Annotated in this window: 122 protein-coding genes, 1 tRNA gene, 2 pseudogenes and 1 CRISPR repeat array (1 of these 126 running past the window's edge); of the genes and pseudogenes, 70 read left to right on the forward strand and 55 right to left on the reverse strand. The window is 67.3% G+C overall.

The genetic code is table 11. The features are described 5' to 3' along the window. The 13 genes and pseudogenes from ASF43_RS29755 to ASF43_RS08135 all read left to right on the forward strand — a co-directional run. A pseudogene (locus ASF43_RS29755) lies at positions 1-102 on the forward strand (elongation factor Tu); the annotation flags it as partial. Positions 103-127: 25 nt separating this feature from the next. Further along, the gene (rpsJ, locus tag ASF43_RS08080; RefSeq protein ID WP_019575636.1) at positions 128-442 is read left to right on the forward strand and encodes a 30S ribosomal protein S10; all 315 of its coding nucleotides are present in this window, start codon (positions 128-130) and stop codon (positions 440-442) included. 172 nt (positions 443-614) lie between these two features. Next, positions 615-1,289 carry a 50S ribosomal protein L3 gene (gene rplC / locus ASF43_RS08085; RefSeq protein ID WP_056178808.1) on the forward strand — a complete coding sequence of 225 codons (675 nt, stop codon included), beginning with the start codon at positions 615-617 and terminating at the stop codon, positions 1,287-1,289. Next, complete coding sequence (rplD, locus tag ASF43_RS08090) at positions 1,289-1,912, forward strand: 50S ribosomal protein L4 (RefSeq protein WP_056178811.1); 624 nt, start codon at positions 1,289-1,291, stop codon at positions 1,910-1,912. The genes rplC and rplD overlap by 1 nt, the downstream gene beginning before the upstream one ends. Next, on the forward strand, positions 1,909-2,226 hold the full coding sequence (gene rplW / locus ASF43_RS08095) for a 50S ribosomal protein L23 (RefSeq protein WP_056178814.1): 318 nt from the start codon (positions 1,909-1,911) through the stop codon (positions 2,224-2,226). Before rplD ends, rplW begins: the two co-directional genes overlap by 4 nt. Continuing rightward, a complete protein-coding gene (gene rplB / locus ASF43_RS08100) occupies positions 2,226-3,050 on the forward strand; it encodes a 50S ribosomal protein L2 (protein ID WP_056178817.1) in 825 nt (274 codons plus the stop codon). Before rplW ends, rplB begins: the two co-directional genes overlap by 1 nt. Before the next feature lie 10 nt (positions 3,051-3,060). Beyond that, positions 3,061-3,339 (forward strand): 30S ribosomal protein S19, encoded by a 279-nt coding sequence (gene rpsS / locus ASF43_RS08105; protein WP_056178820.1) that lies wholly within the window; start codon positions 3,061-3,063, stop codon positions 3,337-3,339. A gap of 9 nt (positions 3,340-3,348) precedes the next feature. After that, positions 3,349-3,678 (forward strand): 50S ribosomal protein L22, encoded by a 330-nt coding sequence (gene rplV / locus ASF43_RS08110; RefSeq protein WP_056178823.1) that lies wholly within the window; start codon positions 3,349-3,351, stop codon positions 3,676-3,678. Between the two features lie 14 nt (positions 3,679-3,692). Next, positions 3,693-4,586 (forward strand): 30S ribosomal protein S3, encoded by an 894-nt coding sequence (gene rpsC / locus ASF43_RS08115; protein WP_056178827.1) that lies wholly within the window; start codon positions 3,693-3,695, stop codon positions 4,584-4,586. Positions 4,587-4,588: 2 nt separating this feature from the next. After that, entirely contained in the window at positions 4,589-5,005 is a 417-nt protein-coding gene (gene rplP, locus ASF43_RS08120) for a 50S ribosomal protein L16 (protein WP_056178832.1), read from the forward strand. A 14-nt stretch (positions 5,006-5,019) separates the two neighbouring features. Next, on the forward strand, positions 5,020-5,241 hold the full coding sequence (gene rpmC, locus ASF43_RS08125; protein WP_056179257.1) for a 50S ribosomal protein L29: 222 nt from the start codon (positions 5,020-5,022) through the stop codon (positions 5,239-5,241). 9 nt (positions 5,242-5,250) lie between these two features. Further along, positions 5,251-5,520, forward strand: a complete 270-nt coding sequence (gene rpsQ, locus ASF43_RS08130) for a 30S ribosomal protein S17 (RefSeq protein ID WP_056178835.1) — start codon at positions 5,251-5,253, stop codon at positions 5,518-5,520. 121 nt (positions 5,521-5,641) lie between these two features. Beyond that, positions 5,642-6,148 carry a peroxiredoxin gene (locus ASF43_RS08135; protein WP_056178838.1) on the forward strand — a complete coding sequence of 169 codons (507 nt, stop codon included), beginning with the start codon at positions 5,642-5,644 and terminating at the stop codon, positions 6,146-6,148. 6 nt (positions 6,149-6,154) lie between these two features. Here ASF43_RS08135 and ASF43_RS08140 read toward each other — a convergent pair whose 3' ends face one another. Then, a complete protein-coding gene (locus ASF43_RS08140; RefSeq protein WP_056178841.1) occupies positions 6,155-6,640 on the reverse strand; it encodes a GNAT family N-acetyltransferase in 486 nt (161 codons plus the stop codon). 64 nt (positions 6,641-6,704) lie between these two features. Next, positions 6,705-7,370 carry a cytochrome b/b6 domain-containing protein gene (locus tag ASF43_RS08145; RefSeq protein WP_056178843.1) on the reverse strand — a complete coding sequence of 222 codons (666 nt, stop codon included), beginning with the start codon at positions 7,368-7,370 and terminating at the stop codon, positions 6,705-6,707. A gap of 157 nt (positions 7,371-7,527) precedes the next feature. Between ASF43_RS08145 and ASF43_RS08150 the strand changes: the two genes are divergently transcribed. Further along, a complete protein-coding gene (locus ASF43_RS08150) occupies positions 7,528-7,983 on the forward strand; it encodes a cytochrome c (RefSeq protein ID WP_056178846.1) in 456 nt (151 codons plus the stop codon). A 25-nt stretch (positions 7,984-8,008) separates the two neighbouring features. On the opposite strand, the gene ASF43_RS08155 is transcribed toward ASF43_RS08150, so the two are convergent. Next, positions 8,009-8,509, reverse strand: coding sequence for a TlpA disulfide reductase family protein (locus ASF43_RS08155; RefSeq protein WP_056178848.1), 501 nt, complete (start codon positions 8,507-8,509; stop codon positions 8,009-8,011). Positions 8,510-8,792: 283 nt separating this feature from the next. On the opposite strand from ASF43_RS08155, the gene ASF43_RS08160 reads away from it, so the two are divergent. The 4 genes from ASF43_RS08160 (at position 8,793) to ptsP (ending at position 11,792) form a co-directional block, all read left to right on the forward strand. Next, positions 8,793-9,224 (forward strand): hypothetical protein, encoded by a 432-nt coding sequence (locus ASF43_RS08160; protein ID WP_235578184.1) that lies wholly within the window; start codon positions 8,793-8,795, stop codon positions 9,222-9,224. A 73-nt stretch (positions 9,225-9,297) separates the two neighbouring features. Further along, positions 9,298-9,741 carry a PTS sugar transporter subunit IIA gene (locus ASF43_RS08165; protein WP_056178854.1) on the forward strand — a complete coding sequence of 148 codons (444 nt, stop codon included), beginning with the start codon at positions 9,298-9,300 and terminating at the stop codon, positions 9,739-9,741. After that, positions 9,710-9,979: an HPr family phosphocarrier protein gene (locus tag ASF43_RS08170; protein WP_056178857.1), complete on the forward strand. Its 270-nt coding sequence runs from the start codon at positions 9,710-9,712 to the stop codon at positions 9,977-9,979. Before ASF43_RS08165 ends, ASF43_RS08170 begins: the two co-directional genes overlap by 32 nt. A 43-nt stretch (positions 9,980-10,022) precedes the next feature. Next, positions 10,023-11,792, forward strand: a complete 1,770-nt coding sequence (gene ptsP / locus ASF43_RS08175; RefSeq protein ID WP_056178860.1) for a phosphoenolpyruvate--protein phosphotransferase — start codon at positions 10,023-10,025, stop codon at positions 11,790-11,792. A gap of 15 nt (positions 11,793-11,807) precedes the next feature. Here the strand turns inward: ptsP and lipA are convergent, their stop codons facing one another. From lipA to ASF43_RS08195, 4 genes are all read right to left on the reverse strand, one after another. Continuing rightward, a complete protein-coding gene (gene lipA, locus ASF43_RS08180; RefSeq protein ID WP_056178863.1) occupies positions 11,808-12,794 on the reverse strand; it encodes a lipoyl synthase in 987 nt (328 codons plus the stop codon). A gap of 10 nt (positions 12,795-12,804) precedes the next feature. Further along, the gene (gene lipB / locus ASF43_RS08185; protein ID WP_056179260.1) at positions 12,805-13,425 is read right to left on the reverse strand and encodes a lipoyl(octanoyl) transferase LipB; all 621 of its coding nucleotides are present in this window, start codon (positions 13,423-13,425) and stop codon (positions 12,805-12,807) included. Positions 13,426-13,487: 62 nt separating this feature from the next. Next, positions 13,488-13,775 (reverse strand): YbeD family protein, encoded by a 288-nt coding sequence (locus ASF43_RS08190; RefSeq protein WP_056178866.1) that lies wholly within the window; start codon positions 13,773-13,775, stop codon positions 13,488-13,490. Further along, positions 13,775-14,662 carry an aminotransferase class IV gene (locus ASF43_RS08195; protein ID WP_056178869.1) on the reverse strand — a complete coding sequence of 296 codons (888 nt, stop codon included), beginning with the start codon at positions 14,660-14,662 and terminating at the stop codon, positions 13,775-13,777. Before ASF43_RS08195 ends, ASF43_RS08190 begins: the two co-directional genes overlap by 1 nt. A 162-nt stretch (positions 14,663-14,824) precedes the next feature. Here ASF43_RS08195 and ASF43_RS08200 point away from each other — a divergent pair, with 162 nt between their 5' ends. From ASF43_RS08200 to ASF43_RS08240, 9 genes are all read left to right on the forward strand, one after another. Continuing rightward, the gene (locus ASF43_RS08200) at positions 14,825-15,325 is read left to right on the forward strand and encodes an ATP synthase subunit I (RefSeq protein ID WP_056178872.1); all 501 of its coding nucleotides are present in this window, start codon (positions 14,825-14,827) and stop codon (positions 15,323-15,325) included. Positions 15,326-15,328: 3 nt separating this feature from the next. Next, positions 15,329-16,225, forward strand: coding sequence for a F0F1 ATP synthase subunit A (gene atpB / locus ASF43_RS08205; RefSeq protein ID WP_056178874.1), 897 nt, complete (start codon positions 15,329-15,331; stop codon positions 16,223-16,225). Positions 16,226-16,289: 64 nt separating this feature from the next. Continuing rightward, on the forward strand, positions 16,290-16,559 hold the full coding sequence (gene atpE, locus ASF43_RS08210) for a F0F1 ATP synthase subunit C (RefSeq protein ID WP_056178876.1): 270 nt from the start codon (positions 16,290-16,292) through the stop codon (positions 16,557-16,559). Between the two features lie 33 nt (positions 16,560-16,592). Then, complete coding sequence (locus tag ASF43_RS08215; RefSeq protein ID WP_056178879.1) at positions 16,593-17,063, forward strand: F0F1 ATP synthase subunit B; 471 nt, start codon at positions 16,593-16,595, stop codon at positions 17,061-17,063. Positions 17,064-17,070: 7 nt separating this feature from the next. Continuing rightward, entirely contained in the window at positions 17,071-17,601 is a 531-nt protein-coding gene (locus ASF43_RS08220) for a F0F1 ATP synthase subunit delta (protein WP_056178882.1), read from the forward strand. A 46-nt stretch (positions 17,602-17,647) separates the two neighbouring features. Then, positions 17,648-19,201: a F0F1 ATP synthase subunit alpha gene (gene atpA, locus ASF43_RS08225; protein ID WP_056178884.1), complete on the forward strand. Its 1,554-nt coding sequence runs from the start codon at positions 17,648-17,650 to the stop codon at positions 19,199-19,201. A 23-nt stretch (positions 19,202-19,224) separates the two neighbouring features. Further along, positions 19,225-20,109 carry a F0F1 ATP synthase subunit gamma gene (atpG, locus tag ASF43_RS08230; RefSeq protein ID WP_056178887.1) on the forward strand — a complete coding sequence of 295 codons (885 nt, stop codon included), beginning with the start codon at positions 19,225-19,227 and terminating at the stop codon, positions 20,107-20,109. Positions 20,110-20,142: 33 nt separating this feature from the next. Next, on the forward strand, positions 20,143-21,549 hold the full coding sequence (gene atpD / locus ASF43_RS08235; RefSeq protein WP_056178890.1) for a F0F1 ATP synthase subunit beta: 1,407 nt from the start codon (positions 20,143-20,145) through the stop codon (positions 21,547-21,549). A gap of 21 nt (positions 21,550-21,570) precedes the next feature. Further along, entirely contained in the window at positions 21,571-21,990 is a 420-nt protein-coding gene (locus tag ASF43_RS08240) for a F0F1 ATP synthase subunit epsilon (RefSeq protein WP_056178893.1), read from the forward strand. A gap of 61 nt (positions 21,991-22,051) precedes the next feature. Here ASF43_RS08240 and ASF43_RS08245 read toward each other — a convergent pair whose 3' ends face one another. Genes ASF43_RS08245 through ASF43_RS08255 form a run of 3 tightly spaced genes read right to left on the reverse strand, consistent with a single transcriptional unit; the run spans position 22,052 to position 24,117 of the window. Beyond that, positions 22,052-22,558, reverse strand: a complete 507-nt coding sequence (locus tag ASF43_RS08245) for a TPM domain-containing protein (RefSeq protein WP_056178897.1) — start codon at positions 22,556-22,558, stop codon at positions 22,052-22,054. A 14-nt stretch (positions 22,559-22,572) separates the two neighbouring features. Then, the gene (locus ASF43_RS08250) at positions 22,573-23,523 is read right to left on the reverse strand and encodes a YgcG family protein (RefSeq protein ID WP_056178900.1); all 951 of its coding nucleotides are present in this window, start codon (positions 23,521-23,523) and stop codon (positions 22,573-22,575) included. Positions 23,524-23,529: 6 nt separating this feature from the next. After that, positions 23,530-24,117, reverse strand: coding sequence for a LemA family protein (locus ASF43_RS08255; protein WP_056178904.1), 588 nt, complete (start codon positions 24,115-24,117; stop codon positions 23,530-23,532). Positions 24,118-24,255: 138 nt separating this feature from the next. Between ASF43_RS08255 and ASF43_RS08260 the strand changes: the two genes are divergently transcribed. The 3 genes from ASF43_RS08260 to ASF43_RS08270 are packed head-to-tail and all read left to right on the forward strand — an operon-like array spanning position 24,256 to position 26,277. Further along, the gene (locus ASF43_RS08260) at positions 24,256-24,711 is read left to right on the forward strand and encodes a nuclear transport factor 2 family protein (RefSeq protein WP_056178907.1); all 456 of its coding nucleotides are present in this window, start codon (positions 24,256-24,258) and stop codon (positions 24,709-24,711) included. Positions 24,712-24,727: 16 nt separating this feature from the next. Continuing rightward, entirely contained in the window at positions 24,728-25,723 is a 996-nt protein-coding gene (locus ASF43_RS08265) for a YheT family hydrolase (RefSeq protein ID WP_056179263.1), read from the forward strand. Between the two features lie 17 nt (positions 25,724-25,740). Further along, positions 25,741-26,277: a DUF2946 family protein gene (locus ASF43_RS08270; RefSeq protein WP_056178909.1), complete on the forward strand. Its 537-nt coding sequence runs from the start codon at positions 25,741-25,743 to the stop codon at positions 26,275-26,277. Between the two features lie 9 nt (positions 26,278-26,286). On the opposite strand, the gene ASF43_RS08275 is transcribed toward ASF43_RS08270, so the two are convergent. The 4 genes from ASF43_RS08275 to ASF43_RS08290 all read right to left on the reverse strand — a co-directional run bounded on the left by ASF43_RS08275 (position 26,287) and on the right by ASF43_RS08290 (position 32,881). Next, positions 26,287-26,880 (reverse strand): cytochrome c5 family protein, encoded by a 594-nt coding sequence (locus ASF43_RS08275; RefSeq protein WP_056178912.1) that lies wholly within the window; start codon positions 26,878-26,880, stop codon positions 26,287-26,289. A 147-nt stretch (positions 26,881-27,027) separates the two neighbouring features. After that, the gene (locus ASF43_RS08280) at positions 27,028-28,434 is read right to left on the reverse strand and encodes an efflux transporter outer membrane subunit (RefSeq protein ID WP_056178914.1); all 1,407 of its coding nucleotides are present in this window, start codon (positions 28,432-28,434) and stop codon (positions 27,028-27,030) included. Then, positions 28,427-31,597 (reverse strand): efflux RND transporter permease subunit, encoded by a 3,171-nt coding sequence (locus tag ASF43_RS08285; protein ID WP_056178917.1) that lies wholly within the window; start codon positions 31,595-31,597, stop codon positions 28,427-28,429. The genes ASF43_RS08280 and ASF43_RS08285 overlap by 8 nt, the downstream gene beginning before the upstream one ends. A gap of 15 nt (positions 31,598-31,612) precedes the next feature. After that, positions 31,613-32,881 (reverse strand): efflux RND transporter periplasmic adaptor subunit, encoded by a 1,269-nt coding sequence (locus tag ASF43_RS08290; protein WP_082497705.1) that lies wholly within the window; start codon positions 32,879-32,881, stop codon positions 31,613-31,615. 230 nt (positions 32,882-33,111) lie between these two features. Here ASF43_RS08290 and ASF43_RS08295 point away from each other — a divergent pair, with 230 nt between their 5' ends. Together ASF43_RS08295 and ASF43_RS08300 are read left to right on the forward strand one after the other, a co-directional pair. Further along, entirely contained in the window at positions 33,112-33,762 is a 651-nt protein-coding gene (locus ASF43_RS08295; protein WP_056178919.1) for a TetR family transcriptional regulator, read from the forward strand. A 60-nt stretch (positions 33,763-33,822) separates the two neighbouring features. Next, positions 33,823-34,287, forward strand: a complete 465-nt coding sequence (locus tag ASF43_RS08300; RefSeq protein ID WP_056178922.1) for a hypothetical protein — start codon at positions 33,823-33,825, stop codon at positions 34,285-34,287. Positions 34,288-34,299: 12 nt separating this feature from the next. On the opposite strand, the gene ASF43_RS08305 is transcribed toward ASF43_RS08300, so the two are convergent. Continuing rightward, positions 34,300-35,475, reverse strand: coding sequence for a GNAT family N-acetyltransferase (locus tag ASF43_RS08305; RefSeq protein ID WP_056178925.1), 1,176 nt, complete (start codon positions 35,473-35,475; stop codon positions 34,300-34,302). A gap of 120 nt (positions 35,476-35,595) precedes the next feature. Between ASF43_RS08305 and ASF43_RS08310 the strand changes: the two genes are divergently transcribed. The 3 genes from ASF43_RS08310 (at position 35,596) to ASF43_RS08320 (ending at position 39,307) form a co-directional block, all read left to right on the forward strand. Continuing rightward, positions 35,596-37,050, forward strand: a complete 1,455-nt coding sequence (locus ASF43_RS08310; protein ID WP_056179268.1) for a PLP-dependent aminotransferase family protein — start codon at positions 35,596-35,598, stop codon at positions 37,048-37,050. 82 nt (positions 37,051-37,132) lie between these two features. After that, positions 37,133-37,208: transfer RNA gene (locus ASF43_RS08315), tRNA-Arg, on the forward strand. An 80-nt stretch (positions 37,209-37,288) separates the two neighbouring features. Next, complete coding sequence (locus tag ASF43_RS08320; protein WP_156373218.1) at positions 37,289-39,307, forward strand: site-specific integrase; 2,019 nt, start codon at positions 37,289-37,291, stop codon at positions 39,305-39,307. A 972-nt stretch (positions 39,308-40,279) separates the two neighbouring features. Here ASF43_RS08320 and ASF43_RS30520 read toward each other — a convergent pair. The 3 genes from ASF43_RS30520 to ASF43_RS30530 form a co-directional block, all read right to left on the reverse strand. Further along, on the reverse strand, positions 40,280-41,053 hold the full coding sequence (locus tag ASF43_RS30520; RefSeq protein ID WP_156373219.1) for a hypothetical protein: 774 nt from the start codon (positions 41,051-41,053) through the stop codon (positions 40,280-40,282). Positions 41,054-41,116: 63 nt separating this feature from the next. Further along, positions 41,117-41,272, reverse strand: a complete 156-nt coding sequence (locus tag ASF43_RS30525; protein ID WP_156373220.1) for a hypothetical protein — start codon at positions 41,270-41,272, stop codon at positions 41,117-41,119. A 334-nt stretch (positions 41,273-41,606) separates the two neighbouring features. Further along, on the reverse strand, positions 41,607-42,068 hold the full coding sequence (locus ASF43_RS30530) for a hypothetical protein (protein WP_156373221.1): 462 nt from the start codon (positions 42,066-42,068) through the stop codon (positions 41,607-41,609). Between the two features lie 271 nt (positions 42,069-42,339). On the opposite strand from ASF43_RS30530, the gene ASF43_RS08330 reads away from it, so the two are divergent. After that, positions 42,340-43,311 carry a restriction endonuclease gene (locus ASF43_RS08330; RefSeq protein WP_162241784.1) on the forward strand — a complete coding sequence of 324 codons (972 nt, stop codon included), beginning with the start codon at positions 42,340-42,342 and terminating at the stop codon, positions 43,309-43,311. A 201-nt stretch (positions 43,312-43,512) separates the two neighbouring features. Next, positions 43,513-44,088, forward strand: a complete 576-nt coding sequence (locus ASF43_RS08335; protein WP_056178934.1) for a recombinase family protein — start codon at positions 43,513-43,515, stop codon at positions 44,086-44,088. A gap of 50 nt (positions 44,089-44,138) precedes the next feature. Here ASF43_RS08335 and ASF43_RS31350 read toward each other — a convergent pair whose 3' ends face one another. Further along, the gene (locus ASF43_RS31350) at positions 44,139-44,531 is read right to left on the reverse strand and encodes a hypothetical protein (protein WP_082497709.1); all 393 of its coding nucleotides are present in this window, start codon (positions 44,529-44,531) and stop codon (positions 44,139-44,141) included. 122 nt (positions 44,532-44,653) lie between these two features. Here ASF43_RS31350 and ASF43_RS30540 point away from each other — a divergent pair, with 122 nt between their 5' ends. Further along, on the forward strand, positions 44,654-45,172 hold the full coding sequence (locus ASF43_RS30540; protein ID WP_156373222.1) for a hypothetical protein: 519 nt from the start codon (positions 44,654-44,656) through the stop codon (positions 45,170-45,172). 152 nt (positions 45,173-45,324) lie between these two features. On the opposite strand, the gene rsmI is transcribed toward ASF43_RS30540, so the two are convergent. Then, entirely contained in the window at positions 45,325-46,224 is a 900-nt protein-coding gene (rsmI, locus tag ASF43_RS08340; protein WP_056178937.1) for a 16S rRNA (cytidine(1402)-2'-O)-methyltransferase, read from the reverse strand. On the opposite strand from rsmI, the gene ASF43_RS08345 reads away from it, so the two are divergent. From ASF43_RS08345 to ASF43_RS08355, 3 genes are read left to right on the forward strand one after another with little or no spacing between them, the layout of a single operon-like run. After that, positions 46,224-46,616, forward strand: coding sequence for a YraN family protein (locus tag ASF43_RS08345; protein ID WP_056178939.1), 393 nt, complete (start codon positions 46,224-46,226; stop codon positions 46,614-46,616). The genes rsmI and ASF43_RS08345 overlap by 1 nt on opposite strands. Before the next feature lie 50 nt (positions 46,617-46,666). Next, complete coding sequence (locus ASF43_RS08350; RefSeq protein ID WP_056178941.1) at positions 46,667-47,266, forward strand: phosphoheptose isomerase; 600 nt, start codon at positions 46,667-46,669, stop codon at positions 47,264-47,266. After that, positions 47,263-47,916, forward strand: a complete 654-nt coding sequence (locus ASF43_RS08355; protein WP_056178944.1) for a BON domain-containing protein — start codon at positions 47,263-47,265, stop codon at positions 47,914-47,916. Before ASF43_RS08350 ends, ASF43_RS08355 begins: the two co-directional genes overlap by 4 nt. 36 nt (positions 47,917-47,952) lie before the next feature. Here ASF43_RS08355 and ASF43_RS08360 read toward each other — a convergent pair whose 3' ends face one another. Further along, positions 47,953-48,855, reverse strand: a complete 903-nt coding sequence (locus ASF43_RS08360) for an NAD(P)-dependent oxidoreductase (protein ID WP_056178947.1) — start codon at positions 48,853-48,855, stop codon at positions 47,953-47,955. Between the two features lie 33 nt (positions 48,856-48,888). Continuing rightward, positions 48,889-49,284: a tautomerase family protein gene (locus ASF43_RS08365; RefSeq protein WP_056178950.1), complete on the reverse strand. Its 396-nt coding sequence runs from the start codon at positions 49,282-49,284 to the stop codon at positions 48,889-48,891. Positions 49,285-49,371: 87 nt separating this feature from the next. Here ASF43_RS08365 and ASF43_RS08370 point away from each other — a divergent pair, with 87 nt between their 5' ends. Further along, positions 49,372-50,295, forward strand: coding sequence for a LysR substrate-binding domain-containing protein (locus ASF43_RS08370; protein ID WP_162241785.1), 924 nt, complete (start codon positions 49,372-49,374; stop codon positions 50,293-50,295). On the opposite strand, the gene ASF43_RS08375 is transcribed toward ASF43_RS08370, so the two are convergent. The 3 genes from ASF43_RS08375 to ASF43_RS08385 form a co-directional block, all read right to left on the reverse strand. After that, a complete protein-coding gene (locus ASF43_RS08375) occupies positions 50,292-51,428 on the reverse strand; it encodes a PilT/PilU family type 4a pilus ATPase (RefSeq protein ID WP_056178954.1) in 1,137 nt (378 codons plus the stop codon). The genes ASF43_RS08370 and ASF43_RS08375 overlap by 4 nt on opposite strands. Before the next feature lie 10 nt (positions 51,429-51,438). Beyond that, entirely contained in the window at positions 51,439-52,077 is a 639-nt protein-coding gene (locus ASF43_RS08380; RefSeq protein WP_056179271.1) for a cyclic nucleotide-binding domain-containing protein, read from the reverse strand. 88 nt (positions 52,078-52,165) lie between these two features. Then, positions 52,166-53,209, reverse strand: a complete 1,044-nt coding sequence (locus tag ASF43_RS08385) for a type IV pilus twitching motility protein PilT (protein ID WP_056178957.1) — start codon at positions 53,207-53,209, stop codon at positions 52,166-52,168. Positions 53,210-53,245: 36 nt separating this feature from the next. Here ASF43_RS08385 and ASF43_RS08390 point away from each other — a divergent pair, with 36 nt between their 5' ends. Continuing rightward, positions 53,246-53,959 carry a YggS family pyridoxal phosphate-dependent enzyme gene (locus ASF43_RS08390; RefSeq protein WP_056178960.1) on the forward strand — a complete coding sequence of 238 codons (714 nt, stop codon included), beginning with the start codon at positions 53,246-53,248 and terminating at the stop codon, positions 53,957-53,959. A gap of 12 nt (positions 53,960-53,971) precedes the next feature. On the opposite strand, the gene ASF43_RS08395 is transcribed toward ASF43_RS08390, so the two are convergent. The 7 genes from ASF43_RS08395 to ASF43_RS08425 all read right to left on the reverse strand — a co-directional run bounded on the left by ASF43_RS08395 (position 53,972) and on the right by ASF43_RS08425 (position 60,974). Beyond that, a complete protein-coding gene (locus tag ASF43_RS08395; protein ID WP_056178963.1) occupies positions 53,972-54,490 on the reverse strand; it encodes an OmpA family protein in 519 nt (172 codons plus the stop codon). Further along, on the reverse strand, positions 54,490-55,908 hold the full coding sequence (locus tag ASF43_RS08400) for a sensor domain-containing diguanylate cyclase (RefSeq protein ID WP_200932470.1): 1,419 nt from the start codon (positions 55,906-55,908) through the stop codon (positions 54,490-54,492). Before ASF43_RS08400 ends, ASF43_RS08395 begins: the two co-directional genes overlap by 1 nt. Next, entirely contained in the window at positions 55,905-56,426 is a 522-nt protein-coding gene (locus ASF43_RS08405; protein ID WP_162241786.1) for a YfiR family protein, read from the reverse strand. Before ASF43_RS08405 ends, ASF43_RS08400 begins: the two co-directional genes overlap by 4 nt. A 181-nt stretch (positions 56,427-56,607) precedes the next feature. Continuing rightward, entirely contained in the window at positions 56,608-57,255 is a 648-nt protein-coding gene (locus ASF43_RS08410) for a thioredoxin family protein (protein ID WP_082497712.1), read from the reverse strand. A gap of 20 nt (positions 57,256-57,275) precedes the next feature. After that, on the reverse strand, positions 57,276-59,447 hold the full coding sequence (locus tag ASF43_RS08415) for a protein-disulfide reductase DsbD (protein ID WP_056178968.1): 2,172 nt from the start codon (positions 59,445-59,447) through the stop codon (positions 57,276-57,278). Positions 59,448-59,564: 117 nt separating this feature from the next. After that, positions 59,565-60,128: a lipocalin family protein gene (locus ASF43_RS08420; RefSeq protein WP_056178971.1), complete on the reverse strand. Its 564-nt coding sequence runs from the start codon at positions 60,126-60,128 to the stop codon at positions 59,565-59,567. Positions 60,129-60,233: 105 nt separating this feature from the next. Then, a complete protein-coding gene (locus ASF43_RS08425; protein ID WP_056178974.1) occupies positions 60,234-60,974 on the reverse strand; it encodes an alanyl-tRNA editing protein in 741 nt (246 codons plus the stop codon). Between the two features lie 85 nt (positions 60,975-61,059). Here ASF43_RS08425 and ASF43_RS08430 point away from each other — a divergent pair, with 85 nt between their 5' ends. The 3 genes from ASF43_RS08430 (at position 61,060) to ASF43_RS31615 (ending at position 63,137) form a co-directional block, all read left to right on the forward strand. Further along, positions 61,060-62,064, forward strand: a complete 1,005-nt coding sequence (locus ASF43_RS08430; protein WP_235578185.1) for a tripartite tricarboxylate transporter substrate binding protein — start codon at positions 61,060-61,062, stop codon at positions 62,062-62,064. A gap of 100 nt (positions 62,065-62,164) precedes the next feature. Beyond that, on the forward strand, positions 62,165-62,896 hold the full coding sequence (locus ASF43_RS31610) for an FkbM family methyltransferase (RefSeq protein ID WP_162241787.1): 732 nt from the start codon (positions 62,165-62,167) through the stop codon (positions 62,894-62,896). Between the two features lie 46 nt (positions 62,897-62,942). After that, entirely contained in the window at positions 62,943-63,137 is a 195-nt protein-coding gene (locus ASF43_RS31615) for a hypothetical protein (RefSeq protein ID WP_056178979.1), read from the forward strand. 1 nt (position 63,138) lies between these two features. On the opposite strand, the gene ASF43_RS32200 is transcribed toward ASF43_RS31615, so the two are convergent. The 5 genes from ASF43_RS32200 to ASF43_RS08460 are packed head-to-tail and all read right to left on the reverse strand — an operon-like array spanning position 63,139 to position 66,635. Continuing rightward, positions 63,139-63,696 carry a hypothetical protein gene (locus ASF43_RS32200; RefSeq protein ID WP_369803249.1) on the reverse strand — a complete coding sequence of 186 codons (558 nt, stop codon included), beginning with the start codon at positions 63,694-63,696 and terminating at the stop codon, positions 63,139-63,141. A 27-nt stretch (positions 63,697-63,723) separates the two neighbouring features. After that, positions 63,724-64,188 carry a hypothetical protein gene (locus tag ASF43_RS32205; RefSeq protein ID WP_369803250.1) on the reverse strand — a complete coding sequence of 155 codons (465 nt, stop codon included), beginning with the start codon at positions 64,186-64,188 and terminating at the stop codon, positions 63,724-63,726. Between the two features lie 12 nt (positions 64,189-64,200). Beyond that, complete coding sequence (locus ASF43_RS08450) at positions 64,201-64,428, reverse strand: hypothetical protein (RefSeq protein WP_056178981.1); 228 nt, start codon at positions 64,426-64,428, stop codon at positions 64,201-64,203. Further along, on the reverse strand, positions 64,425-65,396 hold the full coding sequence (locus ASF43_RS08455; RefSeq protein WP_056178983.1) for a tripartite tricarboxylate transporter substrate-binding protein: 972 nt from the start codon (positions 65,394-65,396) through the stop codon (positions 64,425-64,427). The genes ASF43_RS08450 and ASF43_RS08455 overlap by 4 nt, the downstream gene beginning before the upstream one ends. 39 nt (positions 65,397-65,435) lie before the next feature. Further along, the gene (locus tag ASF43_RS08460) at positions 65,436-66,635 is read right to left on the reverse strand and encodes a M20 aminoacylase family protein (protein ID WP_056178986.1); all 1,200 of its coding nucleotides are present in this window, start codon (positions 66,633-66,635) and stop codon (positions 65,436-65,438) included. 122 nt (positions 66,636-66,757) lie between these two features. Between ASF43_RS08460 and panB the strand changes: the two genes are divergently transcribed. Both panB and ASF43_RS08470 read left to right on the forward strand, forming a co-directional pair. Then, entirely contained in the window at positions 66,758-67,627 is an 870-nt protein-coding gene (gene panB, locus ASF43_RS08465) for a 3-methyl-2-oxobutanoate hydroxymethyltransferase (protein WP_156373224.1), read from the forward strand. Between the two features lie 8 nt (positions 67,628-67,635). Further along, positions 67,636-68,226, forward strand: a complete 591-nt coding sequence (locus tag ASF43_RS08470; protein ID WP_056179278.1) for a bifunctional 2-polyprenyl-6-hydroxyphenol methylase/3-demethylubiquinol 3-O-methyltransferase UbiG — start codon at positions 67,636-67,638, stop codon at positions 68,224-68,226. 150 nt (positions 68,227-68,376) lie between these two features. Here ASF43_RS08470 and panC read toward each other — a convergent pair whose 3' ends face one another. Beyond that, entirely contained in the window at positions 68,377-69,201 is an 825-nt protein-coding gene (gene panC, locus ASF43_RS08475; RefSeq protein ID WP_056178991.1) for a pantoate--beta-alanine ligase, read from the reverse strand. 443 nt (positions 69,202-69,644) lie between these two features. Between panC and mdeB the strand changes: the two genes are divergently transcribed. Beyond that, positions 69,645-72,233 (forward strand): alpha-ketoglutarate dehydrogenase, encoded by a 2,589-nt coding sequence (mdeB, locus tag ASF43_RS08480; RefSeq protein ID WP_056179281.1) that lies wholly within the window; start codon positions 69,645-69,647, stop codon positions 72,231-72,233. Between the two features lie 44 nt (positions 72,234-72,277). Here the strand turns inward: mdeB and ASF43_RS08485 are convergent, their stop codons facing one another. From ASF43_RS08485 to ASF43_RS08505, 5 genes are all read right to left on the reverse strand, one after another. Beyond that, complete coding sequence (locus ASF43_RS08485) at positions 72,278-73,186, reverse strand: THxN family PEP-CTERM protein (RefSeq protein WP_082497714.1); 909 nt, start codon at positions 73,184-73,186, stop codon at positions 72,278-72,280. A gap of 315 nt (positions 73,187-73,501) precedes the next feature. After that, the gene (locus ASF43_RS08490) at positions 73,502-74,320 is read right to left on the reverse strand and encodes a THxN family PEP-CTERM protein (RefSeq protein ID WP_056178996.1); all 819 of its coding nucleotides are present in this window, start codon (positions 74,318-74,320) and stop codon (positions 73,502-73,504) included. Positions 74,321-74,674: 354 nt separating this feature from the next. Continuing rightward, positions 74,675-76,939, reverse strand: coding sequence for an ATP-dependent DNA helicase (locus ASF43_RS08495; RefSeq protein WP_056178998.1), 2,265 nt, complete (start codon positions 76,937-76,939; stop codon positions 74,675-74,677). 30 nt (positions 76,940-76,969) lie between these two features. After that, positions 76,970-77,425, reverse strand: coding sequence for a hypothetical protein (locus ASF43_RS08500; RefSeq protein ID WP_156373225.1), 456 nt, complete (start codon positions 77,423-77,425; stop codon positions 76,970-76,972). A gap of 11 nt (positions 77,426-77,436) precedes the next feature. Further along, positions 77,437-78,135 carry a GntR family transcriptional regulator gene (locus tag ASF43_RS08505; RefSeq protein WP_056179003.1) on the reverse strand — a complete coding sequence of 233 codons (699 nt, stop codon included), beginning with the start codon at positions 78,133-78,135 and terminating at the stop codon, positions 77,437-77,439. A 118-nt stretch (positions 78,136-78,253) separates the two neighbouring features. Here ASF43_RS08505 and ASF43_RS08510 point away from each other — a divergent pair, with 118 nt between their 5' ends. Next, complete coding sequence (locus ASF43_RS08510) at positions 78,254-79,240, forward strand: TRAP transporter substrate-binding protein (RefSeq protein ID WP_056179005.1); 987 nt, start codon at positions 78,254-78,256, stop codon at positions 79,238-79,240. Between the two features lie 3 nt (positions 79,241-79,243). Here ASF43_RS08510 and ASF43_RS08515 read toward each other — a convergent pair whose 3' ends face one another. Then, on the reverse strand, positions 79,244-80,248 hold the full coding sequence (locus ASF43_RS08515; RefSeq protein ID WP_056179284.1) for a zinc-binding alcohol dehydrogenase family protein: 1,005 nt from the start codon (positions 80,246-80,248) through the stop codon (positions 79,244-79,246). Between the two features lie 84 nt (positions 80,249-80,332). On the opposite strand from ASF43_RS08515, the gene ASF43_RS08520 reads away from it, so the two are divergent. Beyond that, complete coding sequence (locus ASF43_RS08520) at positions 80,333-81,229, forward strand: LysR family transcriptional regulator (protein ID WP_056179009.1); 897 nt, start codon at positions 80,333-80,335, stop codon at positions 81,227-81,229. On the opposite strand, the gene ASF43_RS08525 is transcribed toward ASF43_RS08520, so the two are convergent. After that, the gene (locus ASF43_RS08525) at positions 81,226-82,452 is read right to left on the reverse strand and encodes a YbfB/YjiJ family MFS transporter (RefSeq protein WP_082497715.1); all 1,227 of its coding nucleotides are present in this window, start codon (positions 82,450-82,452) and stop codon (positions 81,226-81,228) included. The genes ASF43_RS08520 and ASF43_RS08525 overlap by 4 nt on opposite strands. Before the next feature lie 55 nt (positions 82,453-82,507). Between ASF43_RS08525 and ASF43_RS08530 the strand changes: the two genes are divergently transcribed. From ASF43_RS08530 to ASF43_RS08545, 4 genes are all read left to right on the forward strand, one after another. Beyond that, positions 82,508-83,329 carry a creatininase family protein gene (locus tag ASF43_RS08530; protein WP_056179015.1) on the forward strand — a complete coding sequence of 274 codons (822 nt, stop codon included), beginning with the start codon at positions 82,508-82,510 and terminating at the stop codon, positions 83,327-83,329. 120 nt (positions 83,330-83,449) lie between these two features. Beyond that, positions 83,450-84,253 carry an SDR family NAD(P)-dependent oxidoreductase gene (locus ASF43_RS08535; protein ID WP_056179016.1) on the forward strand — a complete coding sequence of 268 codons (804 nt, stop codon included), beginning with the start codon at positions 83,450-83,452 and terminating at the stop codon, positions 84,251-84,253. Beyond that, positions 84,250-84,888 carry an HAD family phosphatase gene (locus ASF43_RS08540; protein ID WP_056179020.1) on the forward strand — a complete coding sequence of 213 codons (639 nt, stop codon included), beginning with the start codon at positions 84,250-84,252 and terminating at the stop codon, positions 84,886-84,888. The genes ASF43_RS08535 and ASF43_RS08540 overlap by 4 nt, the downstream gene beginning before the upstream one ends. 40 nt (positions 84,889-84,928) lie before the next feature. Continuing rightward, positions 84,929-85,939 carry a tripartite tricarboxylate transporter substrate binding protein gene (locus ASF43_RS08545; RefSeq protein WP_056179024.1) on the forward strand — a complete coding sequence of 337 codons (1,011 nt, stop codon included), beginning with the start codon at positions 84,929-84,931 and terminating at the stop codon, positions 85,937-85,939. Positions 85,940-85,942: 3 nt separating this feature from the next. On the opposite strand, the gene ASF43_RS08550 is transcribed toward ASF43_RS08545, so the two are convergent. Both ASF43_RS08550 and ASF43_RS08555 read right to left on the reverse strand, forming a co-directional pair. Continuing rightward, complete coding sequence (locus ASF43_RS08550; RefSeq protein WP_056179027.1) at positions 85,943-86,500, reverse strand: VUT family protein; 558 nt, start codon at positions 86,498-86,500, stop codon at positions 85,943-85,945. 110 nt (positions 86,501-86,610) lie between these two features. Further along, positions 86,611-87,837 (reverse strand): MFS transporter, encoded by a 1,227-nt coding sequence (locus tag ASF43_RS08555; protein WP_056179030.1) that lies wholly within the window; start codon positions 87,835-87,837, stop codon positions 86,611-86,613. A 96-nt stretch (positions 87,838-87,933) separates the two neighbouring features. Here ASF43_RS08555 and ASF43_RS08560 point away from each other — a divergent pair, with 96 nt between their 5' ends. Then, positions 87,934-88,866: a LysR family transcriptional regulator gene (locus tag ASF43_RS08560; protein WP_056179032.1), complete on the forward strand. Its 933-nt coding sequence runs from the start codon at positions 87,934-87,936 to the stop codon at positions 88,864-88,866. A gap of 63 nt (positions 88,867-88,929) precedes the next feature. On the opposite strand, the gene ASF43_RS08565 is transcribed toward ASF43_RS08560, so the two are convergent. Further along, positions 88,930-89,874, reverse strand: coding sequence for a hypothetical protein (locus tag ASF43_RS08565; protein ID WP_056179036.1), 945 nt, complete (start codon positions 89,872-89,874; stop codon positions 88,930-88,932). Between the two features lie 356 nt (positions 89,875-90,230). On the opposite strand from ASF43_RS08565, the gene ASF43_RS08570 reads away from it, so the two are divergent. Together ASF43_RS08570 and ASF43_RS08575 are read left to right on the forward strand one after the other, a co-directional pair. Beyond that, positions 90,231-91,370, forward strand: a complete 1,140-nt coding sequence (locus ASF43_RS08570; RefSeq protein WP_056179039.1) for a hypothetical protein — start codon at positions 90,231-90,233, stop codon at positions 91,368-91,370. A gap of 16 nt (positions 91,371-91,386) precedes the next feature. After that, complete coding sequence (locus tag ASF43_RS08575; RefSeq protein WP_056179042.1) at positions 91,387-92,193, forward strand: SDR family NAD(P)-dependent oxidoreductase; 807 nt, start codon at positions 91,387-91,389, stop codon at positions 92,191-92,193. Between the two features lies 1 nt (position 92,194). On the opposite strand, the gene ASF43_RS08580 is transcribed toward ASF43_RS08575, so the two are convergent. Together ASF43_RS08580 and ASF43_RS08585 are read right to left on the reverse strand one after the other, a co-directional pair. Next, on the reverse strand, positions 92,195-92,389 hold the full coding sequence (locus tag ASF43_RS08580) for a hypothetical protein (protein WP_056179045.1): 195 nt from the start codon (positions 92,387-92,389) through the stop codon (positions 92,195-92,197). A gap of 45 nt (positions 92,390-92,434) precedes the next feature. Beyond that, positions 92,435-92,632, reverse strand: coding sequence for a hypothetical protein (locus ASF43_RS08585; protein ID WP_056179048.1), 198 nt, complete (start codon positions 92,630-92,632; stop codon positions 92,435-92,437). Positions 92,633-92,998: 366 nt separating this feature from the next. Between ASF43_RS08585 and ASF43_RS08590 the strand changes: the two genes are divergently transcribed. After that, positions 92,999-93,253: a WYL domain-containing protein gene (locus ASF43_RS08590; protein ID WP_056179051.1), complete on the forward strand. Its 255-nt coding sequence runs from the start codon at positions 92,999-93,001 to the stop codon at positions 93,251-93,253. Positions 93,254-93,641: 388 nt separating this feature from the next. Here ASF43_RS08590 and ASF43_RS29765 read toward each other — a convergent pair whose 3' ends face one another. Further along, on the reverse strand, positions 93,642-93,875 hold the full coding sequence (locus ASF43_RS29765) for an addiction module protein (protein WP_162241788.1): 234 nt from the start codon (positions 93,873-93,875) through the stop codon (positions 93,642-93,644). A gap of 180 nt (positions 93,876-94,055) precedes the next feature. On the opposite strand from ASF43_RS29765, the gene ASF43_RS08600 reads away from it, so the two are divergent. The 8 genes and pseudogenes from ASF43_RS08600 to ASF43_RS32210 all read left to right on the forward strand — a co-directional run. Then, the gene (locus ASF43_RS08600) at positions 94,056-96,551 is read left to right on the forward strand and encodes a CRISPR-associated helicase/endonuclease Cas3 (protein WP_056179057.1); all 2,496 of its coding nucleotides are present in this window, start codon (positions 94,056-94,058) and stop codon (positions 96,549-96,551) included. Continuing rightward, positions 96,544-97,269 (forward strand): type I-C CRISPR-associated protein Cas5c, encoded by a 726-nt coding sequence (gene cas5c / locus ASF43_RS08605; protein WP_056179059.1) that lies wholly within the window; start codon positions 96,544-96,546, stop codon positions 97,267-97,269. Before ASF43_RS08600 ends, cas5c begins: the two co-directional genes overlap by 8 nt. Beyond that, positions 97,266-99,170, forward strand: coding sequence for a type I-C CRISPR-associated protein Cas8c/Csd1 (cas8c, locus tag ASF43_RS08610; protein WP_056179062.1), 1,905 nt, complete (start codon positions 97,266-97,268; stop codon positions 99,168-99,170). The genes cas5c and cas8c overlap by 4 nt, the downstream gene beginning before the upstream one ends. A gap of 16 nt (positions 99,171-99,186) precedes the next feature. Then, positions 99,187-100,047: a type I-C CRISPR-associated protein Cas7/Csd2 gene (gene cas7c, locus ASF43_RS08615; protein WP_056179065.1), complete on the forward strand. Its 861-nt coding sequence runs from the start codon at positions 99,187-99,189 to the stop codon at positions 100,045-100,047. Positions 100,048-100,058: 11 nt separating this feature from the next. Next, positions 100,059-100,700 (forward strand): CRISPR-associated protein Cas4, encoded by a 642-nt coding sequence (gene cas4 / locus ASF43_RS08620; RefSeq protein ID WP_056179068.1) that lies wholly within the window; start codon positions 100,059-100,061, stop codon positions 100,698-100,700. Between the two features lie 21 nt (positions 100,701-100,721). Beyond that, positions 100,722-101,768, forward strand: a complete 1,047-nt coding sequence (gene cas1c / locus ASF43_RS08625) for a type I-C CRISPR-associated endonuclease Cas1c (RefSeq protein ID WP_056179071.1) — start codon at positions 100,722-100,724, stop codon at positions 101,766-101,768. Between the two features lie 30 nt (positions 101,769-101,798). Then, positions 101,799-102,089 (forward strand): CRISPR-associated endonuclease Cas2, encoded by a 291-nt coding sequence (gene cas2 / locus ASF43_RS08630; protein ID WP_056179288.1) that lies wholly within the window; start codon positions 101,799-101,801, stop codon positions 102,087-102,089. Between the two features lie 204 nt (positions 102,090-102,293). Then, a CRISPR array of direct repeats spans positions 102,294-103,834; the repeat unit is 37 nt; unit sequence GCGTCGCCCGTCAGCGATGACGGGCGTGGATTGAAAC. Positions 103,835-103,853: 19 nt separating this feature from the next. Further along, positions 103,854-104,171 (forward strand): annotated as a pseudogene (locus tag ASF43_RS32210) (HD domain-containing protein); the annotation flags it as partial. Positions 104,172-104,268: 97 nt separating this feature from the next. Here the strand turns inward: ASF43_RS32210 and ASF43_RS30550 are convergent. Beyond that, on the reverse strand, positions 104,269-104,433 hold the full coding sequence (locus ASF43_RS30550) for a hypothetical protein (protein WP_156373226.1): 165 nt from the start codon (positions 104,431-104,433) through the stop codon (positions 104,269-104,271). A 416-nt stretch (positions 104,434-104,849) separates the two neighbouring features. On the opposite strand from ASF43_RS30550, the gene ASF43_RS08635 reads away from it, so the two are divergent. After that, positions 104,850-105,083 (forward strand): DUF2789 domain-containing protein, encoded by a 234-nt coding sequence (locus ASF43_RS08635; protein ID WP_056179073.1) that lies wholly within the window; start codon positions 104,850-104,852, stop codon positions 105,081-105,083. A gap of 4 nt (positions 105,084-105,087) precedes the next feature. Here ASF43_RS08635 and ASF43_RS32020 read toward each other — a convergent pair whose 3' ends face one another. Continuing rightward, positions 105,088-105,210: a hypothetical protein gene (locus ASF43_RS32020; protein WP_255358101.1), complete on the reverse strand. Its 123-nt coding sequence runs from the start codon at positions 105,208-105,210 to the stop codon at positions 105,088-105,090. A 30-nt stretch (positions 105,211-105,240) separates the two neighbouring features. Between ASF43_RS32020 and cynS the strand changes: the two genes are divergently transcribed. After that, positions 105,241-105,684 carry a cyanase gene (gene cynS / locus ASF43_RS08640; RefSeq protein WP_056179076.1) on the forward strand — a complete coding sequence of 148 codons (444 nt, stop codon included), beginning with the start codon at positions 105,241-105,243 and terminating at the stop codon, positions 105,682-105,684. 327 nt (positions 105,685-106,011) lie between these two features. Then, positions 106,012-106,353 carry a hypothetical protein gene (locus tag ASF43_RS08645; RefSeq protein ID WP_082497719.1) on the forward strand — a complete coding sequence of 114 codons (342 nt, stop codon included), beginning with the start codon at positions 106,012-106,014 and terminating at the stop codon, positions 106,351-106,353. A gap of 186 nt (positions 106,354-106,539) precedes the next feature. On the opposite strand, the gene ASF43_RS08650 is transcribed toward ASF43_RS08645, so the two are convergent. Together ASF43_RS08650 and ASF43_RS08655 are read right to left on the reverse strand one after the other, a co-directional pair. Next, on the reverse strand, positions 106,540-107,307 hold the full coding sequence (locus ASF43_RS08650; protein WP_056179081.1) for a class II aldolase/adducin family protein: 768 nt from the start codon (positions 107,305-107,307) through the stop codon (positions 106,540-106,542). Positions 107,308-107,398: 91 nt separating this feature from the next. Next, a protein-coding gene (locus tag ASF43_RS08655; RefSeq protein WP_056179084.1) for an FMN-dependent NADH-azoreductase crosses the window boundary here: on the reverse strand, positions 107,399-107,435 show its 3' portion. The gene runs 608 nt beyond the window's last position; 37 of the gene's 645 nt are visible here — the last part of the coding sequence; its start codon lies off the right edge, out of view; it ends in the stop codon at positions 107,399-107,401.

Genomic DNA, 107,435 nt, shown 5'->3' on the forward strand with positions numbered 1-107,435 from the left:
AAGCTGATCAACCCGATCGCCATGGAAGAAGGCCTGCGCTTCGCCATCCGCGAAGGCGGCAAGACGGTCGGCGCTGGTGTCGTGGCCAAGATCATTGCGTAAGCGGAACTGAGCACAAGGAAGCACCATGTCTACCAAGCAAAAGATCCGCATCCGCCTGAAGGCCTTCGACTACAAGCTGATCGACCAATCGGCTGCCGAGATCGTCGACACCGCCAAGCGCACCGGCGCCATCGTCAAGGGCCCCGTGCCCCTGCCCACGCGCATGAAGCGTTTCGACATCCTGCGCTCGCCGCACGTCAACAAGACGAGCCGCGACCAGTTCGAGATCCGCACGCACCAGCGCCTGATGGACATCGTCGATCCCACGGACAAGACCGTGGACGCGCTGATGAAGCTCGACCTGCCGGCCGGCGTCGACGTCGAAATCAAGCTGCAGTAAGCATCCTTTCGCGGCCTTGGCCGTTGTGTATATGGCGCGAAGTTGCCCTGGTGGCAGCTTCGCGCTATAATTTTTGGCTTCGCCCGATTCGGGTGGAGATTCATCAACAGTCTTTCACGCCAAAACGTTGCGGCCAATTGCAGTCGCAACGGTGGAAGTTACGGAGAAAACTATGAGTCAAAGCAACTCCCTCGGGTTGCTGGGACGCAAGGTTGGGATGATGCGTTTGTTCACCGACGACGGCGATGCAGTGCCTGTCACGGTGGTCGATGTGTCCAACAACCGGGTGACCCAGGTCAAGACCCAAGAGAACGACGGCTATGTCGCCCTGCAGGTGACGTTCGGTGCGCGCAAAGCTTCGCGCGTGTCCAAGCCGCAAGCCGGCCACCTTGCCAAGGCAGGCGTGGAAGCCGGTGAGATCGTTCAAGAATTCCGTGTGACCGCCGATGCGGCGGCCCAGTACCAGGCCGGCGCGACCGTGCCGGTGGCTTCGCTGTTTGCAGTGGGCCAAAAGGTCGACGTGCAAGGCACGACGATCGGCAAGGGCTTCGCGGGCACCATCAAGCGTCACCACTTCAGCTCGCAGCGCGCGTCGCACGGTAACAGCCGCTCGCACAATGTGCCGGGCTCGATCTCCATGGCGCAGGATCCGGGCCGTGTGTTCCCCGGCAAGAAGATGTCCGGCCACCTCGGCGACGACACCGTGACCACGCAGAACCTGGACGTCATCCGCATCGACGAAGCGCGTCAGCTGCTGCTGATCCGTGGCGCCGTGCCCGGCTCCAAGGGTGGGTTCGTGACGATCCGTCCCGCCATCAAGGCCAAGATTGCAAAGGGAGCGAACTGATGCAGCTCGAACTCCTCAACGACCAGGGCCAAGCCGCCTCCAAGGTGGACGTGCCCGACACCGTGTTCGGTCGTGCCTACAACGAAGACCTGGTGCACCAGGTCGTGGTGGCCTACCAAGCCAACGCCCGCCAGGGCACGCGTGCGCAGAAGGACCGTGAACAGGTTCGCCACTCGACCAAGAAGCCTTTCAAGCAAAAGGGTACGGGTCGCGCACGTGCCGGTATGACGTCCTCCCCGCTGTGGCGTGGGGGCGGTCGGATTTTCCCGAACATGCCGGACGAAAACTTCACCCAGAAGATCAACAAGAAGATGTACCGCGCCGGCATGGCGTCCATCTTCTCGCAGCTGGCCCGCGAAGGCCGCCTGGCTGTGGTGGAGTCGCTGACGGTGGATTCGCCCAAGACCAAGGCACTGGCTGCCCGTCTGAAGGCGCTGAACCTCGCGTCCTCGGTCATGGTCATCGCCGACGAAGTCGACGAGAACCTGTACCTGGCTTCCCGCAACCTGGTCAACGTGCTGGTCGTGGAACCGCGTTACGCCGACCCGGTGTCGCTGGTGCATTACAAGAAAGTCCTGGTGACCAAGGCCGCCATGGACAAACTCCAGGAGATGTTCGCATGAGCTCCTCCAAGCAATTCGACGAGGGCCGCCTGATGAAGGTCCTCGTGGCACCCGTGGTGTCCGAGAAGGCCACGATGGTTGCCGAGAAGTCCAATGCCGTGACCTTCAAGGTCCTGCAGGACGCGACCAAGCATGAGATCAAGGCTGCGGTGCAGCTGATGTTCAAGGTCGAAGTCAAGGGCGTGTCGGTGGTGAACACCAAGGGCAAGGCCAAGCGCTTCGGCAAGTCCATGGGCCGCCGGGACAATGTGCGCAAGGCGTACGTGACCCTGCAACCTGGGCAAGAACTGCACCTGACCGGGGAGGCCGCGTAATGGCTGTCATCAAGATGAAACCAACTTCGCCAGGCCGTCGCGGCATGGTGAAGGTCACGCGTGACCACCTGCACAAGGGCCCGGCTCACGCACCCCTGCTGGAATCGCAATTCCAGAAGGCTGGCCGCAACAACAACGGTCACATCACGATTCGCCATCGCGGCGGTGGTCATAAGCACCACTACCGTGTGGTCGACTTCGTGCGCAACAAGGACGGCATTCCCGCCAAGGTCGAGCGCATCGAGTACGACCCGAACCGTTCGGCCCACATCGCTCTGGTGTGCTATGCCGACGGCGAGCGTCGCTACATCATCGCGCCACGTGGCCTGGAAGCCGGTGCCACGCTGCTGTCCGGTGCCGAGGCGCCGATCCGCGCGGGCAACACGCTGCCGATCCGCAACATCCCGGTGGGCTCGACGATCCACTGCATCGAGTTGCAACCCGGCAAGGGCGCGCAGATCGCACGCTCGGCCGGTACCTCTGCAACGCTGCTGGCACGCGAAGGCACGTACGCTCAGGTCCGCATGCGCTCCGGTGAGGTTCGCAAGATCCACATCGAATGCCGCGCGACGATTGGCGAAGTGGCCAACGAAGAGCACAGCCTGCGCCGTCTGGGCAAGGCCGGTGTGACGCGCTGGATGGGTATCCGCCCGACCGTTCGCGGTGTGGTGATGAACCCGGTTGACCACCCGCACGGTGGTGGTGAAGGCAAGACCGGCGAAGGACGCCATCCTGTCGACCCATGGGGCAACCTGACCAAGGGTTACCGCACCCGTAACAACAAGCGCACCCAGGTGATGGTCGTGTCGCGTCGCAAGAAGTAAGGGATAGCACATGACCCGCTCTCTCAAGAAAGGTCCATTCGTGGATCATCACTTGGTTGCCAAGGCCGACAAGGCAGTGACCACCAAGGACAAGAAGCCGATCAAGACCTGGTCGCGTCGCTCCATGATCCTGCCCGAGTTCATCGGTCTGACGATCGCGGTGCACAACGGCAAGCAGCACGTGCCGGTCTACATCACCGATCAAATGGTGGGCCACAAGTTGGGCGAGTTCGCACTCACCCGTACTTTCAAGGGTCACCCTGCCGACAAAAAAGTCGTGCGGAAATAAGGAAAGACCATGGAAACACGTGCAGTCCTCCGGGGCGTTCGTCTGTCGGTCGACAAGGGTCGGCTGGTGGCTGATCTGATCCGCGGCAAGAAGGTGGACCAGGCGCTGAACACGCTGCAATTCACGCAGAAGAAGGCCGCCGTCATCATCAAGAAGGTGCTGGAGTCCGCGATTGCGAACGCCGAGCACAACGACGGTGCCGACATCGACGAATTGAAGGTCAAGACCATTTACGTCGAGCAAGGCGCCACGCTCAAGCGTTTCGCCGCACGCGCCAAGGGCCGTGGCAACCGCATCAGCAAGCCCACGTGCCACGTGTACGTGACGGTTGGCAACTAAGGGTCTGGAAAGCTATGGGACAGAAAATCCATCCAACCGGCTTCCGCCTCGCGGTCAGCCGTAACTGGTCCAGCCGCTGGTACGCCAGCAACAAGGACTTCGCCGGCATGCTGGCCGAAGACATCAAGGTGCGCGAGTACCTGAAGAAGAAGCTGAAGAACGCTTCGGTTTCCCGCGTGCTGATCGAGCGTCCTGCCAAGAACGCCCGCATCACCATTTTCTCGGCACGTCCGGGCGTGGTGATCGGCAAGAAGGGCGAGGACATCGAGAACCTCAAGCGCGAACTGGCCAAGCAACTGGGCGTGCCGGTGGCCGTCAACATCGAAGAAGTGCGCAAGCCCGAAGTCGATGCCAAGCTGATCGCCGACAGCATCACCCAGCAGCTCGAAAAGCGCATCATGTTCCGCCGCGCGATGAAGCGCGCCATGCAGAACGCGATGCGCCTGGGCGCACAGGGCATCAAGATCATGTCGTCGGGCCGCTTGAACGGCATCGAAATCGCACGTTGCGAGTGGTACCGCGAAGGTCGCGTGCCGCTTCACACCCTGCGTGCCGACATCGACTACGGCGTGTCCGAAGCCAAGACCACCTACGGCATCATCGGTGTCAAGGTCTGGGTCTACAAGGGCGACACACTGGGCCGTGGCGATGCACCTGTGGTGCAGGAAGCACGTCCTGAAGAAGAGCGTCGTCCGCGTGGTCCGCGTCGTGACGACCGTGGTGGTCGCCCCGGCGGCAATGACCGTCCGCCGGCACGTGGCCCGCGCCGTCCCATGGGTGGTGCAGGCGCTCCAGCCGATGGTTCCGACAAGCCTACCGATGGCGCAGCCGCGCCGAAATCTACCGTTCAGCGCGTCCGCAAGGTAGCCGCGCCTGCAGCACCCGCTGCTGACGGTAAAGGAGAATAAACATGTTGCAACCTGCTCGCCGCAAGTACCGCAAAGAGCAAAAGGGCCGTAACACCGGCATCGCGACCCGAGGCAGCTCGGTCGCGTTCGGTGACTTCGGCCTGAAGTGCACGGACCGTGGTCGTCTGACCGCACGTCAGATCGAGTCTGCTCGTCGTGCCATTTCGCGTCACGTCAAGCGTGGCGGCCGCATCTGGATCCGCGTGTTTCCGGACAAGCCCATTTCGCAAAAGCCCGCCGAAGTCCGGATGGGTAACGGCAAGGGCAACCCCGAGTACTACGTGGCTGAGATCCAGCCCGGCAAGATCGTGTTCGAGATCGTCGGCGTGCCCGAAGAGCTCGCGCGTGAAGCGTTCCGCCTGGCTGCGGCCAAGCTGCCGCTGCGCACGACGTTCGTCAGCCGCATGATCGGCCAGTGATCGAGGAAACCACCATGTCCAAAATTACTGAATCCCGCAAGAACCTGCAGGCCAAGGATGCTGCTGGCCTCCAGGCTGAAGTCAAAGAGCTGCAAAAGGCCCATTTCGGCCTGCGCATGCAAAAAGGCACGCAACAGCTGAACAACAACGCTTCGTTGCGCGCCACGCGTCGCGACATCGCGCGTGCCAAGACCATCCTGGCGCAGAAGCTGAGCGCCGAACAGGCCGCCAAGTAAGGAAGCACCATGACGGAAGCAAAACCCTCCCTCAAGCGCACCCTGGTCGGCAAGGTCGTCAGTGACAAGCGCGCCAAGACGGTGACCGTGCTGATCGAGCGCCGTGTCAAGCACGAGCTCTACGGCAAGATCGTCGGCCGTTCCAGCAAGTACCACGCCCATGACGAAAAGGGTGAGTTCAAGTTGGGCGACACGATCGAGATCACGGAAAGCCGTCCGATCTCCAAGACGAAGAACTGGGTCGCGACGCGCCTGGTGCAAAAAGCTCCCGAGCTTTGATGGGCTGGCCGGCTTGGCCGGTCATCCTCTTCAAAACGGCCCACAATGTGGGCCGTTTTTCGTTTCCGGCTGCACGCGCGGTGTTGCCGAGTTTTTTACACCGTTCACATAGGAGAACAGCATGATCAAAGTTGGCGACAGCCTGCCCCAGGCCACCCTGATGGAGTATTCGGAGGTCGAGGGCGAGGGCTGCAGCATCGGCCCCAATCCGGTCGACGTGGGCAAGACGGCGGCTGGCAAAACCATTGCGATCTTCGGTCTGCCGGGCGCGTTCACGCCGACGTGCTCGGCCAAGCATGTGCCAGGCTATGTCGAACACCAGGCCGCGCTGAAGGCAGCCGGTGTGGACGAGATCTGGTGCGTCAGCGTCAACGACGCCTTCGTGATGGGCGCCTGGGCGCGCGACCAGAAGACCGAAGGCAAGGTGCGGATGCTGGCCGACGGAAGTGCGGCATTTGCCAAGGCCACGGGCCTGACGCTGGATCTGGAGGCGCGCGGCATGGGCTTGCGCAGCAACCGCTACTCCATGCTGGTCAAGGACGGCAAGGTGGCGGCGCTGAACATCGAAGCGCCGGGCAAGTTCGAGGTGAGCGACGCGGCGACTTTGCTCGCGCAAGCCAAGGCCTGAGCGGGCTCAGAGCTCGGCTTTGAGGTAGTGCGCGCCAGCGATCGGGCTTTGGTAGTACGGAGGGATCTCCTCGAAACCCAGCTCCTCGTACAGCGCGCGTGCAGCCTCCATGTCGTCCAGCGTATCGAGCAGCACGTTGGCGTAACCGGCATGGCGGGCGGCGTCCAGCGCGGCCTCAGCCAACTGCCGCCCCAACCCGAAGCCGCGGAACGCCTTGCGCACGTAGAGGCGCTTCATCTCGCAGGCATTGGCATAGTCCACATCCGCACAGGGCCGCAGTGCGCAGCAGCCGGCGATGGCATCGTCCACCTGGGCCAGCAGCAAGGTGCCGTGGGGCGCTGCATAGTGGCCCGGCAGGCTGTCGAGCTCGGCGGCGAAAGACTGGAATGCCAGGTCGATGTCCAGGCTTGCAGCGTACTCTTCGAAGATGGCCCGCGTGGCTTGCAACAGCTCCGGCGTGTCGGGCTGGACGATTCTGATCTGTGGTGTCATCGCTTCGGTGCTTGGGTGGTTGGCGCTACGGTCAGCGGCGTCGGTGCGACGCCGCGGTGGTGCGTTAGCCGCCGAGGCTGGAGATCCAGTTGGCCGCAGCCCCGCACAGGAGCAGGAGCACCAGGGCGAGCATGCGCGAGGCACCGTCATCGCGTGATGCGGCGGCAGGCGATGCGAGCTGCTTGTCGCCGTGGACCATGGGCTGGAGCAGGTTCTGCTTTTTGCGCCACAGGTAGTACAGCACGGCTGCGATGTGCAGCACCACCAGGCCGATGACCAGCCATTGGCCCACGGCCTTGTGGTACCAGGTGGCCTGCCCCACGACCGCATTGGAAACAAAGCGGGACAGCGGCCCGGCAAATGCGATCTCGTCGTCGCTGGTCAGTCCGCTCAGCACCTGCACCAGCAAGGCCGCCAGCAGTGCGAAGACGGAACCGGCGCCCAACGGCGAGTGGCCGATCGACAGCTCCGGCCCGCCCTCGCCGCGCAAGTACCGCAGCAGCGTCCTCGGTGAGTGGATGAAGGACGAGAACCTCGACCAGCGCCCGCCGACGAGTCCCCAGATGAGCCGGAACAGCAACAGGGCCAGCACGACGTAACCCAGGCGGAAATGCCAGACCATGGCGTTGCCGCCGATCTTGGCTGTGACGACGAGCCCGATCACGCTGACGAACAGCGTCCAGTGAAAAATGCGTGTGGGCAGATCCCAGACGCGTACCCGATGCAGCATGCGGCCCTCCTTGGTGCGCTGCGTGCGATCTTATGCGTCAGGCTCTCGATCGGAAATCTGCCAGATGTCCGGGCTTTTCCGGTACAACGTCGCCTGCGTCACGGGCAAGGTTTCACCTTGACGTCTGCACGCATTCCCTACCCACGAAAGAAAAGCCATGAAAGCCATTCTCACGTCCGTCCTGGCCAGCAGTTTGCTGGTGCTCGCCGCGCCCGCATCGGCCCAGTTTGCCAAGACCGAGGACGCGATCAAGTACCGCCAGAGCGCGTTGTTCGTGCTGGGCCAACACTTCGGCCGCATCGGCGCGATGGTGAACGGGCGCGTCCCCTTCGATGCCAAGGTGGCGGCCGAGAACGCGGACATCGTGGCAGCCATGGCGCAACTGCCCTGGGCAGGCTTCGGCCCCGGCACTGACAAGGGCGCGCCGACCAAGGCCGAGCCTGCGATCTGGACCGAGCCCGCCAAGTTCAAGGAAGCCAGCGACAAGATGGTGGCCGAGACCGCGAAGCTGGCCGCTGCCGCCAAGACCGGCAACCTGGACACCTTGAAGACCGCGTTCGGTGCGACCGCCGGCAGCTGCAAGGCCTGCCACGACGCCTTCCGCGGCAAGTAGGCAGGGCCGGGGCGGGGCCCCGCCGTTAGGCTTCGGCCAGCAGTTTTTCGATGAGCCGGTGCAGCTCTGCGAAGTCCGGCTCGCCCACATAGCGCTTGACGATCTGGCCACGCTTGTTGACGACAAACGTGGTCGGGGTCAGCTGCACATCGCCCCAGGCTTTGGCCACGGCGCCGGTGTTGTCGATCGCGACCCGGAACGGCAGCTTGCGCGTTTCCACATAGTTCACGACATAGCTCGGGGGGTCGTACTGCATGGCCACGGCCAGGGTGTCAAAACCTTTTGCGTGGAACTTGTCGTAGGTTTCGACAATGCGCGGCATCTCGGCCACGCAGGTCACGCAACTAGTGGCCCAGAAGTTCACGAGCGTGACGCGGCCCTTGAGATCCTCGGTGGTCTTCGTGCTGCCATCGAGCAGCACATAGCTGGCCTGCGGCGCCGCCGCGGGGGACGCCATCACGTGATAGCCGAGCGCCCCCGCCGTCAGCAGGACGGCAGCGGTGGCAAAGGTGTAGATCTTGTTCATGGCAGAGGTCAGCGAAGGCGAAACCGTGGAGGGCTGCAGCGAGGGAGTCTCTGGCGACGGAAAAGTTCGCCTGCCGGCACTTTACCGTGATGGCGCTTTCCCCACACCCTGCGCTGCCGCCAATTGATGTGGACTACGTGGGTGGCGTCGTCGAGGCGACCCCGATAATCCCGGCATGCGCGGTGCAGTCAGGTGGTGGGTCGTGGCAATGGCGGTGGCAGTGCTGGGCTGCAGCCCAGCCTTGAATTGGCGTGCTGTGCGGTTGGAGGCCACGCCGTTGCGCATGCTCCTGCCTTGCAAGCCGGACCGAGCCCAGCGTGATGTGACGATGGGCGGCCAGACCTTGGCGCTGGTCATGCAGGGGTGCAATGCCGGTGGCGCAACCTTCGCGGTGTCCCACGTGCTTGTACCCGACACCGCCCAGGCGGCCAGCATGCTGGCACTGTGGAAAACCGCGGTGCTGGCGCATGTGCAGGCCACGGATGTACGCGAGCAGCCGTTCGCCGTGCCCGGAGGCTGGAACGCGCCGCAGTCCCTGCGGCTGCAGGCGTCCGGGCGGGGGGCGGACGGCGCGCCTGTAGCCATGCAGGCGGCCTGGTTCGCGCGCGTCGATGCCGATGGCGTGCACCTGTTCCACGCGGCCGCGTTTTCGCCCACGGCCATGGCCATGGCCGATGCGGCCGATACCTTCTTTTCCAGTCTGGCCGTGCCATGAACGTCCACCCAGCCCGGGGCACGGCGCCGTCGCCGCGTTCCCGGTGCCATGCCCCGCCCCATAATGGTCTGCAATGAACAGCATCCTGATCATCGCCCACGCTCCGCTGGCGCATGCGCTGCGGCAATGTGCGCTGCATGTGTTTCCCGATTGCGAGCGGGGACTGCAATCGCTCGACGTTCAGCCCCATGTATCGCCCGAGGAGACCTTCGCGGCAGCCCGTATTGCAATGGCGCAACTGGGCACCGAACACGTGCTTGTGCTCACAGACGTTTTTGGCGCCACGCCGTGCAACGTGGCTGCGCGGCTGGTCGATGGCGTGCGCTCCAAGCTGGTCGCCGGTGTCAACCTGCCCATGCTGTTGCGCACCGTCAGTTACCGGCACGAGCCACTGGATGCGCTGGTGTCGCGGGCGCTGGTCGGCGGCACCCAGGGTGTGATGCAGGTGGCCATCACGGCGCCCCAGAACCAGGCAAGGAAGAGGAATGATCAAAGCGACCACGACCATCAACAATAAGCTGGGGCTGCACGCGCGCGCCTCGGCCAAGCTCACGAAGCTGGCTGGCAGCTTTCCGTGTGAAGTCTGGATGGCCAAGGGCGAGCGCCGGGTCAATGCCAAGAGCATCATGGGCGTCATGATGCTGGCGGCCGGCAAGGGGTCCGAAGTCACGCTCGACACCGAAGGCCCGCAGGAACAGCAGGCCATGGACGCGCTGCTGGCGCTCATCGCCGACAAATTCGGCGAAGCGGAATGAGCGCCCGCCCGCGTTCTGGCGCCATGCGCCCCCTGGGGCGGGCATGACGTTTTCCGTCCACGGCCTGCCGGTCGCACGCGGCGTCGCGATCGGTCGTGCCGTGCTGATGGCTTCCAGCCGCGTGGACGTTGCGCACTATTTCATCGAGGCCGACCGCGTGGATGCCGAGATCGATCGGCTGCGCGCAGGGCGCAATGCTGTCGTCGAGGAGCTGCATCGGCTGCATCTGAGCGTGGCGCAGATGCGGCCCAATGACGCACCGCACGAGCTCTCCGCCATGCTGGACGTGCACCTGATGCTGCTGCAGGACGAGGCCCTGACCAACGGCGTCAAGCACTGGATCAAAGACCGCCTCTACAACGCCGAGTGGGCACTGACGACGCAGCTGGAGATCATCGCGCGCCAGTTCGACGAGATGGAGGACGAGTACCTGCGCGAGCGCAAGGCCGACCTGGAACAGGTGGTCGAGCGCATCCTGCGCTACATGAAGGGCGTGTCCTCCCCGGTGGCGCCCCCGACGACGCCGCGGCGCAAGACGCAACAGGATCTGCTCCTGGACGATACGGTCGATGTGCCGCTGGTGCTGATCGCGCACGACCTCTCGCCAGCCGACATGCTGCAGTTCAAGCAAAGCGTCTTCGCCGGCTTCGTGACCGACGTGGGCGGCAAGACTTCGCACACGGCCATCGTGGCGCGCAGCATGGACATCCCGGCCGTGGTGGGCGCGCGCAGCGCGAGCCAGCTGGTGCGCCAGGACGACTGGGTCATCATCGACGGGGACAGCGGCGTCGTGATCGTCGACCCGTCGGCCATCATCCTGGCCGAATATGGCTTCAAGCAGCGCCAGGGTGACCTGGAGCGCGAACGCCTGGCGCGGCTGCGGCACACGCCGGCCGTGACGCTGGACGGCGAGCGCATCGAGCTGCTGGCCAACATCGAAATGCCGGAAGATGCACCCGGTGCGCTGAAGGCTGGCGCCGCGGGTGTCGGCTTGTTCCGCAGCGAGTTCCTGTTCATGGGCCGCCACGGTCAGTTGCCGGACGAGGAAGAGCAATACCAGGCCTATCGGCGCGCCGTGCTCGGCATGGAAGGGTTGCCGGTGACCATCCGCACCGTGGACATCGGCGCCGACAAGCCGCTCGACCGCGCACTCAAGGAGGAAGCTCACCTGAACCCGGCGCTGGGGCTGCGGGCGATCCGCTGGAGCCTGGCCGACCCGGCGATGTTCCGCACCCAGCTGTGCGCCATCCTGCGCGCGGCGGTGCACGGGCCGGTGCACCTCTTGATCCCGATGCTGGCGCATGGCAGCGAGATCCGGCAGACCCTGGCGCAGATCGATCTTGCGCGTGCAGAGCTGAGCGCGCGCGGGGAGGTCTTCGGCACGGTGCTGCTGGGCGCCATGATCGAAGTGCCCGCAGCGGCGCTCACCCTGCCACTGTTCCTCAAGTATTTCGACTTCCTGTCCGTCGGCACCAACGACCTGATCCAGTACACGCTCGCCATCGACCGGGCCGACGAATCCGTTGCGCATCTGTACGACCCGGTGCACCCGGCCGTGTTGCAGTTGCTGGCCCGCACCATCGCGGAGTGCCGGGCGCAGGGCAAGGGTGTCAGCGTGTGCGGCGAGATGGCCGGTGACGTGCAGTACACGCGGCTGCTACTGGGCCTGGGGCTGCGCAGCTTCTCGATGCACCCGGCACAGATCCTCGCTGTCAAGCAGGAGGTGCTGCGCGCCGATGCTGGCAAGCTGGTGGCCTGGGCCGACCAGGTCATGCAGGCGGAAGAGCCGGCGCTGCTTCTCACGAAGCACTGAGCGCCGGCTGCGCACTCAGGTCGGTGCGAGCACGTGGCCGGCTTGCTGGTCGGCGTGGTAGCTCGAACGCACCATCGCGCCCACGGCTGCGTGGCTGAACCCCATCTTGTAAGCCTCTTCCTCGAACATCTTGAAAGTGTCCGGGTGCACGTAGCGGCGCACTGGCAGGTGGCTGTTGCTGGGCGACAAATATTGGCCGATGGTCAGCATGTCGATGTCATGCGCACGCATGTCGCGCATGACCTGCAGGATCTCTTCGTCGGTCTCGCCCAGGCCTACCATGATGCCGCTCTTGGTCGGCACGCCGGGGTGCATCGCCTTGAACTTCTTCAAGAGGTTCAGGCTGAACTGGTAATCGCTGCCGGGCCGGGCCTGCTTGTACAGCCGCGGTGCGGTTTCCAGGTTGTGGTTCATCACGTCCGGCGGTGCACCCTTCAGGATCTCCAGCGCGCGGTCGTCGCGGCCACGGAAGTCCGGCACCAGGATCTCGATCTGCGTGCTGGGCGACAGCGCGCGTGTCTGGCGGATGCACTCGACGAAATGGCCGCTGCCGCCGTCGCGCAGGTCGTCACGGTCCACGCTGGTGATGACCACGTACTTCAGCCGCAGCTTGGCAATCGTGCGCGCCAGGTTCAGCGGCTCGTCGGCGTCCAGCGGATCGGGCCGGCCATGACCCACGTCGCAGAACGGGCAGCGCCGCGTGCACTTGTCGCCCATGATCATGAAGGTGGCCGTGCCCTTGCCGAAGCATTCGCCGATGTTGGGGCAGGACGCCTCTTCGCACACCGTGTGCAGGTTGCTCTCGCGCAGGATCTGCTTGATCTCGTAGAAGCGTGTGGTCGGCGAGCCCGCCTTGACGCGGATCCAGTCCGGCTTCTTCAGCGTCTCGGCCTGCTCCACCTTGACGGGAATGCGCGACAGCTTGGCCCCCGCCTTCTGCTTGGCCAGGGGGTTGTAGGTGGCGGCGTCTTGTGCGTCGCGAACGACTTCGGTGGTGCTCACGGGTTTGCCTCTATGCGGCGAGCTGGGTGGCGAGCTTGCTGCTCAGCACGGATGCCGCTTCGTTCCAGGTGGTGGGGATGCCGATTGTAGAAAGGTCGACCGTTTGCAGGCTGGGGTAACCGCAGGGGTTGATGCGCGAGAAGGGCTCCAGATCCATGGCCACGTTCAACGCCACGCCATGGTAGGTGCAATGGCGGCTGACCTTGATGCCCAGCGCGGCAATCTTGCCGAGCCCCAGAAAGCTGGGCTGCTCGCCGGGCAGTGTGGGCGCGAGGCGCGCATGGCCGAACGGGTCGTCCAAGCGCACGTAGATACCTGGCGCGCCTCGCACGCGGTGGCCTGTCACGCCGAAGTGCGCCAGGGTGCGCAGCACGGCTTCCTCGATGCGGTAGACGTACTCCTTCACGTAATAGCCAGCGCGCTGCAGGTCGATCAACGGGTAGGCCACCACTTGCCCGGGGCCGTGGTAGGTGGCTTGGCCGCCGCGGTTCGTTGCCAGCACGGGGATATCGCCTGGCAGCAGGATGTGCTCCGGCTTGCCGGCCAGGCCCTGCGTGAAAACGGGCGGATGCTCGCACAGCCACAACGCGTCCGGTGTGTCGGACGTGCGGGTGGCGGTGAACGCCTGCATCTCGGTGCAGGTCGCGCCGCAATCGACCAGGCCGCGCGGCAGGATCTCGAGTGTCGACACGCCTACAGCACGACCTTGACCATGGGGTGGGAGCTGAGCGTGCGGTACAGCTCGTCAAGCTGCTCGCGAGACGTCGCCGTCACCGTGACCGTCACGCCCAGGTAGTTGCCGCCCTTGCTCTCGCGTAGCTCGACCGTGGTCGCGTCGAAGGCCGGATCGAACTGGTGCGCGATGTGCGTCACCGCATGCACGAACCCATCGGCCTTGAGGCCCATGACCTTGATCGGGAACTGCGAGGGATACTCGATCAGCGAGTCCTTGCGCGGGTCTTCTTTTTGCGGAGCGTCCATCAGTCACGGCCTTTCTGCTTGGCTTGTTGGTACAACGCGTACAGGCGTTCGTAGATGGGGCCGGGGCGGCCGTTCCCAATGGGCTGGCCGTCGAGCGTGGCCACGGGCAGCACCTCCTTGCTCGCCGAAGAGAGCAGCAATTCATCCGCCGCAGACACTTCGTCGCGCGTGATGCCACGCAACGTGAAGCCGATACCGGCGTCCATGCAGAGCTGCTCGATCACGCCATAGCGTATGCCCCGCAGCACCAGCTCGTCCGGAGTCGCGCCAGCGAGTTGGCCGTCCTTCACGACCCACACATTGCTCGCAGAGGCTTCGCTCAAAAAGCCATCGCGAAACATCACCGTTTCCGTCGCGCCGACGTCCGCGCTGATCTGCCGCGACAGCACCGCGCCCAGCAGGCTCGTGCTCTTGATGTGGGCCTTCTTCCAGCGAAAGTCCTCTGCGCTGACGCAGGCCACGCCCTGCGCCCGCACGGCTTCCGAGACCGGCTTCATCGGATTCAACATCGCGAACACCGTGGGCCGCAAACCGCTCGGCATGGTGTGCTCGCGCATGGCCACGCCACGGGTGACCTGCAGATACAAACCGTGTTGCGCCGCCGGCTCGGCCGCATTCAGCAACTGCTCTGCGATGGCCCGCCACCCGCGCGCCGTGTGCGGATTCGGGATGCGCACTTCGGCGAGTGAGCGGTCCAGGCGCGCCATGTGCGCGTCGAAGCCGAACAAGCGGCCCGCATAGACCGGCACCACCTCGTAGACCCCGTCGCCGAAGATGAAGCCGCGATCTAGCACGCTGACCTTCGCTTCGCGCAAGGGAAGCAGTGCGCCATCGAGGTGGCAAAGGGTCGCCGGGAGGGGGTCGAAAGGGTCTGCAACAATCGGCATGGCTGGTGACGAAATCAGTGCAGCCGTGAATTGGTCGAGCGCTGCGGGTTTATACGTATAATAAGAGGCTTTGTAGAATTCTCGGGGAAGCACGCGAAGAGTGCAGGCGGCAGACATGGACATGCAAGCCGTGCAACTCGACAGCGCAGGAGCGGATAACGAATGACAACCAATGCTCTTGTTCCCGAGGTCGATGCAGAAGTCGAAGATTTCAAGCCCCTGACCGCTGAAGAGGCGCAGCGGCTGCGCGAAGCCAACCCCGCACTGTCACCCTGGTGGGTGATCGTGGCCCAAGTGGTCGTGGGAATGCTCGTGTCGGTCGTGGCGCTGGTGTGGGTGCGCGAGTGGTCTGCTGCCTGGTCCGCGATGTACGGGGCTCTGGCGGTGGCACTGCCTGCAGCACTGTTCGTCAGGGGAACGCGGCGCGTGCCGGCTGTGAGGGAGCAGTCGGCCGCGATGCTGAAGTTTGCGGTGTGGGAGCTGATCAAGCTCGTGCTCACTGTGGCCATGCTGGCCGCGGCGCCTTTGCTGATCGGCGACCTGCGTTGGCTGGCGTTGCTGGCTGGCGTGATCGCCGCGATCAAGATGTACTGGGTTGCCCTCGTGGTGCGACCCAGGTGGATGAACCGGAACCATGGTTCCGATTTGGAAAAGAGACACTGAAAGATGGCCGCCGAAGGACACGCACCGACCGCGAGTGAGTACATCGTCCACCACTTGCAGCACTGGCAGGTGGATTGGAGTTTGAAGCCCGTGGTGCAGACCGCCATCGTTGACTTCAATGTCATCAACCTCGATTCCGTCCTCTACGCGCTGCTGGTTGGCGTGATCGGCTGCTGGGTGCTGTGGGCCGCGGCCCGCAAGGCCACCTCCGGCGTGCCGGGCCGCTTCCAGGCGGCGGTCGAGATCCTGGTCGAGATGGTCGACAACCAGGCCAAGGCCAACATCCACAACGCCAAGAGCCGCAAGTTCATCGCGCCCCTGGCCCTCACGGTGTTCGTCTGGATCTTCCTGCTGAACGCCATGGACATGCTCCCGGTCGATCTGCTGCCCGCGGTCTGGACCCAGGTCTACGGTGCACTGGGCCATGATCCGCACCATGCCTACATGCGCGTCGTGCCGACCGCTGACCTGTCGACCACGCTGGGCCTGTCATCCACCGTGTTGCTGCTGTGCCTGATCTACAGCGTGAAGATCAAGGGTGTGGGCGGCTGGGCGCACGAGCTGGTCAGCGCGCCGTTCGGCACCAGCAAGAACCCCATTGTCGCCATCATCCTCGGCATCGTGAACCTGCTCATGCAGATCATCGAATACGTGGCCAAGACCGTGTCCCATGGCATGCGGTTGTTCGGCAACATGTACGCCGGCGAACTCGTTTTCATGCTGATCGCGCTGATGGGCGGCGCGATGGCGGCCTCGTTCTCGGGAGTGCTGTTGCCAGTGGGCCACGTCATTGCCGGTACCGTCTGGGCGATCTTCCATATCTTGGTGATCACGCTCCAGGCATTCATTTTCATGATGCTGACGCTCATTTATCTGGGCCAAGCACATGAAGCCCACTGAGCGGGCCCTTGCCTCTCGTTTGTTCTTTTCTCTTCCTCTTCATTTTTCAATCTAAGGAGTCATCATGGAAAACATTCTCGGTCTCGTCGCGCTGGCAAGTGGTTTGATCGTGGGCCTGGGCGCTATCGGCGCTTCGATCGGCATCGCGTTGATGGGCGGCAAGTTCCTCGAATCCTCGGCACGCCAACCTGAGCTGATGAACGACCTGCAAACCAAGATGTTCATCTTGGCCGGTCTGATCGACGCGGCCTTCCTGATCGGTGTGGCCATCGCCCTGCTGTTCGCCTTCGCCAACCCGTTCGCCGCGACCTTCCTGGCCAACCTGCCGAAGTAATCGCGCTCCGCGCCGCTTGAGAAAGGTGTTGCCGTGAGTATCAACGCGACCCTGTTCGTCCAGGGGATCGTCTTTCTGCTGTTGGTGTTGTTCACGATGAAATTCGTGTGGCCACCGATCGCGAAGGCGTTGGACGAGCGTGCACAAAAGATCGCCACTGGCCTGGCGGCCGCTGACAAGGCCAAGGCCGACCTCAGTTCCGCCAACCAGCGTGTCGAGCAGGAATTGGCCGCGTCTCGCACCGAGACCGCCAGCCGCCTGGCCGATGCCGAGCGCCGTGCACAGCAGATCATCGAAGAGGCCAAGGCCCGCGCCAGCGAGGAGGCCGCCAAGATCGTGGCCGCTGCGCTAGGTGAGGCCGAGCAGCAGACCGTGCGTGCCCGCGAGGCGCTGCGCGAGCAGGTTGCTGCGCTGGCCGTCAAGGGTGCCGAACAGATCCTGCGCAAGGAAGTCAATGCCGGCGTGCATGCCGATCTGCTGCAGCGCCTGAAGACGGAGCTCTGAGGACGATATGGCCGAAATCGCGACCATTGCACGTCCTTATGCCGAGGCCTTGTTCAAGGCCGGCGCCTCCGACTTGGACGGCACGGCAGGCTGGCTGGAACCGCTGGCAGCCATCGTCGGCAACCCCCAGTTGCTGGATTTCGCCGCCAACCCGAAGACGACGGGCGACCAGGTCTTCGACTTGGTGTCCGGTCTGGTGCCGCAGCCTCTGCCTGAAGCGGGCAAGAACTTTCTGCGGGTGCTGATCGACAACGGCCGGCTCTCCGCGCTGCCCGAGGCCGCAGCGCAGTTCCGCCAGTTGAAGAACACCGTCAGCGGCGCGTCCGATGCGGTGGTCTACAGCGCCTTCCCCATCGACGCCCAAGCCTTGCAGGACGTGTCGGCTTCGCTCGAACGGCGCTTTGGCCGCAAGCTGACGACCCGCGTCGAGATCGACGAGTCCCTGATCGGCGGCATCCGCGCCGTGGTCGGCGACGAAGTGCTCGATACCTCGGTCAAGGCCCGCCTGGAACAGATGAAAGCTGCGCTCACCGCTTGAGGCGGTGCGCGACGGTGTCTCCATTTATTGAAAGAAGGAAAGAGTCATGCAGCTCAATCCCGCAGAAATTTCCGAACTGATCAAGAGCCGCATCGAGGGCTTTGGCGCCAGTGCCGACATCCGTAACCAGGGCACTGTGGTCTCGGTGACGGACGGCATCGTGCGCGTGCACGGCCTGTCCGACGTGATGCAAGGCGAAATGCTGGAATTCCCGGCCACCGCCAGCGGCGCGCAAACCTTTGGCCTGGCGCTGAACCTGGAACGCGACTCCGTCGGTGCCGTGATTCTGGGTGAGTACGAGCACATCTCCGAAGGCGACACCGTCAAGTGCACCGGCCGCATCCTGGAAGTGCCGGTCGGCCCTGAGCTGATCGGCCGCGTCGTGAACGCACTGGGCCAGCCCATCGACGGCAAGGGTCCGGTCAACGCCAAGATGACGGACGTGATCGAGAAGGTAGCACCCGGCGTGATCGCCCGCAAGTCGGTCGACCAGCCCATGCAGACCGGCCTGAAGTCCATCGACTCCATGGTGCCCGTCGGCCGTGGCCAGCGCGAGCTGATCATTGGCGACCGCCAGACAGGCAAGACCGCCGTGGCGATCGACGCGATCATCAACCAGAAGGGTCAGAACATGACCTGCGTCTACGTTGCGATCGGCCAGAAGGCTTCGTCGATCAAGAATGTGGTGCGCGCACTGGAGCAAGCCGGCGCGATGGAATACACCATCGTGGTGGCCGCTTCGGCTTCCGAATCTGCTGCCATGCAGTACCTGTCGGCCTACTCCGGCTGCACGATGGGCGAGTACTTCCGCGACCGCGGCGAAGACGCGCTCATCGTCTATGACGACCTGTCCAAGCAGGCCGTGGCCTACCGCCAGGTCTCGCTGCTGCTGCGCCGCCCCCCAGGCCGCGAAGCCTACCCCGGCGACGTGTTCTATCTGCACAGCCGCCTGCTGGAGCGCGCTGCCCGCGTGAACGCTGACTACGTCGAAGCTTTCACCAAGGGTGAAGTCAAAGGCAAGACCGGTTCGCTGACGGCACTGCCCATCATCGAAACGCAGGCCGGCGACGTGTCCGCCTTCGTGCCGACCAACGTGATCTCGATCACCGACGGCCAGATCTTCCTGGAAACCTCGCTGTTCAACGCCGGCATCCGCCCCGCCATCAACGCCGGTATCTCGGTGTCGCGCGTGGGTTCGTCGGCCCAGACCAAGATCATCAAGGGCCAGTCCGGCGGTATCCGTACCGACCTGGCCCAGTACCGTGAGCTGGCTGCGTTCGCGCAGTTCGCCTCCGACCTGGACGAAGCCACCCGCAAGCAGCTGGACCGTGGTGCCCGTGTGACCGAACTGCTCAAGCAGGCCCAGTACGCGCCGCTGCCGATCAGCTTGATGGGGGCTACGTTGTTCGCCGTGAACAAGGGTTTCATGGACGACATCGACGTCAAGAAGGTGCTGCCGTTCGAACACGGCCTGCACGCCTACCTGAAGGACAAGAGCGCGGCCCTGTTGGCCAAGCTCGAGTCGAGCAAGGCGCTGGACAAGGACGCGGAGGCCGAGCTGACGGCCGCCATCACGGCGTTCAAGAAGTCCTTTGCCTGATCACCTAAGCAAAGGAGTCTTGCATGGCTGCTGGTAAAGAGATTCGCGGCAAGATCAAGTCGGTCGAGAACACCAAGAAGATCACCAAGGCCATGGAAATGGTCTCGGTGTCGAAGATGCGCAAGGCCCAGGAACGGATGCGCGCGGCGCGTCCGTACGCCACCAAGATCCGCGATATCGCGGCCCACCTTGGCGAGGCGAATCCCGAGTACACGCACGCCTTCATGAAGACGAACGAAGCCAAGGACGTGGGCTTCATCGTGGTGACGACCGACAAGGGTTTGTGTGGTGGCTTGAACACCAACCTGTTGCGTCTGCTGACGGGCAAGCTGCGTGATGTGCAGACCGCCGGCGGCACGCCGCTCTCGGTGGCCATCGGCGGCAAGGGCCTGGGCTTTTTGAACCGCATGAACGCCAAGGTCGTCTCGCACGTGACGCACCTGGGCGACACGCCGCACCTCGACAAACTGATCGGCCCCGTCAAGGTGCTGCTCGATGCGTATGCCGAAGGCAAGCTGGGCGCGGTCTACCTTTGCTACACCCGCTTCATCAACACGATGAAGCAGGAGTCGGTGATCGAGCCACTGCTGCCACTGTCCAACGCACAGATCCAGGAAGAGTCCAAAGCCGACGCGACCAAGAGCACGCACAGCTGGGACTACATCTACGAGCCCGACGCCCAGTCCGTCATCGACGAGCTGCTGGTGCGATACGTCGAGGCACTGGTCTACCAGGCCGTGGCCGAGAACATGGCGTCCGAGCAATCCGCGCGCATGGTGGCCATGAAGTCCGCGACCGACAACGCCGGCAATGTGATTGCCGAGCTCAAGCTGGTCTACAACAAGTCGCGTCAAGCGGCGATCACGAAGGAATTGTCCGAGATCGTCGCGGGCGCTGCGGCGGTCTGACGCCCACCCGATTCAAAATTTTTGGAGCAAACAATGGCTCAAGCACAAGGCAAGATTGTTCAATGTATCGGCGCTGTGGTGGACGTCGAGTTCCCGCGCGACCAGATGCCCAAGGTCTATGACGCGCTGAAGATGGAAGGCTCGGCCCTGACGCTGGAGGTCCAGCAGCAGCTGGGTGACGGCGTGGTCCGCACCATTGCGCTGGGCTCGTCCGACGGCCTGCGCCGCGGCTCCATCGTGTTCAACACGGGCGCCTCCATCATGGTGCCGGTCGGCAAGGCCACGCTGGGCCGCATCATGGACGTGCTGGGCAGCCCCATCGACGAACGCGGTCCGGTCGACCAGGCCCTGACGGCCTCGATCCACCGCAAGGCCCCGGCCTACGACGAGCTGTCGCCGTCGCAGGAGCTGCTGGAAACCGGCATCAAGGTGATCGACCTGGTGTGCCCCTTCGCCAAGGGCGGCAAGGTGGGCCTGTTCGGTGGTGCCGGCGTGGGCAAGACCGTGAACATGATGGAACTCATCAACAACATCGCCAAGGCCCACAGCGGTCTGTCGGTGTTCGCGGGCGTGGGCGAGCGGACCCGTGAAGGCAACGACTTCTATCACGAGATGGCCGACTCCGGCGTCGTGAACCTGGAGAACCTGCCCGAGTCCAAGGTGGCCATGGTCTACGGCCAGATGAACGAGCCGCCGGGCAACCGTCTGCGCGTGGCGCTGACCGGCCTGACCATCGCCGAGTCGTTCCGCGACGAAGGCAAGGACGTGCTGTTCTTCGTGGACAACATCTACCGCTACACGCTGGCCGGTACGGAAGTGTCCGCTCTGCTGGGCCGCATGCCTTCCGCCGTGGGCTACCAGCCGACGCTGGCCGAGGAAATGGGCCGTCTGCAAGAGCGCATCACCTCCACCAAGGTGGGCTCCATCACCTCGATCCAGGCTGTGTACGTCCCTGCGGATGACTTGACGGACCCGTCGCCTGCCACGACCTTCGCCCACCTGGACTCCACCGTGGTGCTGTCGCGTGACATCGCCTCGCTGGGCATCTACCCCGCTGTGGACCCGCTGGACTCCACCAGCCGCCAGCTGGACCCGCTGGTGGTGGGCCAGGACCACTACGAGACGGCTCGCTCGGTGCAAGGCACGCTGCAGCGCTACAAGGAACTGCGCGACATCATCGCGATTCTGGGCATGGACGAGCTGGCACCGGAAGACAAGCTGGCCGTGGCGCGCGCGCGCAAGATCCAGCGCTTCCTGTCGCAGCCGTTCCACGTCGCCGAAGTGTTCACGGGTTCGCCCGGCAAGTACGTGCCGCTGGCCGAAACCATCCGTGGTTTCAAGATGATCACGGCTGGCGAGTGCGACCACCTGCCCGAGCAGGCCTTCTACATGGTCGGCACCATCGACGAGGCCTTCGAAAAGGCCAAGAAGATCGCCTGACCCGGCGGATGAAGGAAATCCATGGCTACGACCTTTCAAGTTGATGTCGTCAGTGCCGAGGAGTCCATCTTCTCGGGCGAGGCCCGCTTCGTGGCCTTGCCTGGCGAGGCCGGCGAGCTCGGCATCTACCCGCGCCACACGCCGCTGATCACGCGCATCAAGCCAGGCTCCGTGCGCATCGAGCGGCCCGACGGCAGCGAAGAATTCATCTTCGTGGCTGGCGGCATTCTCGAAGTGCAGCCGAACGCTGTGACCGTCATGTCTGACACCGCCATCCGCGGCAAGGACCTGGACGACGAGAAGGCCAACGCTGCCAAGGCCGCGGCCGAAGAGGCATTGCGCAATGCAAAGGGCGAGCTGGACATCGCCAAGGCGCAGTCCGAGCTGGCCGTGATGGCGGCGCAAATCGCGGCGCTACGCAAGTACCGCCAGAAGAAGTAAAGGCTTCGGCCACCCAGCAAAAAGCCACCGCTTGCGGTGGCTTTTTGTTTGGGGAGCGGGCTCAGCGGATCACGATGGTGTTGTCCAGCTCGTCTGCATTGACGGCGCCAGCTTCGCGCGGGAAATGCTGCACCAGCGCGGCCGAGACCTCTTCCAGGGCCGTGGTCAGGCCGTCTTCATACTGCCCGGCGCGCAGGGCCGCGCGCAGGTGATCGACCACATCCTGCCAGTGCTGCGCCTGCACATGCCGATTCAGCCCGCGGTCGGCCACCAGCTCGATGGCATGGTCAGCCAAGAGCAGGTAGATGAGCACGCCGTTGTTGTGCTCCGTGTCCCACACGCGCAGCTTGCCGAACATGGCGATCGCACGCTCGCGCGCGCTGGCGTTGCGCCACAGGTAGCTGCTGGGCAGGGCGGCCTCGACACAGATGCGGACTTCGCCGCCATGGCGCTGTTCGCTGGCTGCGATGCGGCGCTCCAGCCGCTGCAGCGCATCGGGTTTGAGCACGCGCTGCACATCGGCCACGTCGTACCAACGGTGCTTGAGGAAACGCAGGAACCGTGACATGACCGCGCCGCCTCTCACCAGTCGCCGGAGGCGCCGCCGCCGCCGAAATTGCCGCCGCCCCCAGAGCTGAAGCCACCGCCTCCGCCGCCACCCCAGGAGCTGCCGCCACCGCCCCAGCCGCCGGCACCGGCCCCGCCGATCCAGCCGCCTGTGGTCGCGGCTGTGCGGCCACGCATGGTGGTCGGGCGCAGGCCGGGGCCGACGTTGCCGGACAGCAGCGCGATGACGAAGGCGATCGCCGCGCCGGCCAGGGCCAGCACCAGGCCGACCTGCAGGATCAACCAGGCGAACGCACCCACACCCGCGCCGGTCACGACGGCGCCGAGCTTGCGCCCCAGCACACCGCGCAACACGCCGGCCACGATCGGCACCACGAAGAACACGCCGATCAGCAGCAGCGGAAGGTTGTCGCCGAGCAGGTCGTTCGCGTCGGCACCCGGGCGCTTCCTGGCCTGGGGTGCAGGCAGCGCTTCGCCACGGATGCGCGCATCGATCTGCGCCACTCCGGCCTGCAACCCGCCCGCAAAGTCGCCCTGGCGCAGCCTGGGCGTGATGGCCTCGTCGATGATGCGTTTCGCGGCCAGGTCGGGGATCGCGCCCTCCAGCGTCTTGGCGACCTCGATGCGCAGCTTGCGGTCGTCCTTGGCGACGATCAGCAGCACGCCGTCGCCGATCTCGCGCCTGCCGATCTTCCAGTCATTGGCGACGCGGTTCGCATAGGAGGCGATGTCTTCGGGCGCGGTGGTTGGCACCAGCAGCACCACGACCTGGGCGCCGCGTTCGGTTTCCAGCTTCGCCAGCGCCTGGTCCAGCACCCCCTGCTGCAACGGATCCAGCGTGCCGGTGGTGTCGACGACGCGGCCACTCAGTGCGGGCACGGGCTGCAGCGGCTGCGCCTGGGCCAGCCCGCACGCCACGAGCAGCAGCGTGGCCAGCAGCCAGCAGCGTGCGAGCAGGGCCGTCACGCGCGCTTACTTCTTGTTGAAGTCGACGACGGGGGGCGTGGAGATCTGCGCTTCGTTCTGCACGGCGAACACCGGCTTGGGGTCATAGCCGAACACCTTGGCCGTGACGTTGGTCGGGAAGCTGCGCGCCAGCACGTTGTATTCCTGCACCGTCTGGATGAAGCGGTTGCGCGCCACGGTGATGCGGTTTTCCGTCCCTTCGAGCTGCACGCGCAGGTCGCGGAAGCCCTGGTTGGCCTTGAGGTCCGGGTAGCGTTCGCTGACCACCATCAGGCGCGACAGCGCACTGCCCAGCTCGCCTTGCGCGGCCTGGAACTTCTGCAGCGCTTCCGGGTTGTTCAGCGTCTCCGGCGTGACCTGGATCGAGGTCGCCTTGGCCCGTGCCTCGACCACCTTGGTCAGCGTGTCCTGCTCGAACTGGGCCTCGCCCTTGACCGTGGCCACGATGTTGGGCACCAGGTCGGCGCGCCGCTGGTACTGGTTCAACACCTCGCTCCAGGCGGCCTTGGACTGCTCGTCCAGACGTTGGAAGTCGTTGTAGCCACAGCCCGTGAGGGCCAATGCCAATGCGATGATGGATGTCCAGCGTTTCATGGTTTTTTCTCCTGGTTCCGGCGCTCGCCGTTGAAGTCGGGCCGAGCATACCGGACGGTTTGCGACCAACTGTTTCCGCCACGGCCATGGCTGCAATTCGTTGCACAATCGCTCGCATTCCCACGCACCCCAGGCCGCATGACCCCAGCCCGATTGCACGCTGCCGCGCTCGCCGGCAGTGCCGACGACACCGAGGCCGCGTTCTACGATGCCATGCAGCACGGCGACATCGACGCGATGATGGCTTGCTGGGCCGATGAGGACGACATCGTGTGCGTGCATCCGGGCGGCGGGCGTCTGGTCGGTGCCGCCATGATCCGCGCGGCCTACGAAGCCTTGTTCGGCCATGGCGTGGTGCGTGCCATGCCGCGCCGCGTGCGCAAGGTCGAGTCCCTGACCGCCGCCGTGCACAGCGTGATCGAACGTGTGGAGGTGCAGACCGATGCCGGCCTGCGCGCGGCCTACGTCACCGTGACCAACGTCTACCACAAGACGCCGCAGGGCTGGCGCATGGTGGTCCACCACGCCAGCACCGACAGCGTGGGCCATGGCGACGACCCCGAGTCCGCCGGCGGCCCGCAAACCCTGCACTGAGCCACGCCAGTCGATGATGGATTACGCCGCGCCCTGGTGGTTGCCTGGCGGCGATCTGCAGACTATCTGGGCCTCGCTGTATGCCAGGCGGCGCTTCGGCCCCGCACTGGTCTACAAGCGCGAACGCTGGATCACGCCCGACATGGACTTCGTCGACGTCGACCTGGCCGACCCGGCGGAATGGACCGTCGAGCCCGTGGCCAGCCCGGAGCGGCGCCCGCTGCTGGTGCTGTTCCATGGCCTCGAAGGCTCCTCGTCGAGCCACTATGCCGAAGCCTTCGGCGACTTCGCGCGCAAGCACGGCATGGTCTATGCCGTGCCGCACTTTCGCGGCTGCAGCGGCGAGCTCAACCTGGCGCCGCGGGCCTACCACTCCGGGGACTTCGAAGAGGTCGGCTGGATCCTCAAGCGCATGCGTGCGCGGCACGACGGCCCCATCGTCGCGATCGGCGTTTCTCTGGGTGGCAATGCGCTGCTGCGCTGGGCGCAGGAGATGGGCGCCTTGGCTGCAAGCGTGGTCGACGCGGTGGCGGCCGTCTGCTCGCCGCTGGACCTGGCGGCCGGCGGCTTGGCCCTGGGTCAGGGCCTGAACCGGCTGGTCTATACGGGCATGTTCCTGCGCTCGATGAAACCCAAAGCACTGCGCAAGCTGGAGCAGCATCCCGGCCTGTTCGACCGCGAGCGGCTGCTGGCCGCGCGCAGCCTGTACGAGTTCGACAATGTCTTCACTGCGCCGCTGCACGGGTACCGCAGCACCGACGACTACTGGTCGCGCGCGTCGGCCAAGCCGCACCTGTCGCGCATCCGCATTCCGGCCCTGGTACTGAATGCGCTGAACGACCCCTTTGTCCCGCGCGACAGCCTGCCGCGCCCGCAGGACGTCGGACAGCACGTCACGCTGTGGCAACCTGCCGAAGGCGGCCACGCGGGCTTTCCGGCCGGCCGCTGGCCCGGCCATGTCCGCACCATGCCTGAGGCCGTCGGCAACTGGCTGCTATCCGCCACGCGCTGAGTTCCATAATCGTCGCGATGGACGACATCGTGCGACAGGCCATCGCGAAATGGCCCAACGTGCCCGACTGCTACGGTTGGCTGGGCCTGGATGCGCGCGGGGACTGGTACCTGCGCGATGACGCGACACAGGCCGCGGGCCCCTTCGCCGGCGGCGCGGCCGGCAAGGGCTCGGTGCTGCGCCACACGCAGTTGCTGGCCTTCATCGGGCGCAACTATGACCGCGATGCGCGCGGCTGCTGGTTCTTTCAGAACGGCCCGCAGCGCGTCTACGTGGAGCTGGCGGCTGCACCCTGGGTCTGGCGTCTGGCACCCGACCTGTCGATTGCCAGCCACACGGGCACCGCGGCACGATTCGAGGCATGCCTGGTCGATGAGGCGGGAAGGGTGTACTTGTTGACCGACCTGGGCCTGGGGCTGGTGCACAGCCTGGATGTGGACGTGGTCGCGACGGCTGTGGAGCAGGCCGTGTGGGAGACGCAGGCGGTGCGTGCCGCCGATCTCCCGTCGCGCTACGGCTTCGTGCTGAGCCCGCAGCAGTTGGCGGGCCGCTGAAGAGCCGCCTTACTTGGCGGCGGCTTCGGCCGGGGCTGCGCCCTCGGCGGCCGATGCTGCGGGCTTGGCCGGCTCGGCGAACTTGCCACCGCCGGCATTGGCCATGAAGGCCACGGCGCGCGCGATCTCGGTGTCTTCGAAGTCGCCGCCGCCTTGCGGTGCCATCGCGCCCTTGCCCTTCAGCGCCGACTGCACCAGCGCTTCGAAGCCGGTGGCGATGCGCGCGCCCCAAGCAGCCGCGTCACCGAACTTGGGCGCGCCGGCCACGCCGGCTGCGTGGCATGCCGCGCATTGCGTCTTGTAGACCTGCTCGCCACCGGCCAGCTCTCGGTTGGCATCGCGGATCTCGACCATGCCGACCTTCTGCAGACGCGTGGCCACGCCCTGGGCGAGCGATTGCTCCGTCGTGCCGCCGAGCGCCATGACGCTGGCGTCGCCGCTGCCCGAAGGCTTGACGGCCGACACCACGAAATACACGAGGCCGATGATCACGAAGATCGGCACCACGAACGAGAAGAACACGGCCACCAGCAACTGCTTGGGGTTCTTGATCGGACCGGTATGGGCTCCGTCGTCAGCATGTCCTTGCGCAAGATTGCTCATGGTGTCCTCAGTATCGGGGGCTTCTTCGTATCGGGGGGGCTTGGTGCAGCCCGCGAGTATAACTTCGGGGTCAAGCCAAGGCCCTGCGCCGCCACCGGTGTGTGCGCCCTGCGCAAGGGCGCGCCCAGCCCGTGGACGGATCCGTTTTCAGGGCTGCGCGGTCCAGCCGCCGCCCAAGGTCTTGTACAGCGTCACCTGGTTCTGCAGCTGCGCCAACCGCGTCTGCACCACGGCCTGCTGGGTGGTGAAAAGCGAGCGCTGCGCATCCAGCAGATCGAGATAGCTGGCCACGCCGTTGCGGTAGCGCAGATCCGACAGCTTGAAGCGCGCCGATTCGGCTTCCACCTGCGCCTGCTGCGCGCGCAATTGCTCGCCCAGCGTGGCCCGGCCGGCCAGCGCGTCAGCCACTTCACGGAAGGCAGTCTGGATCGCGCGCTCGTACTGCGCCACGGCGATGTCGCGGCCCACCTTGGCCGCGTCCAGCCCCGCCTGGTTACGGCCGGCATCGAAGATCGGCAGCAGCAATTGCGGTGCGACGGTCCAGCCGAACGAGCCGCTTTCGAACAGGCCCGACAGCTGCGTGCTGGCCGTGCCGAAGCCCGCCGTCAGCGAGATGCGCGGGAAGAAGGCCGCGCGTGCTGCGCCGATGTTGGCGTTGCTGGCGATCAGCAACTGCTCGGCCTGGCGGATGTCGGGCCGCGCCACCAGCACGTCGGACGGCAGGCCCGTCGGCAGCTCGGCCATCAGCACCGCGTTCTCCAGCCGCGTGGTGGCCGGCGGCGTGCCGACCTGCTGCGCCCAGTCGGGCTGGCCGACCAGCAGGGTCAACAGGTTCAGGTCCAGCGCGCGCTGGCGCTGCACCTGCGCCAAGGTGGCGCGCGCGGCTTCCAGCAGCGACTGCGCCTGGCGGAAGTCCAGCTCGGAGGCCACGCCGCTGTCCAGCCGCAGCTTGGACAGCTTGATCGATTCCTCGCGCGTGGCCAGCGTCTGACGCGTCAGCTCGAGCAGCTCGTCGTCGGCCAGCAGGCTGAGGTAGGCGTTCGCCACCGAGGCCACCAGGCTGATCTGCGTGGCCTTGCGGCCCTCTTCGGTGGCCAGGTACTGCGCCAGCGCCACTTCGCTCAGGCTCGCGATGCGGCCGAAGAAATCGATCTCCCAGGACGACACGGTCAGCCCGGCCTGGTAGACCGTGAGCGTCTCGCCGCCGGGCTGCGGCGTGCGCGAGCCGCTGATGCCGGCGCCCACGCTGGGGTAACGGTCGGCGCGCTGGATGCGGTACTGCGCACGCGCCTGCTCGATGTTGAGCACCGCCACGCGCAGGTCGCGGTTGTTGGCCAACGCCAGCTCGACCAGGCTGCGCAGCCGCGCGTCGCTGATGAAGCTCTGCCAGGGCAGGTCGGCCGCGGCCTGCGTGCCCGCCGCCGGCGCAGCGCCCGCATCCGGGAACTGCGTGGCCACGGGCGCCGCGGGGCGCTCGTAGGTCGGGATGAAGGAGCAGCCGGCCAGCAGGGCCGCCGCCGCCAGCGCCGCGAGGCGCTTCGAGTGCTTAGTCATGTGCGGCACCTTTCGTTTCGCCCACGCCCGCATGGCGTGCGTGCTCCGCATAGATTTCCTGCTGACGCTTGCTGCCCTTGAACAGGCCGCGCACCAGCACAAAGAACACCGGCACGAAGAAGACGGCCAGCAGCGTGCCCGTGGCCATGCCGCCGATCACGCCGGTGCCGATCGCGCGCTGGCTCGCCGAGCCCGCGCCCGAGGCGATGAACAGCGGCACCACGCCCAGGCCGAAGGCCAGCGAGGTCATGATGATGGGCCGGAACCGCAGGTGCGCGGCCTCCAGCGCCGACTCGACCACGCCTTTGCCCGCGGCCTGCAGGTCCTTGGCGAACTCGATGATCAGGATCGCGTTCTTCGCCGACAGGCCGATGATGGTGATCAGCCCCACCTGGAAGTACACGTCGTTGGAATAGCTGCGCAGCAGCGTCGCCAGCAGCACGCCGACCACGCCGAGCGGCACCACCAGGATCACCGCCAGCGGGATCGACCAGCTCTCGTACAGCGCCGCCAGGCACAGGAACACCGCCAGGATCGCGAAGCCGTACAGGATGATGGCCTGCGAGCCGGCAAGCTTTTCCTCGCGCGACTGGCCGGTCCATTCGAAGCCGAAGCCGGCCGGCAACTGGGCCGCCAGCCGCTCCATCTCGGCCATGGCCGCGCCCGTACTCTGGCCCGGGCCCGCGTCGCCGCTGATGCGCACGGCCGGGTAGCCGTTGTAGCGCACCGTCTGCATCGCGCCGGTCACCCAGCGGGTGGTCGCGAAGGCCGACAGCGGCACCGGTTGCCCTTGCGCATTGGCTGCGTTCAGGCGCAGCAGGTCTTCAGGCTGCATGCGGGCCGGTGCATCGGCCTGCACGATCACGCGCTGCAGGCGGCCGCGGTTCGGGAAGTCGTTGATGTAGCTCGAACCCAGCGCGGTCGACAGCGCGGTGTTGATCGCATCGAAGCCCACGCCCAGGGCCTGCGCCTTGTCGCGGTCGATGTCGATCTGCAGCTGCGAGGCGTCTTCCAAACCATCAGGCCGCACCTGCGCCAGCACCTTGCTCTGCGAGGCCAGGCCCAGCAGCTGGTTGCGTGCGTTCAGCAGTGCCTGGTGTCCCTGGCCGGAGCGGTCCTGCAGGCGGAACGAGAAGCCGCTGGCGTTGCCCAGTTCCGGGATGGGCGGCGGGCTCAGCGGGTAGATGAAGGCGTCGCGGATGCCCGACAGCGCACCGAATGCGCGGCCTGCCAGTGCGCTGGCGGAATTCGCCGGGTCGTGCCGTTCGGACCAGTCCTTCAGCGTCACGAACGCCAGGCCCGAGTTCTGGCCCTGGCCCGAGAACGAGAAGCCCAGCACGCCGACCATGCTCTCCACCTCGGGCTGCTTCAGGATGAAGCCTTCGACCTGCTGCATCACGTCCAGCATGCGCTCCTGCGTGGCGCCCGGGGGCAACTGCACGTTGACGATGATGTTGCCCTGGTCTTCCTGCGGCAGGAAGGAGGTGGGCAGGCGCTGGTACATGATGACCACGGCACCGATGATGGCCGCGTAGATGATCAGGTAGCGCCAGGCGCCCTTGAGCATGCGCGCGACCACGCCCTCGTAGCCCTTGGCCGTGCGCGAGAAGCTCCGGTTGAACCAGCCGAAGAAGCCGCGCTTGTCATGGTGGTGGCCGGCCTCGACGGGTTTGAGCAGCGTGGCGCACAGGGCCGGCGTCAACGACAGCGCCAGGAAGGCCGAGAAGCCGATCGACACCACCATCACGGCCGAGAACTGGCGGTAGATGTTGCCGGTCGATCCCGCGAAGAATGCCAGCGGCACGAACACCGAGACCAGCACCACCGTCACGCCGATGATGGCGCCCGAAATCTGCTGCATCGCCTTCTTGGTGGCGTCCAGCGGCGACAGGCCCTCCTCGGTCATGATGCGCTCGACGTTCTCCACCACCACGATGGCGTCGTCCACCACGATGCCGATCACCAGCACCATGCCGAACATGGTGAGCACGTTGATCGAGAAGCCCAGCGCCAGCAGCGCGCCGAAGGTGCCGAGCAGCGCGATCGGCACCACCAGCGTGGGGATCAGCGTGTAGCGCCAGTTCTGCAGGAACAGGAACATCACCAGGAACACCAGCGCCACGGCTTCGAGCAGCGTGTGCGTGACCTGCTCGATGGAGATGCTGACGAACTTGGAGCTGTCGTAGGGGATGTCGTACTTCACGCCCTGCGGGAAGAACTTGGACAGCTCGTCCATCTTCTGGCGCAAGAGGCGCGCCGACTCCAGCGCATTGCCGCCCGGCGAAGGCTGCACGCCCAGGCCGACCGCGGGCACGCCGTTCAGGCGCGCGGAAGTGGCGTAGCTCTGGCCACCGATCTCGACGCGCGCCACGTCCTTCAGGCGCACGGTGGAGCCGTCGGCGTTGGCCCGCAGCACGATGTTCTCGAACTGCTGCACGTTGGACAGCTGGCCCTTGACGACCACGGTGGCGGCGATGCCCTGCCCGGCCACGTTCGGCAGGTCGCCGATGGTGCCGGACGCCACCTGGGCGTTCTGGGCCCGGATCGCGGCCGTCACCTCGGCCGAGGAGATCTTCACGCCCTGCATCCTGGCCGGGTCCAGCCAGATGCGCATGGCGGTCTCCGAGCCGAACAACTGCACCTGGCCCACGCCCTTGACGCGCTGCAGCTCAGGCTGGATGTTGCGCGCGGCGTAGTCGCCCAGCTCCACCGTGGTGAAGTCGGGGTTGTCCGAGGACAGCATCGCGAACGCCAGGAAGTTGTTGCGCGCCTTGTCCACGCGCACGCCCTGCTGCGTCACGGCCGCGGGCAGCCGCGGCGTGGCGCGCGACAGGCGGTTCTGCACGTCCACCTGCGCCAGGTCGTCGTTGGTGCCGGGCTCGAAGGTCACCGTGATGGTGCCGGTGCCGTCGGCCTGGGCCACCGACTCCACGTAGATCAGGCCGGGCGAGCCGTTCATTTCGCGTTCGATGACGGACAGCACGCTGTCCTCCAGCGTCTGCGCCGAGGCGCCGGGATAGGCAACGTTGATGACGATGGCCGGTGGCGCCACCGGCGGGTACTGCGAGATCGGCAGCTGGGTGATTGAGACCGCGCCCATCACGATGATGAACAGCGCGATCACCCACGCAAAGATCGGGCGATCGATGAAGAACTTGGCCATGGATGCGTGCCTGGTTTATTGCTTGGGAGCGGAGGCCGGGGCGGCGGCCGACGCTGCAGGGGCTGCAGCAGACGCGGCGGGGGCCGCACTGCCCGGGGCCTGCCACGGCACAGCCTTCACGGGCGTGCCCGGCGGCAGCATCTGCAGCTTCTGGAAGCCGTCGACCATGACCTGTTCGCCGGCCTTCAGGCCCTCGGTCACGATCCAGCGGTTGTTCTGGCCAGCCTGGATCTTCACCGTGCGCTTGGCCAGCTTGCCGTCGGCACCGACCACCGTCAGCGTGTCGCCCGCGTCAGTGCGCGTCACGGCCTGCTGCGGGATGGAGATCGCATTCGTGGCCTGGGCCTGCTCGACCCGCACGCGCACGTACAGGCCGGGCAGCAGGTCGCCCTTGGGGTTGGGCACTTCGGCGCGCAGCGTGATCTGGCCCGTGGCCTGGTCCACCGTGAGGTCGGTGAACAGCAGCCTGCCGGCCTGCGCGTATTCGCTACCGTCTTCCAGCACGATGCGCACCGCTGCGGCGCCGTCGGTGCCGCGCTTGAGCGTGCCGGCCTCCATGGCGCGGCGCAGGCGCAGCGCCTCGCTGGCCGACTGCGTGAAGTTCACGTAGAGCGGGTTGATCTGCTGCACCACGGCCAACGGGGTCGGTTCGCCCTGGCCCACGAGGGCGCCCTCTGTCACCAGCGCGCGGCCGATGCGGCCCGAGATCGGCGCCGTCACGGCCGCGTAGTCCAGGCTGATCTTGGCCGTCTGCACCGCGGCCTTGGCCACGGCGACATCGGCCTCGGCCTGCGCCTTGGCGGCCACGGCGTCGTCGTAGTCCTGCTTGCTGATCGCGTTGGCGGCCACCAGCGGCGCGTAGCGCTTGGCCACGTCGCTGGTGCGCGTGAGGTTGGCCTGCGCGCGGATCAGCTGCGCCTGCGAGCTCTGGTAGGTGGCCTGGTAGGGCGCGGCGTCGATCGCGAACAGCGGTTGGCCAGCCTTCACGTCGCTGCCTTCCTTGAACAGCCGGCGCTGCAGGATGCCGGCAGCGCGGGCGCGCACTTCGGCCACGCGCGAGGCTTCGAGGCGGCCGGGCAGTTCGGTCACCAGACCGATGTCGCCCGGCGTGGCCACGACCACGCCGACTTCGGGTGGCGGCATGCCGCCACCGGCCGGGGCGGCTGCACCCTTCTTGTCGTCGCCCTTGCCGCAGGCGGCCAGCAGCACGGCCAGGGCCAGGATCGCCAGCGGACGGGCCGGCTTGTTGAGGTGACGGCGGAAACCGGGGCGCAGGACTGACATGCGATTCCTTCCAGGAGGGGCATCGGTAAATGGATGAGAGGGCCGACGGCTGGCCCGCGTCTGCAAAGAGGGGGCAGGGCGCTGGCCCGTTCCCTGGTGCCGCGGCCCGTGCTGGGCAGGCGGTACTGCGGGAAGACCCGGAGTGTAGCTTACTTACATACAGTGATGAATGTATATTAGTGCGGCCCCGGCAATGCTGCATTGCCCAACGAAAACCGACTGGAGACGCGTTGGCGCGACGAACCAAGGAAGAGGCCCAGGCCACCCGACACCGCTTGCTGGACGCGGCCGAAACGCTGTTCCAGGCGCGCGGTGTGTCGCGCACGTCGCTGCAGGACATCGCCACCGCGGCCGGTGCCACGCGCGGCGCGATCTACTGGCATTTCAAGGACAAGGCCGACCTCTTCAACGCGATGATGGAGCGCGTCACGCTGCCACTGGAGCAGTCGCTGCAGCCCGGCAGCCCGGGCCACCAGGCCATGGCGCGCGATGCGCTCGGCGAACTGCGCGCCGCCATCCTGCGCGCGCTGGCCCAGCTCAAGGCCGACGCCAAGCTGCGCGGCGTGGTCGACATCGCGATGCAGAAGGTGGAATACATCGACGAGCTGCATGCCGTGCGCGACCGCCATCGCAGCGTGCGCGACAAGTGCATCGTCGACATCGCCACTGCGCTGCGCCTGGCCGCGCGCCAGGCCGGGCGCCGGCTGCCATTGCCGGCGGTGCAGGCGGCCGAGGGCCTGCACGCGCTGATCGACGGGCTGATTCGCAACTGGCTGCTGGACACGGCGACCTTCGACCTGCCGGTGCTGGGCGAACAGGTCATCGACGTCTACCTTGCGGGCCTGGGCCTGCGCCCGGCCCCGGCGGCGCGCAACAACTGAAACATATCTGGGCAGGGGCTGGAACGCCGCTGAAACAGGCGTTGCCCACCATGCCTGCACATGTGCCCCATCGCTCCTGGTCTGCCGCGCGGCCTCGCACCGAGCACTGCGCGCTCGGGCGCACTGCTGCAGCTGCCCGTCTCCGACAACCGCACCCGCTACGAGGCCATGGCCTACCTGCAGGCCGATGACGGCGCCAGCGGCGACGTCCATGCCTTCCTGGCCTACAAGGAGACCGACCTGGCCAGCGGCGCCTGGCGCGTGCGCGTCAAGTCGCTGCAGACCGCCGGCGGTGTGTTCGAGCCGGCTGCGATGGTGCAGCAGGCCCAGGCTGCGGCCAGGCGCGGGCAGGCTTACTTCGTCTGGGGCTACCACCTCACGCCGACGGCCTCCGACCCGCGGCGTATCGAGTTCCGCGTGCATGTGCTGAACCGGCGCCCGGCGCGGCTGGAGCTCTATGCGCGGCTGCGGCGCGCCGACCACAGCCCGGGCCTGCCGTGTTCGGTGGTGTGCGACTGGCCCTGAACCTCCACCGCGTCACGCCATGCTCTTGCGGTACTGGATGAAGCCCGCGTTCTCGGCGACCTGGTCGTACAGCCGTCGGCCCGCCGCATTGCTCTCGTGCGTGAGCCAGTGCACGCGGCTCGCACCGGCCTCGCGCGCCCGGGCGTAGACGGCCTCGATCAGCCTGCGGCCCACGCCCTGGCCACGGGCCTGCCCGGCCGTGAACAGGTCCTGCAGGTAGACATAGTGGCCCACCGTCCAGGTCGAGCGGTGGACGATGAAGTGCACGATGCCCAAAAGCTGCCCCTGCGTGTCGAATGCGCCCAGCACGTGCATGGGCTCGGCCGGGTCCATGAGGCGCTCCCAGGTCTGCGCGGTGACCGCATCGCTCAGCTCGACCCGGTAGAACTGCTGGTAGCCCCGCCACAGCGGCAGCCAGGCCGCCTGTTCGCCCGGCGCGAGGGGCCGGATCTCCACCTGTGCACGCTCTGCCTGCGCCGGCGCACTGCGGATGCCGGCCAGCGTGCGGCGTTGCGCGCCGTGCATGTCGAAGTTGTCCGGCGCCAGCCACTGGACGAACGCGGCGCGCACGGCGGGCCAGTCGCCGTCGACGATGGAGAACCACGCCGTGTCGCGGCTGCGGCCCTTGTAGACCACGGCCTGGCGGAACACGCCTTCGAACTGGAAGCCCAGGCGCGCAGCCGTCTTGCGCGAAGGTGCGTTCAGGCTGTCGCACTTCCATTCGTAGCGCCGGTAGCCCAGGTGGTCGAACACGTACTGCATCAGCAGGAACTGCGCCTCGGTGGAGATCGGCGTCTGCTTGAGGGCCGGCGAGAACATCACGTGACCGACCTCGACGACACCGTGGGCCGGGTCGATGCGCATCAGCGCCAGCGTGCCGATGGCGTGGCCGGTCTGCGCGTCGACCACCGCGAAGTGCAGCGGGTCGGTGCTGGCTGCCGCGGCCTCGGCGTGGCGGCGGTAGCTGTCCAGGTCGGCAAACGGGCCGACCGCCATGTAGGTCCAGTCGCGCGCGTCACCGGCCTGCACGTAGGCGTCATGCAGGTCGGCCGCGTGGCGTGCCGCGTCCAGCGGTTCCAGACGGCAGAACCGGCCGGTCAGCGTGGTGTGTCGAGGTCGGGCTCGCGCAGTCCAGCCGGGCAGGGCGGGGCCGACGGGTTGCGCGTGTTCGTTCTGGGTGTGAGACACAGCAGATATCTTTCTTGGGCAACGGCCGGCGATGCGCCAGCATGCCACGCAAGTTAACGGCAGCGAGGTACCATGAAAAGTGCCACGACGCATGTTTTGCGTGGTGCCACGACGACGCCCATGCCCACGCCCCAAGCCTTGCTCGAAGCCCCGCTGGCGCGCGGCGCCGATGCGGAGCCGCTCCAGCGCCAACTGCACCAGCGCCTGCGTCACGCCATTCTGGACGGGCGATTGCTGCCCGCCAGCCGCCTGCCGGGCTCGCGATCGCTGGCCGAGGCGCTGCAGATCTCGCGCAACACGGTGACGGCGGCTTACGAGCAACTCGCGGCCGAAGGCTTCCTGCAGCCCGACCGCCAGGGCACGCGGGTGGCCGCCATGCACTGCCCGCCCGCCGCGCGCGGGGCGCAAGCGCGGCCCGCCATCGCACGCCGCCTGGCCGGCATGCAGGCCGGCACCTCGCGCGACGATGCAGCCGCGGCCCTGCGGCCTGGCGTGCCGGCGCTGTCGCACTTTCCTTTCGCGGCATGGCGCCAGGCGCTCGATCGCGCATCGCGCGCGGCCGGCCCGGCGATGCTGGGCTATGGCGACCCGCTGGGCGAGCCGGGCCTGCGCGCGTCGATTGCGCGCCACCTGGCCATCGCGCGCGGCGTGCGCTGCAGTGCCGCGCAGGTCGTGATCACGGAGGGCGCGCAGGAGGCGCTGGCCCTGTGCGTGCGCCTGCTGGCCGACCCGGGCGACACGGCCTGGGTGGAAGACCCCGGCTACCGCGGCGCCAAGGCGGCGCTGCAGGCCGGCGACCTGCGCGTGGTGCCGCAGCGCGTGGACGACCAGGGCCTGGTCGTGACCGCGCACGACTGGCAGGCCCGGCCGCCGCGCCTGGTCTACACCACGCCGTCGCACCAGTACCCCACCGGCGCCGTGCAGACGGCTGCGCGCCGGCTGGCCCTGATCGAAGCCGCGCGCCGGCACCGGGCCTGGATCATTGAGGACGATTACGACAGCGAGTTCCGCCACGCGGGCGAGCCCATCGGCGCCATGCAGGGGCTGGTGCCGCAGGCGCCGGTGCTGTACGTGGGCACCTTCAGCAAGACCATGTTTCCCGCGCTGCGCCTGGGCTTCGTGGTGCTGCCCGAGGCGCTGCTGCCCTCGGTGCAGGCGCCGCTGGGCGAGATGCTGCGCGGCGGGCACCGCCCTGCACAGCTGGCGCTGGCCGACTTCATCGAGAGCGGCCAGTTCAGCCGCCACCTGGGCCGCATGCGCCGCCTGTACCGCGAGCGCCAACAGGCCCTGCGCGTGGCCCTGGCCGATGGGCTGCGCGTGCCGCATGCGATCGAAGGAGGGCACAGCGGCCTGCATCTTCTGGTGCGTTTGCCGCCGCGCCATCCCGATGCGGCCATCGTCCAGGCGGCGCGGCGCCACGGCATCGGCGCGCAGGCGCTGTCGGGCTTTGCGCTGCAGCCGCTGGCGCAGGACAACGGCCTCGTGCTGGGCTACGGCAACACCGCGTCCGATCTGTTCGCGCCGCTGGTGCGACGTTTGTCGCAGCTGGCACGCGCCGCCGACACGGGCGCTTGAGGGCGCGGTGCGCGTCGTGACGCCTCTTGGCCGATGGCGCGCCAGGTCACGTCGAGGGCGGCAGCTACAATCACGCCCGGTCGCGGCTGTAGCTCAGTGGATAGAGTATTGGCCTCCGAAGCCAAGGGTCGTGGGTTCGATCCCCGCCAGCCGCACCAATCCGCCTAAGTTGTTGATTCACATGAGGAATTGACGATCTAAGCGGCTCATACGCAGCGCTCATACAAGAGGTGCTGTCGTGCAAGGTCTCCAACGTCGTCCGTCTGGTGTGTATGTCGCGCGGGTCACGGTGCCGCCGGGGCTGCGCTCGGTGCTGAGGCGCCGCGAACTGATCCAGAGCACCGGGACCACGGTTCGCGCCGTCGCCGTCGTGGTCGCCAGCGAGGTGTTGGCACGGTGGCGGCGCCAACTGCACGAGCTGGGCCGACTGGTCGTCACCAATGCGCCGATGGATGCTGCTGAACTTCTCAAGATCGCCGACGGCAGCCCGGTGCTGCGCGCTGGCGGGCATATGCGTCTTGTGGCTGCCGGTGCAGTGTCGGGCCTGGGTGTCGACTACCTGCTGCGCAAAGCCGCAGACGGCGCCCTGGGCATGTTTTGGCGTGCTGCCGGTGTGGATGGCCATTTAGTTCCGGTCGAGGCGCTGGAGATCGATGACCCCGCCACTGGCAGGCGCATCGTGCCTCACCCGGCCCAGATGCCCGCTGTCGCATTGGCAACCCGTGCCGTTGGTGTGCATGAGGTTCCGGCAAGTGACGTGCGTGAGGTTGCCGGTCAGCTACTGTCAGATGCTGGACCTGTCGCTATCGCTGCCCTCGATGCGCCTGGCCGGCCGGGCTGGATGTTCGCGCCTGATGTCGGTCTACTTCTAGACCGGCATCATGTTGAGGTGCTGGCCGCCCAAGTCAGTGCGCTCCAAGCGGTGGTCGCTTCAACCATCGATGCGGCCGCGCTGAAGGCCGCCAAAGCTGCGCAGCGGGTCGAGGGAAGGGGTGTAGTGCAGGTGGGCGGGAAATGGGCTGTAAAGCGGTTCAGCGAGGCCGTGGAGCTGTATTGCGCCAGTCCGGCCGGGCTGCCCGAATCCGTGGCGAGTGCCACCGAGCGAGGGCAGCGACGCAAAGGCTTGATGCTGTTCTCCGAATTCATGGGCGACCCCCTTCTGGGCAAGGTGGACGGCGACATGCTCCGGGCGTTCCGGGATGGCCCGCTCAAGCTGGTGCCGGCCAACGCGAACCATCTGCCAAAGTCGATCAGGCAGGCGACCATGCCCGCCACCGTCGAGGCCCTGAATGCAGATGGTCGAGCGTGGCCGGTGCTACGGCCTGCGATGCAGGCCGAGCGCATGCAGTGGCTGGTGCGCCTGTTTCGCTGGCTGCACGAGAAGGACTACCTGGCCATGAATTTGGCAGCCGGCCTGCGTGGTGAGAAGGGCATCACGCGTTCACAGTTCAAGGCCCAGCAGCGTGAGGACCTGGGCGACGATGCACGCGGCCCGTTCACTCCGTGTGAGCTGATGGCGATCTTATCGACGCCGACCTATCGGACCGGAAACGGGGAGCATGTGACCAAACGGAACGAGCGCTGGCGGCCTTTCGAGTATTGGTTGCCGATGTTGGGCCTCTTCAGCGGGCTGCGTATTCGGGAGGCGTGTCAGCTCTGGCTCGATGACGTTGTGCAACGCGATGGCATCTGGTGCTTGGACATCAACGAGACGACGCCGGACAAGTCTCTGAAGACCCTGGACAGCCGGCGCCTCTTGCCGCTGCACGATGTGCTGATCGAGGCAGGTTTCGTCCAGTGGTGCGACGCCTTGCGCGCGGCCGGCTACCGGCGTCTGTTCGCTGAGTTGACCTTCTCTGCGGGTGATGCTGCGTACGCGAAAGAGGCCAAGCGCGCGATGTCGGCGATGCTGCTGAAGCTGGGCATGCCCCGCGACGGCAAGAAGGTTTTTCACAGCTTGCGGCACAACGCCAACGATGCGCTGGCGCGGGTGTCCGACGCCGCCGGGATGGACGAGCACATGCGGCGGTTCGCCCGATACCAACTGATGGGCCACTCCGTAGGCGATGACGTGAACGCTCGGAACTACACCAGCGCCAGCATCGCGGAGAAGGCCGCTTTGATCGCGGGCATGAAGTTCGACATCCCGGTGATCCATCCGTTCGACATCGAGGCCGGCCTCGTCGCCGTTCGTGCCGCGTTGGAAAACAAGATGGGTGCGCGCCGTGGCCGTGAAGACATGGGGCCTGCGGCCTGATCGCGCCGGGGCTGGTCGGCGCCAGCTTTTTGCGTTCTTCGTGATCGAAAACGCAATGCTCTTGCAGACGAACAAGTTGATGTCGTCGGCGATCGGGCTGGACCATTTCACGCTACCTGCGTGTTCTTCTCACCTCGTCAATGGGCCATTCGGTGGATCACAGCTTTTCATCCGGGCCAGTCGCTAGTGGCGGTTCAGCGACCGTCGACGTGTTCCGTTTCCCAGGTGTGCAAAGCAGCTTTCTCCACGTCGGTCATCGACGCATAGGCGGCGATCAGCCGCTCACGCGTTAGTAGCTGGGGCGGGTCAGATTGTGTCGGCGTTGTCATTGGGTCCTTCTGGTAACCGCGATGCTACTGTCTAGCCACACATGGTGGCACTGGCCCTAGCTTGCGTTGATGCACCGTGCCGGGCGTCGCACGTTCGTTGACGGCCCCGATCAGCATCATGCAGCACGAGTGCTTATAGGGCGCCAGCCCGGCCAAAAAAATCTCGTGAAGGGCTACAGGCGTATCGGAGGGCGTGGATAAGGGGTGCAAGGTCGCTACAACCCCTTCGTTCCGGGGTGTCGGCCAGCAGGTTCACGTGGCAGTGTCTGTCTACGTGCTCGACCGATGGCGCATGTGTTCCGGCGCAAGGCACAAGGGGCGGGGCTGAGTTGGTGAGCGCAGTTTCTGCGGGCGCTTGGTTGCTGGTGGGGATTGCGCTGGTCGTGCCCTCTGTGCGGTGCGCCGGATGGTCAAGCCGGCCGGCTGCGCCAGCAGCTTGCCGGCAATCTGATCGGCCCTGAAGCGCACCGGAAGGGGTTGCGCAAAACCTGCCCAAGGGGTTGCGCTGGCGCAGCCGAGCGCAACCCCTTTTTCTGCTTTGGGATGCAACCCCTTAAACCCGCATGTCTGTTGGGTCAGAAGGGGTTGCAGGTTGACCGCCCTTCTGTAAGAAGGGCACGTGGACACAGTCGGTGGAAAACGTTCATCCGTGCTTACGCCTCCACCATCGAAGCGCATCCTCCACGTTCGCAATCTGCTTGCTGATAGCTTGACGGGTGATGGCCTCTCCGCTCACTGCGTGCCATACCGACTGGGTCTCAACCGGCGAGCGCCCAAGCAGCACGTGGTATCTAAACAGGCTCGCTCGCCGCTTGGCAATCGCGACAGGATCATGCTTGCCGCTGCGATCTGGATGTTCGCGCGTGTACGTGCGGAGCTTGACTCCTAACTCTCGAAATGGCTTCTCCATAAACTTGCGGCGGTCGGCAGCCATTGATGCTGTCGGCACGGTCACCAGATGCTGCCGCTGCGCTTCTGAAAGTGCGAGCCCCTTGCCATGTAGATAGGCCATTTGGCCCATTTTGTAAGGCCGGAGCCACATGGAGTACACCGTGGTCTGCCACGTCTCGTCGTTCCAGCGACGCCACCAGTTCTTCAACCAGCCGGCAAACTTTGGCTTGTGCTCTGGCCACGTCAGACGCAACCATTCCACATCAGCGGCGAAGGCGATGAAGTCAAATTGCGGGCCGCCCTCCGCAGGCTCAGGCCGCACTACCGGCGGAACGGCGCGCGCATTGAGCGCCACGTGCACGCACCAAACTGCGAGTGGATCAGTCGCCCGGCCAAGCTCGTCAAGTAGCTTTGCGGTGCTGAGCAACCGCAACGAGCCGACCCATGATCTGAAAGCATTCGCATCCGGGCCTGAACGTTTCCGGTCCATCAGTGTTGGAACTGAAAATGCTTCAGCCTCAAGCACGGGCCGGTCATCTTCCTCCTCAGGCCGCGCTGGCCCCGCAATATCGGCTGGCACGCGATTCGATCAGCAGGGGCGCAACCGATGGGGCTTGTCGTTCGCGGCGCTCTCGGTGGGGCCGGCTCGCTGTGTCCAGTCGGCCATGGGCATCAGGTTGTCGTAGCGGTCAAGCTCCACGATCTGGAGGGCCGAAGCGGCGGCATCATGATCGTGATCCGTCATGGCGCACCTGTTGCGATCTGAGCGCGCCTGAACTGCCACGGTGCGGCCATGTCTTCGGCCGGAATGTCAACCAGCACCCTTGCCAGGCTGCGGTCTGCAGCGCCAACGGGGCACCGCGCCAGCGCGGACCGGATGAACTCGGCAACGTCGGCCGTTGCGTAAACGGGTCGCCGACACCGCCGCCTCAAGCCGGCCACGGGCAGTAGCTCCAGTCCGAAATGAGGCGCGGCACGTCCCCGCAGAGTATCGGCAAGCCAGTCTGGCCAGCTACGGACCGGGCCGAGCGCGTGTCTCAGGAGATAGCTTGTCTCGCTGGCGCTGATCGTTGCGACCCTCACCATGAGGTCCGCTCCGCTGCGGCACGCGCGGCCTGCTCCTCGATAGTTGTGTAGAGCGGTACCGCGTAGTGCATGCCATCCCGCAGACCGGACCTGATCCAGATGCATGCCCTGTTGAACTGATCGGAGCCGGTGACAATCTCGAATGCACCGAAGTCCACGGGGTCGCCATCAATCTTGCTCGCCGCGAGATCTTCGTCGAGTTGCGCATCGTTCATTGCCGAGGCGTGGGACAGCAACGTTGGCACAGGGTTGGCGAGCTGCTCGGCGCGCAGATCGAACACGCCGGCCAGAGAGTGGTCAAGTAAATCGTCAAGTGCTGCTGTACGAATCGCGGCGTGCGCGTTTTTGACACCGGGGTGCCGAGCCAATACGCCGCGCACCCACTCGTGCCAACCCTGCCCTGCGTTGGAGGCGGCCCGTTCGACCGCACGCCATTCGCTGGCATTCAGCTTCACAGAGGTTCTCCGGCCCGATGCTGTCATCAATGTTCTAGAGGTCATCCTGTTTCTTCTTGTTGTTGAATTGCGAAGACCCCACTGTAACAGATGGTTCCACAACTAATCAAGTCCTACATGAATATCTATGTTGGGAGAGGTCCGGTCGTGGAATTGGCGCAAGCACCGGCCGCGGTACGGTGAAGGCCTGGCCCGTTGCTCGATGTGCGCAAGATCCAGCCGCCGCAGGCCCATTACCAAGCGGTCACAGGTTCGGGATAGCATGGTCGCCATGAGCAAAGCGAGAGCCAAGCGCGGGGCACAAAGCACGAAACCAGCGTATCGGGAGTACGAAATTTTGTCGGCTGAAGTGATCCGGCAATACAGCCCGGACAGCTTCGTTTTGCACGACGACAAGATCCGAGGGATCTCAGGGCGCGTTCGGCAGATTGACGTATCGGTGCGCCCACGACAGCCTGAGAAAGAAACGTTCATGGCCGTCGAGTGCAAGCTCTATAAGCGCCGAGTTGGCATCAAGCAAGTTGACTCCATGATTGGCCAGATCCTTGATGTCGGGGCAGACGTCGGGCTGATCGTGAGTGACTCGGGTTTCGATGGGGGTGCTCGTGCACGGGCGAAGGCGGACGGTCGAATTCAACTGCGGCACTTGGTTCACAGCGACATGTCCCAGCTTCGTTCTCGCCTGGTATTGCCACTATGCATGCGATACGTGGATCTCCTACCCACATACCGAGTCAGCATGGCGTCGTTGATGCCTTTGAGCGTTCCGGGGGCGGCTGCCCGGCGTGAGCTTGCTCCTGAGGATCACGCGGCGCTGTTCCACCAGTTTTATAGCACCCGAGGTCTGGAGGTCTTTTCTAGTTTTGAATCATGGGCGAACGAGCGAATCACCACACTTCCTGACGGCGAAAACTACTGCTGTGTCGATGGGTACTTGACTCCCGAGCTGGGCGTGCGAACGGAGTTTCGCTTCGACAAGAGGACAGACATGTTCCGTGGCGCGGTTCCAATGCCCGCGCGCGGTCTCGTGGACCCAGACACTAATCAGTTAACGCTCGGCTCCTTTGGTTACTTCAGCTTTCAGCCGGACCCTGACACTATTCGCGACACGTGGGCGCGTGTAAACGCTCGTGTCAAGCCGAGCGGCATCATCCTAGAGGGTCGAAGGGGCCTTAGAAGCGACGTCGCGGCCTCAGTTGCTCAACTGCTCCAGCAGATTCCCGGGATCGTGGGCGCTAGCTGACGCATGCGCGCGCGGGCCACCGCGTGGAAACCCGGTCACCCCTGCAATGCCGGGGCAGCCTGGAGCGTCCCATGCAGTCTCCAGCAGGTGTCCGAAATCGAACGATTGCGGACAGGGGCGTAAAAGATGTCCAAAAAATAGGGAATAGATGTTTTGGACCGGTGCTAAGATTCGGACATCGTTTTTGGACAAACCAGCCCCATGTCGCGCACCTTTGCTTACTGCCGGATCAGCACCAGCGATCAGACGACCGACAACCAAGTCAACGAGATTCAGGAAGCTGGTTTCAACGTCCAGCCCATGCGCTTCGTGACAGAAACGATCAGCGGCTCGGTGGCCGCGTTGGAGCGGCCTGACTTTAGACAGTTGTTTCGCAATCTTGAGGATGGCGACGTGCTGGTGGTGACGAAGTTGGATCGCTTGGGCCGCAATGCGATGGACGTGAGGGCGACGGTTGAGAAGCTGGCCGAGAAGGGGGTTAGGGTCAACTGCCTTGCGCTGGGCGGCACCGACCTAACGAGCGCAGCCGGGAAGATGACCATGGGCGTGATTTCTGCCGTAGCGGAGTTCGAGCGCGACCTTTTGGTGGAGCGGACCAATGCCGGGCTGCGGCGTGCGCAGAAGGAGGGTAAGACCCTGGGCCGGCCGGCGTCGCTGTCAGCTTCTCAGGTACAAGAGGTTCAGCGGCGTCTGGCCGCAGGCGAGGCTGTAGCCGCTGTCGCGAAGGCGATGGGCACCAGCCGGCAGACTGTGATGAGGGCAAGGCTAGCGACCTGATGAGAACCTGTCGCGGTTCTTGAACAAGCCTACGCTACCCGCGGGTAACGCTAGAGGGCGTGGATGCCGCCCGCTTGGATCGCTGTCCAAGTCTTAGGGTCAGTCGTCGCGATCAGCTTACGGCCGTCTTTGAACTTGACTAAAAAGGTGACTTCCTTGCTCTTGCCGCCAAGCAGCAAGCCAGCGAGAAGTCCCACCGGACCCAAAATTAAACCGCCCGCGGCTCCCCAGCCAACAGTCCCACCTAGTCGCTTTATGTTTTCCTCGCTCGCAAGTGACAGGTATTCGATCTCGGTCGACTCGATTGTTTCGCGTTTAGAGATGCCGTCTTTTTGGCCAATGAGAGTGAACGAACCACCCCCTCCAACCCAGCTCTTGTGATACCAGTCGCCAGCCAGCGACATAGTTGAAAAGTCACCAGCTTTCACATTTAGTTTGCCCACGCGCCCCCCCTGTTACTAAACGTAATGATAGCGCTGGTCGGTTGCACTGCCGATCGATCCATCTGTGTGTTCAGGTCAGTTGGTTACGTCGTGGACCGGCGACGCCTGAGTACGATGTACGGATGATTACATCTGATGCTGCCATTACCATCAAAAAGCGCATTCGCTGGGCACTTGAAAACTTGGGCAAAGCATGCTTGCTCGTTGTTTGCGCTCTGACATGGCTTCGTCTTGCACACGGCGCTGTTGATGGACTTCCAACACTTGCCGTCAGCGTCTTTGCCGTGCTCGCTTCTGTCACTTCTCTGCTTTACAACCGTGCCCGAGCGTATGGCCCAGGGCGGCTGCAGCGTAGGTGCCTGCTGGCAGCTGAGCGCTGCCTTAGGGCATTGCTACTTTTCACCATCGGTGTTCTCGTTGTCGCGCTTGTCTACTGGTGGGTGCCGGCAAGCCTCCATGTGCCCATGAACTCGGGTCGTCTGCCGCATTGGTTCCTGCTTGCAGTGTCGATGCCGATTTGCATGCTGTTCGGCTTTTCAGGTCTGAGTTTCGTCACTGCGCTTCGCGACCTGATCCCACCAATGATCTCATCACAGCGTTTGAGGCGACGGATACGTGCTGACTACCCATTCCACAAATGACGCCCGAGCCATGGTTATTCACCCTGCCCCTTAGGTTAGCGCTCATCCAGTTGCTGCTACAAGCGCATGCTACAAAGAGGCTTTTAAGGACGCTGTGTAGCTGCGTTACGGATCGTGGGCTTAAACCCCGCCAGCCGCACCAATCCCCTTTCTCAATCCCCCGGCCTGAGCCGCAGCGCCGCCGCGTACAGCGCGTTGCGTGGCTGGCCCGTGATCTCGGCGGCCAGCTTCACGGCCGCCTTCAGCGGCAGTTCCGCGAGCAAGAGCTTCAACACCCGCAGGTCTTCCACCGGTGCTTCGGTCGGCGCGGGGTGCACGACCAGCACGAACTCGCCGCGCGTGCGCGTGGACTGTGCGGCCAGCCAGGGCGCCAGAGCCTCGGCGGCCACACTCGCGATCTCCTCGAACTGCTTGGTCAGCTCGCGCCCAACGGTGACGAGGCGGGAGCCCAGTGGCGCGAGCGCACGCGCCAGTGCCTCGATGCGGTGCGGTGCCTCCAGCAGCACGACCGCGCGCGTTTCGGCCTCGAGCACCTGCACGGCGGCATCGCGCTCGCTGGCCTTGCTAGGCAGGAAGCCCGCGAACACGAAGCCCGCGTCCTCGACGATGCCGGCGACCGACAGGGCCGTGGTCACGCTGCTCGCGCCCGGCAGGGGCACCACGGCAAAGCCCGCAGCGCGCGCGGCCGCGACCAGGCGCGCGCCGGGGTCGCTCAAGGCCGGCGTGCCGGCATCGCTGACATAGGCCACGCGCTGGCCCTGCTGCAGCCGCGCGAGCACGGCCTGTGCGGCCTCGGCCTCGTTGTGCTGGTGCGCGGCCAGCAGCTGGGTGGAGGGCCGGTCCAACCCATAGGCACGCAGCATGCCCTGCGTGTGGCGCGTGTCCTCGCAGGCCACGGCGTCGACCAGGCCGAGCACATGCAGCGCGCGCAGGCCGATGTCGGCCAGGTTGCCGATGGGCGTGGCGACGACGTAGAGTGCCGATTGCGGGTAATGCTGGGCCGCTGCGGCCTCGCGTGCGGCCTGCAGTGCCAAGGCGAAAGAAGCGCTCAATGGGTTTCCTCTGGAAGAACGGTGCGTCGGCCAAGCCCACCACCAAGCAGGCCGGCGACGCCGGCGAAGACGCCGCGCTCGCGCATCTGCATGCCGCTGGCCTGCGCCTGCTGGAGCGCAATTATCGAACCCCGGGCCGTGGGGGCGGCGAGATCGACCTGATCCTGCGCGCGCCCGACGGCACCGTGGTGTTCGTCGAGGTGCGGCGCCGCGCCAGCCGCTCGCATGGCGGCGCGGCCGGCAGCATCGGCCCCGTCAAGCGCCAGCGCATCGTGTTCGCCGCGCGCCACTACCTGATGGGCCAGCGCACGCCGCCGCCTTGCCGCTTCGACGTGGTGCTCATCGAGGCCGGCCGCGTGCAGTGGCTGCAGGCGGCGTTCGACGCGAGCTGATACCCCGTCGCGGCCAGTGGAGACAGGGCGCGGGGGTATCATCCCGCGCCATGCTCGAGCAACGTATACAACAGCATTTCATCGACAGCGCCGACCTGAAGTACCAGTCCGCGCAGGCGCTCAGCAAGCCCATCGCAGCGGCCGTGCAGGCCATCCTGGTCAGCGTGACCAGCGGCGGCAAGGTGCTGGCCTGCGGCAACGGTGGCTCGGCGGCCGATGCCCAGCATTTCGCGGCCGAGTTCGTCGGCCGCTTCGAGCGCGAGCGGCCCGAGCTGGGCGCCATTGCACTGACGACCGACACGTCCATCCTCACGGCGATCGCCAACGACTACGACTTCAACCACGTGTTCTCGCGACAAGTGCGCGCGCTGGGCTCGTCGGGCGACGTGCTGCTGGCCATCACGACCAGCGGCAACTCGGCCAACGTGCTGGCTGCGGTCGAGGCCGCGCACGAGCGCGACATGACGGTGGTGGCGCTGACCGGGCGCGGCGGCGGCAAGATGACCAGCGCGCTGCGCGAGACCGACGTGCACGTCTGCGTGCCGCACGAGCGCACGGCCCGCATCCAGGAAGTGCACCTGCTGGTGCTGCACTGCCTGTGCGACGGCGTCGATTCCCAATTGCTAGGTGACCAGGAAACAAGCGTATGAAGATGATCCCCAAGCGCCTCGTGCTGCTGTCGTTGAGCGCGGCCGCATTGGCAGCCAGCCTGTCGGCCTGCGTGCCGTTGGTCGTGGGTGGCGCCGCCGCTGGCGGTGTGCTGGTGGCGATGGACCGCCGCACCTCCGGCGCGCAGCTGGAAGACGAAGGCATCGAGATGCGCGCGGCCAACCGCATCAAGGAAGCCCTGGGCGACGGCGCGCACATCAACGTGACCAGCTACAACCGCCAGGTGCTGCTGACCGGCGAAGTGGCGACGGCACAGGACCAGAAACGCGCCGAGGAAGTCGCCGCGCGCGTGGACAACGTGCGCACCGTGGTCAACGACCTGGCCGTGATGCTGCCCTCCAGCCTCACGCAGCGTTCCTCGGACGTGCTGATCACCGGCAAGGTCAAGGCCTCGCTGGTCGATGCCAAGGACGTGCAGCTCAACGCCTTCAAGGTGTTCACCGAGCGCGGCGTGGTCTACCTGATGGGCCGCGTCACGCAGCGCGAGGCCGAGCGGGCCACGCAGATCGCACGTGGCGTGGCCAACGTGACCAAGGTCGTGCGTGTGTTCGAGATCTTGAGCGAGGAAGAACTCGCGCGCCTGAACCGTCAGGGCCCCACGCCCCAGCAGGCACCCGCCGCGCCCAGGTAACGCGGCTGCGACGCCCCGCTGCGCGCGGGGCCGGCTTCACTTCAAGCGCGTGATCAGGCTGGACGTGTCCCAGCGCTTGCCGCCGGCCTGCTGCACGTCGGCATAGAACTGATCGACCAGCGCCGTAACCGGCAGGCGCGCACCGTTGCGCTTGGCCTCGTCCAGCACCAGGCCCAGGTCCTTGCGCATCCAGTCCACGGCGAAGCCGAACTCGAACTGGCCATTCACCATGGTCTTGCCGCGGTTCTCCATCTGCCAACTCTGGGCCGCGCCCTTGCTGATGACGGCCAGCACCTGCTCCATGTCCAGGCCCGCCTTCTGGCCGAAGGCAATGGCTTCGGACAGGCCCTGCACCAGGCCCGCGATGCAGATCTGGTTGACCATCTTCGCCAACTGGCCCGCGCCGCTGGCACCCAGCAGCAGGATGGAGCGCGCGAAGGCCTGCGCGACCGGCTCGATGCGGCCATAGGGCTCGGCATCGCCGCCGCACATCACGGTGAGGAGGCCGTTCTGCGCGCCGGCCTGGCCGCCCGAGACCGGGGCGTCGATGAAATGCACGCCGGCCTGCTGCGCCTGGGCATGCAGTTCGCGCGCGACGTTGGCCGAGGCCGTCGTGTGGTCCACGAACACCGCGCCTTTGGCCATGCCGGCCAGCGCGCCTTGCGCACCGAGCACCACCGAGCGCAGGTCGTCGTCGTTGCCGACGCAGCAGAACACGATGTCGGCGCCCTGGGCCGCCTCGCGCGGTGTGGCGGCGGTGCGGCCCTTGAACTCCTCGGCCCAGGCCTGGGCCTTGGCCGCGCTGCGGTTGTAGACCGTGACCTGGTGGCCGGCCAGGGCCAGGTGGCCGGCCATGGGGAAGCCCATCACGCCCAGGCCCAAAAAGGCCACTTTCTGCGCTGCAATGGGGGTGTAGGTGCGAGGGTTGGTGGACGCCATGCCTTGAGTACTCCGTGGAATGAAGCGCGGATTCTAGGAGTCGGTCTCCAGCGTGTACTGCGCAATCCCGTTGCCGAAAGACCAGTTCTCACGCAGCGTCTCGACGAGGTGGATGACCACATCCGACGCGGCGAAGCCTGCATGTTGTTCCGCCTGCTGGGCGATGCGGGCGAACAGCACGCGCTTCTGGTCCCGCGAGCGGCCCGGCGAGCAGGTGATCTGAACCAGCGCCACATGGGTCGTGTGCCGGACGCCCAGGTATGCGGGCGTGCAGACGATCGCGCCTGGCCCATGGCGCGTGACGACCTGGAAGCGGTCGTCTGGCGGCACGTCGAAGGTCTCGGCCAGCGCGGCGTGCACGGCCTGTGACAGGGCCTCGGCATGCGCGTTGGATGTGGCAGTGGGGATGTCGATGCGGACGAATGGCATGGTGCGTTCTCCAAAGGGTTGCGATGGCGGAACTGTGCCCCGCCCACCGCCTGCGCGAAACGCCCCGCGCGGCACAATCCTTGTGCAATGGCTGCACAAGCGATGGAGCAACTGGGCTTCGACGATTTCGATCTGTTCGTGCGGATCGCGCTGACGCGCTCGCTGTCGGTGGTCGCGCGTGAGCGTGGGGTGGCCGCCAGCAGCGTGTCGCGCGCGCTAGCACGCATCGAGGCTGCCTGCGGCCTGCGGCTGGCCCACCGCAGCACGCACGGCCTGGCGCTGACAGAGGAGGGCCAGCTCTTGCTCGAGCACGCGCAGCGCATCCTCAACGAGCGCCGGCAGTTGCAGGCCAGCCTGGGGCCGCGGCGCACGGCCGTCGCGGGCATGGTGCACCTGGCAGTCAGCCGACTGCTGGCCGAGCACCTGGTCGTGCCCAGCCTGCCGCGCCTTCGGGCCGCGCACCCGGAACTGGGCATCGAGCTGCACCTGGGCGACCGCGTGACGAGCATGGCCGAGCAGGGCATCGACATCGCGATCCGCGCCGGCGTGGCACCAGCCGACACGCAGGTCGTGCGCGGCCTGGCGCACTATGGGCGCCGGCTGTATGCGTCAAAGGACTACCTGCAGCGCCATGGCGTGCCACTGAGCGTGGACGCGCTGGCCAAACATGCGCTGATCGGCAACACCGCCTCGCCGGGCCACAACCGCTGGCAGTTCGTCGTCGACGGCGTGCCGCAGGAACTGCAGGTGCAGGGCCTGCTGCGTGCCGACTGCAGCGCGGCCGTGGCCGCACTCGCGCTGGCTGGCGCCGGCATCGCGAGCCTCAACGATCTGGTCGGCCGAGCTTTGGTGCAGCAAGGCCGTCTGCAGCCGCTGCTGGCAAGCATCGTGGTGCCAGGCGCTCACGCGGTGCAGGCGGTGATCCTGGCCGAGCGTCACCGTGCGCCGCGCATCCGCGCCACGCTGGCGCATCTGCAGGCCGCGTTCGCAGCCTGCGCCCAAGACAGCTAAACGATGTGCATGTGCTCGGTGCCGGCCGCCAGGTCCTGGCTCTTGGCACGCTGGCTGTTCAGCTTGATCTGCAGCCGCAGGTCGTTGAGCGAATCGGCGTTGCGCAGGGCGTCCTCGTAGGTGATGACGTTCTGCTCGTAGGCGTCGAACAGCGCCTGGTCGAAGGTCTGCATGCCCAGGTTGCGGCTCTTCTTCATGATCTCCTTGATCTCGGCGACTTCGCCCTTGAAGATCAGGTCGGAGATCAGCGGCGAGTTCAGCATGATCTCGACGGCAGCCGTGCGGCCCCGGCCGTCCTGGCGCGGCACCAGGCGTTGCGAGACGATGGCCTTGAGGTTCAGCGACAGGTCCATCAGCAGCTGGGCGCGCCGGTCTTCGGGGAAGAAGTTGATGATGCGATCCAGCGCCTGGTTGGCGCTGTTGGCATGCAGCGTGGCCAGGCACAGGTGGCCGGTCTCGGCGAACGCGACCGCGTGGTCCATGGTCTCGCGGTCGCGGATCTCGCCCATCAGGATCACGTCGGGCGCCTGGCGAAGCGTGTTCTTCAGCGCCGCCTCCCAGCTCTCGGTGTCCAGCCCTACCTCGCGTTGCGTGATCACGCAGTTCTTGTGCGGGTGCACGAACTCCACCGGGTCTTCGATGGTGATGATGTGGCCGTAGGAGTTGTCATTGCGCCAGTCCACCATGGCGGCCAGCGTGGTCGACTTGCCCGAGCCCGTGGCGCCGACCATGATGCACAGGCCGCGCTTGGTCATCGCGATCTCCTTGAGCGTCTGCGGCATGCCCAGGCCGTCGATGGTCGGCAGCGTGGTCGGGATCACGCGCATCACCATGCCGACCTTGCCCTGCTGCATGAACGCATTCACACGGAAGCGGCCGATGCCACTCGGCGAGATCGAGAAGTTGCATTCCTTGGTGCGCTCGAACTCGGCGGTCTGCCGGTCGCTCATGACCGCACGCGCCAGCGCCATGGTGTGGGCTGGCTGCAGTGGCTGCGGCGAGACCTTGGTGACCTTCCCATCCACCTTGATGCCCGGTGGGAACTCGGCGGTGATGAACAGGTCGCTGCCCTGGCGGCTGACCATCAGGCGCAGCAGGTCGTTGATGAATTTACTGGCCTGGTCGCGTTCCATACGGGCAATCCTAGTTCGGGCGGTCGCTGAAGCGCGCGCTCACGGCACGCAGGCGCAGTGACAGCTTGCGGGCCAGCAGGGCGATCAGCGCAGCCGCCAAGCGCGGGTCGGTGTTCATCATGTCGTCCATCGCCTCGGCGGACAGCGCGGCGATCTCGCATTCATCCAGCGTGGTGCAGGCCGAAAAGCGGATCCCGCTGTCCAGCAGCGACATCTCGCCCAGGATGTCGCCGGGCCGCGTCTCGGCCAGGCGCAGGTGCTCGCCCCAGGGCTGCAGTCGGTCCACCGCGATCGTGCCCTTGAGCAGCACGACCATGAAATTGCCGTACTCGTGCTGGCGGATGACGTCGCGCCCGGCCGGCACCGAGACGAATTGAAAGAAGCGCTCCAGCCGCTCGATCGACAGCGGGTCGAGCTGCTCCATGTTTTTGTCCCTGGCCCACAGTGCCTGCAGCGTGGCGACAGCCGGGGCCGAGGCGATGCGCTTGGCGCCGATCTCCAACGCCCGCGTGTCCCAGGGCACGACGACCGACTCCTCCACACCCTGGCCGGCGAAGGCCGTGGTGAACAGTGTGGAGTCGCCGCTGCGCGTGTCCCTCGCCCGCGGGGCGGCGGGCTCGGCACGCAGGAACCCGAACCAGCTCTTCATGCCCATGCGATCCCGTGCTGCACGGTGCTCACGGGGCAAGAGCCGGCGTCGCCTGCGGTGCGAGCGCCTGCTGGCGGCCGGGCGGCGCTCATCCCGGGAAGTTCTCCGGGATCTTGGCCTTGCCGCGCGCCTCGGCCGCGCTGATCACGTTGCGCCGCACCAGCTCGGTCAGGTTCTGGTCCAGCGTCTGCATGCCCACGCCATTGCTGGTCTGGATCGTGGAATACATCTGCGCGACCTTGGCCTCGCGGATCAGGTTGCGGATGGCGCTGGTGCCCAGCATGATCTCGTGGGCGGCCACGCGGCCCTGGCCGTCCTTGGTCTTGCACAGCGTCTGCGAGATCACGGCCTGCAGCGATTCGGACAGCATCGCGCGGATCATGTCTTTCTCTTCCGCCGGGAACACGTCGATGATGCGGTCGATGGTCTTGGCCGCGCTGGAGGTGTGCAGCGTGCCGAACACCAGATGGCCGGTCTCCGCCGCGGTCATCGCCAGGCGGATGGTCTCCAGGTCGCGCAGCTCGCCGACCAGGATCGCGTCCGGGTCTTCGCGCAGCGCCGAGCGCAGGGCGGCCGAGAAGCTCAGCGTGTGCGGGCCGACCTCGCGCTGGTTGATCAGGCACTTCTTGGACTCGTGAACGAACTCGATCGGGTCCTCGATCGTCAGCACATGGCCGTATTCGCTTTCGTTGAGGTGGTTGACCATGGCCGCCAGGGTGGTCGACTTGCCCGAGCCCGTGGGGCCGGTCACCAGCACCATGCCGCGCGGCTTCAGGGCCAGGTCGCCGAAGATCTTGGGCGCGTTGAGCTGCTCCAGCGTCAGGATCTTGGAGGGGATGGTGCGCAGCACGGCGGCCGCGCCGCGGTCCTGGTTGAAGGCGTTCACGCGAAAGCGCGCCAGGCCGTCGATCTCGAACGAGAAATCGATCTCCAGGAACTCTTCGTAATGCTTGCGCTGGCTGTCGCTCATGATGTCGTACACCATGCCGTGCACCGTCTTGTGGTCCAGCGGGTCGACGTTGATGCGCCGCACATCGCCATGCACGCGGATCATCGGCGGCAGCCCGGCCGACAGGTGCAGGTCCGAGGCCTTGTTCTTCACGCTGAACGCCAGCAGCTGGGTAATGTCCACGAATGCCTCGTCGATTTGGTACGCTCTCGGCCGATTATGACGAGCATCGCTAACAGCCTCCAACAAGTGCGTGCTCGGATTGCTGCAGCATGCGAGCAAATGGGGCGCCCGGCGGACAGTGTCTGCCTGCTGGCAGTCTCCAAGACCCAACCGACCGCCAGCGTGCTCGACGCGATCGCAGCCGGGCAGCAGGCCTTCGGCGAGAACTACGTGCAGGAAGGCGTGGACAAGATCCGCGCCGTGCGGGCCTGGGAAGCCGAGGCCGGTGGCGCCGCGCCGAGCCAGTGGCATTGCATCGGCCCGCTGCAGAGCAACAAGACGCGGCTGCTGGCCGCGCACTTCGACTGGGTGCACAGCGTGGACCGGCTGAAGATCGCCGAGCGCCTGTCCGAGCAACGCCCGCCCGAGCTCGGGCCGTTGCAGGTCTGCCTGCAGGTCAACATCGATGGCGGGCCCAACAAGTCCGGCGTGGTGCCGGCCGACGTGCTGGAACTGGCGCGCGCGGTGGCGGCACTGCCACGGCTGCGGCTGCGCGGGTTGATGACCATTCCCGAGCCGGTCAGCGGTTTCGAGGCCCAGCGCGCTGTGCATGTGCAGGCCCGGCAGTTGTTCGAGGCCGTGCGCGATGCGGGCATTCCAGGTGCAGCCTGGGACACCTTGTCGATGGGCATGACAGGCGACCTCGAAGCGGCTGTGGCGGCCGGCAGCACCATGGTGCGCATCGGCACCGCGGTGTTCGGCGCGCGCTGACTCCGGCGCCGGCTACTGGGCCGGCACGATCACCGACACGCGGCGGTTCTGCAGCCGGCGCTCGGGCGTGTCGTTGCCGGCCACCGGGTGCGCCTTGCCCAGGCCCTGCACGTCGATCTTGGCGCCGCGCAGCCCGGCATCGACCAAGGCCTTGGTCACGGCCAGGGCTCGGCGCAGCGACAGCGCCTGGTTGTAGGCGGCGCTGCCCGTGTTGTCTGTGTGGCCCTCGATGCGGATGGTGTCGATCTGCAGGAAGGCCAGTTCGCGGCCCAGCCGGTCGGCCGTGGTCTGGCTCTCGGCATCGAGCTGGTCCGAATCGGTGTCGAACAACAGCTTGCCGTTCAGCGAGAACTCCCAGCCCGCGTCCGTGGGCCGAAAGCCCAGGGCCTGCAGGGCCTGGGCCCGCGTATGGGGGGCGGGCGGCGCGGCCGGTTTGGCGGCGCAGGCGCCCAGCAGCCAGGCCGTGCCGGCCAGGGCGATTCCCAGGGCGGCCCGGCGCGCGGGCTGGTGCGTGTGCGTGTGGTGTGGCATCAAAGCTCCGGAATCTCGTTTGTTGTGGGGGTCTGGGGCGGGTCCTGGAACACGTGGCTGGTGCCGCGCCGGGTTTTCTTGGCCTGGTACATCGCGCGATCGGCCGCGCGCAGCAGCTGGTCGGCGCTGTGGCCATGCAACGGGTAGACCGCGATGCCGATGCTGACCGAGGGCACGATGCGCTCGCTGCGCGCCGGCAGCGGCGTGTCCATGGACGCCGTGATCTTGTCGGCGATGCGCACGGCGTCGCGCACGTGGTGCACGGGCGCCAGCAGCACGGCGAACTCGTCGCCGCCCAGGCGCGCCACCAGGTCGCCCTCGCGCAGTTGGGCGCGGATGCGCTTGGCCACCTCGACCAGCAGCAGGTCGCCCACCGCATGGCCGTAGCGGTCGTTGACTCCCTTGAACTGGTCGTTGTCCATGTACAGCACCGCGATGCTGGAGCCCTGGGTCTGCGCGTCCTGCAGGATGCGCGCCAGCCGCCGGCTGAAGAAAGCCCGGTTGTACAGGCCGGTCAGGCTGTCATGGTTGGCCAGATGGGTCAGGGAACGGTTTTCCTGGGCCAGCTGGGCCTGCTGCGACTCGATCTCGGTCAGCAGGGCGTTGAAGTCCTCGCCGAGCTGGTGGAACTCGGCGATGCGCGAGGCCGGCGCGCGCTGCGCGGCCACACGCTGCGCGCGGGCCACGTGGGTCATCGCGATCAGCGCCTCGACCGGCTCGACGATGTCGCGTCGCATCCGCCGCGAGGATGCGCGCATGCCCAGGCCCAGCAGCACCAGGCACAGCAGGATGCCGCCGACGGCCGTGGCCAGGAAGCGCGCGAACACCGAGCCGTCGCCGTGCAGCCGCAGCTCGCCGATGGTCCGGCCCTGGTCCAGGATGGGCGCGACCGTGGTGCCGGGCATCAGCAGCGCGGCCAGCTGGTCGCCCACGATGCCGGGCACATCGCGCGCGGCCGTGCCCCCCTGGGGGGTGTAGCGCGCCAGCACCGTGCCGCTGGCGTCCAGCAGCTCGGCATCGCGCAGCGACTCGCGCTGTGCAATCGCCGTCAGCTGTTCCTGGATCGCCTGACGGTCATTGAAGACCACGGCCGCCTCCACCGTGTAGGCGATGGACCGGGCCACGAGTTCCAGGTGGTTCGTGGCATAGGTGCGCAGCGCGAGCACGGCGGCCAGCAGCAGCACCAGTGCCACGGCGCCCATGCTGGCCGCCGCCACGCGCACGTGCGCGCGCTGCAGGGTCTCCAGCAGGCTCAGCCGCTGGGTGCGCGGCAGCGGCGCTTGGCCAAAGGACGGCGTCTGCGGCGCGTGTGCAGGCGCCGGCGTGGGGGCGTGCGCGTCCGCGAGCCCGGGCGCGGCGTCGTCGTCGGTGCCCAGCGGCAACATGACGGCGCCTTCGGGCGGCTCTCCCTGGCTCATGGCGGCGCCTTCCCGGCGGCGCGGCGGCCGAGCTTGAGCACCAGGGGGTGGATGCGCACGGTGCTGCGCGCGACGGCGTCCAGGTTGACCTCGAAGCGCACGCGGCCGGCTGCGGCGTCGCTGTCCAGTCGCACCATGCCGCCCGCCGTGCAGGCGTCCGAGCGTTCGCACACGGTCAGCACGGGCTGGCCGGCCACCGCCGGCAGCAGCGCCAGCCAGCCGCTGGGCTCCAGCGTGCCCACGTAGAGCGCGTCGCATTGGCTCGCCAGTGGCGCCTCTGGCAGCGGGCGGCGCACGCTCACGGGCGCATGGCCGTTGCGCGGCAGGCCCTGCTGCTCCAGGGTGTCGGCCTGCGGGCTGCTGCCCATCAGGCACAGGCGCACCGGGTCAGGCTCCGTCGGCCAGCGGGTGTAGGTGATGATGCCGGCCAGCGTCTCGCGCAGGTCCAGCCCCAGGGCGGCGGGCTGCGCGCGTGCGGGCAAGGCCAGGCAGCAGCACAGGCCGGAGAGAAGCAGCACCAAAGGCCAAGGCAAGCGGCAGCGCGAACGGAAGGCGGCGGGTAGCCCGGGAAACATGGCGGATCGGCTTTGCGGCCCTGACGGTATACAGGGATTCGGTCGATGCTAACAGCAAGACCTCTGTCTTTCCTGCCACTGCGCGATGGCCGACGACCCGGCAGTCGCCAGCCGGCCAGGCGCTTCAGCTCTTGTATTTGATGGTGCAGCCATAGGGCTGCGAGGTCGCCGTGCTGATCGGCTTGCCCGCCAGCGCTTCGTCCAGGCCCTGGCGCACATAGTTGGTTGCGGTCTTGATGTCGCTCACGCGGGCCGACGGGATGCTGTCGATGCCGCCTGCATAGACCAGCGTGCCCTGCGGGTTCACGATGTACATGTGCGGCGTGGTGCGCGCGCCGTAGGCTTTGCCGACCGTGCCTTCCTCGTCCATCAGCGTTGCAGTCGGCGCGCCGGCTTTGGCCTGCATCCAGCCGGCCAGCTGCGTGGGCGCCAGATAGTCCGAGGCCGCTTTCTCGGTCGAGTTCACCGCCAGCCAGACCACGTCCTTGCCCGTGAACTCCTTCTGCAGGCCGGGGATGTTGGCGCTGTCGTAGTGCTTGCGCACGAACGGACAGCCCGGGTTGACCCACTCCAGCACCACCGTCCTGCCCTTGAACTCGGCCAGCGTGCGCGCCTTGCCGCTGGTGTCGGTCAGCGTGAACGCAGGCGCCGGCTGGCCGACCGCGGCCGCGGCATGCGCCTGGCCGGCCAACAGGCTGGCCGCGGCCAGGCTGGCGCTGGCCAGCAGCACCAGGTGGCGCCGGGGCGAGGAGAGGCGGATGGCAAAGGTCATGTCGGCTCCTTGAGGCGGGTTCACAGACGGGCGATGGCCGAGCGCAGCTCGCCCACGCCCAGGATCTCGGACAGCACCACGGGCGCGGCGCCTGGCTTGTACAGCACGTACACCGGCACACCACTGCGGCCCAGCTGCTTGAGCGCGGCCGTGATGGCCGGGTCGCGCCGCGTCCAGTCGGCGCGCAGCAGCTGCACCTTGCGGGCGTCCAGGTCGGCCAGCACCTGGTCGTTGGCCAGCGTGGTCTTCTTGTTGTACTGGCAGGTCACGCACCAGGCGGCCGTGAAGTCCACCATGACGGGCTGGCCCTGCGCCAGGATCTGCTCGACGCGGCCCGGCGCCCAGGCCTGCCAGCGCTCGCCGGCCCGGGCCGTGGTCGCGGCCTCGACCGGGCGCAGCACGGCGGGGCCCAGCCAGGCCAGCATCAGTGCCGCCAGCAGCGCGGTGGCCGTGCCCATGACCACGCGCGTGCGGCCGGAGAGCCCCAGCGCCCAGGCCACAGCCGCCAGCGCCACGAGCAGCATCAGCAGGGCCGCCGCGCCATCGATACCGCTCTGCTGGCCCAGCACCCAGACCAGCCAGGCAACGGTGGCGAACATCGGGAAGGCCATGAGCCGGCGGAAGACGTCCATCCACGGCCCCGGGCGCGGCAGCAGCCGCGCCAGCGCAGGCGCCAGGCTGGCCGCCAGGAATGGCAGCGCCATGCCCAGGCCGACCGCGGCGAAGACGAGCAGCGCCTCGCCGGCCGGCAGCGCGACCGCAAAGCCCATGGACGCGCCCATGAACGGCGCCGTGCACGGCGAGGCGATGGCCACGGCCAGCACGCCCGACAGGAAGGCATTGGCGGCCGGGCGCCTGGACTCCAGCGATGCCACGCGGCCCGGCAGGAACTGGCCGAACTCGAACAGGCCCGCCAGATTCAGCCCCATCAGCGTGAACAGCACGGCCAGCGCTGCGACCACGCCGGGGGACTGCAACTGGAAGCCCCAGCCGAGTTGCTCGCCGGCCGCGCGCAGCGCCAGCAGCAGCCCACCCAGCGCCACGAACGACAGCACCACGCCGGCGCTGTAGGCCAGCCCGTCCACGCGCAGCGCGCGCGCAGCAGCCTGCGGCGTACCCGTGCGCGCCTCGGCATGGCGCGCAAAACCCAGCATCTTGATCGCCAGCACCGGGAACACACAGGGCATGAAGTTCAGGATCAGGCCGCCGAGCAAAGCACCGACCAGTGCTGCGATCCAGCCGATCTGCAGGCCGGCGTCTGCGGGCGCGGCCGTGGTGGCCGCGTTCGCGTCCAGCGCCGCCTGCAGCTGCGGCGACACCGCCACCGGCGTGGCGCCACGCGGCCAGTCGCTGGTCACGCGGGCCTCGGCACGCCAGGCCAGGCGCTGGCCGGCATCGTCCAGCGCCACGACCACGGGCATGGGTTGCGGGCTCTGGCTGCGCTGGCTGGACAGCGGCACGCGCGCCGTCCAAACGTCGCCGGCCCAGGCCTGGGTCCAGGCGCCGGCGGTCTCGATGACTTCGGGCGTCTCGGGGAAGAACTCCAGCGTCTTGCCGTGCAGCGCGGCCGGCAGGCCGGCCAGCTTGACCTCGATCGCATCGCCGGCGATGTCCACCGTGCTGCCCGCGCCCAGCGGCCTGGGTTGCGCGGCGAATGCGCCCTCGAACGCGGCGGTGTGCAGCGCCGTGGAGCCGCGCAGGGGCAGCTTCAGCGTGAACTCGCCCTCTTCGGGAATGCACTCCTTGCGGCAGACCAGCCAGGCAGCGCGCAGCTTGACCTCGATCTGGCTGGCCAGTGCCGGGGCCTTGAAGTCTGGCGTGACCGTGAGCGGCACGGGCAGCAGCACCGTGCCCTCGTAGCCGTAGTTGGCCAGCGAACCGATCGGGATCTTGCGCGGCACGGGCCAGGCGATGTCGCCGGCAGCCAGGCCGGCGGGCAGCTGCCATTCCAGCGAGGTCGGCAGGCCGGAATCGCCCGAGTTCTTCCAATAGGTGTGCCAGTCGGGCTTGTGGGTCAGCGACAGGCCCAGCCACAGCGGCTTGCCCGGCTCCACGCCCTCGGGCGCATGCGCGACCAGTTCGGCGCGCACCTGCGGCGTGACGACGACGGCCTTGTCGGCCTGGGCCGAGGCCGGCGTGGCCGACCAGCCGAGGGCGCAGGCGGCAGCGATGAGGAACGAGCGAAAGGGCATGTCGGGGCAGTGGCAGGAGCGACGGTGAGAACGCATGCGCACCCTGAAGTTCCAGCGCGCGCCGGAGCCGGCGATTCTGCCAGCGGCCCTGCCGCGCCTGCCCAATCCCCTGCGCCCTCAGCGGCTGGCTGCGGTGCCTGCGCTCTGCGGCACGCGCACCAGCTCGCGCGTGTCGTAGCCCATGGCGCCGACCCGCTGCACCAACTGCTGGTAGTCGGCGTCGGGCACGGTCGGCGTGCGGGCCATGATCCAGACATAGTCGCGCTTTTGGCGCGCCACGATCACCTGGCCGCCCTGGGGCGCCAGCCAGGCGATGCGGTAGTCGGCCTTGATCGGCCAGATGAACTGCACGCCCCAGACCGCGTTGTCCCCGCCCTGCACGAAGCCGCGCGAGCCCAACTGGTGTTCGCTGCCGCCCGGGCTCCTGCGGTAGCGGAAGTCGATGTCGATGCTGCCGTCCGGCCGCAGGGTATAGGTCTCGACGGCGTCGACCGCGCCCTTTTCGAGAAAGGTCGGGATGCTTGCGATCACATACCAGCGGCCCATGAAGGCCGGCAGGTCGACCGGGCTGGCGCTGGGCAGGGGCAGGGCGGGCGGGCGCGTCATCGTGCTGCCGCAGGCGACCAACGTGGCGCCGACGGCGGCCGCGCCGATCAGCAGGGCCAATTTGCGAGTTTGCATGGAGAAGCCTTTCGATTCGGAAACGCACAGGCTGCATGGCAACGCGCGGGGCGCGGTACGGCGGCTGCGCCGTCCATGGGTCAGCCGTGGCGCTGACCTGGCGGTTCAGGCAAAGCCCAGCACGACCCTGCGGGTCGTGGCGCTCTTCTTCTCGATCTTGGTGACCACGACGGCGCCGATGTCGGCCGTGTTCGCCACATGGGTGCCACCGCAGGGCTGCAGGTCGACCAGCGTGTCCGTGCCGATGCGGATGGTGCGCACCACGCCGCTGCCGCGCGGGGGCGACACCGACATGCTTTTCACCAGCGCCGGGTTCGCGTCCAGCTCGGCATCGGTGATCTCGCCGACCACCACGGGATGCGCTGCCGCGACCAGGTGCGCGATGCCCACTGTCAGCGCGTCCTTGTCCAGCGGATCGGTCATGTTGAAGTCCAGCCGCGCGTAGTCCGGCGTGATGGAGCAGCCGTTCACGAGCTGCGGCACCAGGTGGCACAGCAGGTGCGTGGTGGTGTGAAAGCGCATCAACCGGTGCCGGCGCTCCCAGTCCACCTCGGCCAGCAGCGCCATGCCGGGTGACAGGTGGGCCAGCAGGGCCTCCTGGCCCGGCGCCGGCACATGGCAGATCGCGGCCGTGGGCCGGCCTTCGTCGTCCTTGCCCTTGCGCGTGTCGGCAATGGCCAGCCGCTGGCCGTCCGCCAGCTGCAGCCAGCCCGTGTCGCCGGCCTGGCCGCCGCCCAGCGGGTAGAACACCGTGCGGTCCAGCACGATGCCCTGGGGCGTGAGGGCAGCGACGGTGGCCGTGGTCTGGCGCAGATAGGCATCCTGGCGAAAGAGGTCCTGGGTCATGGTGTGCGTGGGTGGTGGGGTCGGGCGGCAGCGGGCGGCTGCTATCCTGCCGCCGATTCTGACAACAACAGCCGAGGAGACGACGATGGCCCCCTTCCTTCCTGCCGCAGCGCGTGGCACGCGGCGCCTGGCCGTGCTGGCCGGCATGGCCGCCACGCTGGGCCTGGCCCTGCCCGCTGCGGCCCAGACCTGGCCCACGGCCAAGCCCATCCGGCTCATCGTCGGCTTTCCGCCCGGCGGCGGCATCGACTTCGCGGCGCGCACCGTGCAGGTGCCGCTGCAGGAGCTGCTCAAGCAGCAGATCATCGTGGAGTACAAGCCCGGCGTTGGCGGCATGCTGGCCGCCACCGAGCTGACCCGCGCCGCGCCCGACGGCTACACGCTGCTGCTGGCCAACACCGGCCCGTTCGCCATCGCGCCCTATCTGCAGGCCAGGATGCCCTACGACCCGCTGCGCAACTTCAGCTACATCGGCCAGATCAGCCAGGGCAGCTACATCGCCGTCACCCGGCCCGACCACCCGGCCAACACGCTCAAGGAGTTCGTCGACTGGGCGCGCACCAACGCGGGCAAGGTCAACTTCGCCTCGGCCGGCAAGGGCTCGTCCACCCACCTGAACGGCGAGCTGCTGAACCAGGTGACCGGGCTGGACATCACGCACGTGCCGTACAAGGGCAGCGCCCCCGCCGTGCAGGACCTGATCGGCGGGCAGACGCAGCTGCTGATCGACGCCGGCACCGTGCTGCTGCCGCAGGTCAAGGGCGGCAAGCTCAAGGCCCTGGCCGTGACCGGCGCCAGGCGCGACCCGCAGCTGCCCGAGGTGGCCACCGCCGCCGAGCAGGGCCTGCCCGGCGTGCAGTCCATCGGCTTCCAGGGCATCGTGGGCCCGGCCAATATGCCACGCGAGATCGTCGAGCGGCTGGCCGCCGAGCTCGGCAAGGTGCTGGCCATGCCCGACGTGCAGGCCAAGTTCGCGGCCGCAGGAGCCGAGGTCCATTACCAGGGGTCTGACGCATTTGCGGCGTTCGTGAAGTCCGACAACGAGAAGTGGGCCAAGCTGATCCGCGAGCGCAAGATACAGCCGGACTGAGCGCTCCACCCGCCGTTCGCGCGCCACGTGGGTCGCGGGCGCCTCTTCGATCCGCCGACCGGCGGCCATGTTCTGCAACACCGTTGAAGGAACCAGGTCCATGAGCATCCGATCGACCATCAGGGCCGCATTGCGGCAAACCGGCTTCGACATCGTGCGCTACGTGCCCGAGATGGACCGCCCGTTTCCTGTCCTGCCCATGCTCGTGCGCGAGCGGCTGGCGCGCAACCCGGACTTCTTCTTCGTGCAGGTCGGGGCCAACGACGGCATCCTGGACGACCCGCTGCGCGAGCTCATCCATACCCACCACTTCCCCGGCCTGTTGATCGAGCCGTTGCCGGACCTGTTCGAACAGCTCAAGCGCAACTACCAGGACGAGCCACAACTCGTGTTCGCGAACGTGGCCATCCTGGACCGCGAAGGATCGGTCCAGATCCACCGCGTGCGCAGCGAGGCCGACGTGCCGGAGCACTGGCACGGCATTGCCAGCTTCAATCGCGCGAACCTGCTGTCGCAGGGGGTTCTGCCCGAGCACATCAAGGTGGAGTCGGTCATGGGCACCACGTTCGGCAGCCTGCTGGCCCAGCATGGCGTCGGCGCCATCGGCCTGCTGCAGGTCGACACCGAAGGCTACGACTACGAAGTCATCAAGGCGGCGCTGACGGCCGGCATCTTCCCCGAGATGATCAACTACGAGCATTGCTGGCTGGTGCCGCACGTGCGCCTGGCCTGCAAGCAGTTGCTCCATCAGCACGGCTACCAATTCGTCGAGGTGGGCAAGGACACGGTGGCCGTGCGCGCTGCTTCAGAGAGCGCGCCCGTCGCGGCCTGAGACATGTGCGCGTGGCCCTTACATCTGCCTGTGGGACGCGTGGACCGTGCGCCAGCAGGGCACCCTGGTCTACCTGTTGGCGCTGGGCGTGTTCATCGCGGGCTGCGGCCGGCTGCTATCGATCGGCAAGGTTGGCCTGCCGGAGCCGCACGCGGTCTGGCTGGCCTACCTGATCCCGGAGCTGGTGGTGCCCATCGTGATGGCGATCGCGCACATGCGCACCACGTCCGGCGGGCATTGATTCAGGGCGAGCTGCCTGTCGGTGCCGGCAGGTGACGCGTGAAGAACGCCGCCACCTTGCGGTCCAGCTCCGGCAGCAGCTTGCGGTCGAAGCCAGGCCGGTCGTTCAGCAGATCGCCAACGGAGCCCGTCAATCCGGGTGGCAGTGGCGACAGCATGGCGCCGTGGCCTGCGGCCGGCAGGTTCGCCAGGTGCTCGCAGGATGTGCAGGCCTTTAATACGCGGCCACCGTGCCAGTGCGGTGGCAGCCAGCGGTCTTGTTGCGCGGTCACCAGCGCCAGGGGCACGCGCGGCGTCGCGAGCGAGGCCGGGTCGAAATCGGAGGCCAGCGGCACCATCGCCACCGCCGCGGCAATGCGCGGGTCGTGGTGCGTCTTCGGCTGATCGTCACGGAACTTCCAGCGCAACACGGTGCGCACGGCCCACTTTTTGAGGCCATCGGCCCAGCCCCCGGTCAGCCGCGTGAACAGGCCGGCGCAGCCGGGAAAGTCGTCTTCCAGATGCGCGTTGCAATGGCGCTGGAAGCGGGCCGGCGACCAGTTGCCGCCCGCCAGCGTCAAGGCCGTGTGCCCGCCGGCCGATCCGCCTCAGAGGCCGACCCGGTCCAGCGCCAGCAACGGGGCGAAGCGCGCGTCGCGGCCCAATGCGTCGATGGTGCGCGACACCTCGGCCGGGCTCTGCGCCCAGCTGTCGGGGCCGACACCGCTGATGGCCGTGTGGTTGTCGCCGCGGTGCTGCGGCAGCGCGACCACGAAGCCGGCCTCGACCAGGCTCTGCGCCAGGTCATGGTGCACCCAGGGCGAGCCGCCCGAGCCGTGCGACAGCACGACCAGCCGACCGTTGCCGCGCGCCGGCGTGGCCTGCTGGGCCACCTGCAGCGCGAACGGGCCGCGCATGACGGTGCGGCTGGGCGATGCAGTCGGGTAATAGAGCGTGATGGGGCCGTCTTCGGCCGAGGCGTCGATCTGCGCGAGGCCCATGGCGGCGTGGGCCGAAGCGGCGGCTGCCAGGGTCAGCGCGCACAGGGCCTTCAGGCGGTAGGAGGTCCACATGGTGTCGCCCCTTCAACGCGCCTTGCGCGCGTAGTTCTCGCGCACATGCTGGCTGATGTAGGTGCTGAGCCCGCGCCCGGCCAGCGCCAGCCGCTGCATCTCGGCCACCGCCAGCGCCCCCGGCGCGCTTGCGTCGTACACGTAGGTTTCGCCACCGCGAAAACGCACCGTGATCCGCCCCGGTGCGATGGCGTAGGCCACCACACCGGAATCGCCGCCGAGGTTCGCGTAGCGCTTCACTCCACCGTCGCGCCCGAGGCCTTCACGATCATGCCCGCGTTGTCCCAGTCGGCGCGCAGCAGCTTGTTGAAATCGTCCACGGGCATGGCCTTGGACTCCACGCCCAGGCGCGCCAGGCGCTCCTGCACCACGGGGTCGGCCAGCACCTTCTGCATGGCGGTGTTGATCTTGTCGATCTCGGCGCGCGGCAGCGCGGCCGGGGCCAGCAGGCCGAACCAGGAGTCGAAGCTCCAGCCCGGCAGGCCGCTCTCGGCGGCGGTGGGCAGGTCGGCGATGAAGCGCGAGCGTTCCTTGCCGGTGTAGGCGATGAACTTCACGCGCGGGTCGTCCTTGAACTGCATCACGCCGATGGTCGACGAGGTGACGGCCTGCACGCGGCCGGCCAGCACTTCGTTGACCGCCTCGCCCGTGGACTTCATCGGGATGTGCTGCATCTGCAGGCCGGCCTTGGCGGCGAACGAGGCCATGCCCAGGTGCGTGGCGCTGCCATTGCCGGCCGATGCATAGTTGAACGCGCCGGGCTTGGCCTTCACGGCGTCGATGAACTGCCTGGTCGTGCCGGCGTTCAAGGACGAGGCCGCCACCACCACGTAGCCCGAGTTGCCGATGTAGCTCACGCCCACGAAGTCCTTGAGCGGCGCGTAGTCGAGCTTCTTGTACAGGTGGCCGACGAAGTGGTGGCTGGCGGCGGCCAGTACCAGCGTGTTGCCGTCGGGTGCGGCCTTGGCCACCATGCCGGTGCCGACCGAGCCGCCAGCGCCGGCGCGGTTTTCCACGATCACGCTGGCGCCCAGGGCCTGGCCCAGCTCGCTGTTGAAGGCACGGGCCACGGTGTCCTGCACCGCGCCGGTGCCGAACGGCACGACGAGGCGGATCACGCGCTGGGCCTGGGCCGGCGTGGCCGCGGCCAGGCCGAGCAGGCTGGCGGCCAGCAACGGCAGCAGGCGTGGGAGGAAAGCACGGGTCATGAAAAAAGCTCCTGTGTGAATGTCCGTCGAGGCCTGCAACTAGCGTGCCGGGTCCAGCCAGCGCTGCACCAGCCGCACGAAGTAGCTGGCGCCCACCGGAATGATGTCGTCGTTGAAGTCGTACGAGGTGTTGTGGATCACGCAGGGCCCGGGGCCGTGGCCGTCCAGCCGGTGGTCGCCGTCGCCGTTGCCCAGGAAGGCGTAGCAGCCCGGCCGCACCATCAGCATGTGGGCAAAGTCCTCGGCCGCCAGCACGCCGGGCAGCGCGTCGTCCACCATCGCGTCGCCCACGATCTCGCGCATCACGCCGGCGGCGAACGCGGCCTCGGCCGCGTGGTTCACCACCGGCGGCGAGGCGCGGCGAAAGGCGATGTCCACCGTGCACTCGTGGGCCGTGGCGATGTGCGTGGCCAGGTGGCGCAGGCGGGCCTCGATCCTGTCCAGCGCATCGAGCGAGAAGGTGCGCACCGTGCCGCCGACCCAGGCGCTGTCGGGGATGACGTTGGGCGCGTCCGAGCCCTGGATCTGCGTCACGGCCAAGAGCGCGCGTTCGGTGCTGGCGATGGTGCGCGCCAAAAGGCTGCGCAGCGCCTGGGCAATCTCCAGCACCGCGCCCACCGGGTCCACACCGGTGTGCGGCATCGACGCATGCGTGCCGCGCCCGTGCACGGTGATGCGGTAGGTATTGCTCGACGCCATCAGTGCGCCCGGGTTCAGCGCGAAGCTGCCGACCCGGCCCACGTTCATGTTGTGCAGCGCGAATACCGCATCGCACGGGAAGCGCTCGAACAATCCCTCGTCGATCATCTTCTTCGCGCCGGCCTTGCCCATCTCCTCGGCCGGCTGGAAGATGAAGTGCACCGTGCCCGCGAAGTCGGGCCGCTGCGCCAGGTGCCAGGCCGCGGCCAGCAGCATGGTGGTGTGGCCGTCGTGGCCGCAGGCGTGCATCTTGCCGGGCTGGGTGGAGCGGTGGGCGAACTGGTTGGCCTCGTGCAGCGGCAGCGCGTCCATGTCGGCGCGCAGGCCTATCGTGCGGGTGCCGGGCTGGTTGCCGCGCAGCACGCCCACCAGGCCCGTGCCCGCGATGCCGCGGTGCACGGCGATGCCCCATTCGGCCAGCAGGCCAGCCACGGTGTCGGAAGTGCGCTGCTCCTCGAAGCCGAGCTCGGGGTGGGCATGGAGGTCGCGCCGGATCGCGCGAAAGCGGCTCGCGTCGGCGAAGCTGTCGATGAGGTGCATGGCGTGGTGGTGGCGGTCGTGCGGCGCCGACCTTAGCAGAGGCCAGCCGCTAAGATGCGCCGCCTTGCGCCGGGCGGCTGCTTGGCACCGTCCCGATCATCTGTTCCAAGGAGACAGCGCCCATGTCCAGCTCCACGACTTCTCCGTATGGCGGCCTGCCCGTCGGCGGCCCAGGCCCGCGCAAGCCGCTCACGCTGCCGCGCCTGGCCGAGATGCGCGCGCGCGGCGAGAAGATCGCCATGCTGACGGCCTACGACGCCACCTTCGCGGCCATGGCCGACGCCGCCGGTGTCGACTGCCTGCTGGTCGGCGATTCGCTGGGCATGGTCTGCCAGGGCCTGCCCAGCACCGTCGGCGTGAGCCTGGAGACCATGCGTTACCACACCGAGAGCGTGGCGCGCGGCCTGCAGCGCGTGCAGGGCGCGGCCTGGCTGATTGCCGACATGCCGTTCGGCAGCTACCAGGAATCGCGCGAGCAGGCGCTGCGCAGCGCCACCGTGCTCATGCAGGCCGGCGCGCAGATGGTCAAGCTCGAAGGCGGCGGCTGGACCACGGAGACCGTGCGCTTCCTGGTCGAGCGCGGCATTCCGGTATGCGCCCACCTGGGCCTCACGCCGCAGACCGTGCACGCGCTGGGCGGGTACCGTGTGCAGGGCAGGGGCGAGCAGGCCGCTGCGGTGCTGACCGAGCAGGCGCGGGCCCTGCAGGACGCGGGCGCGACGCTGCTGGTGCTGGAGATGGTGCCGGCCGCGCTGTCGGCCACGCTCACGCAGCAGCTGGCGCACTGCGCCACCATCGGCATCGGCGCGGGCCAGGGCACGGCCGGCCAGGTGCTGGTGCTGCACGACATGCTGGGCATGAACCTGGGAAAGATGGCGAAGTTCGTGCGCAACTTCATGCTGGATGCACCGGGGATCGCCGACGCGTTGGCGGCCTATGTGCGGGCGGTGAAGGACGGCAGCTTTCCCGACGACGCCGTGCACGCCTGGTGAGCGACGGCATGCAGGCCGATCCCTGGCTCGACCCCTGGCTGCAGATGGTCCGCCGCCATGCCGCCGGTGCGCCGGTGCTGGAGATCGGCTGCGGCACGGGCGCGGACACCGCGACCCTGGTGGCCGCCGGTCTGCAGGTTGTCGCGTTCGACCGGTCGGCCACGGCGGTGGCAGCGGCACGCCTGCGCGTGCCGGCCGCCACGGTCCTCGTGCGCGACCTGCGTGAGGACTTTCCGGCGGCGGTGCAGGGCACGGGCGTCGTCATCGCCAGCCTCAGCCTCCACTACTTCGCATGGGACGAGACCGTCCGCCTGTTCGACCAGGTGCGGCAGGCCCTGAAGCCCGGCGGGCTGTTCTTGTGCCGGCTGAACTCCACCGAGGACATCCACTTCGGCGCGCAAGGCCACCCCGAGATCGCGCCGAACTACTACCTGGTCGATGGCGTGCCCAAGCGCTTCTTCGACCGGGCCTGCGTCGAGGCACTGCTGGCATCGGGCTGGCAGCTGCAAGCCCTGGCGCACAAGCGCACCGGCAAGTATCTGCGGCCCAAGGCGCTGTGGGAGCTGGTGTGCACCAAGGGCGACAGCCCCGGGTCGTAGCGACCCGAGCACTGCGCCGGCCTGCTGGCCCGCTTGCCGGCCCACGTGCAGTACGCGCAGCGCGCCGATGCTGCCCTTGGTGCGGCCGGGCGAGGCGCGTGCGTGGCGGCGCCGGCGCGCTCCGTCTGTGCGGACGGCATGCGGTGGCCCTCACAGCTCCAGGTTGTCGATCAGCCGGGTGGTGCCGATCTTCGCCGCCGCCACCACCACCAGCGCGTCGCCCGCGTCCAGCGGCGCGGCCAGGTCGGTGCGGCGGCGCACGGCCACATAGTCGGGCTGCCAGCCGCGGTCGCGCAGCGCTTGCATGGCAGTGGCTTCGGCGCGGGCGATGGCGCTGCGGTCGCTGCGAACGGCCTCCACCACCGCCAGCAGCTGCTGGCGCAGGGCCAAGGCCTCGGCGCGCTGCGTGTCGCTGAGGTAGCCGTTGCGCGACGAAAGTGCCAGCCCGTCCTCGGCCCGCACCGTCTCGCCGCCCACGATCTCGATCGGCATGGCGAAGTCGCGCACCATGCCCTCGATCACGCGCAGTTGCTGGTAGTCTTTCTTGCCGAACAGCGCCACGCCGGGCTGCACGATCTGGAACAGCTTCATGACCACCGTGCACACGCCCGTGAAGAAGCCGGGCCGGAACTCGCCCTCCAAGATGTCGCCCAACCCGGCGGGCGGGTGCACCTTGTAGCTTTGCGGCACGGGGTACATCTCGCGCTCGTCGGGCGCGAAGACGAGGTCGCAGCCCGCGCCCTGCAGCAGCTCGGCATCGCGCGGCAGCGTGCGTGGGTAGCGATCGAAGTCCTCGTGCGGCGCGAACTGCAGCCGGTTCACGAAGATGCTGGCCACCACCGGCCGGCCGGTCGCCTTGGCCTGGCGCACCAGTGCCAGGTGGCCCTCGTGCAGGTTGCCCATGGTGGGCACGAAGGCCGGCCGCGGCCCGGCAAGGGCCTGGCGCAGTTCGGCGATGTGGTGCACGACTTGCATTTCGACATGTCTCCAGAAAAACCAGGAGTGTGGGCCAGCGCGTGGCGTTACATCCGCACTCGGGTGAGCAAACATCTTCACTGCGGCGCTGGGCGCTGGCACGGCCGCGTCAGGCCAGGGGTCGCGTCGCAGTGTCGGGATTCTCCATGGTGCCAGGGCGTCGGCGTCGCCGGGCTGCAGCATCCTGCGCCGTTGGCCGAGAAGGGCGCGCCAGCCCACGATCTGATGGCGCTCTTGCGCCAGCGGCCTCGACTGCCATGCGGCTCTGCCGGCGAAGTCGAAAGGGCAGGATCGGAGTGGGAGTGAGCGTCCCCGTTCGACGTGTCCCGGAGACCACCCATCGAACATGTTTGCATGGACATTGATGGCATGGAGCGAAGGTGCGTGACGGATCAGCGGGCAGCCGTCTACAGTGCCAGGATCATTTGTTCGAGATTTGCGCCATGAACGCTCCACATTCCCGGGCCCAGCTGTTGCACGAGGCGGTGCAGCCGGATGCCGATCCCGCCGAAACCGCCGAATGGCGCGAGTCCTTCGCTGCGCTGATCGCCACCGGCGGCCCTGAGCGCGCGCGCTGGATGCTGGACGAGCTGGCCCGCGTGGCGCGCAGCCAGCGCATCGGCTGGAAGCCCGAGCTCGGCACGCCGTACTTCAACACCATTGCGGTCGAGCAGCAGCCGGTGTTCCCGGGTGACCTGGCGATCGAGGAACGGCTGGCCTCGCTGATGCGCTGGAATGCGCTGGCCATGGTGGTGCGTGCCAACCAGGCCTATGGCGAGCTGGGCGGGCACATTGCCAGCTATGCGAGTGCGGCCGATCTGTTCGAGGCGGGCTTCAACCATTTCTTTCATGCGAGGAACGAACAGCACAGGGGCGACCTGGTGTTCTTCCAGCCGCACAGCGCCCCCGGCGTCTATGCGCGTGCGTTTCTCGAAGGCCGGCTGACCGAAGCCGACCTCTTGCACTACCGCCAGGAGATCACCGCCCCGGCCACCGGCGCGCGCGGCCTGTCCAGCTACCCCCACCCCTGGTTGATGCCGGACTTTTGGCAGTTCCCGACCGGCTCCATGGGCATCGGCCCGATCAGCTCGATCTACCACGCGCGCTTCATGCGCTACCTCACGCACCGGCAGTTGCTGGACTGCGGCGCGCGCAAGGTCTGGGGCGTGTTCGGCGACGGTGAGATGGACGAGCCCGAATCCATGAGCGCGCTGACCCTTGCCGCGCGCGAGGGGCTGGACAACCTGGTCTGGGTCGTCAACTGCAACCTGCAGCGGCTGGACGGCCCCGTGCGCGGCAACGGCCGCATCATCGACGAGCTGGAAAAGCTGTTCGCGGGCGCCGGCTGGAACGTGATCAAGCTGGTCTGGGGCAGCGACTGGGACGGCCTGTTCGCGCGCGATGCCGAGGGCGCGCTGACCCGTGCGTTCGCGCACACGGTGGACGGCCAGATGCAGACCTTCGCCGCCAAGGATGGGCGCTACAACCGCGAGCACTTCTTTGGCCAGAACCCCGAACTCGCGCGCCTGGCCCAGGGCATGACCGACGAGCAGATCGACCGCCTGCGCCGCGGCGGCCACGACCTCGTCAAGGTCCACGCCGCCTATGCGGCCGCGGCCTCTCACACCGGCCAGCCCACCGTGATCCTGGCCCACACCAAGAAGGGCTACGGCATGGGCGCGGCTGGCCAAGGCAAGATGACCACGCACAGCCAGAAGAAGTTCGACGAGACCGACCTGATCGCGTTCCGCAACCGTTTCGACCTGCCGCTGACCGACGAGCAGGCCACGGGGCTGAGCTTCTACAAGCCAGCCGACGACAGCCCGGAGATGCAGTACCTGCACGCGCACCGCCAGGCCCTGGGCGGCTACCTGCCCAAGCGCGAGACCCAGTGCGACCGGCTGCCGGTCCCCGAACTGGCCAGCTATGCCCAGTTCGCACTGGCCGCCGACGGCAAGGACATGAGCACTACCATGGCATTCGTGCGCATGCTGGGCCAGCTGCTCAAGGATCCGCAGCTCGGCCCGCGCATCGTGCCCATCGTGGCCGACGAGGCGCGCACCTTCGGCATGGCCAACCTGTTCAAGCAGGTCGGCATCTACAGCAGCGTGGGCCAGCGCTATGCACCCGAGGACATAGGCTCGGTGCTGAGCTACCGCGAGGCATTGGAAGGCCAGATCCTGGAAGAAGGCATCAGCGAGGCCGGTGCGATTGCGAGCTGGACGGCGGCTGCCACCAGCTACAGCGTGCATGGCCTGTCGATGCTGCCGTTCTACATCTACTACTCGATGTTCGGTTTCCAGCGCGTGGGCGACCAGATCTGGGCCGCGGCCGACCAGCGGCCGCGCGGCTTCCTGCTGGGAGCCACGTCCGGCCGCACCACGCTGGGCGGCGAGGGCCTGCAGCACCAGGACGGCAGCAGCCACCTGATCGCCGCCACCATCCCGAACTGCAAGGCCTACGACCCGGCCTACGCGGGCGAGATGGCCGTGATCGTGGACGCTGGCATGCGCGAGATGTTGGTCGAGCAAAGGGACGTCTTCTATTACGTCACGCTCATGAACGAAAACTATGCCCAGCCCAGCCTGCCCGAGGGCGCGGCCGAGGGTGTGGTGCGCGGCGGTTACCGGTTTGCGAGCTATGGGCCGAACGACGGCCCACATCTGAGCCTGCTGGGCTCAGGCGCCATCCTGACGGAGGTCGTCAAGGCGGCGCAGCAGCTGGCCGATGAGGGCATGGCCGTAGACGTGTTCAGCATCACGAGCTGGAGCGAGCTGGCGCGCAATGGCGCCGCCAGCGACCGTCCTTATCTGACCGAGTTGCTTCAGGGGACAGGCCCCGTGATCGCCGCCACCGACTACGTGCGCGCCGTGGCCGAGAGCGTGCGTGCGTTTGTCCCCGGGGGTCGGCGCTACGTGACGCTGGGCACCGACGGCTTCGGACGAAGCGACACGCGAGCGGCACTGCGCCAGTACTTCGGCGTAGACGCAGCGGCAGTGGCCCGCGCGGCATTGGAAAGCTTGCGCCCATGAAAAAACCCCGCCGAGGCGGGGTTCTTGACGAGGCGACTGAAAAATCAGGCCTTGTTCTTTTGCTGGCGGCGACGGATGCCGGCCAAGCCCAGCAGGCCAACGCCCAGCAGAGCGATGGAAGCGGGCTCCGGCACTTCCGTAGCGCGCAGGCGGAACTGGAAGTTCGTGGTGTAGTCCTGGCTTTCCGGCGTCGTGAAGCCCACGCAGCCTGCGGCTACGCCAGCCAGCGCGCACTGGGCAGGCAGCAGCGTGCCGAAGCCGCTGGCGGTGAAGTCGAAGGTGTAGACGTAACCTTCGTAGAGGAAGCTCTGACCCAGCAGGCCGGACAGAACGAAGATGTCGCTGCAAACTGCGGCGTCAGTAGCGGCAGTCGGGCAGCCGGCCACGGTGTTCGGCGTTTCGACGAAGCTGATCTGGTAGTTCGTGTCAAACGAAGGAAGCGCACCGCCACCACCGGCAGGCGTGAGCGTCAGCGACGCGTCGATCACGGTCTTGCGCAGCGTCCAGCTGTCACGGCCGATGTTGTTGTTGTTGTAGTGGGTGTAAGCGTTGGCCGCTTCGAACGCGCCATTGGTCACCACATTGCCGGCCGTGTTGCCGACGGCAACAGAGGTCGTGCCGCCAGTTGCCGTTGCGGTCGTGACACCCAGGCCGCTGCGCGTACCAGCGCCGACGCTACCGGTGTCGCGGCCCCAGTCCAACTGGTACTGCGAAACTTTCCAGGTAGACGTGGACGCGGCGGTCGGGCCAGTCGTGCCGGACGGCACGAATTGGGACACGCCATCACCTTGGGTGCCGGTGCCGGTGCCGCCGCCCGTGGAGGGGCCAGCGCCGAGTCGGAATTGGCTGGTAACCGTGTAGTCCCAGTTAGCGACTGGAGCAGCAGAAGCGGCGGTCACAGCGAATGCTGCGGCAGCTGCAAATGCCAGCTTGGAAATCTTGAAATGACGCATGGCAGTTCCTTTGTATGCGGTCAATGAGAGAAAAGACGGCCCAACAGAGTTGGTTAGAAACAATGAGCAAGTCGCGTGCCTTCTTATAAATACTCAATAATTTCATCGACTTGTGCGCGTTGAGGCCGCTTGCCATGTGAGTGTTGTCAATTTTTTCGACGGGTCTCGAGCCTTGCTTGCAGAGCACCGCTTTCAGCGCTGATAGCACAAGTGCCTGGGCGAACGAAAGGGAAGCGTTAGTTGCTTCCCTTTGCATAGTGCTCCATCCCGAGCCCCGATCAGGGCGGCGTCAAGGCTTTTGCAAGCCTGGCCGCATCAGGCCTTGTTGTGCTGCCGGCGTGCGCGAACGCCCGCGAGGCCCAGCAGGCCAGCGCCCAGCAAGGCGATGGAGGCGGGTTCTGGCACTTGGCCAGGAACCGTGATCTCGCGGCTGGTGATTTCCATGGCGAAGTTCGCCAGGTTGGCACGGCCCTCGATCGTCGTGAAGCCAATGCAGCCGGCACCCGCACCAGCGGCCGTGCATGCGGCGGAGCTCAGCTCTTCCAGCCGCGGTGCTGCATAGAACTGGAAGAAGTACTGGTAGCCATCCAGCGTGAAGCTGTTGTTCAGGGAGCCGACCAAAACCCAGATGTCGTTGCAGGGGTTGCCGGCGGGGCTCGCGGCGGCGCAGGGCGTGGTGTTGGGCGTCTCGGCGAACTTGATGGTGTACGACTCCGAGAAGGACGCGTAGGCGCCGGTGCTGCCTTGCCGGCGCAGCTGGATCGTCGAGACGATCTTGGCGCTGGTCAACGTGCCAAAGCTGCCGTCCAACGGGTTGTTGGTATGGGTATAGGTGTTGGCCAAAGAAGCAGCACCATCCGTGGTCAGCGTCCCCGAGCGCGGGCTGTTGGTAATGCCAATGCCGCTGCGCGAGCCGCCCAAGACTGCGGGACCTGACGGGCAGGCGCCCCAGGTGATGGCAGTGCCCGTGACTTGCTGGCAACCACCCGAGCCGTTGAAGCTGGTGTCGCCGCCGACAGTGGAGAAAGAACTGGTCACGATGTAGTCCCAGTTGGCGATGGGTGCTGCTGATGCGGCACTGGCGCCCGCGAAGGCAAAGGCGGCCAGGCTGGCCTTGAGAAGAGATTGGCGCATGTTGTTGTCCTCTGTCGATGGATGACGGCAATGCGGAGGGTCCGCTGCCTTGCGCGCTGTGCAATTGGTTGCACTGCGCGGTCAAAAGTGATTGACGACACCAAATGCGCACATTTCATGCCATTAGTCACATGTTCAACGAAATCAATAACTTGTACAAGTGTATGCAATACATATGAATCGAGTGTAAAGATAGTTGACAGTACATATGTCTCAAAAATGAAAGCTGAGTTGAAACAATGACTTGCGTAGTGGCAGGAGGTCCGCTCGTATCAAGACCTGAGTCCATTGTGCGGATACAGCGATCATGTGCAGCGCCTTTGCGCGCCCCCTGCTCCGTCGGTGACGTTACAACTAATTCCCGCTGCGCAGCGCCTTTAGCTCCCACCACCCAGGGAGCAGCGCCTGCACCGCCCGGCGCGCATAGCGGTCATCGATCAGCACCACCATGCCCTTGTCCTCGCGCGTGCGGATCACGCGCCCGGCCGCCTGCACCACCTTGCGGAGGCCGGGGTACAAGTAGGTGTAGTCATAGCCCGCCCCGAATGCGTCCTGCATGCGGCGGCGCATCTCCTCGTTGACAGGGTTGATCTGCGGCAGGCCCAGCGTGGCCACGAAGGCGCCGACCAGGCGCTCGCCGGGCAGGTCGATTCCCTCGGCAAAGCTGCCGCCCAGCACTGCGAAGCCCACGCCGGCGCCGCCGACCACGAAGCGGTCCAGGAAGGCTTGCCGCTCGGGCTCGGACATGCGGCGCGACTGGCGCCAGGCCGTGATCTGCGGGTAGGTAGCCTCGAACTGCGCGGCCACCAGTTCCAGGTAGTCGTAGCTGCTGAAGAAGGCCAGGTAGTTGCCAGGCGCCGCGTCGAACTGCTCGGCGATGAGCCGGGCAATCGGCGCGGCCGAGGCCTGGCGGTCGGCGAAGCGCGTGGAGATGCCGCCGGCCACGCGCACGCTGAGCTGCTCGGCCGCGTAGGGCGAGGGCACGTCGATCCAGGCTGTCTGCTCGGGGAGGCCCAGCGTGTCGCGGTAGAACGCGGTCGGGCTCAGCGTGGCCGAGAACAGCGTGACGGTGCGCGCGGCCTCGATGCGCGGCCCCAGGAAGGGGCCCGGCAGCAGGTTGCGGATGCACAGCGTGGCGTCCTGCCCACGCGCGTCTTCGCGCGTGATGTCCACCAGCGAATGCGCGCCGAAGCTCTGCGCCAGCCGCAGGAACTGCAGCGCCTCGAAATAGAACTGCTGCAGCGCGGCGTCTGGCGGCGCGGCGGCGGCCTCGGCGAAATGCTCGCCGAGTGCGGCCACGGCGCGCTGCAGGGCGTCGAGCCAGGCATCGGGCAACGCGTCGCGCACGGTGTAGGCGGCCTCGCTCTCCTTGAGCAGCGCGCGCCAGTGGCGGTCCAGCCGGTCTAGCGGCTTGCGCAGGTGGGCGGGGGCTGTCAGGCGCAATGCGCGCAGGGCGCCGCGGCGCATCTCGCCCGTGTACATGGCGCGGCCGCGCTCGACCAGGTTGTGCGCCTCGTCCACCAGCACGCCCACGCGCCATTCGTTCTGCTGCGCCAGCGCATGCAGCATGGCGCTGCCGTCGAACCAGTAGTTGTAGTCGCCCACCACCACGTCGGCCCAGCGCGCCAGCTCCTGGCCCAGGTAGTAGGGGCAGACCTGGTGCGCCAGCGCCACTTCGCGCAGCGCTGCGCGGTGTTGCGGGCCGGCCGCCACGGCGGCGGCGCGCGCGGCCGGCAGCTTGTCGTAGAAGCCCTGGGCGAGCGGGCAGGACTCGCCGTGGCAAGCCTTGTCCGGGTGCTCGCAGGCCTTTTCGCGCGCGGTCAGCTCCAGCACGCGCAGCGGCGTGCCGGGCGCGGCGATGCGGGTCAATGCGTCCAGCGCCAGCTGGCGGCCGGGCGTCTTGGCCGCCAAGTAGACGATCTTGTCGAGCTTTTGCCCCGGTGCGGCCTTCAACAGCGGGAACAGCGTGCCCACGGTCTTGCCGATGCCCGTGGGCGCCTGCGCCAGCAGGCAGCGGCCATGGGCCGACACGCGGTATACGGCCTCGGCCAGTGCGCGCTGGCCGGGGCGAAAGCTCTCGTGCGGGAAGGCCAGCGCGGCCAGTGCGGCATCGCGCGCCTGGCGGTGCGCGAGTTCCTGCGCGGCCCAGGCCAGGAAGCGATTGCATTGGTCCTCGAAGAAGGCCTGCAGCGTGGTGGCCTCGTAGCGTTCCTCGAACACCGTCTCGTGCTGGCTGCCCAGGTCGAAGTACACCAGCGCCAGCGTCAGAGAGGCCAGGCCGCGCTCGGCGCACAGCAGCGCGCCGTAGACCTTGAGCTGCGCCCAGTGCAAATGCCGCTGGTGGGCGGGCTGGCGCGACAGGTCGCCGCGGTGCGTCTTGATCTCTTCGAGCCGGTTGCGCGCGGCGTCGAAGCCGTCGGCGCGCCCGCGCACGCGCAACAGGCCGTGCTGGCCATCCAGCCGCAGTTCCGATTGGTAGCCGTCGTCGCGCCGGCCAGTCACCAGCGCATGGCCGGCAATGCCCTCCAGCGCGGTCGGCGAGGGCGTGAAGCGCAGGTCCAGGTCGCCCTGCTTGGCCGTGAACTCGCACAGGGCGCGCACGGCGACCAGGTATTGCATGGTCGCGATGCTACCGGGGCGGCCGCGCCCTCACGGGCAGACCAGCACCGTGCCTTGCTGCGTGCAGAACTGGCCTTGCGGATTGACGAGCTGGTTGCCGGACCGGTTGAGCCGCTGGCCGTTGTTGTCCCAGCAGCCACCCGCATCGCAGCGCGTGACCTGCGCCGGCTGCGGGGCGGGCGGCGCGGTGGGCGAGGGCAGCGCCGAGGGCGTGGCCACTTGCGGCGGCGGCGCGATGGTGGAGGGCACGGCCTCGGCCGGGCGCGCGAGACGGGCCGGGCGCGGCGGGTCGGCCTGGGCGCGCAGGCAGGCGTTGGCCACCTCCTGCCGCAGTGCGCGCCGCTGCGGCGTCATGCCCTGGCCTTGCGCGGCGTCCAGGCGCTCGCGCGCGGCCAGGCAGGCCGGTGATTGCAGCGGGTCGTCGACCTGCGCGCAGGCCATGCCCGCCCACAGGCAGGTCAGCAGCAGGGCGGTGATGCGGAGCATGGGCAGGTCCTTCAAGAAGAGACGACGGCGGCATCGCGCGGCACGACCGTGCCACGGCAGGCGACCAGGTAGGCATCGCGCGTGCTGCCGATGTGCTCGCGCAGGATGGCCTGTGCGCGCAACGTGTCGCGCTGGCGGATGGCGTCGACCACGATGCGGTGGTTGTCCTGGCAATGCGTGACCTGGTCGTTCGCGACCGGCAACCGGTAGCGCAGCGCGGTGATCTGAGCCGACACCAGTTCGAACGCCGTCTTCAGGAAGCGGTTGTCGCAGTTCTCCACCAGCGCATTGTGGAACTCCGTGTCCAGCCGCGCGAAGCTGCCATGGTCGGCCTGCGCGTAGGCTGCGGCCATGTCGTCCAGGGCCGCGTCCAGCGCGCGCAGCAGCTCGGCGTGGCGATGCTGCATGGCGTCGGCCAGGGCCTCGCACTCCACCATTGCACGGAACTGGCACAGGTGCACCACCTCGGCCTCGTCGAGCTGGAACACAAAGCTGCCACGCTGAGGGTGGATCACCACCAGCCCTTCGAGCCGCAGCCGCAGCAGCGCCTCGCGCACGGGCGTCTTGCTCATGCCGAGCATGCCGGCCAGCGCCGATTCCGAAAGCGCCTGGCCGAACTGCAGCGGGCCCGTGACGATGGCCGTGCGGATGCGCGCCACCGCCAGGTCGGTCAGCGACTTGGGGCGTTCGACGGGGTCGGAGAAGTTCATGGTGCAGCGGATTGTCCAGGCCTAGAACTTACCCGGTGTTCAACGCGCGGTTTTACATGGTTTACTTGGTATCTGCAATCTCATATATCAGTTGATCTTTTCACCGGAGATTCGATCCATGACCTTTCAACGCATCCTTGTGGCCATCGCCGCGGCATTGGCGCTCGGCACGGCGCAGGCCCAGCTCGTGAAATTCGGCTATGGCGCGAGCGACGACAACTCCCAGGGCCTGGGCGCCAAGCGCGTGGCCGAGCTCGTGAAGGCCAGGACCGCAGGCCGGGTGAACATTGCCACCTACGGCAGCGGCAAGCTCGGCACCGACGCGCAGATGCAGTCGGCGTTGCAGGGCGGCGTGACCGAAATGATGGTCGGCCCCACATCCAACCTGGTCGGCGTGATCAAGGAGTACGCCTTGTTCGACCTGCCCTACCTGGTGGCCAGCTTCCGGGAGGCAGATGGGCTGCTCGATGGCCCCGTCGGCCAGGCGCTGGCCGCCAGGCTCGACGCGCACGGGCTGGTCGGCCTGGCGTACTGGGAGAACGGCTTTCGCCATGTCACCAACTCCAAGCGTGCCGTGGCGCGGCTCGAAGACTTGCAGGGCCTGAAGATCCGCGTGATTCCGAACCCGGTCTACATCGAGAGCTTCAAGGAGCTGGGGACCAACCCCGTGCCGCTGCCCTACACCGAGCTTTACGGCGCGCTGGAGTCGCGCGCGGTCGATGCGCAGGAGAACGGCCTGGGCCTCATCGAGTCCGGCCGCTTCTACGAGGTGCAGAAGTTCCTGTCGCTGACAGGCCACAGCTACACCCCCTACATCGTGCTGGCCAGCAAGAAGTGGTTCGACAAGCTGTCGGACGCCGACCGCACGGCCGTGCGCGAGGCGGCGCTGGAGGCGGGCGCCTACCAGCGCAAGATCAACCGGGAGCAATCTGCCCTGCTCGTGGGGGAGATGAAAAAGCGCGGCCTGCAGGTGACCGAGGTGGCGCCGGCCGAGATCGCCCGCCTGCGCGACAAGGCCAAGGCCGTGCACGAGAAGTTCACGCCGCAGATCGGCAGCAAACTCATGGCGCAGGCCAGGGCCGAGATCGCCAAGGCCGGCCAGTAGGGCTCAGCCCCAGCCCTGCAGCACCACCTTGCCCAGCGCCTTGCCGCTCTCGATGAGCGCATGGGCCTGGCGCAGGTTCGCGGCGTTGATGGGCGCAAGCGTCTGCTGCAGCGTGCTGCGGATGCGGCCTGCGTCGGCCAGTGCTGCCACCTCGTTTAGCAGCACGCGCTGCTGGTCGATGTCCGGCGTGTCGTACAGCGAGCGCGTGAACATCAGCTCCCAGTGCAGCGACAGGCTCTTGCGCTTGAGCAGGCCCACGTCCAGCACGTTGGGGTCGTCGATCAGCGCCAGCCGACCCTGCGGGCGCAGCGCGTCCACGATCTGCGGCAGATGCTGGTCGGTCTGCGTGAGCGCCGCGACGAAGTTCACGCTGCCGCCCGGCAGTTGCGCGGCGAAGGGCTGGCGGTGGTCGATCACCGTGTGCGCGCCCAGGTCCAGGCACCACTGCCGCGTCTCGGGCCGCGAGGCCGTGGCCACCACCTGCAGCTGCGTCAGCTGGCGCGCGAGCTGGATCAGTATGGAGCCGACGCCTCCCGCGCCGCCCACGATCAACAGGCTCTGCCCCTGGCCGCCACCTTGCGGCACGCCCAGGCGGTCGAACAGCAGCTCCCACGCGGTGATGGCCGTCAGCGGCATCGCGGCGGCCTCGGCGTCCGACAGCTGCATCGGCGCGCGGCCCACGATGCGCTCATCCACCACATGCAGCTCGGCATTCGTGCCGGGCCGCGCGATGGAGCCGGCGTAGAACACGCGGTCGCCCACCCGGTAGTGCTGCACCTCGGCGCCCGTGGCCTCGACCGTGCCCACCGCATCCCAGCCCAGCACTTCGGCCGCATCGGCTTGCGGCGCGCGGCTGGCGCGCACTTTGGTGTCCACCGGGTTCACCGACACGGCCGCCACGCACACCAGCAGGTCACGCGGGCCGGGCGTGGGCGCTGGCAGTTCCAGGTCGACCAGGGAATCGGGCTGGTCGATGGGACCGGGGGTGCGGTAGCCAATGGCTTTCATGGTGCTGTCCTCGAAAACGAAAACAGCCACTGTACGATTGCAAGCCAGGTTTGATAAGCCGGCTCAGATTCGAATCTGCTGCAAATGAAGATTGAAAATATCGCTGACTTGCGCGTGCTGGTGGAGACGGCCCGCGGCGGCACGCTCACGGCCGCTGGCCACGCCCTGGGGCTGACCCCGGCCGCCGCCAGTGCCATGCTCAAACGGCTGGAGACGCAGATGGGCGCGCGCCTGTTCGAACGCTCCACGCGTGCCATGCGGCTGACCGCGCAAGGCCAGACCTTGCTCGACTACGTGCTGCGCGCGCTCGAACTGCTGGAAGAAGGCGAGGCCCAGCTCGCCAGCGACGGCGGCGCGCTGCGCGGCACGGTGCGGCTGGCCGCGCCGTCCGACCTCGCCCGCAGCGTGCTGCTGCCCTGGCTCGATGCGTTCCAGCACGCGCACCCCGGCGTGCAGCTCGCGCTGTCGGTCAGCGACCGCGTGCAGGACGTGGTGCGTGACGCGGTGGACGTGGCGCTGCGCTATGGCGCGCTGGGCGATTCGGGCCTCGTCGCGCGCGTGCTGTTCGTGTCGCAGCCCGTGCTGTGCGCCTCACCCGCCTACCTGGCCCGCCATGGCGCGCCGGCTACGCCGCAGGACCTACTGCAGCACAACTGCCTGAGCTTCCAGATCCGGGGCCGTCGCCATCTGCGCTGGCGCTTCGTACGCGATGGCGTGTGGACCGAGGTGCAGGTCACCGGCGACCGCAGCGCCGACGACGCGGCCATCGTCCACCAGTGGGCGCTGGCCGGCCACGGCCTGTGCTTCAAGTCGCGGCTGGACCTGGTGCACGACCTGGCCAGCGGCGCGCTCGTGCGCGTGCTGCCGCAGTGGCAGGGCGACGACTACCCGCTCAGCGCCGTGCTGCCCAGCGGGCGCTTCGTGCCGGCGCGCGTGCGCGCGCTGGTCGACCATCTGGCCGTGTGCTTCGCGGGTGTCTAGGCACGGGTCTTCGGATAGCGCCTGGCCGACCACAGGTACAACCCCGCCCCCAGCAGCAGCGTGCCCGCCGCACCGGCCAGCGACAGCGTGAACCCCTGCGCCGCCGAGCCGCGCCATGCGATCAGCAGCGCCACCAGCGGCGGGCCCGCCACCTGCCCGATGCCGTACAGCGCCGTGGCCAGCCCCATGGTGCTGGCCGCGTGCAGGGGCCGCAGCCGGCGGATCTCCTGCATCGCGAAGTAGGTGATGGCCGTGAACGGCACGCCCAGCAGCACGCTGCCCAGAACGAAGCCCGCAAGGCTGGGGCTCACCAGGCTGGCCAGCACGCCCAGCGCCTGCACCACGTGGCATCCGGCCAGCAAATGCCGCATGTCCAGCGCCAGCGAGACGCGCGTGGTCAGCATCGCTCCCACCATCACACCGGCGCCGAAGATCGGCCAGAACAAATCCAGCCACGGCGAACCCGGCAGCGCCTGCCGCGCGATGACGGGCAGGAAGGTGGCCGTGATGATGTAGCCGAAGCCCGCGCAGCCGTAGCCCGCGATCAGCAGCGCCACCTCGCCGTGGCCCGCGGCGGCGGGCGTGCCGCCCATCGGCCCGGTGCCTGCGGCCGCGGCCGCCGGCAGCGTGCCGCGCAGCAGCACCGGCCGCACGCCCAATGTGAGCACGGCGGCCAGCACGCCGAACACCAGCCAGCCCAGTTGCGCGCTGCCCTGCCAAGCCACGATCAGGCTGGCGATCAGGCCCGAGAGCACGATGCCCGTGCCCGGCCCCGTGTAGATCATGCCGCCCAGCGCCGCGCGCCCGCGCCGCGCCGTCTGCGTCAGGCACCACCCCGAGATGTAGACGAACACGCATGCACTGGCCACGCCCGCCGCGAAGCGCAGCGTGGGCCACAGGGCCGGCCAGGGCAGGGCCATGGCCAGCGTCAACAGCGTGGTCGCGACCAGGCCGCCGCGCACCATGGCGGCCGGGTCCGGCGGCGGCGGATTGCCGATGCGGCGCCAGATCCAGGGCTGCAGCATGCACAGCACGGCGCCCACCAGATAGCCCAGGTAGTTGGCGCTGGCCAGCCAGCTCGCGCCGGCTAGATCGAGCACGCCGTCGTGCAGCATCATGGGCAACAGCGGCGTGAACGCGAAGCGCCCGATGCCCATGGCAGTGGCCAGAGCCAGGGCGCCGGTGACGGCGATGGCCCAGGGGCCGATGGTGGTGGGGGACATGGGACGTGGAAGCGGAAGGCCGCGGCATGTTAGCCGCGGACATAAGATCGCCCGCATGACGCTGCCTTCCCGCTTCTGGGCCGACCTCACGACCCGCGACTTCGCCCGGCTCGACGCGGCCACCACCGTGGCCGTGCTGCCCGTGGCCGCCATCGAGCAGCATGGCCCGCACCTGCCGGTCAGCGTCGATGCCACCTTGGTCGATGGCGTGCTCGCCGCGTCGTTGCCGCACCTGCCGGCGGCGCTGCCCGTGCTGTTCTTGCCCACGCAGCAGATCGGCAAGAGCAACGAACACCAGCGCTTTCCGGGCACCTTGAGCCTGTCGGCCGAGACCACGATTCGCCTGTGGACGGAGATCGGCGAGTCGGTCGCGCGCGCCGGCCTGCGCAAGCTGCTGATCTTCAACAGCCATGGCGGGCAAGTCTCCATCATGGACATCGTGGCGCGCGACCTGCGCACGCGCTGCGAGCTGATCTGCTACCACGCCAGCTGGTTCAACCTGCCGCTGGGCGAGGCGGTGGACGGCCTGTTCCCGGCCAGCGAGCACCGCTTCGGCATCCATGGTGGCGACATCGAGACCTCGATGATGCTGGCGCTCGCGCCTGCACATGTCGACATGGCGCAGGCGCAGGACTTCCGCTCCACTTCGCAGGACCGCGCCGCCGCATACCCGATCCTGGGCAACGGCAAGAGCGCCAAGCTCGGCTGGCAGATGCAGGACTACAACGCCACTGGCGCGGCGGGCAATGCGGCCATCGCCACGGTGGAGAAGGGCCGCGCGCTGGTCGAGGCCGCGGGCCGGCAACTCGCGGCGCTGCTGGGCGAGATCTCCAGCCTGCCGCTCGGCACCTTGGTGGACCGGCCCGACCTCGGGTAGGCCGGCTTCGTCCGCGCGGCGGGCCGGCCGCATGCCTGCAGCCGACACTACATACGGCGCGACGCGCGCATCCACTCCAGGCATGATGCCGCCCTGACCCCGCGCACAGGAGACAAGACCATGAGCGAACCGATTGCCCTGGCCCGCTTCGCCGGCAAGACCGCCCTGGTCACCGGCGGCGCCAGCGGCCTGGGCCTGGCCAGTGCGCGCCGCCTGCTGCGCGAAGGCGCACGCGTGGCACTGGCCGACATCAATGCGCACGCGCTGCGCAACGTGGTCAAGGAACTCGCGCAGCCGCCCGGCCATGTCAGCCAGCACATGCTGGACGTGACCGATGCGGCCCAGGTCGAGGCCGTGGTGCAGGAGGCCTGGCAGACGCATGGCGCCATCGACGTGCTGGTCAACAGCGCGGGCATCAGCTACCAGGGCTCGGTGCTCGACACGCCCATCGAGGCCTGGCGCCGCGTGCTGGACATCAACCTGTCCGGCAGCTACCTATGCACGCAGGCCGTGGCGCGCCGCATGGTCCAGCGGCGCCAGGGCCGCATCGTCATGATCGCCTCGATCTCGGGCCAGCAGGTCTGGTCCGGCCGCGCGGCCTATTGCGCGTCCAAGGGCGGCGTGCTGGCATTGGCCAAGTCCTGCGCGATCGACCTGGCGCCTTTCGGCATCACCGTCAACTCGGTCTCGCCCGGCCCCATCGAGACCGCGCAGACTGCCGCGCTGCACGGCCCCGTCATCCGCCAGGCCATCGTGCACGCCACGCCCATGGCGCGCTACGGCCAGGCCGACGAGGTGGCCGACGCCATCGCCTTCCTGGCCAGCGACGACGCGCGTTTCGTGAACGGGCACGATCTGGTGGTGGACGGCGGGCTGACCAGCGCGGCCATCCTCTACGACCTGAAGCAGAATCCGCAGGCATGAGCACCGTTCGCGCCCTGATCTTCGATTGCGACGGCACGCTGGTCGACAGCGAACCCTGGCTGGTCGAAGCCATGCTGGCCGAGGGCGCGCTGTACGGCCTGCCAGGCAGTGCCCGGCCCGTGCTGGATGCGCAGCGCGGCGCGCCCATGTCGCGCCAGATCGCCAGCGTCGCCGCGCGCTGCCCCGGGCCGCTGCCCGCCGACTTCGAGGACCGTGTGCGTGCGCGCATGGCCGATTACTTCAAGGCCCACCTGCAGCCGATCGCCGGCGCACTGGAGCTGGTGCGCGGCCTGACGCTGCCGTTCGCCGTCGCCTCCAACGGCCCGCGCCACAAGATCGAGCTCGTGCTGGGCCTCACGGGCCTCATGCCCTGGTTCGAGGGCCGGGTCTTCAGCGCCTACGACATCGGCGTGTGGAAGCCCGCGCCCGACCTGTTCCTGCACGCCGCGCAGGCGCTCGGCTTCGCGCCGGCCGAATGCGCGGTGGTGGAAGACAGCGCCTCCGGCATCGCCGCGGGCCTGGCCGCCGGCATGCGCGTGTTCGCGCTCGGCGAGCAGCCGCACGATCTGCCGGCCTCCGTGCAGCGCATCGCCAGCCTGTCGGCCCTGCCGGCACGGCTCGCGCAGCACGCCTGACGAATTTCCCGATTCCATCCACCCGACGAGGAGACATCCCATGCGTCACACAGTGCCCACGCGCTTCACGCGCCGCAACGTCCTGCAACAGAGCCTGGCCGGCGCGGCCGTGCTGGCCAGCCCGCTGGCCTTCGCCCAGGCCGCCTGGCCGACCAAGCCTGTGACGCTCGTGGTCGGCTACCCGCCCGGTGGCCAGACCGACTTTGCCGGCCGCATGGTCACGGCCGGCATGCAGAAGGAGCTGGGCCAGGGCGTGGTCATCGACAACAAGGCCGGGGCCGGCGGCAACATCGGCACCGACAACGTGATGAAGGCCGCGCCCGACGGCTACCGCCTGCTGGTGGGCAACGGCACCATCACGCTGAACCCGCACACCTACCGCAACACGGCCATGGCCGACCCTCTCAAGCTCACGCCCATCGGCCTGTTGTTGCAGTCGTCGCTGATCCTGGCTGTGCCCATGACGGTGCCGGCCAAGAACCTGCAGGAGTTCATCGCCTGGGTGAAGGCGCAGGACAAGGCCGGCAAGGACATCGACTACGCCTCGGCCGGCCCCGGCAGCCTCACGCACACGTCCATGGAGCTGTTCCGCGAGCGCATCGGCAAGCCCAAGATGAACCACGTGCCCTACAAGGGCAGCAGCCCGGCCATGACCGACCTGATCGCCGGCCGCGTGAGCGCCATGTTCGACGCGGCCTCCGTCGTCGCGCCCTTCATCAAGTCGGGCCAGCTGCGCCCGCTGATCGTGACCGGCGCCAAGCGCGTGCCGGCCTTCCCCGACATCCCGACCGCCACCGAGGCCGGGCTCAAGGACTTCGAGCTCATCTCCTTCATCGGCCTGTACGGCCCGCCCGGCCTGCCCGCCGACATCGTCAAGAAGGCCAACGCCGCGATGAACACGGCGCTGGCCGACGCGAACATCCAGAAGGGCATCGCCGACCGCGGCGACGAGCCCGGCGGCGGCACGCCCGAGCAGCTGGCCAAGCTCACGAAGGACTACTACAAGCTGTACGGCGACATCGTGAAGGCCAACGACATTCGGGCGGAGTAACGCTCAGCGGGCCTGCTCGATCCGCAGGCTGCGCGCGATCACCAGCCGGAACGGGAGCAGCAGCCCCACACCCACGGCCAGCTTGACGCCCAGGTCGCCGATCGCCCAGGTGATCCAGGGCAGGTCGTCGCCCGCGAAGGCGATGCTCCAGAACAGCGCACTGTCCAGCAGCGCAGCGGCCACCGTGGCCACCAGGGGTGCGCGCCACCAGGTGCCGCGGCGCAGCCGGTCGAACACCCGGATGTCCAGCAGCTGCGAGGCGATGAAGGCCAGGCCCGATGCCGCGGCGATGCGCGGTGGTGCCAGCAGCAGCGAGGCCGCCACGGCGAATGCGAAGCCCCACCAGGCCACGCGCCGCGCCACCTGCGGGCCGAAGCGCCGGTTCGTGAGTTCGCTCACCAGGAAAGCCACCGGGTAGGTGAATGCGCCCCAGGTCAGCCAGTCGTTGAGGGCAAACTGCACGAGCACGTTGGACAGCAGCACCACGACAGCCATGGCGGCGATGGCGCCAGCGCGTGCGGCGCGCGTGGCGGGCACGGGTTGGGCGGGGAATTGGGGCATCGCGCGATTGTCCTCAGGCCGGGCCCTCGCGCACGAAGATCGCGTCGCGGTCCACCTGGACGGCCGCACAGCGCTGGCCGGGCATGTCGACGTCGACGTCGCCGACGCCTTCAGCGCACGACGGCATTTGCCCCCGGCCACATCCGCACCACCAGCGCCCCCACGGCCGCCGCCGTCGCCAAGCCTGTCACACCCATCCACCCCCACTGCGCCAAGGCCAGCGCGCCCAGCGCCGAGCCCGTCGCCATGCCGATGAACACGCCCGTGAACATCACCGCGTTCAAGCGGCTGCGCGCGCCAGGGTCGATGCCGTAGACGAGGGTCTGGTGCGCGATCAGCGTCGCCTGCACGCCCAGGTCGAAGGCGATCGCGCTGGCCGCCAGCAGCGCCAGCTGCGCGGGCGTGGACAGCACCGGCATCAGCGCCATCGCCGCGAAGGCCAGGATCACGAGCCCCGCGCCCAGCCGCGTCACGAGCTCCGGCCCGCGCTTGTCGGCCACGCGCCCGGCGATCGGCGCGGCCAGCGCCCCCGCCGCCCCCGCCAGCCCGAACGCACCGGCCGCCGCGCTGCCCAGGTGGAACGGCGCGCCATGCAGCATCACGGCCAGCGTGGACCAGAAGGCGCTGAAGCCCACCGACAGCAGCGCCTGCGCCAGCGTGGCCCGGCGCAGCGCGCCATGCCGGCGCCACAGGCCGGCCAGCGAGCCCATCAGCGCGCCATAGCCCAACTGCGTCGTCGGCGCAAAGCGCGGCAGCCCGCGCCAGCAGGCCAGGCCGATCAGCGCGATGCTGAGGGCCGCCACGACGAACATCGTGCGCCAGCCGAAGCGCTCGGCCACCACGCCGCTGACCACGCGCGACAGCAGGATGCCCAGCAGCAGCCCCGTCATCACCGTGCCCACGGCGCGGCCGCGGCCGGCCTCGGGCGCCAGCGTGGCGGCGGCCGGCACGATGTCCTGCGCCATGGTGGCAGCCAGGCCGATTGCCAGGCTGGCGGCCAGCAGCAGCCCGATGCCAGGCGCCGCACCCGCGGCCAGCAGCGCCGCGCACAGCGCCGCGGCCTTGAAGGCGATGATGGTGCGCCGGTCGTAGCGGTCGCCCAGCGGCGCCAGCAGCAAGATGCCCAGCGCGTAGCCCAGCTGCGTGAGCGTGGGCACGAATCCCACCGTGCGCTCGGCCGCGCCGATGTCCGCACCCAGCACGCCCAGCATGGGCTGGCTGTAGTAGAGCGTGGCCACGCTGAAGGCTGCGCCGCTGGCCAGCAGCAGCAGCAGCCGGGCCGGCAGGCCGGTGGTGGGCGCGGCGGCCGGCATATGCATCGTTGGAATGGATGTCATGGTGGAAACCCTGATCTGGAGATTGGCCTCGAGTGTGACCGCTGGAGGCGCCACGCGGTAGTGGCAGCGCCCGCACTTGACCTATACGATCTGCGCATGAATGACGCCACCGCCGCCGTCCCCGCCGACCGCATCGCGCTGATGCAGACCTTCGTGCGCATCGTCGAGGCTGGCAGCCTGTCGGCCGCCGCCGCGCAGATGGGCGCCACCCAGCCCACCGTAAGCCGGCGCCTGCAGACGCTGGAGCGCTCGCTGGGCGTGCGGCTGCTGCAGCGCTCCACGCGCCAGCTCAAGCTGACGGAGGACGGCGAACGCTGCTTCGAGCGCGCCAAGGAGCTGCTGGACGGCTGGCAGGCGCTCGAGGCCGACCTGCGCGGCGTGGGCAGCGCGGCCGAAGGCACACTGCGCGTGGTCGTGCCGCATGCGTTCGGCCAGCAGCAGCTGATCCCGCCGCTGGCCGTCTACCTGCGCGAGAACCCCGGCGTGTCGGTCGAATGGCTGCTGCACGACATCCAGCCCGACTTCATCGCGCGCGGCATCGACTGCGCGATCCAGGTGGGCGAGGTGGACGACGCCGGGCTGGTCGCCCTCAAGCTGTGGGACGTGCCGCGCATCCTGGTCGCGTCGCCCGCGCTGCTGGCCGGCCGCGCGCCGCCCACGCAGCCCGACGAACTGGCGGCCTTGCCCTGGCTCGCGCTGCGCACTTTCTACCGCACCGAGGTCACGCTCACGCATGCCGCGCGCGACGAGGCGCGCCGGTTCGCAATCCGACCGCGCATGGGCACCGACAGCCTGTACGCGCTGCGCAGCGCCGCACTCGAAGGCCTGGGCGTGGCCATCGTCTCGGCCTGGGTCGTGGCCGACGAGCTGGCGCGGGGCCGGCTGGTGGCGCTGGCGCCGGACTGGCAGGCCAGCCCGCTGCCGGCCTGGCTGCTGTACCCGTATGCGCGCTTCTACCCGGCCAGGCTGCGGCGCTTCGTGGAGGTGATGCGGCAGACGCAGCCGCAAGGCGCGTCGGTCCACCGATGACCGCGTTGCAGCGCGTCGACCGGGCCCTGCCCGGCACGAGCGGCCGGCGCGCGGGCCACCGCCTCAGTACGTCAGCACCGAGGCCCGCGTGCGGCTTGCGCCCTGCAGCACGTTGCCGCGCAGCTCCACCGTGCGCTGCCCGGGCGCCACGCGCAGGTAGATGCCGTTGCTGGGCCGGTCGTCCACCAGCGTGTTGTTGTGCATCACGAGCGCGTTGCGCGGCCAGCGGTAGCCCTCGGCGCCATACGAGACCATGGTCGAGTTCTGCGTGTTGGGCGCCTGGCGGATCACGTTCTCCGTGACGTTGGCCACGCCGCCGCTGGGCAGCTCGAGCTCGTAGCTGGCACTGCCCGGGTTGCCGTCGACCAGCTGGTTGCGGTGGATCTCGTTGATGCCGGCGCGGCTCTTGAGCAGGTGGCCCACGCGCGCGTCGCGCGACTGGCTGTCGGTGAGGCTGAGCCTGCCGATGCCCCCCACATACAGGTTGTGCGACTGGCCGTCGCCCGCGCCGTTGGCCTGGAACAGGCTGCGCGCGATCGTCAGTTCGGCCTGCGGGTCGCTCGACGTGAGGATGCCGTTCTCGTTGTCGACGAAGCTGCAGTCGACCACCTGCAGCCGCCCGGCCTCGAAGCGGATGCCGGCGCCGTTGCGGTCGGGCACGCGTGCGCCGCGGAACTCGAAGCCCTCGATGCGGATGTCGCCACCGCGCACCACCCAGATCGCCTTGCCCTCGGCGTTGGCGCCGTCGGCGATCAGGCGCGCCCGCCCGCCGACCGCGCGCAGCGTGAGCACGCGCTGCGTCCAGACGGCCACGTCGCGCCGGTAGTCGCCGGCCTGCACTTCCACGGTGTCGCCATCGCGCGCGGCGCGGGCCGCCTGCGCGATGCTGGTGTAGGCGCGGCCGGGGCCGACCTGCAAGGTGGCGGCAGCCGCCATGCCGGCCTGCAGTGCGCAGGCCACCAGGGCCAGTGCCTGCAGCTGGCGTCGTCGGGTCGAGGGTGGTGTCATCGTCGTCTCCCTGCGTGTGTGCGCTTGGCGGTTCTGCCGCGGCGCGCCCGTTGGTCCGGGGCGCTTCGGCCATGGAGCCGCGACGGTACACGCGTGCCGCCTGCGCTGGCGTAGGGTTGCATGCCCCTTACGCTTTGCTTGCGCCTGTTACATCGTGCGTGGTCGTGTATGCGCAGTGCAGGCACGGCAGGGACGCAGCGCCCCCTCGCCAGACCCAGGCACGCGCTATCGCAGTGACCATGGCTCCGCCCGGTGCGGGCGCGCCACGAACTACCCAGGCCAATGCGCTTGCGCGGCCGCGGGGCGGCAACGATGATGCCCGTCCCGCAACGCACAACATCCTGGAGACACGCCACATGCCTTCCCTGTCCCGCCGGGCTCCCCGGTTGCTGCTGGCCCTGGCCACCAGCGCCACGCTGGCCCTCGTGTCCGGCTGCGCCACCGATGCGATGACCAGCGCCGTCGCACCCAGCTTCAAGGTCGACGCCCAGTGGCCCAAGCCGCTGCCGAACAACTGGATCCTGGGCCAGGTCAGCGGCATCGCCACCGACGCGGCCGACCACGTGTGGGTGCTGCAGCGCCCGGGCAGCCTGACCGAGGACGAGCGCGGCGCCGCCCTGAGCCCGCCGCATTCCAAATGCTGCGTACCCGCGCCCTCGGTGCTGGAGTTCGACGCGGCCGGCACGCTGCTGCGCTCCTGGGGCGGCAAGGGCCAGGGCTACGACTGGCCCGAGAACGAGCATGGCCTGTACGTGGACGCCAAGGGCTTCGTCTGGATCACCGGCAACGGCAACAACGACGGCCAGGTGCTCAAGTTCACGCCCGACGGCCGGTTCGTGCTGCAGATCGGCAAGGTCGGCCCGCAGACCGGCAGCGCCGACACCACGCGCCTGGGCCGTGCGGCCGGCGTCGAGGTGGACGTGGACGCGCGCGAGGTCTACGTGGCCGACGGCTACCACAACAACCGCGTCATCGTCTTCGACGCCGACACCGGCGCCTACAAGCGCCACTGGGGCGCCTACGGCAAGCCGCCGATCGCGGTGCCGGCCCAGCCCGACGGGCGGCGCAGCGCCCCGCCCACGACCGCGCAGCTCACCACCTTCGGCAGCCCCGTGCATTGCGTGCGCGTGGCGCGCGACGGGCTGGTCTACGTGTGTGACCGGCTCAACAACCGCGTGCAGGTCTTCCACAAGGACGGCCGCTACGTGAAGGAGTTCACCGTGGAGCCCGCCACGGCCGGCAACGGCTCGGTGTGGGACCTGGTGCTGTCGCGCGACCCGCAGCAGCGCTGGCTGCACATGGCGGACGGGCGCAACAACCAGATCATGACGCTGCGGCGCGACACGGGCGCCGTGGTCGGCACCACCGGCCGCCCGGGCCGCTACGCGGGCGAGCTGCACTGGGTGCACGACCTGGCCGTGGACAGCCAGGGCAACCTGTACGCGGGCGAGGTCGACACCGGCAAGCGCGCGCAGAAATTCGTGCGCCAGCGTTGAACGGCAGGAGCCCACCATGTCCGCCGTCCCGCTTTCCCCACCCGAGCCTGCCGCGATGCCCGTGGCCGTCGTCACCGGTGCCGCGCGCGGCATCGGCCTGGCCACCGTGCAGTGGTTCCTGGCCCAGGGCTACCGCGTCGCGCTGCTCGACATCGACGAGGCCACGCTGTCCGCATCGGCCGCCGCGCTGCACGACACCGGCCGCGTGCTGGCCCTGCCCTGCGACGTGGCCGATCCAGGCCAGGTACAGGCCGCCATCGGCACCGTTGCCACGCGCATGGGCCGCATCGACGCGCTGGTCAACAACGCCGGCATCGCCGTGTTCAAGCCGCTGGGCGAGACCTCGTTCCAGGAGTGGCGCGCGGTGATGGCGACCAACCTCGACGGTGCCTTCCTGTGCGCGCAGGCCTGTGCGCCGGTCATGCTGCGCACGGGTGGCGGCGCCATCGTCAACATCGCGTCCATCTCCGGGCTGCGGGCCAGCACGCTGCGCGTGGCCTACGGCACGAGCAAGGCCGCGCTGATCCATCTGACCCGGCAGCAGGCCGTGGAATGGGGCAGCGTCGGCATCCGCGTGAACGCCATTGCGCCGGGCCCGGTCGAAACCGAGATGGCGCGCCAGGTGCACACGCCGGCGATCCGCGCCGACTACCACGACACCATCCCGCTGGGCCGCTACGGCACGATGGAAGAAATCGCCACGGCGATCGGCTTCCTGTGCAGCCCCGCCGCCAGCTATGTCAACGGGCAGGTGCTGGCAGTGGACGGCGGCTTCGATGCCACGGGCGTGGGCTTGGCCACGCTACGGCGCAGCGCCACATGACTCAGTGCGTCTGCTGCGCGTCGCGCGCCTGGTAGACCGCGCGCAGGCAGGCCAGCACCTCGTCCTCGCGCAAGGCCAGCTCGACCAGCATCTCGGGCGGCACCGGGTCGCCCCGGTCAGCGATGCCGGCGATCCTCTCGCGCAAGGCATCGGCCTTGCGCGCCGCCTCGTCCCACTGGCGGATCAACGGGTCCATCTGCAGATTCCTCCTCGAACTCTCTGGTGCTTCGGACGCCCGGCCTCATTGCATCGGCCCGGCTGCAACCCGGGCCGCCTGCACCGCTTCCAGCCGGGCCACCACGGCGGCCTCCAGCTGCACCAGCTCGACCAGCAACGCGCGCGACACCGGCACGCCCGCACGCGCCAGGCCATCCACCCGCGCGCGCACGGCATCGGCCCGCTTCGCTGCTTCCTTCCATCCTGCAATGGCCTCGTTCATGTTGGCTCTCCTTGATTCCCCGCAGTCTGGCCATGTGCCGTGGCGGGGCATGTCAGCGCGCGTGCCGCACTGTTGTGGGAACCGCCATGGGCGCTGCCATCTCCCTGGCAAGGCTGACAGGGCGGCGAAGCGCGGCGCACGCGTTCGCCGTGCGCTGCGTGGGATGCGTGTGCTGAACCCTCATCAAATCGGCTGAAACGCGCGCTAGCTGACGCCGATGGCAGCCGCTATGCTGCGCCGACAAGAATCCAAAAAACACCGCAATGGGCCAGATCGAGCGCATCCGTCGCATCGAGCGATGGCTGAACGATGGACGGAGCCTGCACAAGCTGGGGCTGTGCGGCGCGCTCGTCGTGCCAGCGTGCAGTGGCCCGTGCGCCATGGCCACGTCGGCAACTGACCATCCGCCACCACGCCCGTGGCCACGGCGAGACGCTGGAGTGCAAGCTGTCGCCGCAGCGGTGGGCGCACCACAGCGGCAACTGGTACCTGAAAGCCTGGTGCCACCTGCGCGAGCCACTGCGCGGCTTCAGCTTGCACCGCATCGTGCAGCTGCGCAAACCTGGCACACGGGCCTCCGACGTCCCCGAGCACGCGCTGGACGCCAGCATCAGGGGATGAGGGTGGGGCGGGGTCATGGGGTGAGCCTGGGAGTGGGGGTGATCGGCGCACTCTTCAGCCTCTCCGCCATTTCTTATTCATGCTCCCGTCTTGCTTTCCAGAATCGATGTGCGCACCTGTCACGGCTGCGTCGTGTCTCGCTAGTGGCGCAGTGCCACGATGGTGATCCTCTCGCCTACGACGATGTAGACCAAAGTGTAGGGATAGCGTTGCAGAGCCAGATGCCGCCGTCCACGCGCGACGCGTGTTCCCACGCCCGGCGCTTACAGCAGCACGATCCCGATCTCCTCATAACGCTCCAGAAGTCGCTGCGCAACCCGAACGCCGAATCGATCACGGCACCACGCGACGGCGTCTGCCAAGTCGCGCCATGCCGTCGGCAGGACGATCAGGCGCCGCGCTTGAGCTGGGCGCGCAGGTCCGCGATCACCGTTTCCCATGGCACGCCTTCGACCTCACCGGCATCGAGCTGGGCGATGCGCCGCCCCATCTCTGCGTCCCACGCGGCGTCGATGTCGTCTTGCTGTGCGACGCTGAGCCGCAGGCGGTCGGCCAGGTCGGCGCGCTCGTCCGAGGACAACTGCATGGCTTGGGCAGCAACGGTCTCAAGGCATGTAGGCATGGCGAACCTCCGGCAACAAGGCGGCGGCAGTCGGAGACTGCCGCCGCTCGGACTCGATGTTGACCTGTTAGCCACTGGCCCATCCCTCATTGCCCATCCCACGAACGGAATAGTTTCATGGTGTATCGGGGCCGCCAGTTCGGGTCCGACTCATTGCGGCCGCCTTCCCGCTAATACGCCATGACCGAGCCCGTCTACATCGCACACCACCGCGCATCAGACGGTGCATGGCAGTCCTTGGAGTCCCATTTGCTGGGTGTTGCCACTCTTGCTCGCGGCTTCGCCAGCAAACTTCATGCAGGCGACATCGGGGAACTGCTGGGGCTACTGCATGACATCGGCAAGTACAGCCGAGAGTTCCAGGCCTATCTGAAGTCCGCCACAGGGGCCTTGGACCAGGATGCCGATGAAGACTGGGTGGACTCCGCGAGTTTGAAAGGAAAGGTTGACCACTCAACCGCGGGTGCGCAATGGATCTGGCAATTGCTCTCACAGCGAGGGCCTCAAGCTCAGGTGCTAGCTCAGGTGGCTGCACTGTGTGTGGCCTCTCACCACTCGGGCCTCATCGACTGCGTTTCGGGAGACGGGCGGCGCTTCGGCGACAGCCTGTTCCTGCGGCGCATGGACAAGCCCGATCAACGTACTCATTTGGCCGAAGTGCTGGGTTCTATGGATCCAAGCGTGCGTGCGCGTTGTAACGAACTGCTCAGCAACACAACGCTGGCGAACGAGCTGTTTGCCTTGCTGTCAGCCATTGGCAACCATCGCGTGGGAGCCCAGGCTGTTGGCGGCGCGGTGGCACTTCAGCAGATGGGCTTAGTGGTGCGCTTCCTGTTCAGTTGCCTGATCGATGCAGACCGCATAGACACCGCAGACTTCGAGAGCCCGCGTGGCCGGTGTTTTCGACCGATCGGCGCGTATGGGGACTGGCAGCATCTCATCGATCGCTATGAAGTCCGCCTCGCGGAATGGCCGGTAGCCCGGCCCATCGACCATCTGCGGCGATCCATCTCGCAAGCCTGCCTCGACGCCGCTGCGCGGCCACGCGGCATCTACACGCTGACCGTTCCCACCGGCGGCGGCAAGACGCTCGCCAGCCTGCGCTACGCGTTGCACCACGCGAAGGCGCGCAAGCTCGACCGCATCGTCTTCGTCATCCCGTTCACGTCGATCAGCGACCAGAACGCAGAAGTCGTGCGGGCAGTCCTGGAGCCAGAGGGCGATGCGCCCGATGCGCAGCGCATAGTGTTGGAGCACCATGGCAGCGTTACGCCGGAGCGGCAGACCTGGCGCGAAAAGATCCTCTGCGAAAACTGGGATGCGCCCGTGGTCTACACGACCATGGTTCAGTTTCTCGAAGCCTTGTTCGGCGCCGGCACCCGGGGCGCCAGGCGCATGCACCAACTGGCGAACGCTGTCATCGTCTTCGATGAAATCCAGACTTTGCCCATTCGCTGCGTCCACCTGTTCAACAACGCTGTCAACTTCCTGGCGGAACGCTGCAACAGTACCGTCGTGTTGTGCACTGCGACCCAGCCGCTTCTTCACACTGTGAAGCTGGAGGCAGGTGCGATGCATCTGGAGCCCGGCCACGAGATCATGGACGATGTCGGCGCCTTGTTCACGCAACTCAAGCGTGTGGACGTGCGCGACGCGCGCCGACCAGGCGGATGGTCGCATTCCGAGATCGCCGAACTGGCACTGCAGGAGTTGCAGCGCACTGGCAGTTGCCTCGTCATCGTCAACACCAAGCGTTCCGCGCAAGTCCTGTACGAATTGGCTGCAGGCGCATTGGATGCGGACCTCCTGTGCCACCTCAGCACCGACATGTGCCCGGCCCACCGAAAGCATGAACTGCAGCGTGTGCGTGACCGCCTAGCCGCCGGCCTGCCGACGTTGTGCATCAGCACCCAGCTGATCGAAGCCGGCGTGGACGTTGATTTCCGTGTGGTCATCCGCTTCCTGGCGGGGCTGGATTCCATCGCCCAGGCGGCGGGCCGCTGCAACCGCAATGGCCGACCAGAGCCCGGTGTGCTGCACATCGTCAATCCGGACGAAGAGTCGTTGCGCCGCCTGCCCGACATCCTGCAGGGCCGCACCGTCGCCGAACACGTGCTCGGTGACTACCGCGATGATCCCGCCCGCTACGGCAACAACCACATCGGTCCGCAGGCGCTGCAGGACTACTACCGCCGCTACTTCTACCAGCGCCAGAGTGAAATGGCTTACCCCATTCCGACTTCGCAGCTTGGCCGGGATGACACGTTGCTAGACCTGCTTTCCATCAACGAACTCGCCGTAAAGGAATGTGCGCGACAAAACGGCAGCGCGCCGCCGATCCCGTTGCGCCAGGCGTTCATGACGGCCGCCGAAATGTTCAAGGCCATCGACGCCCCGACGCAAGGCATCGTGGTGCCCTATGGCCCCGCCGGTCAGGAACTGGTCAACGACCTGTTCGCTGCTTATGACCTGACCCGCGAAGGTGATCTGCTGCGTCGCGCACAGCAGTTCACGGTCAATGTATTCCCGCATGTTCTGCGCAAGCTCAGTGAAGCGAAGGCCCTGAAGCCGGCGCATGACGACCTGCGTATTACCTGCCTCGACCCGCGCTTCTATAGCCTCCGCTTCGGCCTATCGACCGAACCCGTCAATCGAATGGAGACGCCAATTGCCTGACCAGTCACGCAACAGCATCGAGTTCTCGCTGCGTGGGCGACACGCTTTGTTCACCGACCCTCTAACCAAGGTCGGCGGCGAGAAGTGCTCGTACCACGTCCCCACTTACGAAGCGCTCAAGGGCGCCGCGAAGTCCATCTACTGGAAACCCACTTTGGTCTGGGTGATCGACCAGGTGCGCGTGATGCGGCGCATCCGCACGCAGACCAAGGGCACGAAGCCGCTGGAGTTCAGCGGCGGCAACACGCTGGCGATCTACACATTCCTGCACGATGTGGATTACCAGGTCCGCGCGCACTTCGAGTGGAACCTGCACCGCCCGGAACTGGCCGCCGACCGGATCGAAGGCAAGCACCACGAGATCGCGCGGCGCATGCTCGCCCGCGGTGGCCGGCAGGACATCTTTCTCGGCACACGCGACTGCCAAGGCTATGCCGAGCCCTGCGTTTTCGGCGAAGGGCCCAGCGAGCTCGATGAGGACGGAGAACTGGCGCTCGGCCTGATGTTTCACGGCTTCGACTATCCCGATGAAGCCGGTGGCGATGCGCTGCATGCGCGCTTCTGGCGGCCGACCATGGTCAACGGCGTGATCCGGTTTCCGCGGCCGGAGGACTGCGCGCAGCGTCGCTTCGTTCGCAAGATGACGGTCAAGCGCTTCGGAGTCGGGAACCTGTGCGACGTGTCGGATGAACTGGCTCGGTCGGGAGACGCGGTATGAGTTGGCTGCAGAAACTGCACGACACCTACGAGGCGTGCAAAGGCAGAGAAGCGCCAGGTTCGCCGACGCTGATGCCGATAAGCCATACGACGCAGCAGGCGCAGATCGAGATCGTGCTCGACGGGCAAGGCCAGTTCCGGCGCGCCGCCGTGATCGACAAGGGCAGGGGGACGACACTGATCCCCTGCACGGAAGAGTCCGGCGGCCGCGCAGGCTCCAAGCCCGTGCCGCATCCGCTGTGCGACAAGCTGCAGTACCTGGCTGCAGACTATCTGCGCTTCGGTGGCGAAGTGACTTCGGGCTACGCCAAGGATCCTGGCGAACCTTACCGGCTTTACCTGGCTGCGCTGCAAGCATGGACGGACTCTGCGCAGCGGCATCCCAAGCTCAACGCCATCTTCCGCTACGTGCAGCAGGGCCGCGTTGTCGCCGATCTGGCTCGGTACAAGCTGCTGCCGGTGGACGACTCCGGGCTACTGGCCAAGACCTGGCTAGGAGACAAGCAGCAGATGCCCACGGTGTTCAAGTCGTTGAACGCGGGGCAGGCGCCGGAGGATGTGTTCGTGCGCTGGCGCGTGGAGGATGACGATCCGGCCTCGGGCACCTGGGAGGATGCGGCACTGATCGAGGCCTGGATCGCCTACTACGCCACGCTGCAACAACAACGCGGCTTTTGCATGGTGCTGGGGCAGGATGTGCCTCTGGCCATCCAGCACCCTTCCAAACTCCGCAATGCCGGCGACAAGGCCAAGCTGATCTCGGCCAACGACGACACCGGCTTCACATTCCGTGGCCGCTTCCTGGAGTCTTCGCAGGCGTTGGGCGTCGGCTTCGAAGTCACGCAAAAGGCGCACAACGCGCTGCGCTGGTTGATCGCCCGGCAAGGCTCGCGCCAAGGAGATCAGGCCATCGTCGCCTGGGCCGTGTCAGGGGCACCGGTGCCCGATCCGATGGAGAACAGCTACGCGATGCTGTTCGGCGAGCAGCCCATGTTCGCATCGGCAACGATCGAAGATGCGGGACAACCGTTTGCCTGGCAACTGAAGCGCGCGATCGCCGGCTACCAGGCCAGGCTGCAGCCCGGCGAGGGTGTGGTCGTCATGGCGCTTGATTCGGCAACGCCCGGCCGCATGGCCATCACCTACTACCGGGAACTGGCTGGCTCGGAGTTTTTGCATCACATCGAAGCCTGGCATCTGCGCTGCGCCTGGCCGCAGAACTTCGGCAAGGACCGCAAGTTCATCGGAGCGCCAGCGCCCGCTGACATCGCCGAAGCCGCATACGGCCCCCGTGTCGACGACAAGCTCAAGCAATCGACGCGCGAGCGCTTGCTGCCCTGCATCGTCGATGCGGCACCGGTGCCGCGTAATCTCGCCGACAGCGCCGCTCGACGGGCCGTGAACCGCGTGGGCCTCGAGCCCTGGGACTGGAAGAGAACACTGGGCATCGCCTGCGCGCTGTTCCGGGGCCTGCATATGGAAAGGAACTATCAAATGGCACTTGAAACTGACCGCCGCAGTCGCGACTACTTGTTCGGCCGACTACTCGCCATTGCCGAGCACATTGAGGGCCGGGCGCTTTTCATCGCGGGCGAGAATGGCCGTACGACAAACGCGGCACGCCTGATGCAACGATTTGCGGATCGCCCAGCATCCACATGGCGCTCGATTGCGCTCGCGTTGGTCCCTTATCAGACAAGGCTCCGCAACTTGCGCCCACCCTTCTTGTCTTTTATGGAGAACCTGGTCGACGAAGTCGTTTCCGCCTTTGAGCCGGATGACTTCAGGCGAGATACCGCTTTGTCGCCAGAGTTCCTGCTCGGCTACCACTGCCAGCGCCAGCATCTGCGCGTAGGCCCCACCGCTGCTGACGACAACGTCTCCGAACCTACCCCTCAATAAGCTGGAGCCATTCGAAATGACCACTCTGCAGAACAAGATCGACTTCGCCTTTGTGATCCGCGTGAAGAACGCCAACCCGAATGGCGATCCGCTGAACGGCAACCGGCCGCGCACCGACTACGGCGGCCATGGCGAGATCACCGATGTCTGCCTCAAGCGCAAGCTGCGCGACAGGCTGCAGGAAGCCGGGTACGGCATCTTCGTGCAGTCCGACGACCGCAAGATCGATGAAGAAACCAGCCTGCGCAACCGCGCCGAATCGGCCAAGAACGGGCTGGGCAAGGAGCGCTTCAAGAAAGGTGTGAACAAGGACGAAACGGCCCGCCTGGCCTGTGCCAAGTGGTTTGATGTGCGAGCTTTCGGCCAGGTCTTCGCCTTCGGCAAGGACGGCGATGCCGCTGGCGTGTCGATCCCCGTGCGCGGGCCGCTGACCATCCAGTCCGCTTTCAGCAAGCAGCCCGTCAGCGTGACCAGCACGCAGATCACCAAGAGCGTCAACAGCGAAGGTGACGGCAGCAAGCGCGGCGCCGACACGATGGGTATGAAACATCGGGTCGATCAAGGCATCTACGAGTGCTACGGCAGCATCAACCCGCAGCTGGCCGAACGCACCGGTTTCAACGACGAGGATGCGTCTGTCATCAAGAGCCTGCTGCCGCGGTTGTTCGAGAACGATGCATCGTCAGCGCGACCTGAAGGGTCGATGCAGGTGCTGAAGGTGGTGTGGTGGAAGCATGGGAGCAAAGCGGGGCAGCACTCGTCGGGCCGCGTACACGACTCCCTCCGCAACTTGCTGCGGGACGATGGAACCTTCGATGCCGAAGCCTTGAAAGCCGCGTTGCCCGGGATTGAGCCCGAGGTGATCGACGGGTTCTGAGCGGACCGCATGTGGACACCGCCGACCCCATCCCCTTGTCCGCGCTGCAGCACTGGGCCTACTGCCCCCGCCAGTGCGCGCTGATCCACCTGGAGCAGGCCTTCGACGACAACATCCACACGCTGCGTGGCGATGCCGTGCATGCACGCGTGGACCAGCCTGGTGTCGAGACGGCCAAGGGCGTGCGCGTGGCGCGTGCGCTGCCCGTCTGGCACGACGCACTGGGCCTGATCGGCAAGGCCGACGTGGTGGAATTCGCGCCGACCGGCGCGCCTTATCCCGTCGAGTACAAGCATGGGAGCCGCCACAAGGCCGCGGGCATCGCGGCCTGCGACGACCTGCAATTGGCGGCGCAGGCCATGTGCCTGGAGGCCATGACGGGGCAGGCGGTGCCGGAAGGGGCGCTGTACTACGCCAGCTCGAAGCGTTGCCGCGTGGTCGCGATCGACGACGGCTTGCGAGGGGCCGTAGCGCAAGCTGCTGCGGCTGTGCGGGCGATGCTGGCATCGGAGGTTTTGCCAGCGCCCCTGATCGGCGCCGATGCCGCGCAGCGCTGCAAGGGCTGTTCGCTGAAGGACCGTTGCCAACCAGAGACCGCCACGTCGTCCGCGCTGGACGCGGTGCGTGCACATCTGTTCGACCCCGACGGCTGAACCTGCGGCCAACTCGCCACCATGCAACTGCTCAACACCCTGTACGTCACGACGCCCGAGAGTTATCTGCGGCTGGACAACGACACCCTGCGCGTGCAAGTGGACGATGAGACGCGGCTGCGCGTGCCCCTGCACCACCTGCAGGCCGTGGTGTGCTTTGGACGCATTGGCCTTTCTGTGCCCTTGATGCACCGCCTGGCCGACGAAGCCATCACCTTGGTGCTGCTGGAGGACAGTGGCCGCTTCAAGGCCAGGCTGGAAGGCCGTGTGTCGGGCAACGTGCTGCTGCGCAGGGCGCAGCACGCGCGCTCGATGGCGAGCGATTTCAGCCTGGCGTTCGCACGCGCCTGCGTCGCGGGCAAGGTCAAGAATGCGCGCCAGGTCTTGCTGCGTGGCGCGCGCGAAGCCAAGACCGATGACGACGTGGCCGGGCTGACGCGTGGCGCGCTGGACCTGGCCGCGACACTGCGCGCCTTGCCTGGCGCCGCCGATCTGGATGCCTTGCGCGGCCTGGAGGGCGAGGCTGCGCGCCAGTACTTCGCGCGCCTGCCCTTGCTGGTGCGCACCGAACTGCGCGGTGATTTTTCGATGGACGGGCGCACCCGCCGGCCGCCGCGCGATCGCTTCAACGCCTTGCTGTCGTTTCTGTATTCGATGTGGATGAACGATTGCCGCAGTGCGCTGGAGGCTGCGGGGCTGGACCCGCAGGTTGGCTTCCTGCATGTGCTGCGGCCCGGTCGCGCGGCGCTGGCGTTGGACTTGATGGAGGAGTTCCGCCCGTTCGCGGACCGGCTGGCGCTGACGCTGGTCAACCGCGGCCAGATCGATGCGGGCGGGTTCGATCTGCGTGAAGGCGGTGGGGTGTCGCTGCGTGCTGAGGCGCGCAAGGCTGTGGTCGTCGCATTCCAGGAGCGCAAGCAGGAGGCCATCCAGCATCCGCTGCTGGCGCAGGCCGTGCCGCTGGGGCTGGTGCCGTTGGTGCAGGCGCGCTTGATGGCGCGCGGGATCCGTGGGGAACGCGATGCGGCCGGGCAGGAGGCTGGGTATGTGCCCTTCATCGTGCGGTAGTCCGGCGGCGCGTGCGCGAGGGTGTGCCGCATGCTGATCATCGTGTGCTACGACGTGAGCACGGAGACCAAGGCCGGCCGCCGCCGGTTGCGCCGCGTGGCCAAGGTGTGCGAGAGCACCGGTCAGCGCGTGCAGAAGTCCGTATTTGAATGCCAGGTGACGCTTGCCGAATTCGAGGAGCTTGAGCGGCGCTTGCTGGCCGAGGTGAATCTGGAGGAAGACTGCCTGCGTCTCTACCGCCTGCCAGATTCACGTGGCGCGGAAGTGCGCGAGTACGGCCGCTTCAAGGCGGTCGACTTCGAAGGGCCGCTGGTGCTTTGACGCCTGGCCTCGCAGCTAACATTGCTGCGCGAACCCCAAGTGACGGCTCGTTCGCCAGAGAGGTTCGCGCTTCCCGCAAGCTGTTGTTTCCCTATGGTTTTTCTGTGTCACATGTGGCGCGGGCGCTTTGTACTTGCAGCGGTGCAGAGGGTTCGCGCGAAATGGCCGGATTCTGCTGGCAGGGGAATGACTTGCGCGCGAGGAGCGTCGCCCGTCAGCGATGACGGGCGTGGATTGAAACAATGAGCAGGCGGCCGCGGCGCGCAACAGTGGAGGCGTCGCCCGTCAGCGATGACGGGCGTGGATTGAAACTAGGCTGCCGGTCCCATCACCCGCTGCTCTCGTGCGTCGCCCGTCAGCGATGACGGGCGTGGATTGAAACAATGAGGCCAGCGAAGCGCACGCACGGCTGGTTGCGCGTCGCCTGTCAGCGATGACGGGCGTGGATTGAAACGGTCTTCGACCGTCTCGTCGGGCACAGCCTCGCCCGCGTCGCCCGTCAGCGATGACGGGCGTGGATTGAAACGGACCACGTGGGGAAAGAGGCCTACACCCTGTTCTTGGCGTCGCCCGTCAGCGATGACGGGCGTGGATTGAAACTTGGCGTTGAGCGCGAACCCAAGTATTTCGACAGCGTCGCCCGTCAGCGATGACGGGCGTGGATTGAAACGCCATTGCGCTGCTTGTCGCAGATCAGGAATGCAGCGTCGCCCGTCAGCGATAACGGGCGTGGATGAAACCTGGATGCGAACACGGCTCATGGCTTGTCTCCTTGGGCGTCGCCCGTCAGCGATGACGGGCGTGGATTGAAACCGCATAGCCGGCACCGGCCACGACCTTGGCAGCAAGCGTCGCCCGTCAGCGATGACGGGCGTGGATTGAAACCATGCACATCGATAGCCGGCGAGCGTTATTACGGCGTCGCCCGTCAGCGATGACGGGCGTGGATTGAAACATCTTCGAAGCCGAAACGCACCTCGATGCTCTTGTGCGTCGCCCGTCAGCGATGACGGGCGTGGATTGAAACTTTCCGCAGGCCAAGGCGCTCAACTACTCGATCGACGCGTCGCCCGTCAGCGATGACGGGCGTGGATTGAAACCACCAAATCGTGGGCTTGTCGCGGCCCGCGCTGTCGCGTCGCCCGTCAGCGATGACGGGCGTGGATTGAAACAAGTCCAAGATGGGCGAGAAGTGGGACTACCTGGCCGCGTCGCCCGTCAGCGATGACGGGCGTGGATTGAAACAAGCAGTGGGGCGAGCACAGCCTGCATGAGGTGCGCGTCGCCCGCCAGCGATGACGGGCGTGGATTGAAACAAGGTCGGCGACGCAGTCCGCTTCCTGCAGGACAGCGTCGCCCGTCAGCGATGACGGGCGTGGATTGAAACGCACGACGCCCGCTATCTCGCCGTCCTTGGCGGTGCGTCGCCCGTCAGCGATGACGGGCGTGGATTGAAACTAGCTACATGGTCCGGTCTGGGCCATGTGACGAGCGCGTCGCCCGTCAGCGATGACGGGCGTGGATTGAAACGCTACAACTACTCGCTCCATGGGCGGCAGGAAACTTGCGTCGCCCGTCAGCGATGACGGGCGTGGATTGAAACCACGAGACCGGCGTGCCTGTTCGTATGGGCGAGAGCGTCGCCCGTCAGCGATAACGGACGTGGATTGAAACAGAGCCGCTGCGCCGTCTAGGGCAAGCACTGGCAGCGTCGCCGGTCAGTGATGACGCGCGTGGATTGAAAGCGACAGGAGCACGTCGAGTCCGATCTGCGCGTGCGTCAGCGCACATCTCGGCTACCACTTCCTCTCTGAAGAAGTGAATCTTTACCGTCCCGCGGGTGAGCCGCAGGCGTGGGCCGGTGCCAGCCAAAAAGTGCTGCAGACCCACTGGCGGCTCATGGCGCCGCAGGGTACGCCACTACAGGAGGGGGTGGAGCTTCCGATGGTGAACTGGTTTGCTGGGCTAACGAGTACCGCCGACCGGATCGCTTCCAACCCAGACTGGTTCGCGCCAGGTGAGCGACATGACCATCTGCGGTCCCACTACACAGACGCACTGCGTCTGGCAGGCGGGCTCTAGCATCACATTAGTTGGAGCCGAGCGCACACCTTGCCGGCATCTCCAGCCGATACCGATGCGCAGAGCCGCCAGCCACGGGCGGCCCCCGGTGGTGGTGTCAGGCCTCGTTGAGCAGTGCCTTGATCGCCTGCGCCTCCTCGGCCGCATCGCGGGTGCTCCACAGGGCCAGCAGGTACCACGGCAAGGCCAGGGCGCCGACGAAGAGACCCGCCAGCACAACCAATGCCAGGGCGCTCAGGAAGTACAGGGCAAAGGCGAACATGGGCGGGCATTTTAGGTTCCGCGTGCCTCTTGGCCCTCGCGCGCGCCACTGCATCAGCTCCGCTGCTGCAGGCCAGCGTTCCCCTCGTGCGTGGGGATGAACCAATAGGGCTGACCGGGTTTGCAAATCGGCGTGACGCGTGCCCCGCGACCGTGGGATGAACCGGGCAAAAGCCAGAAAAGCGCGACCGTGCCGGGCCGGCTCCACGAGGGCGTGAACTTGGCCAATGGAACCTGCCTGCTTTACGTGGGCGCCGGCGTTGTCCATCCATGACGGGCATGGAACGAAATCGGCGCCGCACCCGGCAACGCTCACACGCCGCGCCATCCCGTCCCCTATTCGCTCCCCACTCCTACACCCCCCACCCGCGTCCGGCCCCACCATCGAGCCATCCATCACACCCAGGAGGTACCCCCATGGACCTGTCCAACCACACCATGCACGATCTCTTCGACCAGCTGGGTTTGCCCAGCGATGAAACCTCGGTGCAGAAGTTCATCGCGCGGCACCGGCCGTTGCCGCAGGGGCAGCAGTTGGCCGACGCACCGTTCTGGACGCCGGCGCAGGCCCAGTTCCTGCGCGAGCAGCTGAGCGGCGATGCCGATTGGGCCGAGGTGGTCGACCAGCTGAACGTGAGCCTGCACGCCTGATGTGCTAGCCGGGCGGCGCGTCGCGCCGCTGCTCCGGCGGCGCTGCATCCAGCGGCCGCCCATGGCACACGCGTTGCATGCGTTCGGCGATGGCGGCCGGTGCGCGTTCGCGCAGGGGCCGCGCCATCCGATCCACGCCTGCACACGGAGCCCCTCCATGAACCGTCTCGACGTCACCGAAAAGATCATCTCCACCAAGGTCGCCCAGGGCATCCAGTGGGCCGATGTGGCCCGCAAGGTCGGCCAGTCCAAGGAATGGACCACGGCGCTGTGCCTGGGGCAGATGACGGCGACGGCGGAGCAGGCCGGCACCGTTGGCGAGATCTTCGGGCTGTCGGCCGAGGAGCGCAAATGGCTGCAGGTGGTGCCGTTCAAGGGCTCGCTGGCCGCGCCCGTGCCCACCGATCCATTGATCTACCGCTGGTATGAGATCGTCAGCGTCTACGGCACGACGATCAAGGAGCTGATCCACGAGGAGTTCGGCGACGGGATCATGAGCGCGATCGATCTCTCCATGGACATCCAGCGCCAGCCCGACCCCAAAGGCGACCGCGTGAACGTGCTGCTGTCAGGCAAATTCCTGCCGTACAAGACCTACTGAACCACGGTGAAACGTCGCGCGAAAGCGACGAAATTTCGCGCGAGGCCCTCTATATGACAAATAACCGCCCAGGTTGTGGCGTATTCTGGTGCGCTCAACGGGCACGTCAACGCGTTTGCGCGGGCCGCCGTTGAGTCCATCGCACATGCAGCCTTTGCTTCGTCTTCGAGGCATCGGGTGCTTGGAGCGAACGCGGTGCCGCTGCGTCGCCATTGCTGCTGCCCAGGCAGCGGGGGCGCGGAACAGCGGCATCTGTCTGGAACTTGAACCGCTGAGGCCCACGGCCTGGTTTATTCGTCCTTCGTTACATATAGAAAGTCACAACAAATGAAGAAACTGATTCTTTTGGCTGGTGTAGTGGTTGCCCAAGCGTTCGCGGTCAGCGCGTTCGCCCAAGGCGAAGTGGGTGCCGTCAAGAAGCCGGCACCGGTCACCAAGGCGACGCCTGAAGAAAAGGCCGCCGGCAAGGCCCACCGCAAGGCCGAAGGCACTGCGGCGATCAAGGAGCAGCCTCCTGGCGAAGTGGGCGCCGTGCCCGCCACGACCTCCAAGTCGAACATGAGCAAGGAAGACAAGGCTGCGGCCCGCGCGGCCCGCAAGTCCGAGACGGCTGCTGCCAACAAGGCCGGCACGTTGCCCAAGTCCGGCGAAGTCGGCCCCACCAAGTAAGCACCGGGCCCAGGCGGGCAGCCATCTGCCCCGCCACCACGAGAAAGCAAGCCTCGCGGCTTGCTTTTTTCTTGGGCGCTGCACACGCTCAGGCGGGTAAGTCCATCGATGCCGACACCGCGCGCCAGGAGAGCTGGCCGCCGGCAGCGCGCGCTGGAAGAGGCGCCGCAGGGCGCGGCGGCGTGGCTATTCTTTGTAGCCCGGGTCCAGGCGGTCCAGCTTGCGCAGCAGCGAGGGCCAGACGAACTTGCCGCCCATGCCGCCGGTCTGCACGCGCGAGGCATGGCCCACGCCCTCGACGATGGCGGGATTGACCTGCACCAACTCGCCGCCGCCGGACTGCGCGGCGATCTGGATCTGGCAGGTGGTCTCGAAGATGTACATCGACAGGAAGGCATCCGGAATGCTGGGGCCCACCGTCAGCAGGCCGTGGTTGCGCAGCATCAAAAAGTTGGCATCGCCGATGTCGGCCTGCAGCCTCGCCTTCTCGTCGTCGCGGATCGCCACGCCCTCGTAGCCGTGGTAGGCCAGCGAGGCCAGCACGAAGGTGGACTGCTGGCTGATCGGCAGCACGCCGCCCTGTTGCGCGCTGACGGCGATGCCCGCGCGCGTGTGGGTGTGCAGCACGCATTGCGCGTCCTCGCGCGCGGCATGGATCGCGCTGTGGATCACGAAGCCGGCCGGGTTCACGGGGTAGGGCGAGTCGATCAGCTTGTTGCAGGCCTGGTCCACCTTCACGAGGCTGGACGCGGTGATCTCGTCGAACATCAGCCCGTACGGGTTGATGAGGAAGTGGTGCTCCGGCCCCGGGATGCGCGCGCTGATGTGCGTGAAGACGAGGTCGCTCCAGCCGTACAGCGCCACCAGGCGGTAGCAGGCCGCCAGGTCCACGCGCAGCTGCCACTCCTCGGCGCTGACGAGTTTCTGGATTTCGGATGCGGTGGTGGCGTTCATCGGGGTCTCCGGCGGTTGTGGTGCCAGGACTGTACGGCGCACGCGGCCGTGCCGCGTGCCCGCGAGCGGACAGGCCCCGATGGCCCGTGGGTCAGGCGGGCTGCGCTTCGGCCGGCTGCGGCGCCACG

This window comes from Pseudorhodoferax sp. Leaf267, from assembly GCF_001422405.1.
Lineage (GTDB): Bacteria > Pseudomonadota > Gammaproteobacteria > Burkholderiales > Burkholderiaceae_C > Pseudorhodoferax.

Excerpts from the sequence above, each read along its gene's own strand:
- ASF43_RS08490 (WP_056178996.1), bottom strand. The coding sequence starts at position 74,320 with ATGCGCCAATCTCTTCTCAAGGCCAGCCTGGCCGCCTTTGCCTTCGCG.
- ASF43_RS08370 (WP_162241785.1), top strand. The coding sequence starts at position 49,372 with ATGGCTGCACAAGCGATGGAGCAACTGGGCTTCGACGATTTCGATCTG.
- rplW (WP_056178814.1), top strand. The coding sequence starts at position 1,909 with ATGAGCTCCTCCAAGCAATTCGACGAGGGCCGCCTGATGAAGGTCCTC.
- ASF43_RS08275 (WP_056178912.1), bottom strand. The coding sequence starts at position 26,880 with ATGAGCAATCTTGCGCAAGGACATGCTGACGACGGAGCCCATACCGGT.
- ASF43_RS08600 (WP_056179057.1), top strand. The coding sequence starts at position 94,056 with ATGACCGAGCCCGTCTACATCGCACACCACCGCGCATCAGACGGTGCA.
- ASF43_RS08135 (WP_056178838.1), top strand. The coding sequence starts at position 5,642 with ATGATCAAAGTTGGCGACAGCCTGCCCCAGGCCACCCTGATGGAGTAT.
- ASF43_RS08505 (WP_056179003.1), bottom strand. The coding sequence starts at position 78,135 with ATGAACTTCTCCGACCCCGTCGAACGCCCCAAGTCGCTGACCGACCTG.
- ASF43_RS08155 (WP_056178848.1), bottom strand. The coding sequence starts at position 8,509 with ATGAACAAGATCTACACCTTTGCCACCGCTGCCGTCCTGCTGACGGCG.
- ASF43_RS08635 (WP_056179073.1), top strand. The coding sequence starts at position 104,850 with ATGGACCTGTCCAACCACACCATGCACGATCTCTTCGACCAGCTGGGT.
- ASF43_RS30540 (WP_156373222.1), top strand. The coding sequence starts at position 44,654 with ATGATTACATCTGATGCTGCCATTACCATCAAAAAGCGCATTCGCTGG.
- ASF43_RS08310 (WP_056179268.1), top strand. The coding sequence starts at position 35,596 with ATGCCCACGCCCCAAGCCTTGCTCGAAGCCCCGCTGGCGCGCGGCGCC.
- ASF43_RS08350 (WP_056178941.1), top strand. The coding sequence starts at position 46,667 with ATGCTCGAGCAACGTATACAACAGCATTTCATCGACAGCGCCGACCTG.
- ASF43_RS31610 (WP_162241787.1), top strand. The coding sequence starts at position 62,165 with ATGAGCATCCGATCGACCATCAGGGCCGCATTGCGGCAAACCGGCTTC.
- lipB (WP_056179260.1), bottom strand. The coding sequence starts at position 13,425 with ATGCAGGCGTTCACCGCCACCCGCACGTCCGACACACCGGACGCGTTG.
- ASF43_RS29765 (WP_162241788.1), bottom strand. The coding sequence starts at position 93,875 with ATGCCTACATGCCTTGAGACCGTTGCTGCCCAAGCCATGCAGTTGTCC.
- cas8c (WP_056179062.1), top strand. The coding sequence starts at position 97,266 with ATGAGTTGGCTGCAGAAACTGCACGACACCTACGAGGCGTGCAAAGGC.
- ASF43_RS08190 (WP_056178866.1), bottom strand. The coding sequence starts at position 13,775 with ATGGACGCTCCGCAAAAAGAAGACCCGCGCAAGGACTCGCTGATCGAG.
- rplP (WP_056178832.1), top strand. The coding sequence starts at position 4,589 with ATGTTGCAACCTGCTCGCCGCAAGTACCGCAAAGAGCAAAAGGGCCGT.
- rpsQ (WP_056178835.1), top strand. The coding sequence starts at position 5,251 with ATGACGGAAGCAAAACCCTCCCTCAAGCGCACCCTGGTCGGCAAGGTC.
- ASF43_RS08360 (WP_056178947.1), bottom strand. The coding sequence starts at position 48,855 with ATGGCGTCCACCAACCCTCGCACCTACACCCCCATTGCAGCGCAGAAA.
- atpD (WP_056178890.1), top strand. The coding sequence starts at position 20,143 with ATGGCTCAAGCACAAGGCAAGATTGTTCAATGTATCGGCGCTGTGGTG.
- ASF43_RS08570 (WP_056179039.1), top strand. The coding sequence starts at position 90,231 with ATGCCTTCCCTGTCCCGCCGGGCTCCCCGGTTGCTGCTGGCCCTGGCC.
- ASF43_RS08525 (WP_082497715.1), bottom strand. The coding sequence starts at position 82,452 with ATGTCCCCCACCACCATCGGCCCCTGGGCCATCGCCGTCACCGGCGCC.
- ASF43_RS08195 (WP_056178869.1), bottom strand. The coding sequence starts at position 14,662 with ATGCCGATTGTTGCAGACCCTTTCGACCCCCTCCCGGCGACCCTTTGC.
- ASF43_RS08420 (WP_056178971.1), bottom strand. The coding sequence starts at position 60,128 with ATGCAAACTCGCAAATTGGCCCTGCTGATCGGCGCGGCCGCCGTCGGC.
- ASF43_RS08425 (WP_056178974.1), bottom strand. The coding sequence starts at position 60,974 with ATGACCCAGGACCTCTTTCGCCAGGATGCCTATCTGCGCCAGACCACG.
- ASF43_RS08160 (WP_235578184.1), top strand. The coding sequence starts at position 8,793 with ATGCTCCTGCCTTGCAAGCCGGACCGAGCCCAGCGTGATGTGACGATG.
- ASF43_RS32205 (WP_369803250.1), bottom strand. The coding sequence starts at position 64,188 with ATGTGGACCTCCTACCGCCTGAAGGCCCTGTGCGCGCTGACCCTGGCA.
- ASF43_RS08270 (WP_056178909.1), top strand. The coding sequence starts at position 25,741 with ATGGACGACATCGTGCGACAGGCCATCGCGAAATGGCCCAACGTGCCC.
- ASF43_RS08265 (WP_056179263.1), top strand. The coding sequence starts at position 24,728 with ATGGATTACGCCGCGCCCTGGTGGTTGCCTGGCGGCGATCTGCAGACT.
- ASF43_RS08245 (WP_056178897.1), bottom strand. The coding sequence starts at position 22,558 with ATGTCACGGTTCCTGCGTTTCCTCAAGCACCGTTGGTACGACGTGGCC.
- ASF43_RS08470 (WP_056179278.1), top strand. The coding sequence starts at position 67,636 with ATGCAGGCCGATCCCTGGCTCGACCCCTGGCTGCAGATGGTCCGCCGC.
- atpA (WP_056178884.1), top strand. The coding sequence starts at position 17,648 with ATGCAGCTCAATCCCGCAGAAATTTCCGAACTGATCAAGAGCCGCATC.
- ASF43_RS08150 (WP_056178846.1), top strand. The coding sequence starts at position 7,528 with ATGAAAGCCATTCTCACGTCCGTCCTGGCCAGCAGTTTGCTGGTGCTC.
- ASF43_RS08335 (WP_056178934.1), top strand. The coding sequence starts at position 43,513 with ATGTCGCGCACCTTTGCTTACTGCCGGATCAGCACCAGCGATCAGACG.
- cas7c (WP_056179065.1), top strand. The coding sequence starts at position 99,187 with ATGACCACTCTGCAGAACAAGATCGACTTCGCCTTTGTGATCCGCGTG.
- ASF43_RS08365 (WP_056178950.1), bottom strand. The coding sequence starts at position 49,284 with ATGCCATTCGTCCGCATCGACATCCCCACTGCCACATCCAACGCGCAT.
- rpsJ (WP_019575636.1), top strand. The coding sequence starts at position 128 with ATGTCTACCAAGCAAAAGATCCGCATCCGCCTGAAGGCCTTCGACTAC.
- ASF43_RS08380 (WP_056179271.1), bottom strand. The coding sequence starts at position 52,077 with ATGAAGAGCTGGTTCGGGTTCCTGCGTGCCGAGCCCGCCGCCCCGCGG.
- panC (WP_056178991.1), bottom strand. The coding sequence starts at position 69,201 with ATGCAAGTCGTGCACCACATCGCCGAACTGCGCCAGGCCCTTGCCGGG.
- ASF43_RS08540 (WP_056179020.1), top strand. The coding sequence starts at position 84,250 with ATGAGCACCGTTCGCGCCCTGATCTTCGATTGCGACGGCACGCTGGTC.
- ASF43_RS08530 (WP_056179015.1), top strand. The coding sequence starts at position 82,508 with ATGACGCTGCCTTCCCGCTTCTGGGCCGACCTCACGACCCGCGACTTC.
- ASF43_RS08140 (WP_056178841.1), bottom strand. The coding sequence starts at position 6,640 with ATGACACCACAGATCAGAATCGTCCAGCCCGACACGCCGGAGCTGTTG.
- ASF43_RS08345 (WP_056178939.1), top strand. The coding sequence starts at position 46,224 with ATGGGTTTCCTCTGGAAGAACGGTGCGTCGGCCAAGCCCACCACCAAG.
- ASF43_RS08200 (WP_056178872.1), top strand. The coding sequence starts at position 14,825 with ATGACAACCAATGCTCTTGTTCCCGAGGTCGATGCAGAAGTCGAAGAT.
- ASF43_RS08300 (WP_056178922.1), top strand. The coding sequence starts at position 33,823 with ATGTGCCCCATCGCTCCTGGTCTGCCGCGCGGCCTCGCACCGAGCACT.
- ASF43_RS08355 (WP_056178944.1), top strand. The coding sequence starts at position 47,263 with ATGAAGATGATCCCCAAGCGCCTCGTGCTGCTGTCGTTGAGCGCGGCC.
- ASF43_RS08460 (WP_056178986.1), bottom strand. The coding sequence starts at position 66,635 with ATGCACCTCATCGACAGCTTCGCCGACGCGAGCCGCTTTCGCGCGATC.
- ASF43_RS08390 (WP_056178960.1), top strand. The coding sequence starts at position 53,246 with ATGACGAGCATCGCTAACAGCCTCCAACAAGTGCGTGCTCGGATTGCT.
- ASF43_RS08285 (WP_056178917.1), bottom strand. The coding sequence starts at position 31,597 with ATGGCCAAGTTCTTCATCGATCGCCCGATCTTTGCGTGGGTGATCGCG.
- ASF43_RS08410 (WP_082497712.1), bottom strand. The coding sequence starts at position 57,255 with ATGACCTTTGCCATCCGCCTCTCCTCGCCCCGGCGCCACCTGGTGCTG.
- ASF43_RS08375 (WP_056178954.1), bottom strand. The coding sequence starts at position 51,428 with ATGGAACGCGACCAGGCCAGTAAATTCATCAACGACCTGCTGCGCCTG.
- rpsS (WP_056178820.1), top strand. The coding sequence starts at position 3,061 with ATGACCCGCTCTCTCAAGAAAGGTCCATTCGTGGATCATCACTTGGTT.
- ASF43_RS08330 (WP_162241784.1), top strand. The coding sequence starts at position 42,340 with ATGAGCAAAGCGAGAGCCAAGCGCGGGGCACAAAGCACGAAACCAGCG.
- ASF43_RS08495 (WP_056178998.1), bottom strand. The coding sequence starts at position 76,939 with ATGCAATACCTGGTCGCCGTGCGCGCCCTGTGCGAGTTCACGGCCAAG.
- atpG (WP_056178887.1), top strand. The coding sequence starts at position 19,225 with ATGGCTGCTGGTAAAGAGATTCGCGGCAAGATCAAGTCGGTCGAGAAC.
- ASF43_RS08645 (WP_082497719.1), top strand. The coding sequence starts at position 106,012 with ATGAAGAAACTGATTCTTTTGGCTGGTGTAGTGGTTGCCCAAGCGTTC.
- rpmC (WP_056179257.1), top strand. The coding sequence starts at position 5,020 with ATGTCCAAAATTACTGAATCCCGCAAGAACCTGCAGGCCAAGGATGCT.
- ASF43_RS08455 (WP_056178983.1), bottom strand. The coding sequence starts at position 65,396 with ATGACCCGTGCTTTCCTCCCACGCCTGCTGCCGTTGCTGGCCGCCAGC.
- ASF43_RS08165 (WP_056178854.1), top strand. The coding sequence starts at position 9,298 with ATGAACAGCATCCTGATCATCGCCCACGCTCCGCTGGCGCATGCGCTG.
- rplD (WP_056178811.1), top strand. The coding sequence starts at position 1,289 with ATGCAGCTCGAACTCCTCAACGACCAGGGCCAAGCCGCCTCCAAGGTG.
- ASF43_RS08145 (WP_056178843.1), bottom strand. The coding sequence starts at position 7,370 with ATGCTGCATCGGGTACGCGTCTGGGATCTGCCCACACGCATTTTTCAC.
- cas2 (WP_056179288.1), top strand. The coding sequence starts at position 101,799 with ATGCTGATCATCGTGTGCTACGACGTGAGCACGGAGACCAAGGCCGGC.
- ASF43_RS08560 (WP_056179032.1), top strand. The coding sequence starts at position 87,934 with ATGAATGACGCCACCGCCGCCGTCCCCGCCGACCGCATCGCGCTGATG.
- atpE (WP_056178876.1), top strand. The coding sequence starts at position 16,290 with ATGGAAAACATTCTCGGTCTCGTCGCGCTGGCAAGTGGTTTGATCGTG.
- rplC (WP_056178808.1), top strand. The coding sequence starts at position 615 with ATGAGTCAAAGCAACTCCCTCGGGTTGCTGGGACGCAAGGTTGGGATG.
- ASF43_RS08535 (WP_056179016.1), top strand. The coding sequence starts at position 83,450 with ATGAGCGAACCGATTGCCCTGGCCCGCTTCGCCGGCAAGACCGCCCTG.
- ASF43_RS08415 (WP_056178968.1), bottom strand. The coding sequence starts at position 59,447 with ATGCCCTTTCGCTCGTTCCTCATCGCTGCCGCCTGCGCCCTCGGCTGG.
- cynS (WP_056179076.1), top strand. The coding sequence starts at position 105,241 with ATGAACCGTCTCGACGTCACCGAAAAGATCATCTCCACCAAGGTCGCC.
- ASF43_RS08240 (WP_056178893.1), top strand. The coding sequence starts at position 21,571 with ATGGCTACGACCTTTCAAGTTGATGTCGTCAGTGCCGAGGAGTCCATC.
- ASF43_RS08565 (WP_056179036.1), bottom strand. The coding sequence starts at position 89,874 with ATGACACCACCCTCGACCCGACGACGCCAGCTGCAGGCACTGGCCCTG.
- ASF43_RS08290 (WP_082497705.1), bottom strand. The coding sequence starts at position 32,881 with ATGTCAGTCCTGCGCCCCGGTTTCCGCCGTCACCTCAACAAGCCGGCC.
- ASF43_RS08515 (WP_056179284.1), bottom strand. The coding sequence starts at position 80,248 with ATGAAAGCCATTGGCTACCGCACCCCCGGTCCCATCGACCAGCCCGAT.
- ASF43_RS08555 (WP_056179030.1), bottom strand. The coding sequence starts at position 87,837 with ATGACATCCATTCCAACGATGCATATGCCGGCCGCCGCGCCCACCACC.
- ASF43_RS08550 (WP_056179027.1), bottom strand. The coding sequence starts at position 86,500 with ATGCCCCAATTCCCCGCCCAACCCGTGCCCGCCACGCGCGCCGCACGC.
- ASF43_RS08520 (WP_056179009.1), top strand. The coding sequence starts at position 80,333 with ATGAAGATTGAAAATATCGCTGACTTGCGCGTGCTGGTGGAGACGGCC.
- ASF43_RS32020 (WP_255358101.1), bottom strand. The coding sequence starts at position 105,210 with ATGGCGCGGCCCCTGCGCGAACGCGCACCGGCCGCCATCGCCGAACGC.
- ASF43_RS08650 (WP_056179081.1), bottom strand. The coding sequence starts at position 107,307 with ATGAACGCCACCACCGCATCCGAAATCCAGAAACTCGTCAGCGCCGAG.
- ASF43_RS08255 (WP_056178904.1), bottom strand. The coding sequence starts at position 24,117 with ATGAAACGCTGGACATCCATCATCGCATTGGCATTGGCCCTCACGGGC.
- ASF43_RS08580 (WP_056179045.1), bottom strand. The coding sequence starts at position 92,389 with ATGGACCCGTTGATCCGCCAGTGGGACGAGGCGGCGCGCAAGGCCGAT.
- ASF43_RS08170 (WP_056178857.1), top strand. The coding sequence starts at position 9,710 with ATGATCAAAGCGACCACGACCATCAACAATAAGCTGGGGCTGCACGCG.
- ASF43_RS08395 (WP_056178963.1), bottom strand. The coding sequence starts at position 54,490 with ATGCCACACCACACGCACACGCACCAGCCCGCGCGCCGGGCCGCCCTG.
- ASF43_RS08430 (WP_235578185.1), top strand. The coding sequence starts at position 61,060 with ATGGCCCCCTTCCTTCCTGCCGCAGCGCGTGGCACGCGGCGCCTGGCC.
- ASF43_RS08545 (WP_056179024.1), top strand. The coding sequence starts at position 84,929 with ATGCGTCACACAGTGCCCACGCGCTTCACGCGCCGCAACGTCCTGCAA.
- ASF43_RS08500 (WP_156373225.1), bottom strand. The coding sequence starts at position 77,425 with ATGCTCCGCATCACCGCCCTGCTGCTGACCTGCCTGTGGGCGGGCATG.
- ASF43_RS08585 (WP_056179048.1), bottom strand. The coding sequence starts at position 92,632 with ATGAACGAGGCCATTGCAGGATGGAAGGAAGCAGCGAAGCGGGCCGAT.
- ASF43_RS08485 (WP_082497714.1), bottom strand. The coding sequence starts at position 73,186 with ATGCGTCATTTCAAGATTTCCAAGCTGGCATTTGCAGCTGCCGCAGCA.
- ASF43_RS30550 (WP_156373226.1), bottom strand. The coding sequence starts at position 104,433 with ATGTTCGCCTTTGCCCTGTACTTCCTGAGCGCCCTGGCATTGGTTGTG.
- rplV (WP_056178823.1), top strand. The coding sequence starts at position 3,349 with ATGGAAACACGTGCAGTCCTCCGGGGCGTTCGTCTGTCGGTCGACAAG.
- ASF43_RS08280 (WP_056178914.1), bottom strand. The coding sequence starts at position 28,434 with ATGACTAAGCACTCGAAGCGCCTCGCGGCGCTGGCGGCGGCGGCCCTG.
- ASF43_RS08260 (WP_056178907.1), top strand. The coding sequence starts at position 24,256 with ATGACCCCAGCCCGATTGCACGCTGCCGCGCTCGCCGGCAGTGCCGAC.
- ASF43_RS08510 (WP_056179005.1), top strand. The coding sequence starts at position 78,254 with ATGACCTTTCAACGCATCCTTGTGGCCATCGCCGCGGCATTGGCGCTC.
- ASF43_RS08220 (WP_056178882.1), top strand. The coding sequence starts at position 17,071 with ATGGCCGAAATCGCGACCATTGCACGTCCTTATGCCGAGGCCTTGTTC.
- atpB (WP_056178874.1), top strand. The coding sequence starts at position 15,329 with ATGGCCGCCGAAGGACACGCACCGACCGCGAGTGAGTACATCGTCCAC.
- cas1c (WP_056179071.1), top strand. The coding sequence starts at position 100,722 with ATGCAACTGCTCAACACCCTGTACGTCACGACGCCCGAGAGTTATCTG.
- mdeB (WP_056179281.1), top strand. The coding sequence starts at position 69,645 with ATGAACGCTCCACATTCCCGGGCCCAGCTGTTGCACGAGGCGGTGCAG.
- rplB (WP_056178817.1), top strand. The coding sequence starts at position 2,226 with ATGGCTGTCATCAAGATGAAACCAACTTCGCCAGGCCGTCGCGGCATG.
- ASF43_RS30525 (WP_156373220.1), bottom strand. The coding sequence starts at position 41,272 with ATGACGGATCACGATCATGATGCCGCCGCTTCGGCCCTCCAGATCGTG.
- ptsP (WP_056178860.1), top strand. The coding sequence starts at position 10,023 with ATGACGTTTTCCGTCCACGGCCTGCCGGTCGCACGCGGCGTCGCGATC.
- ASF43_RS08400 (WP_200932470.1), bottom strand. The coding sequence starts at position 55,908 with ATGAGCCAGGGAGAGCCGCCCGAAGGCGCCGTCATGTTGCCGCTGGGC.
- panB (WP_156373224.1), top strand. The coding sequence starts at position 66,758 with ATGTCCAGCTCCACGACTTCTCCGTATGGCGGCCTGCCCGTCGGCGGC.
- ASF43_RS08575 (WP_056179042.1), top strand. The coding sequence starts at position 91,387 with ATGTCCGCCGTCCCGCTTTCCCCACCCGAGCCTGCCGCGATGCCCGTG.
- rpsC (WP_056178827.1), top strand. The coding sequence starts at position 3,693 with ATGGGACAGAAAATCCATCCAACCGGCTTCCGCCTCGCGGTCAGCCGT.